The following is a 103,242-nucleotide window of genomic DNA, read 5'->3' as shown; positions in this document are numbered from 1 at the left end:
AACATGGCTGAAAGCTTAATACTTGAAGGGCGAAGGGAAAGAACATTCCCTAGAACAGTTAAGCCTAGACCACAACGGTATGCTAAGAACAAAAATGCCGTTCACTCTTAAGTGAACGGCATTAGCTGTTGAGGCAACCTTTTTCGCACTATTTAGAGATACGATTTATTCATCGAAAGCATAACCATGCATGCCAAGTAATTGGCCATCTAAATAGGCTTTACCTTCACGCATTTCCAAGCGTCCTTCAACGAACCATTGTGCCACTAGTGGGTAAATTCGATACTCTTGAGCTTGGACACGTTGAGTCAAAATCTCAACGGTATCTTCATCAAAAATAGGCACTTTTGCTTGTAGAATGACTGGGCCACCATCAAGTTGTTCAGTCACAAAATGCACACTGGTGCCGTGCTCTTCATCACCCGCGTGAATCGCGCGTTGGTAGGTATTCAACCCAGGATATTTAGGAAGTAAAGAAGGATGAATATTGAGCATCCGTCCTAAATAGTGACGCACAAACTCACCACTCAGAATACGCATGTAGCCAGCAAGAATGATTAAGTCAGGCGCGTATTGGTCAATTTTCTCCATCAATACCGCATCAAACGCATCTCGCGTGTCAAAGGCATTTGGGTCAATATGCACCGCCGCCGCACCTGCTTTTTTAGCTCGTTCTAAGCCATAAGCAGTTGCTTTGTTTGAAAAAACAGCCGTTACTTTGCCATCTTTAATTTTCGTTTCACACGCATCAAGGATAGCCTGTAAGTTGGTGCCATTTCCTGAAACTAAAACAACAATACTTTTCATCAGTTATTTGATCTCTACTTGCTCTTCATCGAGTTGAGCTTCAGCAATATGACCGATAACCCACGCATTTTCGCCTTCCGCTTGCAGTAATTGAACCGCCGCTTGTGCTTGATCCATTGGAAGCGCAACAATCAGGCCGACACCACAGTTAAATGTGCGGTACATTTCATGAGTGGTTACATTCCCTTTTTCTTGCAGCCATTGGAAAATAATTGGCCATTCCCAGCTATTGCCGTCAATCACCGCTTTCGTCCCTTGCGGAAGAACGCGAGGAATGTTTTCCCAGAAACCACCGCCAGTAATGTGTGAAATGGCGTGAATATCATGCTCGGCGATCATTTTAAGCGCTGATTTGATGTAAATTTTGGTTGGTGTCAGTAAGTGCTCACCAATCGTTTTGCCAGCCAAGTCTTCATTTTTGTCGGCACCTGATACTTCGAGGATCTTGCGAACTAATGAATAGCCGTTTGAGTGGGGGCCGCTAGAGCCAACCGCAATCAGAGCATCACCTGCTGCTACTTTTGAGCCATCGATGATCTCTTCTTTTTCAACCACACCGACACAAAAGCCAGCGACATCGTAATCTTCACCTTCGTACATACCCGGCATTTCAGCGGTTTCACCACCGATCAAAGCGCAACCTGCTTGCACACAACCATCGGCAATACCCGACACCACATCAGCAGCAGTATCTACATCCAATTTGCCCGTGGCGTAGTAGTCCAAAAAGAAAAGCGGTTCAGCACCTTGAACAATCAAATCGTTAACACACATTGCAACCAAGTCAATGCCAATGGTGTCGTGCTTATTCATATCCAATGCGAGGCGAAGTTTTGTGCCAACTCCATCGGTGCCAGAGACTAAAACAGGATGTTTATATTTGGTTGGTAGCTCGCAAAGCGCGCCAAAACCACCAATGCCACCCATAACTTCAGGGCGACGAGTGCGTTTGACGGCGCCTTTAATTCGTTCAACAAGTGCATTGCCTGCATCAATATCTACGCCAGCATCTTTGTAACTAAGAGAAGTGTTATTACCGCTCACGGGGAAGTCCTCGGTCATAAGTTGGATATGAAAACGGCGCTATTCTAACAGGGCTTAAAACAAAAAGGAAAACGTTTGCGTCAGTTTTTTTGTTTATAATTGGCACTGAAATTAGCATAAAAAGTGTGTACAATTCGAAGGTTTGTTTAAATGTCGTCGGAGATGAAAATGAAAGTTGTTGAAGTTAAACACCCTCTAGTTAAGCATAAACTTGGGTTAATGAGGGAAGGGGATATCAGCACTAAGCGTTTTCGTGAGTTAGCTACAGAAGTGGGTAGCCTACTAACTTATGAAGCAACCTCAGACTTTGAAACAGAAAAAGTGACGATTGAAGGCTGGAATGGCCCAGTTGAAATTGATCAAGTCAAAGGTAAAAAAGTAACGGTAGTACCTATTTTGCGTGCTGGTCTTGGCATGATGGACGGCGTTTTGGAGCACATTCCAAGTGCGCGGATTAGTGTTGTTGGCATCTATCGTGATGAAGAAACGCTTGAGCCTGTCCCTTATTTCAACAAACTCGCTTCTAATATTGAGGAGCGAATTGCGCTTGTGGTTGACCCAATGCTGGCAACTGGCGGTTCCATGATTGCGACGATCGATTTGCTCAAGGAGCGCGGCTGTAACCAATTTAAAATTCTCGTTTTAGTTGCAGCGCCTGAAGGCATCGCGGCGTTAGAAAAAGCGCACCCTGATGTTGAGCTCTATACGGCGGCAATTGATGAGAAATTGAATGATAAAGGTTATATCGTTCCTGGTCTTGGCGATGCTGGTGATAAGATTTTTGGTACGAAATAAGCGTTAATTTTATACTGTCTTAAAGGAGAAACGAAAGTTTCTCCTTTTTTATAGTTGCTTCAGTGATGCGTCATTACGGTCATTTTATTGCTCAACAGAATTAACGCATTGTTCGATGATTATTTTTTAAGACTTAACGTACTGCTTTTTCTGTGGCTATTAGCTGGCGCACCTTGTGATGAATTTGTGGGTCGGCGCGGTGCTCTTTTGGTATTTGGAGCATGGCGAAACTCATCGGCATTGCGTCCTTGGAACGTTTTTGGCTTTTGATTTCTGCGTGCCGTCGAGGTTTGATTTTGCTCACGACTATCATACAGTTTTGCATCGGTAGCTTTGCGAATACGCTTACCCGTCACATCAAGCTTGGACGCGCCTTCCGTACCGCAAGAACTCTCACACATTGCTAATATTTCAGCGACTTCCTCGTCGCTTAAATAACGCCATTCACCATTCGGGATACCGTCTAGGCTGATGTTCATAATACGAACTCGGCGTAGTTTAAACACTTCGTAACCTAAGGCCTCACACATACGACGAATTTGACGGTTTAACCCTTGTGTTAACACAATTCTAAAGGAGAACTTCGTTTCTTGGGTTACTTTGCAAGGCAGTGTCACCGTATCAAGAATTTCCACGCCAGAGGCCATCTTATGTAAAAATTCGTCGGTGATGGGTCTATCTACTCGGACGACGTACTCTTTTTCATGGTTATTACCAGCACGTAATATCTTATTGACTATGTCACCATCGTTAGTCAGAAAGATCAGTCCATCAGATGGTTTGTCTAATCGACCTATCGGGAAAATACGTTTGTGGTGGCCAATAAAATCAACAATGTTACCTGGAATATCGCGCTCTGTTGTGCAGGTGATTCCAGTCGGTTTGTTAAGGGCAATGTATATCGGTTTTTCTTTTGATTTTAATGGATTACCATCAATACACACCTCATCGTTCGGCGTGACTTTAGTGCCCATTTCCGGCAATAGTCCATTGATGGTTACTCGGCCTTGTTCAATTAACTTATCGGCCTCTCGACGAGAACAGAAACCAGTTTCACTGATGTATTTGTTTAAACGGATGGTAGCTTGTTGTGACATAGGTTGCTCTTACGTTTCCCAACGGCGGTGAATAAAAATAAAGCAACACTCTGAGTGTTGCCTAGTAACGTTGCAATATTTTAGCAGTTAATATTAATTAACCAAGGCGTTTTTAATGACACTCATGGTTTCCAGCCTTTCCCCATCACTTTTCCTCAACAAGATATAGACGGCATTGACGCCTTTATTTATGCGAAGAGGGAATGCTTTTATTTGTATGAGAAAATGGAAACTATTTTGAGACAGGTGTTCTTATCGAACCGATCTTGAGTAGCCGAATGATGCCATTCATCAAGAAGATAGAGTTATTAACGCGATAAAAAACCGGAGCAGACAGATAATCGACCCCGGTGCATAGCGTCACACTATTTTTCAATAGGTGCTAAGCGATCTAGTGAGGAGATTTGTCATTCATCACTTTATAAATGAAGAAACCGCCATAAAACAGCATAAGACCAAAAGCACCAAAGATTACTATCATTGAAGATAGTCCCACAGCATTACCAAATAGGAGATCAAGCCAAAAGTCCATGTTTCCTCCAAAGTTTCGAAGACACAGCCAAGTTAAAGTTTGCTCTGTTTGCTGACACTGATCTGGATCAATTATGTTGCATAGGTTAACTTGATGTTTCTATTGGTGTGTAATTAGTCACGTTTTTATGTGTATTTGATGGTGATTTAGCCAATGAGTTTGTTATTTGATGGAAATAAGATTAAAGGCTTGCGTCTTAGTTTTAGATGAGTAATATACGCATCCGTTCTAGGCAAAAAGCTCGGAACTGCTCGCTAAGTGCAGAGCAAAAATTTCGGTGAATAGCGCAGCTTGGTAGCGCATCTGGTTTGGGACCAGAGGGTCGGGGGTTCGAATCCCTCTTCACCGACCATCTTTAAAAGCCTCGCAGTAATGCGGGGCTTTGTTACATTTGGAAACGGTAAGTTTTCGTTACCAAATAGAAAGGGGGTTCGCCTCTTTCACTATCTGGTTCTTCACCGACCACATTAAAGGCCTCGCAGTAATGCGGGGCTTTGTTGCATCTGGATGTGATCATTTTCATTACCAAAGAGAAAGGGTTTTCCTTTTCCTCTTTCTCTATCAGGCTCTTTCACTGTTCACCCTTCTCCGAGCAAATTCAACTATTGAAAATAGCAGTCAATATTCCACTATAATAAATAGCATTAGGATGTGTAAAAAACGTCACTTTAGCGCATTTTGACGTTTGATGAGTCATTACAATTTATGACCTATATCACGATTTAACCTGTCAAATCCCTTTAATGAACTTCTCGCCTTGTAGTGAGTAGTGATCTCTATTCATAAATTCATTTTTGTTATGCATTTTTATGTGATCTTTCTCAAGTTAAACTCGTCAAATAATAAATTACGGTTTTGACGTCAAGTTTAATCTATTGATTTTAAATGGTTTTGTTTTGATTGTATTTTAGAGGATTTGAACTGGATCACTTCGTGTAGCTAATTATTTTACGCTTAGAAATAACTCCTTGTATGGTGAATGCCTTAGGTCACAAGCCTTTATGCTTGTTGCTGTTTTGAGTCCTTTTAACAGGATATTGGGTTTTTATTTTAAAGGTAGGGTGAGTCAAATGTTGAAACCTAGTTTGATTGCTGTTTCGGTTATCGCCACATTATCAGGTTGCTCTTTGTTGCAATCACCAGAGCAGAAAGTAGTCGATGCGCTGGCGGAAAATTTGGATATTCATTACACCGTATTAACGAATCACGGGGCAGATGAAGGATTGGCATGTCAGGCTCTCGAAGCAGAATGGGCATCGTGTAATAAAGTGAACATGACCTTGGTTAACCAAGGTGAAGCCGTGAATTCAAAGCAGTGGGCTATCTATTTCCACAGTATTCGACTGATTCTGGATGTTGAAAATGATCAATTCAAAATTACCCGTTTAACGGGTGATTTACATAAGCTTGAACCTACTGATAAATTTGATGGTTTTGCTGCGGGCGAAGAGGTTGTTTTGCCTCTGGTCGCTGAATATTGGCAGTTGTTTGAAACGGACTTTATGCCGCGTGCATTCGTTGCGGCACCTAATACAGAGCCTAAACTTATTGTATCTCTCAACACAGAGGACACGTCGTCATTTGTGCGTGGGCTTGAGGGCGACAATATCAAACGCACCACCAGCGATAATAATGTGTTTGCCACGGCCATCAGCCGATTTGAGAGAAATAGCGATGTATCACTGCAAGATGTATCAACGGCTCTGTTACCAACGCCTCTAAAAACAACGCTTGGTCAAGGTGTTGTTGATATTACTCGCGGCCTTAAGCTTGATGTGAAGGACTTTGCGACGGATCAGTTTTCAGCATTGCAGGCGCGTGCTAAAACGATTGAGCTGAAGCTTGATGGAGAGTTGGCGGTTGGTGTTGCGATTACACCGAGCGAATTTTCTGACCAGATGGCGACATCGGGTGCTTATGAGTTGGAGATTGCACCGAGTGCTATCTCTATTCATGCATTTGATGAGGCGGGAGCTTTCTACGCCGTTCAATCTATTTTGGGTTTAGTGGATAGCCAGAATGTCACAGCGCTGCCAGTGATCCACATCGAAGATGCTCCACGTTTTGATTACCGTGGTGTGATGGTGGATGTCGCACGTAACTTCCATTCTAAGCAAGCGATTTTGGCCACGTTAGATCAAATGGCGGCTTATAAGATGAATAAATTACATCTTCATTTGACCGATGATGAAGGTTGGCGTTTAGAAATTCCGGGCTTACCTGAATTGACCGACATTGGTGGGCAGCGCTGCTTTGATTTAGATGAGAAAAACTGCTTGCTGCCACAGCTTGGCTCCGGTCCAAATTCTGATAACTTTGGCTCGGGTTATTTTAGTCGAGCCGATTACATTGAAATCCTCAAGCACGCTAAAGCGCGCAATATTGAAGTGATCCCTGAAATTGATATGCCAGCCCATGCTCGCTCTGCGGTTGTTTCAATGGAGGCTCGTTTTGATCGTTTGAGCCAAGAGGGGAAAACCGAACAGGCTAGCCAGTATCGCTTGATGGATCCTCAAGACAGCTCCAATGTTACGACGGTTCAGTTTTATGATAAGCAGAGTTTTATTAACCCTTGTTTAGACTCGTCTAAACGTTTTGTGGATAAGGTGATCACTGAAGTGGCCTTGATGCACAGTGAGGCGGGCATGCCTTTATCGACTTGGCATTTTGGTGGCGATGAGGCGAAAAACATCAAATTGGGCGCGGGTTTCCAAGATATTAATGCGACGGAAAAAGTCAGTTGGAAAGGTAACTTAGATCTTTCACAACAAGATAAACCATTTGCGAAATCGCCACAGTGCCAAGCATTAGTCAGCCAAGGAGTAGTAAGTGACTTTGCTCATTTACCGAGTTATTTTGCTGAGCAAGTGTCGGAAATTGTCGCCGATAAAGGGATTGAGAATTTCCAAGCATGGCAAGATGGCTTGAAATACAGCGAGGGAGAATCCTCTTTTGCCACGCGCAATACACGTGTGAACTTTTGGGATGTCCTCTATTGGGGCGGTACAAGCTCTGTTTATGAATGGGCAAAACAAGGTTACGACGTAATTGTTTCTAACCCTGATTATGTCTACATGGATATGCCTTATGAGGCGGATCCTAAAGAGCGCGGTTATTACTGGGCCACCCGTGCGACCGATACGCGCAAAATGTTTGGTTTTGCACCGGAAAATATGCCGCAAAACGCTGAAACTTCATTAGATCGTGATGGTAATGGTTTTGTCGGTAAAGGAGAGGTGACGTCGAAACCATTCTATGGCTTGTCAGCTCAATTGTGGTCAGAAACGGTTCGTAATGATGAGCAGTATGAGTATATGGTTTTCCCCCGAGTGTTGGCGGCTGCCGAGCGTTCTTGGCATAAAGCGGAGTGGGAAAACGACTACAAAGTAGGGGTTGAATACTCTCAGCAAACGAACCTAGTTAATAAGTCTGCACTGAATCGAGATTGGACTCGTTTTGCTAATATTGTTGGGCAACGTGAGCTGGCGAAACTGGAAAAAGCTGGCATTGATTATCGCCTACCAATTCCCGGAGCTAAGATTGAAGCGGGTAAATTGTCGATGAATTCGTCATTCCCAGGCGTTGAGCTGCAATACTCATTAGATGGTCAACAATGGCTTACTTACTCGAGCATCGAACAACCAAAGGTGTCCGGTGAGGTCTGGATCCGTTCTATCTCTGCTTCAGGCGAGCGAGTCAGCCGAGTTACTAGCGTTAAATAACTGTAGCCATATCAAGGCACCCCAATGAAAGCCTCCGCATCTGTCGGAGGCTTTATTACATAAAATCAATTACCTTCGTGGTGAGCAAACTCAAACACCTGACCTTGCTCGTTAAAAGCAAAAACCGAATAGGCTTCTTTCTTATCACCAGATTCCATACCTGGAGAACCGATTGGCATGCCGGGCACGGCTAACCCTTTGGCATTTTTCGGTGGATTAGCGAGAAAGGCTTGAATGTCTGTGGCTGGAATGTGACCTTCGAAAACATAGCCGTCGATAACGGCTGTATGGCAAGAGGCGAGCTTGGGTGTAATGCCCAATTGTTGTTTTATCGCCGTCATATCTTCTTGCAATTGCTCGTTAACCTTAAATCCTGCTTGTTGCATGTGAGTGGACCACTCAGTACAGCAGCCACAATAAGGGGATTTGTAATTGGTCATCTCGGTCACCGTGGCGAATGCGGAGTAGCTCATAAGAGACAAGGTGCTAAGCATAGCGGCTGTGATCATTTTCATTTTTATCTAACCTCTAAGAGTGAAAAGGGGATTTAAATAGACGCAAGCGGTTAGCGTTGCTCACGACTGTGATTGAGGACAAAGCCATTGCCGCTCCTGCAACTACAGGGCTAAGTAAAAAGCCAAAAGCGGGATAAAGCACACCAGCGGCAATGGGAATGCCGAAGGTGTTATAAATAAACGCGCCCAATAGGTTCTGCTTCATGTTTTTTACTGTCGCTTTAGAAAGAGCGATAGCATTGACTACGGCAAGCGGTGAGGAGTTGAGCAATGTCATTTGCGCACTCTCTATTGCGACATCACTGCCACTGCCCATTGCGATACCAATATCGGCTTGCGCAAGGGCTGGTGCATCATTAATACCATCACCGACCATGGCGACGATTTGGCCTTTCTCTTGTAACTGCACGATTTTTTGTGCTTTTTGATCCGGAAGTACTTGAGCGATCACTTGCTGTATACCTAGTTGTTTGGCGATTGCAGTGGCCACGCTTTGGTTATCTCCGGTTAGCATCACGGTACGAATGTTCATTTTGTTCAGTGTGCTGATAGCTTGTGCAGCGTTAGGTTTGATTGGATCAGCAATTGCGATGAGACCTTTGAGTTCACCGTTAATGGCAACCGCGACTGGCGTCCAAGCTTGTTCTGCGTAGTGTTCAATGGTTGTTTGTGCTTGAGTAAGAGGAACGCCCAGCGATTCAAGGTGCGATAAAGAGGCAACGACGACGGAATCGCCTCCAATGTTTGCCATTAGCCCTTTGCCTCTTAGGTTGGTAAATTGCTCGACTTCGGCGCTGGTTGATACCAGCGGTTGCGCATAGTGGCAGATAGCCTTGCCAAGAGGATGTTCAGAGCGCAGTTCCAAAGCGTAAACAAGGGTTAACAATTTGCTATCTTCAATTCCCCACGTGACTAAGTTCTGAACGGTTGGCTTGCCTTGAGTGAGCGTACCTGTCTTATCAAATACTACAGTGGTGATTTTGCTTGCCGATTGCAATACATTGGCATCTCTGATCAAAATACCCATTTCAGCGGCTTTGCCAACTCCTACTGTAACCGAGAGTGGAGTAGCTAGACCCAAGGCACAAGGGCAGGCAATGATCAATACTGTTGTCGCAACCACTAGCATATAACTGGCCTTAGGTTCAGGGCCTACAAAGTACCAAATCAGAGCGGAAAACAGGGCAATCATAACCACTGTCGGTACAAAAATAGCAGATATCTGGTCTGCCAGTTTGGCGATGGCTGGTTTACTGCTTTGCGCCTGACGCACCATTTGGATGATGCGCGAGAGCATGGTTTGCGCCCCTACGCCGGTGGCTTCGATGACTAAGCTGCCATCATGATTGATGGTACCTGCCGCAATGGCATCGCCTGCCACTTTTAGGACGGGGATCGGCTCGCCAGTGAGCATGGATTCATCAACATAAGATTCACCGCTGAGGACTTTGCCGTCTATCGGCACTTTTTCTCCCGGTTTTATGCGCAGTTGCATACCAAGTTGTACTAATTCAACTGCAATCTGTTGATCGCCTTGCGCCGTGATGCGTGTTGCTTGTTGTGGCTGCAAGTTAATTAAGGCTTGCAAGGATTGAGTTGTCTTCGCTTTTGCTTTCGCCTCAATGTAGTGGCCCAGTGAAATCAAACCGATAATCATCGCGCTGGCTTCAAAGTAAACATGACGCGAGGCTATGGGAAACCAAGTTGGGTAAATCACTACCAACATTGAATAGGCCCAAGCCGCTCCGGTTCCTAGGGCGACTAAGCTATCCATGGTGGCGCGCTTATGGGTTAACGCAAGCCAAGCATGGCTAAAAAAGTGGCGGCCAGCGGTGGCTAATAGAGCCAAACACACAATGCCGATAACGCCCCAGTATATTTGCTGTTGAGTGCTCACAATCATCATGCTGCCACCAAGAAGGCCCCAAAGCATTAACGGAATACCCATCATTAAACCTAGTAATGCATTGGTTTTATGCTGCTTTTGTAAATCACGTGATTGCTGTTTTTGTTTTTGTTGTTGTTGGGCAGGGTCATCGACTCGCTCTGCACGGTAGCCTGCATGAGTAATGGCATTGAGCAATTGCAGTTCAAGGTCAGCGATATCCGCTTGCGAGAGCACTAAGGCGCTTTGTTCAGCTAAATTGATTTGCGCTTTTTGTACGCCGTTAACGCTTAGAAGTGCTTTTTCCACCGAAGAGACACAGCTTGCGCAAGTCATTCCTTGGATCAGTAAGTGGGTACTAACCAAACCCGTTGTTGAGACTTCTGTCTCTTGTGCTAGTGGCTGTATATCGCTAACCAAGGTTGTGGGTTGCGACGAGGGCAGAGGATCGCTGTTTGTGCTGAGCAAGGCTTGATAGCCTAAGGATTCGATAGCGGCGATGAGTTCATTTAAAGAGGCCGAAGTGCTCAGTTCGATGAATGTGGGTGACAGCTGGTGGATTTGTACCTCAAATTCTTGCTTGAGATGCTGCTCAAGTTTCTTCGCGCAACCCATGCATTTCAGCCCTGATAAAGGCAATTGAAAGCGTTTCATTGATAAATTCCCCGTAAACCAACTCAATAGCTAGAAGCATAAACCTTACCTTTAGGGCAAGGTCAAGTTCCACTAAAGGAAAGTTAAGCGAATTTTAAGCGTTATTCTTGAGCGCAGAAAAACGAAAGGCAATCGAGGATTGTAGATTTAGCCGTCAGTGGTAAAATGTCGCCACTTTTTATCCTGGTACTTGCAGTGGACATGTTCTCCGCTGTCTTTTTATCCCTAAGGAAATCAAATGACGGTTAAAACTCGTTTTGCTCCTAGCCCGACAGGCTATCTTCACGTTGGTGGTGCGCGTACTGCACTTTACTCTTGGCTTTATGCAAAAAGCCAAGGTGGTGAGTTTGTTTTGCGTATTGAAGACACCGACCTAGAGCGCTCGACGCAAGAAGCCGTAGACGCGATTCTTGAAGGTATGACTTGGCTAGGTTTGAATTGGGATGAAGGCCCATATTTCCAAACTAAACATTTTGATCGTTATAACGAAGTTGTCGATAAGCTGCTTGCTGAAGATAAAGCCTACAAATGTTACGCCTCTAAAGAGCTGTTAGATGAAGTTCGTGCCGAGCAAGAAGCGAACAAAGAGATGCCGCGCTACGATGCTGATCACCCAAAAATCAAAGCGGTTAACGACGCAGCAAAAGAAGGGGATCCGTGTGTTATCCGTTTCCGTAATCCTAAAGAAGGCAGCGTAATTTTTGACGACCAGATCCGCGGTCGTATCGAAATCTCCAACAGCCAGATGGATGATCTGATCATTCGCCGTACTGATGGCTCACCCACCTATAACTTCTGTGTGGTGGTGGATGACTGGGATATGGGGATTACTCATGTCGTTCGTGGCGAAGATCACATCAACAACACACCTCGTCAAATCAACATTTACGAAGCGTTAGGTGCTCCTGTACCTGTGTTTGCGCACTGCGCAATGATCTTAGGTGACGACGGCGCGAAGCTATCTAAACGTCATGGCGCTGTTTCTGTGATGCAGTATCGCGATGAAGGTTATCTGCCTGAAGCATTGAATAACTATTTAGTTCGTCTAGGTTGGTCTCATGGCGACCAAGAAATTTTCTCGCGTGAAGAGATGATTCAGTTCTTCAGTTTAAATGCTATTAGCAAATCGGCATCTGCATTTAATACTGATAAGTTGTTGTGGCTGAACAATCACTACATCAAAACATCAGAGCCTGAATATGTTGCAAAACACCTTGAATGGCACTTTGAGCAACAAGGCATCAATAAAGACAACGGCCCAGCATTAGCTGAGATCGTTAAACTGGTTGGTGAACGCTGTAATACCTTGGTTGAACTTGCTGCTCAATCTCGTTACTTCTTTGAAAATTTTGCTGAGTTTGATGCTGATGCGGCGAAAAAACACTTGCGCGGTGTGGCGAAAGAGCCGCTAGCACTTGCTTTAAGCAAATTAGAAGCATTGAGTGACTGGACAACGGAAAACCTGCACGCTGTCATCGCTCAAGTGTGTGAAGAGCTTGAAATCGGTATGGGTAAAATAGGCATGCCGCTGCGCGTTGCTGTCACTGGCGGTGGTCAATCGCCATCGGTTGATGCTGTCATGCAACTGATCGGCAAAGAGCGTGTCATTGCTCGTATCAATATGGCATTGGCCTTTATTGCTGAGCGTGAAGCGAACGCTCAATAAGTCAATCATACGAACAACGCTTTGAACCGCAGCTTATGCTGCGGTTTTTCTTTATATCGGCTTTGTTAAATCCTTTGGTGTAGAGCACTGACAATATTTCACAAAACGATGACAGAGAATAAACTAATGCGCTATTTAAGCTTTCTTTACATACAGTATAGTGGTTCCGAGTTATGTAGGTATGTGTGTAGGCGAAAAGTAAACCGTTTTTTGGGTACCGCAACCGCATTATGATAACGATAAATAGGAAAGGAAAAAGTATGAAAAAGTTAGCAGCAGCAGTTTCAATGGCGCTTGTTTTTGCATCTTCTGCCGCAATGGCTGAAGTATACGTAGGTGCTAAAGTTGGTAAATCTTGGCTTGATGACGCTTGTCGTGCTGGAGATGTGTGTGAAGATGAATCTTCTACCGTCGGTGCTTACCTTGGTTACCAAGCGTTTAATTGGCTTTCATTAGAGGCCGGTTACGATTACTTGGGCAAATTTAGTGGTGCGGGGCTGAATGATGAAAAAGTAACGGCCATTACACTCGCACCGAAAGTCAGCCTTCCTTTGACTGATGCCATTGCCTTATATGCTAAAGTCGGCGGTGCTTATGTTGACTATGGCAATAAAGATGATTACTCATATTTAGGTGCCGCTGGTATTGAGTTCAACACCGATAATAACGTCACTTTACGTTTGGAATATCAAAGCCTCACCGATATTAATAACGATCTTGTCCGAGCGGCAGGTAACTCGGCTACCTTAGGTGTTTCGTATAAATTTGGTGGAAGTAAAGCAGAACCTGCGTCAGTCATCGTGCAAGAGGTGTTTGTTGAAGAAGTTGCACAGCCAGTGGTTGAGCCTGTCGTTATTCCCCAAGAACCTGAAACGGTTGTTAAGCATGTGCCATTTCAACGTTTGGACAGCAGTAGCTTTGCCCATAACAGTACTAAGCTAACAGCAGAGAGTACTAACCAGCTTGATAAACTAGTGAAATATTTGCAAGCTTACCCACAAGCCGATGCTGAAATTATTGGTCATACTGACTCAACTGGCGCTGCGGCTTACAACCAGAAACTATCAGAAAAACGCGCACAAGTTGTTGCTGATGTTGTGATTGCTAAAGGTGTGGATGCGAACCGTCTTACCGTAAAAGGTGAAGGGGAAAATAGCCCAATCGCATCTAACGATACAGTCGAAGGTCGAAAGCAAAATCGTCGTGTTGATATCGTTATTCCAAGCTTTGATTATGAAGTGAAATAATAACGCTTAAGTATTAGAAAATAAAGAAAGCCCGTGAAAAACGCGGGCTTTCTTCTTGTAAAACAATGTATTTGAGCCTCTAACCGCTCCGGTATCACGCCACGTTATTTCAAATCAATACTATTCAATCGGCCCATGTAGACAAGAATATCCAAGTCTTCTTTATAAGCCTCTAATAGCGCCTTTTTCGTCTTGGTATAAGCGGCAAGCTTGCCATGCTTGTTGATCGAACAAACGACGCTTTGAAATATACAGTTACCTTTTTCATCATAGTGTCTCCAAGCCGCGATATAACAAGGATCCCGAGCTTCCGGGTTATCGAGCGTTGGTCTGGGTTTGTATATGATTTTAGGTTCTAAACTGTGTGGTAGGCGAGTCATCAAGTAGGGATCTTTGAGCAGACGACGCCAATGTTTGCCCCACATCTCTGAACCTAATTCATTACGCAGCTTTATCGCCTTTTTAAGCCCCTTTTTCTCACCAATACGTATGTAGCCGACAGAACGGTGCAGCACCGTATCGTCCGGCGTATGGATATGAATTTTATAGGCGGTCTTTGCTTTAGAGATAAAGCGGTGACCAGTATTCGTGATTAGATTACTCTTTTTCATGATCTTATCTATCGATAAATCTGTTAATACTAATTCTAGATTATTTGACATAGAACTTACAGTAATCACTGTATATGAATAGTAGTGGCTCAAATCAATATTAGGTCAATTTTTCGTCAGAAAAAAAAGCCTCAACACCGGTTGGGTGTTGAGGCTTTATCAAAATGGCGCTCCCGACAGGAGTCGAACCTGTGGCCTGCCCCTTAGGAGGGGGCCGCTCTATCCTACTGAGCTACGGGAGCAAGGTGGGATAGTTTACTCAATAATTTTGTGAAGTTAACTAGTTAAAACGAAAATTAAAGCTGTTTGTGCATAACATCGCCAATTTGTATGCTAGAGGCGAGATTTTCTTGATCAACACTCAGTTCCGCTTCGTTTTCATAGACGCGAGTAACCGTAAGGGTAATATCACTTTGAGTCACTTTATTTCGTGGTAGTCCTTTCTGATCAATGAATGAACCTGTATGCCACAACTGCAATTGGTCACCGGTTTTAACGCCATGCACACGTCCTAGATCCATCGTGATGGTGTTACCATATTTAGCAACCACTTCGGGGAGTGTTATTTTACATGAAAGTTCGGATTCAAGATCAAGCATGATATTTCGGCTGACGCGCAGCATCATGCTGCCAAAGGTTGAAGCCCAAAAACGAGCACTGCGCGTATCTATCTGACTGGTTTTGGCGAAGGGCCATTTAGCGACTTCTCTATAATGTCTAGTCATGACTTCTTGGCCTGTTTTGCCATCAAACACTTGGATTTGCATAGCAAATTGACGGTTAATCACATCATCGGCGAGTAATTTTTGCTCTATCGTGGCAGTTAAATCGGTGATGGTTCCCCCCAAAATGTACTGTGCCCCCGTGTCCTCTGCAATCATGGTTAAGCGTTCTGGGTGCTGTTTTTCAATTGCATAATCTGTGGTGCCAACCGACACAAAACTGCGAGATTCTTGATCGAGTTGGCGGTTGAGTACCTGTGCAAAATCATCTCCCACACTGTAAATTTGCCCCATAACCGCCTGTTGTGGCGATGCAAGATCAATGTTGCCCACTAAAAACGTTTTCTTATATTGGCTAACGTGGCAACCTGTTGCCGAAGGATAAATATCAATTCGAGCTTTAACATACATCACTCCCCGACGTGTTTTATTCTCTTCAACTAACACATAGCGTACTTCATGGTTAGTAAACTGGTACTCTTTACGGTCTGATTCCAGCAGTGGTCGCAAGTTACTGATACTACCGATGTCTGCCCCGGCAAAGTTTACCGCCTTATAGATGGCATCTTCCAATGCATTGAGGCGAGCGACTTCCTCTGAGGAAACAATGGCTGACGATCCGGTCACTTCATACCAAGCAGCATTAACGGCTTGAGAAAAGGTAATGGTGCAACATATTGAAAATAAAACAGAAATAATTTTTTTCATTGTTATTTACCAGTTGGGTATAAATTTTGCTTTTAAAATCTTAGCTGATGTAGGCAGTGCGTTTTGAAAGTGTAACAAGTTTTGAAAAGCAAAGAGTGTTCCAAGTTTTTTAATCTGAAGTTTGGAATCAAGATTGCCTCAGTATATCTGGAGATAAGAGAATGAAAAAATGGCTTTCGATAGTGCCAGCAGTTTTGTTAACTGCTTGTGCCTACGCCCCGATTTATAACGGTAAAGAGCCATACAATGGTTCACAGTTTATGCTAATGGAGAGCCCACGTCACACGTTGGACTTCTTTGTTGAAAGCATGACAGAAGATTTGATGGTGTCCAATACTAGTGTTTCTGCTCGCACTCCTATTGCTGTAACATCGTTTGTGGACCTGCAAAGTATGGATGCGACTAACTGGTTGGGTAACTCGGTTTCTGAAGGATTTATCCATCAGTTTCAGCGTCGAGGATTTAAAGTGGTTGATTTCAAAACCACAGGCTCGATTCAGGTAACGCAGCAAGGTGATTTTGCTTTCAGTCGTGACTGGAAAGACCTCGCTCAAGAGCAAGAAATCCAATACATACTGACAGGGACAATGCTTCGTCAAGAAGGCGGTGTATTAGTCAATGCTCGTGTTGTGGGAATGCAGTCTCGTGTTGTGGTTGCTACCGCACAAGGCTTTTTACCTGCTGATCGTATTGGTCGTGATCTTGATACGCTCAACAGTATCCGTACACAAGATGGTGTGTTAATTCGCTCTGACCCTACGATTAAGCAGCCGTATACTGTTATCTTGCGTCCATAGGAGAAACCAATGAAAAAATGGCTATTACTTCTAGTGACTATCATGATGGTGGGTTGCCAGCCATTGCAAACCATGCGCGCTGATGAATGGTTGACGGCGGTAGGTTATGCCAATATCAGTGAGCAAACTGGGCGTAGTGTGGATGAAAAGCAAGTCCGTGCAATGCGTGCCTCTAAAATCGATGCTTATCGCGAACTGGCAGAGCAAGTCTATGGAATGCGAGTGAGTGGTCGTGCTGAACTACAAGATCAGCGATTGGGCACAGAGCTGACGTCGGGAGCGGTTGATGGTGTTATCCGCGGAGCAGAAGTGGTCCGCAGTTATAAGGTGGGTGACAGTTATGTCACTGAGTTACGTCTCGATATCCGTAAGATGGATAAACTGCGTGACTACGGAGAAGTTCAGCAAGTACCAGAAAAACGTCAACAAACACTCTTCTAAATCTTCCTTCTCTCCAGATCGAAAAAGCGGCAAAGTTTGCCGCTTTTCTGTTTAATTCGTTTCAGCTTAAAAAATTTAGTCACTCAGCTGCATGTTGGTTACGCTTTAATATTGGTCCCTAAAGTGGACACAGTGTGGGTTTGCCCACCAGCGTTATACGTCATGCCAATTTTTCCGTGGCTTTGCTGCATCAAATTATTGAGTTTATTAAAACTGAGTTGTGCACGTTGTAGCGCCTCACCATTAACAAGGTTTGCTTGCTGACAATCGTGAACAATGGAACGAATTTGATCAACGATTTGCGACAGGAGTACATCTTCAGTCAGGCTCACGACATGAGGATGTTTCGCAATTCGGAGGTCAGTTTGTTGAAGTTGTCCAACTAAGGTCATCTTTTGTTTGGCAATAGCTTCGATTTCACTTGATGAACGGCTCGTAATTGCTAACTTTTCTTGTTCAAGTAGCGAAGAGAGTTCTAGTGCATTTTTCAATTGGAAATCGACTAAGTCTTTTAATACAGCCATTGTATGTTGCCTTAATTAGTCAAAAGTAGGGCTAGTTAAAACCACCCAACTCTTTTTCAAATTTAATCATATTATCAGCCAACTTTTCTGGGTCGACTCTATATGAGCCATTGGCTATCGCATCTTTAATTGCAGCGACTTTGGCACTATCAAAACTTGGCTGAGATACCATTTGGTTGTGCATTTCACCAATGGCCTTACCTTGGGTACTAAGTGATACCGCATCTTGATTTTGGGGTGAACGAGTGACCGAGCCGGATGTCGATGGAGATGCATTCGATTCAGTACGAGCATTACTACGATTTGTCGTCGTTAATGTTTGCCCCGAACGTATGTTATCAATACCTGCCATATGTGAGCCTTATTAATAATAATGGAAACCTGTACAGTCAATATCGACGGTGCTTGTGATTACTTTAGCTTTTTTTTCTGTTTCACTTTCTTAACAACGTAAACACATTTAGAAGTGTAATGAAAGCGTTAAAATTGAACCGTGACTTCGCCAATACCGGTTACTTGTGCATCTATTATACGGTTTGATTTATCATTTTTCACTTTTATCTGCTCACCAAAAATACCATCACTTAAAGCGGTTCCTTTGGTTGTGATGATCATTCCCTGCTTGACTGCTTGAATCATAACGTTTTCATTACGACATACGACGCATATATCATCTTGCTCAACGACATCGCCAATACGCATGTTTTTTTTCACTTTAGCTCCGACGATACGATTTATATCGGAAAAACCTTGTCGTCTAAAGCGGTGTAAGTCTACCATTGTAATCAAGACATCTTGCTGCGTAATTTGCTGTCCACGAGAAATGGGTACGGCAACGGTGACAAGTGGCAGTGAAATGGTCAGTCTTACAGGAACATAAATTTTCCAGTTATCTTCAATGCATTCAACCAGAACTGTGATATTACTTGCAGAACCATTACTGGATGAGGAAGAGGTCGATAACGGTGTGGGGCAGTCGGTGGCATAAATTCGGTCATCAATATTTGCCGCTTTTACGTTTAACTCCCCGCTGGGAGGCCACTCAATTGTTTCTAAAACATGTTGTTCCGCAGCTTGTTGAATGGCTTCAACTTGCGGCAAAGTGGCAGAATGAAGAGAAAAATTAAAGAAAAACAATAAAAAGCCGATAGAGAGATAAAAATTTCTATAGAAAGCTCTACACTTAGTTATGGAAAGTAGATGTAAACATATTTTTGTATGCATCATTCTGTTTCTCTGGTTTCTTCATAGCCTGTAGTAGACTACCACTTTTTTGCATAAAAGTTTGAGATGGAGATGAGCTTATGACGGGTATTCTTGATTCTGTGAATCAGCGTACGCAACTCGTTGGTCAAAACCGATTAGAACTCTTAACGTTTCGTCTAATGGGACGGCAACGTTATGGTATCAACGTATTTAAAGTTAAAGAGGTGCTCCAGTGCCCTAAGTTAACTTTGATGCCCAATTTACATCGCCTAGTCAAAGGTGTTGCTCATATTCGTGGTCAAACCGTTTCTGTCATTGATTTGAGTTTGGCCGTGGGCGGACGTCCTACCGCGGACCTTGATAAGTGTTTTGTGGTCATTGCTGAATTCAACCGATCTATCCAAGCTTTCTTGGTCAGCTCGGTGGATCGAATTGTAAACATGCACTGGGAAGCCATTCTTCCTCCACCAGATGGCTCAGGCAAAGATAACTACTTAACCGCAGTCACCAATATCGATAACGAATTGGTAGAAATTCTCGATGTAGAGAAAATTTTGGCAGAGATTTCTCCGGTTAATGAGACAATGGATTCATCGATTGGTGAATCGATCGCCCAAGTAGAAACAGAAAAAGAGATCATCCGTCGAATTTTAATTGCCGATGACTCAACCGTTGCGCGTAAACAGGTTCAAAGAGCAGTAGAATCGATAGGTTTTGAAGTCGTTGCTGTTAAAGATGGTAAAGAGGCGTATGAAAAATTGATCGAGATGGCAGCAGAAGGGCCAATTTACAATCAAATATCTTTAGTGATCTCTGATATTGAAATGCCTGAAATGGACGGCTATACATTAACAGCAGAGATACGTAGAAATTCAGATTTGAAAGATCTATACGTTATTCTTCACTCTTCACTGAGCGGCGTTTTTAACCAAGCCATGGTTGAGCGAGTGGGTGCAAACTCATTCATTGCTAAATTCAACCCTGATGAGCTTGGGAATGCGGTGAAAGCTGCACTAGTTAACTAAAGAGAAATTAATGACTGCTATAACTATAAGCGATCAAGAATATCGCGATTTCAGCCGTTTTTTGGAATCTCAGTGCGGGATTGTACTTGGAGATAGCAAACAGTACTTAGTGAGAAGTCGCTTAAGTCCACTGGTTGCTAAATTCAAGTTAACCTCTCTTTCTGACTTGTTACGTGATGTGGTTACGGGGCGAAACCGTGAGCTACGAGTTGCAGCGGTCGATGCCATGACCACCAACGAAACACTGTGGTTCCGTGATGCTTACCCATTCACCGTTTTAGCGGAACGTCTATTACCCGAGGTCGCTGCAAATAAACGCCCTATAAAAATTTGGTCAGCGGCAAGCTCTTCAGGTCAAGAGCCTTACTCAATGGCGATGACGGTGCTGGAAACTCAACAGCGCAAGCCGGGTATGTTGCCGAGCGTAGCCATCACCGCGACGGATATTTCTGCCAGCATGCTGGATATGTGTAAAGCGGGGATTTATGACAATTTAGCACTTGGCAGAGGGTTATCACCGGAGCGTCGCAAAATCTTTTTTGAGGATGCTGGTGATGGCCGAATGAAAATCAAAGATAACGTTAAGCGTTTAGTTAACTTCCGTCCTCAGAACTTAATGGAGAGCTATGCCTTATTGGGTAAATTCGATATTATTTTCTGTCGTAACGTTTTGATTTATTTCTCACCTGATATGAAGTCGAAAGTATTAAATCAAATGGCTAGTAGCTTAAACCCCGGTGGCTACTTATTGCTCGGCGCATCGGAGTCACTGACAGGATTGACCGATAAGTTTGAAATGGTTCGTTGTAACCCTGGCATCATTTATAAACTCAAATAGCCACATTCTTACGTTGAGTTACTTGCTTACGTTTAGTTATTTGCCCAGCTTTTGCTGGGCTTTTTCTTTCCCCTAATTTCGTTTTGATTGTTGAGATTTACTGAAGTTGTGGGCGACAAGTGGATAAAGCGGCGTATATTTTGCTTACATTTCGACGGATTCTTATTTAGATAAAATTGTTGTAAACACGGTTCGTTTTTTAAGTTGGTACGTTAATTGCTTTTAATATGAGTAGTAACAGTCAGTTTTTAGTGTAGAGGCAAACATGGCTATTTCTTTTGACAACGCATTAGGTATTCACCAACACACGGTTGGTGTACGTGAGCGCAATGCTGAGGTGATTTCCACCAATATTGCACAGGCGAACACACCGGGCTTTAAAGCAAAAGGAATGGACTTTCAAAAAGCATTGCAGGCGGCAAGTTCAGGGGCAAGCATTGGTCTTAGCCGTACGGATGGTCGGCATATATCTGCCTCCACGAAAGTAACTGGCGAGAGTCTCTATCGAATTCCGACTCAACCTGATACGGGTGATGGCAACACGGTGGACGTAGATTTAGAGCGTAACTTGTTTATGCAAAACCAGATCAGACACCAAGCCTCACTGGACTTCTTAGGAAGTAAATTCAAGAACTTAACGAAAGCAATCAAAGGGGAATAAGTAGATGAGCTTATTTAATGTGTTCAATGTGACTGGTTCTGCAATGAGTGCTGAATCTGTTCGTCTAAATACGACCTCAAGTAACTTAGCCAATGCGGATAGTGTGAGTAGTTCGGCGAAAGATACTTACAAAGCGCGTCACGCGGTGTTTGGTGCAGAGTTAAGTAAAGCGCGTTATAACCGTGATCATAATGTACCTGTAAAAGTATTAGGTATTGTTGAAAGCGATAAACCGCTTAACGCAGAATATAACCCAGATCACCCACTTGCTAACGATGAAGGCTATATTTACAAGCCTAATGTCAATGTGATGGAAGAGATGGCTAACATGATTTCGGCTTCTCGTTCTTATCAAACGAACGTGCAGGTGGCTGATGCAAGTAAACAAATGCTGCTGCGCACGCTGCAGATGGGTCAATAGGATAAGGAGGTAGCGTATGGCCGGAATAAATAATATTGGTCAAAGCGGCTTGTCTTATATTGACCAGCTGAAAAGTCTTCAAGACCAAAAGAAAACAGAAGAGACAACGGGGAAGCAAGATCTTAAACAAGAAGACTTCCTATCGTTACTCACCAAACAACTGGCTCAGCAAGATCCTTTTAAACCGGTCAGTAATGACCAGATGATCGCCCAAATGGCGTCATTTGCCACAGTTGATGGTATCGGCAAAATGAACACTCAGTTTGAGAGTCTCAACTCGTCGATGACATCCAACCAAGCTCTACAGGCTTCATCACTGGTTGGCCGTGATGTGTTAGTACCGGGAGCGGCAGGGATCAAAAAAGAGGGTGCTGGGATGGCTGCGATGGTCAAACTTCCTCAAAGTTTAGAGAACTTGTTTGTCCGAATAGAGAATGAAGCTGGACAATTGGTTCGTACCTTTGATGTCGGGGCTAAATCAGCCGGTGATAATCGCGTTGAATGGGACGGTAACGATCAAAACGGTAATCCATTGCCGGGCGGCAAATACCAAGTGAAAGCTTCGGGTTTGCTCGATGGAGAAAGCAAGGAGTTTGCGGTATCGACTTACGCAAACGTCAATAGCGTTCTGCTGGGTAAAGGTGATGGTAACGTACTGCTCAATCTGGCTGGATTTACATCGCCAGTTAAACTTGCTGAAGTACTAGAAGTTGGCAAAGCGTAACTCTTTATAGAGTAGATATGCTAGCTAGATAGGAGATTTTGGAATGTCGTATATATCATTAAGCGGTTTATCCGCAGCTCAGTTAGATCTGAACACCACCAGTAACAACATTGCTAACGCGAATACCTTTGGTTTTAAAGAGTCGCGTGCTGAGTTTGGTGATGTTTACTCAACCTCATTGTTTACCAACTCCAAAACGACTCCTGGTCAAGGTGTTCAGGCGAACAAAGTGGCACAACAATTTCACGAAGGTTCCAGTATTTATACTAATAACCCGATGGACTTGCGCGTTGCGGGAACGGGGTTCTTTGCGGTTGCGAAAGATAAGCTGACGCCTCAACAAAATGAGTTGACCAGAAATGGTGCTTTCCACCTCGATAAAAATGATTACATGGTAACGTCAAATGACGAGTTTTTGCTTGGCTATGATGTTAACCCTGATACTGGTGATGTTCTTTCGTATGAGCCAAAACCTATCAATATTCCTGCTCAGTTTGGTAAACCTAAACAGACAGCCAATGTTGAACTTGGCGCGAACTTGCCAGCTAATGGCAAGTTAAAAGACCCAACCTTGTTTGATATTACTGATCCTGAGACGTACAACCGTACCACCTCATCGACAGTCTACGATTCGATGGGTCAGCCTTATAAGTTGACATCCTATTACCTCAAAGATCAGACGCAAGCTAACACATGGCAAACCTATTACACCGTGACGGATAAAACTGGTGAAAAACCAATCAATGTAGTTGGTGGTGATGCTACTACGCCGACGGGTCATATTGGGCATACCATGAAGTTTAATAATGATGGTACGCTAGCCAGCATGAATAATGGTCAGCAAATTGTAACCGAGCCTTTAGGTTTGGGGGCAAACCCAGTTGAACTCAACGGTGCTGATGCCAACCAAACATTGTCGTTCAGTCTCGATTCGGCTACGCAATTTGCCGCTCCATTTGAGTTGACTAAATTTGTACAAGATGGCGCAACCACGGGCTTTTTGACGAAGATCGATTTCGATGAAAATGGCAGTGTGCTAGCCACTTACTCAAATGGTCAAAATACCATTCTAGGACGTGTGGGGCTTGTCCGCGTAGCCAATGAACAAGGCTTAGATAAAAAAGGCGGTACGCAGTGGGATTCGACTCAATTCTCCGGTGATAAAATTTGGGGTGAATCAAACAAAGGCTCATTTGGTACCATCAGCAATGGTGTTATTGAACAATCCAACATTGATATGACTCAAGAGCTGGTGGATCTTATCTCTGCTCAGCGTAACTTCCAAGCGAACTCGCGTGCGCTTGAAGTTCACAACCAGCTACAACAAAACATACTACAGATCCGTTAATTCCTTTAACGTCATCAATGGCAATACCAAGTTAGCGGCAATGTTAGCTTGGTATTGTTGCCATCTGTTTGCGGCAATCTTCGTTATATCCTCCCTATTTTTTGTGAAATTACATTTAACCTATTGATTTTTAGTTTAAATATAAGTTGGCACGTCAATTGCTTTTAATGATCGAACGATGATTATTGGAGCAGATTATGGATCGCGCACTGTTTCTCGCCATGAGTGGCGCAAAGCAAAACATGCAAGCCATGCAATTAAGAGCGAACAATTTAGCAAACGTCAGTACCACTGGGTTCCGTGCTGATTTGGCGCAAGCTCGCTCAATGCAAGCTTATGGCGAAGGGTTACCGAGCCGCGTGTTTAGCATGACAGAACGTCCGGGACATAATTTTGCGCAAGGCAGTGTCATTACCACAGGGCGCGATCTCGATATCACCATTCAAGGTGACGGTTGGATTTCCATGATGGATAAAACCGGCAAAGAGGGGTTAACCCGTAGTGGCAACCTAAGCATTGACCAAAATGGCATGCTCATAAATGGTAGCGGCCATCTAGTGCTAGATGGAACGGGCGCGCCAATCACTCTACCTATTCCATTGAGTAAAGTAGAAATCGGTAATGACGGTACTATTTCCGTTCGTCCGCAAGGCGCTCCAGCCGATGCGATGGAAGTGGTAGGCCGAATTAAACTGGTTCGCCCCAATAATCAATCCCTATACAAAGATACGAATGGTTTATTCCGTGCTAAAGATCCTAATGCAGCATTCGAAGCAGATGCTAGCGTAAAGCTATTAAAAGGTGCGCTGGAAGGCAGTAATGTCAATGCGGTGGGTGAGATGACTAGCTTGATTGAGCTACAACGTCAATTTGAAATGCAAGTTAAAATGATGAGCACCGCAGAAGAGATGGACAAATCGTCCGATTCATTACTTCGTATGAGCTGATAAGCGTTAAAGGAGATTACTATGCAACCTGCATTATGGGTAAGTAAAACCGGGCTTGATGCCCAACAAACCAATATTGCCACTATCTCAAACAACCTAGCGAACGCCTCGACTATTGGTTTTAAAAAGGGTCGTGCGGTATTTGAAGATCTGTTTTATCAAAATATTAATCAACCGGGCGGTCAATCTTCGCAAAATACCAAACTGCCAAGCGGTTTGATGCTTGGTGCGGGTTCTAAAGTCGTGGCAACACAAAAAGTGCATACCCACGGCAACGTACAAACCACGACCAATAGCCTCGATATGATGATTGAAGGTGACGGCTTTTTCCAAATCCTGATGCCAGATGGCAATATCGCTTATAGCCGAAATGGTCAATTTACCCTCAATGATGAAGGGGCAATTGTGACTTCCGGTGCTGGATATAATTTAGAGCCGGAAATTGTTATTCCACCTGATGCAATCTCTATTACTGTCGGTAATGATGGTGAAGTGTCAGTTAGGCTTCGTGGCCAGCAAAATAACCAAGTGGTTGGACAAATTACCACGGTTGATTTTATCAACCCAGGCGGTCTAGAGCCGATTGGTCAAAACTTGTATCTACCGACCGGTGCTAGTGGTGATCCACAAGAAGGGGTGCCAGGGCTTGACGGCCTCGGTGATGTTCGTCAATCCATGCTTGAAACCTCTAACGTGAACGTCACAGAAGAGTTGGTCAACATGATTGAAGCGCAACGCGTTTACGAAATGAACTCAAAAGTCATCTCAGCAGTCGATAAGATGATGAGTTTTGTGAACCAACAACTCTAATCATTAACTAAGAGAATGCTGCGATGAAACGTCTATTGAGTCTTGTATTGGTTACTGCTTTGTCTGGTTGCTCGTTAATGCCGCCACCGGTCGATACTCCTGAAGTGGTTCAAGGTACAACCGTGGTGGACGCGGTTGAAGGGGATAAGTCTGCAGAAGAAGGTTCTGGTTTACTGGACTCAATGCGTAAGCGTTCCGATCCCGTAGCCGGTGATCCTGCTTGGGCCCCTATCCACCCAAAACAGAAACCGGAACATTATGCCGCGGAAACTGGTTCACTGTTTAATTTGGCACAAATGAACAGTCTTTATGATGATTCAAAACCGCGTGGCATTGGCGATATTATTACCGTCAATCTTGATGAAAGTACTAAAGCGGCCAAGAGTGCTGATGCGGATCTATCCAAATCCAATGATGCGTCTATGGATCCACTCGCTGTCGGCGGTAAAGATCTCACTGTGGGTGATTACAATTTCTCTTATGCGTTGAAAAATGACAACAAGTTCAATGGCAGTTCTGCAGCCAACCAAAGTAACAGTATTTCTGGTTCGATCACGGTTGAAGTGATTGAAGTACTCGCCAACGGCAACTTAGTCATCCGTGGTGAAAAATGGCTCACACTGAACACTGGCGATGAATACATTCGCTTAAGCGGTACCATTCGTCCCGATGATATCGACTTTGACAACACCATTGCTTCTACTCGTATTTCTAATGCACGCATCCAATATTCAGGCACAGGCACCAATCAAGATATGCAAGAACCTGGATTCTTGGCACGATTCTTTAATGTCTCTCTGTAACGCCGGAGTTCTGGCGTAAAGAAACGTAGAAATTAAGGTACTAGACCATGAAAAAATTCACCCTGCTTGTTTTAAGTCTGTTGCTCATCGCAACCCATGCACAAGCGGCCCGTATCAAAGATGTCTCTCAAGTTGCGGGCGTGCGGAGTAACCAATTAGTGGGTTATGGTCTAGTCACTGGGCTACCGGGAACGGGTGAATCGACACCGTTCACCGACCAAAGTTTTAACGCCATGTTGCAAAATTTCGGCATTCAATTGCCGCCGGGCACTAAACCGAAAACAAAGAACGTTGCCGCCGTGATTGTCACGGCCGAATTACCGGCGTTTTCCAAGCAAGGTCAAAGTGTCGATGTCACCGTTTCTTCTATCGGCTCTGCTAAAAGTTTACGTGGCGGCACTCTAATGCAAACCTTCCTTAAGGGGTTGGATGGTCAAATTTACGCCGTGGCCCAAGGTAATTTAGTGGTCAGTGGTTTTAGTGCCACCGGTGCTGATGGTTCTAAAATTGTCGGCAATAACCCAACGGTTGGCCTGATTTCAGGCGGCGCTATGGTGGAACGCGAAGTACCAACACCTTTTAGCCGTGGCGATTTTATTACCTTCAATTTGCTTGAATCTGACTTCACCACAGCGCAACGTATGGCAGATGCAGTGAATAACTTCTTAGGCCCAGAGATGGCGACCGCGGTTGATGCAACGTCAGTACGTATCCGTGCACCGCGAGATGTAGGGCAGCGCGTCGCGTTTCTTTCTGCAATCGAAAATGTTGAGTTTGATCCAGCGGATGGCTCAGCCAAAATTATCGTTAATTCACGAACGGGAACTATTGTTGTCGGCCAGCATGTGCGCTTAAAACCTGCTGCGGTGACGCACGGTGGTATGACTGTTGCCATTAAAGAGAATTTGAATGTCAGTCAGCCCAATGCGTTAGCGGGTGGTCAGACAGCTGTGGTGCCTAATAGCCAAATAGAAGTGTCTGAAGCACAAGGTAAAATGTTTAAATTTGAACCGGGTTTGACCTTGGATGATTTAGTGCGCGCGGTCAACGAAGTGGGAGCAGCCCCTTCAGATTTGATGGCGATTTTGCAAGCATTGAAACAAGCTGGCGCGATTGAAGGCCAACTGATCATTATCTAGGAGAGGAAGATGATTAATAATCCCAATGATATTGGCTTTATTCATGATATTGCTAGCTTAGATAAGCTACGTCAGCAAGCAAAAACCGGTGATAAAGAAGGCGAGTCAGCGGCGCTCAAGGCCGCAGCCAAACAGTTTGAAGCGATTTTTACCTCAATGTTGTTCAAATCGATGCGAGACGCCAATGCCGATTTTAAATCTGAGATGTTCAACAGCCAAAACGAAGATTTCTATCGACAAATGCTTGATGAACAAATGTCGAGCGAGCTCAGTGCCTCCGGTTCTTTAGGGCTTGCCGATATGATTGTGGCGCAGCTCAGTCAGGCTAACGGCACCTCGAAAAACGATCCATCAATAACCGACCCGACGCAAGATGGTTTCCAAGAAGCCATGCGCCGTATCGAACGCAGTAACAACCGCCGCCTCTCAACGCAAGAAACGATCGAACCTAGCAAGGTCGAATCGAGTCGATTTGATTCGCCGCAAGCGTTTGTAGCTTCAATGAAACCTTATGCTGAAAAAGCAGCGCGGGCATTAGGTGTTGACTCTTCACTGCTACTTGCTCAAGCGGCATTAGAAACCGGATGGGGACAAAAAGTTGTTCAAAATGCTCGTGGTAGCAGTAATAACTTATTCAACATCAAAGCGGATAAAAGTTGGTTAGGTGAGAAAGTGGCGACGCAAACTCTTGAATATCATGATAATACACCCGTGATGGAAAAAGCTGCGTTCCGTTCTTATGGAAATTATCAAGACAGTTTTAATGACTATGTTCGTTTTCTCAATGACAATCCGCGCTACACCGTGGCGCTGAACCATAATGGCAGCGATGAGTCTTTCATTCGTGGCCTGCACGCTGCTGGTTACGCGACGGACCCATACTATGCTGAAAAAGTGCTGAGAGTAAAATCTCAAATTGAAGCAATGGAATAACCCCTCTAAAGCCAGCCTTGCTGGCTTTTATCTTTCCTTTATTTTGTCTAATCTCTTCTTTGAAACTCCTTTGGCATACATATTGCAATTACTAACTTAGATATTCAGTAACCACTGATTTGATTAGGTTTTCGGGGGCAGTATGGCGTCGGATCTTCTGAATCTAGGTACCCAAAGTGTACTTACCGCTCAGAGACAACTCAGCACCACAGGTCATAACATTTCTAATGTTAATACAGAAGGTTACAGCCGTCAGTCTGTGATCCAAGGGACCAATACGCCTCGCCAATACGGTGGTGAAACCTACGGTATGGGCGTACATGTGGAAAAAGTTCGCCGCTCATGGGATCAATTTGCCGTTAATGAATTAAACCTATCTACCACCAGCTTTTCCTTTAAGCGTGACGACGAAGAAAATTTAGACATGCTCTCAAAGTTATTGTCGTCAGTGGCCTCGAAAAAAATCCCTGAAAACTTAAACGAATGGTTTGATGCGATTAAAACCCTCGCCGACAGCCCGAATGATGTAGGTGCGCGTAAAGTTGTACTTGAGAAAGCGGATCTGATCACTCAAAACATGAATGATTTTCACGAGAACATTCGCCGCCAATCTGATGCGACCAACAAAGGGCTAGATGTTGCCGTTGAGCGTATTAACCAATTGGCGCTTGAGTTGCGAGATTTACAGCGCTTAATGATGCGCACTCCTGGTCCTCACAATGACTTAATGGACCAGCATGAAAAATTGGTGGCTGAGTTGTCTGAATACACCAAGGTCACCGTGACGCCACGTAAAAATGCTGAAGGGTTTAACATCCATATCGGGAGCGGGCACACGCTCGTCTCAGGTACAGAAGCCAGCCAAATGAAGATGGTTGATGGTTATCCTGATGTGAGTCAGCGCCGCTTGGCCATGATTGAAGGCAAAGGGATCAAGACCATTACCACTGAGGATATTGGCGGTAAGTTAAGTGCTCTGTTTACGATGCGAGATAAGCACATTCCTTACCTAATGGATGAACTTGGCCGCATGGCAACATCTTTCTCTTATGAAGTTAACAAGTTGCAATCACAAGGCTTGGACTTACGTGGCAATGTGGGAAGAGCGTTGTTTACGGATGTGAACTCTGAAGTCAATGCCCGCTCGCGAGCGATCATCGCTGGCAATTCAAAAGCCGATATGGCGGTCTATATCGAAGATACTTCAGCGTTGAAAAGTGGTGAATACTCCCTACAGTACAACGGCAGCAATTATACCGTATTAAAGCCAACGGGCGAGCGGGTTAACGTTCCGGTCGTTGGCAGCAGTTTATTTTTAGATGGAATGCGAGTTGAGATTCGCAACGCCCCTCAAGCCGGGGAGCGCATATTGCTGCGTCCAACGCGTAATGGTGCCGCTATTATGAAAATGGCGACCAACGATCCGACAGCCATTGCCGCACAAAGTTATGAAGCCTCCACCACTTTTGCCCAAGGGCAGGCAAAATTTAATATTTTATCGGCAGGTGGGTTGCGTGAATTTGAAGTGGTGATCTCACCAACGGGCGATCAATTTGCGGTCACGGATACCAAAGGCAACGTGCTGCTAGAACCACAGGCCTACCCACCATCGAATTCGATTACTGTGCTTGGTACAACGTTTGAATTGACGGCTGGCGCGCTACCCAATGATAAATTTACGGCAAACCTTGTCCCCTCAGAAGGTGATAACGGCAATTTACGTAAGATGCAGCAAATTCAAACGGAGAAAAAACTCAACGACGGTGAAACGACCGTGCTCGGGGTTTATCACGATCTCAATACTGATTTTGGTTTGCAGCTGGCCACCGCGTCACGCTTAAGTGATGTGGCCAGGCTTGAAAAAGAGTCAGCGCAGGAGCGCATTGCGTCCATTTCCGGAGTCAACCTTGATGAGGAAGCCGCGAACATGATGAAGTTCCAACAAGCTTATATGGCTTCCTCACGCATCATGCAGGTGGCTAATGATACTTTCAACACGATTTTGCAGCTGAGATAGGAGGCGATAAATGTTAACCAGAATATCGAGCTTCCATAACTATCAATCGGTGCAAAACGATATGCGCCGTCAAGAATCAAAGATCCATCATAACCAAGCGCAGCTAGCGTCGGGTAAGAAGTTGCTTTCGGCCAGCGATAGTCCATTAGCCACTCATTACATCCAAAAAGTAGGGCAGCAAGAAGAGCAATTACGCCAATATCTTGATGCAATCGTGCTGGTTCGAAACCGCTTAGAACATCAAGAAGTAATCATTGCCAATGCGGAAAGCTCGACCGATGAGGCAAAGCGTACGGTCATGGAAATGATTAACGGCTCATTCTCTCCAGAAGATAGAGAAGCGAAAGCGCGTGAGCTGCAAGAGATGTTCAACAACTTAATTGAACTAGCAAATACGCAAGATGAGTCTGGTAACTACATGTTTGCCGGCACCAAGCCGAAGAATCAGCCATTTTTTAGAGATAATGCCAGTAACGTGACTTATTCCGGCGATGATTATCAGCGCAAAATGCGTATCTCCAACAGCTTAGAGATCCCGTTCAATAATCCGGGTAATAAAGTGTTTATGGAGATTGATAACCCGTTTGGTAACTACGAACCAAACTATCAATTAAACGAAGGTTCAGAGTTACTGCTCGAGCGTGCAACCAATTTAGACTCGAATGATACATCACGCTATACCGTGACGTTTGTTGATATGGCTAACGGCAAATATGGTTACCAATTAGAGAAAGATGGCAGCGTGGTACAGGCCGATGAGTTTGATCCACAAAAAGGCATTCGATATCAAGATCTGACGGTGCACGTAAAAGGGCAAATCTCGAAAGGTGATGTGTTAAGCCTAGAGCCGCGTTCAACCTTTACCTTATTTGATAGCTATAAAGACGCGATTGAGCTCTCGCAAGGCTCCGTATCGGATGCGTCGACGACAGCGAAACTGCATCAAATTACGGAAGAGTTTCATGCCGCCTTTATTCATCTCAATAAAGTGCGTACTGATGTCGGTGCACGCTTGAGCACTTTAGATATTCAACAAGAACAGCATGAAGATTTCAAAATCAGTTTAGCGAAATCAAAAAGTAACTTTGAAGATCTCGATTACGCAGAAGCGGTGATTGAATTTAATGAGAATTCACGTGCGTTGCAGGCTTCACAACTGGCTTTTGGTAAAACGAAAGATTTGACCCTTTTCAACTATATCTAATCTTCAATGCCTTATGTGCTAAGCCATATGCGCGAAGAGTGGAATGTGTTGAAAAATTGGCCTGGAAATTGCTCATCTATTATCGAGAGATAAAGAGGCAATAGAGCGGCAAACGAAAGTGGCAACTCTGTTGCTAACGAGAAAAAACTGGATGCTCACTCACAAAGATAGAATGAATGAATTTCTTCTAAGTGATTAAAAAACAAAGAATATTAATTTTAATATCAGATGTTTTAAAAGTTGGCATACTAATTGAATTGTCTATATCAGAGTTGATACAACAAGTTTTTAAATCGGCAAATAGCGGATTTAGCAAGTTCACGGTCAGTGCTTCCAAATGAGAGTAAAGCTGGCCGCTTCGCAAAAAGCTTGCGAACTCACTAGGAGAGCAAACTATGACCATTACAGTAAATACTAACGTCTCAGCAATGACTGCTCAGCGTTACCTTAATAAAGCGACGGGTGAATTAAATACCTCGATGGAACGTTTATCATCAGGTAATAAAATCAACAGCGCTAAAGATGATGCGGCAGGCTTACAAATTTCAAACCGCTTAACCGCTCAGTCTCGTGGCCTAGATGTGGCAATGCGTAATGCCAACGACGGTATTTCGATTGCTCAGACCGCGGAAGGGGCAATGAATGAGTCGACCAGTATCTTGCAACGTATGCGTGATCTTGCTCTTCAATCAGCAAACGGCACCAACTCGGCGTCAGAACGACAAGCTTTGGATGAAGAGTCGACCGCATTGCAAGATGAGTTAAACCGTATTGCAGAAACGACCTCATTCGGTGGACGTAAACTGCTCAACGGCTCGTTTGGTGAAGCATCATTCCAGATTGGTGCGAGCTCAGGTGAGGCGATCATTATGGGGCTTACCAGCATACGTGCTGATGACTTCCGTATGGGCGGCCAATCGTTCCTTGCAGAGCAAGGAAAGGACAAGGATTGGGGAGTGCCAGCGGGCGCGCGTGATTTGAAATTTGAATTCACCACCCAGGCAGGTGAGCTTGTTACTCTCGATGTGTTAGCCAAAGATGGCGATGATATTGAAGAGCTAGCGACTTACATTAATGGTCAAACCGACAAGCTTAAAGCATCGGTTGATCAAGACGGTAAACTGCAAATTTTTGCCGCAGAACCGAATTTACAAGGTGACCTTGCCATCTCTGGTGGTTTGGCAACCGAACTTGGCCTAAACGGTGGGCCGGGCGTTAAGACGACGGTTCAAGATATTGATATCACCTCAGTTGGTGGTTCTCAAAATGCAGTGGGCGTTCTGGATGCTGCGTTGAGATATGTGGATTCACAACGGGCAGAGCTCGGTGCGAAGCAAAACCGTTTAAGCCATAGCATCAACAACTTGGCCAATATCCAAGAGAATGTTGAAGCATCCAACAGTCGAATTAAAGATACAGATTTTGCGAAAGAAACCACGCAAATGACGAAAGCACAGATTCTGCAACAAGCGGGTACCTCGATTCTCGCTCAAGCAAAACAGTTGCCAAATTCTGCAATGTCACTATTGCAGTAATGTTAGGACCCTTCATCCAACAGCTCAGACGTGGGTTAGGTGAAGGAATCCTTGGCAAAGTATGATTATGGCCGAATATAAAGCTCTCTCAAGATGTACCCTGCTTTATAGTCATAGATAATCATGCGCCCCGGTCAGTCGGTAATGTGTTCATTTCTCTGATCTCCACATTGGCTCTGGCTACCAACTAGCCCCGGTTCTCTCAAAGGAAAAGGGGCTTTTCTTTATCTATAACTTCTTGCTCTCATCAATGCTCCTCAATCGCCCGTGAAGCCGACCAATCACGTCAAATCTTTAATGCTATTTTTGTATTTCAGCCAGTTTTGCAGCGTTTATCCCACTTTTAATCGATATTGGCTATTTTTTACGAAATCGTCGTTTTCCCGTTAAAGGATTCCTAACCGCAGTCGCTAATAATAGTACTTTGAGAGAACTACTTGGTTTTCCGAGACGTCGGAAACCGTTTGTCTATGACGCTAAGTCGGAAAATCAATAGGAGAACCACTATGGCGGTTAATGTAAACACTAACGTTTCAGCTATGACAGCACAACGCTACCTAAACAGTGCTAGCAATGCGCAACAGTTATCAATGGAACGTTTATCATCAGGCTTCAAAATTAATAACGCAAAAGATGACGCAGCAGGTTTGCAAATCTCTAACCGTTTGAACGTTCAAAGCAGAGGCTTAGATGTTGCCGTGCGCAACGCAAATGATGGCATTTCAATTGCGCAGACAGCTGAAGGTGCAATGAACGAAACCACCAATATTTTGCAACGTATGCGTGACTTATCTCTACAATCGTCAAATGGTTCGAACTCGAAAGCCGACCGCGTAGCGATTCAAGAAGAGATCACCGCGCTGAATGACGAACTCAACCGTATTGCTGAAACTACATCGTTTGGTGGCAATAAGTTGCTCAATGGTACTTTTGAGACGAAATCATTCCAAATCGGTGCGGATAACGGTGAAGCGGTCATGCTAAGCCTAAATAATATGCGCAGTGACAACGCAATGATGGGCGGTAAGAGTTACCAAGCGGCAAATGGACAAGATAAAGATTGGACCGTTAAAGCGGGTGCTAATGACCTTACCATTACGTTGACTGACAAACGTACTGGCGAGCAAACCATCAACCTAAGTGCAAAAGATGGCGATGACATCGAAGAGTTGGCCACTTACATCAATGGTCAAACCGACATGTTAAAAGCTTCTGTTGACGATGAAGGCAAATTGCAAATCTTTACTGATAGCAACCGTATTGATGGCGTAGCAACCTTTGGTGGCAGCTTAGCGGGTGAACTGAGTTTCCAAGCGGCAAAAGATGTGACAGTCGATACCATTGATGTCACCTCTGTCGGTGGTTCGCAAGAATCAGTTGCCATTGTTGATGCGGCACTGCAATTTGTAGACAGCCATCGTGCTCAACTGGGTGCATTCCAAAACCGTTTCAACCATGCGATTAACAACTTAGATAACATCAACGAAAACGTAAATGCTTCTAAGAGCCGAATCAAAGACACTGATTTTGCGAAAGAAACCACTGCCTTGACTAAATCGCAGATCCTTTCTCAAGCATCAAGCTCAGTGTTGGCACAAGCTAAACAAGCGCCTAATGCTGCTCTTGGTTTGCTTGGTTAAGTCGTTAACTTTTAAATTAAAAATCCAGCTTCGGCTGGATTTTTTTATGCCTCACTTTTCACGTGATCAAAGAATGGATCTGAAAAATGAATCAACGGTTAAACGGGAGGAAAGGATATATTGTTATGAGGCTAATAAAACAAAACCCAGCCTAAGCTGGGTTTGAATTGATGGTGCGGAAGGAGAGACTTGAACTCTCACACCTTGCGGCGCCAGAACCTAAATCTGGTGCGTCTACCAATTTCGCCACTTCCGCAACTTGTACTGTAGATAGATTGAACATTGGTTATTCAAACTATCGTTATAAATGGTGGCTACGACGGGATTCGAACCTGTGACCCCATCATTATGAGTGATGTGCTCTAACCAACTGAGCTACGTAGCCATTTGACAATCTTAAATCATGGTGCGGAAAGAGAGACTTGAACTCTCACACCTTGCGGCGCCAGAACCTAAATCTGGTGCGTCTACCAATTTCGCCATTTCCGCAGCGTATTCTTTAAATAAACCGAATGTTATTGATTCAGCTTATCTTTTTACGGTCAGCTTATCGCTAATCCTACAAATAATGGCAGGGCTACCTGGATTCGAACCAGGGGATGGCGGCATCAAAAGCCGCTGCCTTACCGCTTGGCGATAGCCCTACAAGATGATTGCTCATCTAAATAATGGTGCGGAAGGAGAGACTTGAACTCTCACACCTTACGGCGCCAGAACCTAAATCTGGTGCGTCTACCAATTTCGCCACTTCCGCAACTTATGCTGTAGATAAAATGAGGATTGGTTACTCAATTTATCGTTGTTATGGGTAGCTTATCGCTAACCATATGAAATATGGCAGGGCTACCTGGATTCGAACCAGGGAATGGCGGCATCAAAAGCCGCTGCCTTACCGCTTGGCGATAGCCCTACGAGATGATTGCTCATCTAAATAATGGTGCGGAAGGAGAGACTTGAACTCTCACACCTTACGGCGCCAGAACCTAAATCTGGTGCGTCTACCAATTTCGCCACTTCCGCAATTTAATTTTTCGATTCAACGAATCTTTTTCACAACAAGCGCTTGGCTTATCGTGTCAATAATGGCAGGGCTACCTGGATTCGAACCAGGGAATGGCGGCATCAAAAGCCGCTGCCTTACCGCTTGGCGATAGCCCTACAGGATGATTGCTCATCTAAATATGGTGCGGAAAGAGAGACTTGAACTCTCACACCTTGCGGCGCCAGAACCTAAATCTGGTGCGTCTACCAATTTCGCCATTTCCGCAAATTTTTAGTTATCGAGATGGTGCGGAAGGAGAGACTTGAACTCTCACACCTTACGGCGCCAGAACCTAAATCTGGTGCGTCTACCAATTTCGCCACTTCCGCAGCTCGATATCTATGTGTTGCCAACCTTCGCTAACAACTAAATTATGGTGGCTACGACGGGATTTGAACCTGTGACCCCATCATTATGAGTGATGTGCTCTAACCAGCTGAGCTACGTAGCCATCTTTTTGAGCGAGACAATATAATACAATCCACACTCATGTGCCAATGGTTTTTTAAACACTGACCCATTTGAATAATGGCAGGGCTACCTGGATTCGAACCAGGGGATGGCGGCATCAAAAGCCGCTGCCTTACCGCTTGGCGATAGCCCTGCAAGATGATTGCTCATCTAAATAATGGTGCGGAAGGAGAGACTTGAACTCTCACACCTTGCGGCGCCAGAACCTAAATCTGGTGCGTCTACCAATTTCGCCACTTCCGCAACTTAACCTGTAGATTCAGTGAATATTGGTATTCATTGAATCGTTGTTATGACCAGTTTATTCGCTAGTCATCTCAATATTGGCAGGGCTACCTGGATTCGAACCAGGGGATGGCGGCATCAAAAGCCGCTGCCTTACCGCTTGGCGATAGCCCTACAAGATGATTGCTCATCTAAATAATGGTGCGGAAAGAGAGACTTGAACTCTCACACCTTGCGGCGCCAGAACCTAAATCTGGTGCGTCTACCAATTTCGCCATTTCCGCAACTTTCCTAAATATTTTTATAAGAAAAACACTTAGGAAATGGTGGCTACGACGGGATTCGAACCTGTGACCCCATCATTATGAGTGATGTGCTCTAACCAACTGAGCTACGTAGCCATTTTTATTCTCTCTTTAAGTTTGCCTTAATGTCGAGAACGGAGCGCATTATGCGGATATGGCTCTAGAGCGTCAATAGTTTTTTTGAATAAATTCTTTGAAACCAACCGTTCGACCTTTTTTTGAACAAAGAGACGTGTTTGTGATCAAAAACGGTTAATAAATCATTAAGCTTATTGATTTTTCCTTGCTTGTCGCTAAGGTTGATTTTGAGAAAAAAACAAAAAAGCCAACAGAATCTGTCGGCTTTAATGGTGTATTAATGGCTGATTAACGAGTTATTTACACGTTGAAGCGGAAGTGGATAACATCGCCATCTTTTACGATGTATTCTTTACCTTCCAAGCGCCATTTGCCCGCTTCTTTGGCTCCATTTTCGCCGCGATATTGAATGAAATCATCATAACCCACAACTTCAGCGCGAATGAAACCACGTTCAAAGTCGGTATGGATTTTACCCGCCGCTTGCGGAGCCGTCGCACCGACCGGAATCGTCCAGGCACGCACTTCTTTTACGCCTGCGGTGAAGTAGGTTTGTAGCGTTAGCAGTTCGTAACCGGTACGAATCACGCGGTTTAGACCGGGTTCTTCAATGCCTAAATCGGCTAAAAACTCGGCGCGATCTTCTTCTTCAAGTTCAGATAGTTCAGCTTCAATGGCTGCGCAAACAGCAACCACAGAATTGTTCTCTTTTTCTGCAAACTCTCTGACAGCATCAAGGTACGGGTTATTTTCAAAGCCATCTTCGCTCACGTTGGCGATATACATGGTTGGTTTCAACGTTAAGAAGTTGAGATAATCTACGGCGGCTAGCTCTTCTTTTGAGAGTTCAACCGTGCGAGCCATACCACCTTCCGTTAATACAGGGAGTAGCTTCTCTAATACGGTGATTTCAAATTTAGCGTCTTTATCGCCACCTTTGGCACGTTTTGCTTGACGCTGAATGGCGCGTTCACAGCTATCAAGGTCGGCAAGGGCAAGCTCTAGATTGATTACTTCAATATCTTCAATTGGCGATACTTTGCCTGCTACGTGAACGATATTTTCGTTCTCGAAGCAGCGAACAACGTGACCAATCGCATCTGTTTCACGGATATTGGCAAGGAATTTGTTGCCTAAACCTTCACCTTTTGACGCGCCAGCCACTAGGCCTGCGATATCGACAAATTCCATTGTCGTCGGAAGGATACGTTGAGGGTTTACAATTTCTGCTAACGCATCAAGACGAAGGTCTGGAACAGGAACCACACCCGTGTTTGGTTCGATAGTGCAAAACGGGAAGTTTGCTGCTTCGATGCCCGCTTTAGTTAGTGCATTAAATAATGTCGATTTACCCACATTTGGTAAACCCACGATGCCACATTTAAAACCCATGACTGTAACCTTATTCAGCTTTGAACGTATGTAAGCGATTTTGTGCTTTAGTTAGACCATCTTTTAGTAAAATGTCGAAGCAACGAACCGATTCGTCAACCGCGGCATCTAGGCACTCTTGCTCTTTGGCGGGTGCTTTACCTAAAACATAGCCTGCTACTTTATCTTTGTGCCCCGGATGGCCGATACCAATCCGCAGGCGGTAGAATTCTTTGTTATTGCCGAGTTTGCTGATGGTGTCTTTAAGGCCATTATGACCGCCATGACCACCACCCATTTTGAACTTAGCTACCCCGGGAGGTAAGTCTAGTTCATCATGTGCCACCATGATCTCTTCTGGTTTTATCTGGTAAAACTTGGCGATGGCCGCCACGGCTTTACCGGATAAATTCATAAAAGTTGTTGGGATCAATAAACGCAGATCTTCACCATTAACCACGATACGTCCGGTGAAACCGAAGAATTTGGCTTCGTTTTTCAAGGTGACGTTATGAACTCGGGCTAATTCTTCTACTACCCAAGCGCCGGCATTGTGCCTCGTTTTGGCGTATTCAGGACCAGGATTCGCTAGCCCGACAAGAAGTTTGATTGGTTGGCTCAAGGTTAGGATCTCTTTGCAATATCAAAAGCGCGGTATGATAGCACACAAAAGGGAAAGGGTGCGAGGCGCTAAAATAACAAAGGAAAAAGCACCTCATTTTTCAATGAAGTGCTTTAAAAGTATTTAAAAATCAGTAAATAAACTGAGTATTAATTAAACATGGCAGAAATAGACTCTTCGTTGCTAATGCGACGAATCGCTTCAGCAAGCATGCTAGACAAGGTTAATTGTGTCACTTTGCCGGTTGCCGCCATCTCTTTAGATAGGGTGATCGAGTCTGTGACGATAACTTGGTCTAGTACTGAGTTTTTGATATTTTTCGCTGCGTTACCTGAGAATACCGCGTGCGTTGCGTAAGCAAATACACGTTTTGCACCACGTTCTTTCAGCGCTTCAGCGGCTTTACACAAAGTGCCGCCAGTGTCGATCATGTCATCCACGATCACACAATCGCGCCCATCAACATCGCCAATCAGGTTCATAACTTCAGACACGTTGGCGCGTGGACGACGTTTATCAACGATTGCGATGTCGATATCACCTAATGCTTTTGCAGTCGCACGAGCACGAACCACGCCACCAAGGTCAGGTGAAACTACAACAGGATCTTCTAACCCACGCGCTTTCATATCTTCAAGCAACACCGGCGTACCAAAGATGTTATCTACTGGGACGTCAAAGAAGCCTTGGATTTGTTCTGCGTGAAGGTCGATGGTCAAAACGCGGTCAACACCAACGTTTGAAAGGAAATCTGCAACAACTTTTGCAGTGATCGGTACACGAGCAGAGCGCACTCGGCGGTCTTGACGGGCATAACCAAAATATGGGATGACAGCAGTAATACGGCCTGCTGAAGCACGGCGCATTGCATCAATCATCACTACTAATTCCATTAAGTTGTCATTAGTAGGAGCACAAGTAGATTGAATAATAAATACATCGCTACCACGAACATTTTCGTTGATTTGCACTGCAACTTCACCGTCGGAGAAACGAGAAACAGTAGCATCACCAAGAGAGATGTATAGACGTTCAGCAATACGTTGGGCTAGTTCAGGTGTGGCGTTACCAGCAAATAGCTTCATATCAGGCACGGTGGAAACCTCAGGGTTGCGTCCAGTTTTTAAATAGGTCGGGTGTTGGCGAATTGGTATTCAGCCAGAGTCTTTTTCAGTGGCGAAATGTTACACCCTAAGGCGACAAACGCGAAGACTGTGTCAGGGAGCTTGGCAAGGACAGCTTCCGCTTCTACTTTGCTAGAAAATTCGGCAAAAACGCAAGATCCCGTCCCAGTCAATCTTGACGGCGCGTATTGTAGCAGCCATGAAAGTTGCTTATCAACCTCTGGGTACAGCATTCGGACAATTTTTTCGCAATCGTTTTCGTAAGGGTGTTCGAGAAGCGTTGCTAGCGCTCGTTTTGGCGTGTTCCTTATCAATTTTGGATGAGTGAAAATATCTTTCGTTGCAATGCTCACATTAGGCCGAACCACCAAATACCATTTTTGCTTTGGTTCGGTTTGGGTCAGTTTTTCACCTACGCCTTCAGCAAATGCGGCAAAGCCATGGACAAAAACGGGAACATCCGCCCCGAGTGTTAAACCGAGCGTAGCGAGTTCTTGCTGTGATAAATTGGTTTGCCATAAGTAGTTCAGTGCAACAAGCACGGTTGCAGCATTGGAAGAGCCGCCACCGATGCCACCGCCCATTGGCAAAACTTTATTTAATTCAATGCTCGCGCCATAGCGGCATCCACTTGCCTTTTGTAAGGCGATGGCCGCTTTCCAAATCAAGTTGTCTTGTAGCGCAACGCCAGCAATGGCTGGTGTGAGAGTTATTTCGCCAGACTGATTGGCGGTAATGGTTAACTCATCACCAAAATCGAGAAATTGAAACAGTGTCTGTAATTCATGATACCCGTCGGCTCTTTGCCCGGTGATGTACAGAAACAGGTTGAGCTTAGCGGGTGATGGCCAGTGGGTTGGGGTACAAATCATGGCGTTAGGGTCCACTTTGAAATGACGAGGTTTAATGAAACTTGATCTTGAGTCAGCTTCAGTTTGGCCGGAAGTGGCACTGAAGTGGAAGAAGCGGATGTTGAGACGAAGGGATAAGCTTGGTAGTTCAAATATTCCAAGTGCCAGCGGCTAAGCCCTAGCTGTTTATCTAACGATGCCAACAAATTATTTTGATTCAATTGAAAACCATCTGCCTCGGTTGGCAGCCCAAGCAGCCAATCTTGTAGCTGCTCAATGGGGATCGATAACCCAGTTAACTCGTAAACTAAAGCATCCGCATTCTGCGCATCGATAATTTGATCATCATACGTTTTGACCTGGGCGCCCTGAGGCGAGATGGAGAGATTTAAAACGGTCTGCCCTAAAAAGGTTGAGAGACGAAGCTGGCTATGGTCGGCGTTTTTTTGCCAATGAAAATTGAGGGATTGGCGCTGTTGTGGTGATATATAGCCGAGTTTTCCGCTGGCTTGGTACTCGCGGATCGTTTGCAATTGCTGTTGGTGTTGCTGCCAGCCGACGCTCTCGACCCTTGTTGAGGGTAAGTTTGTGCAACCAAAGAGTGTCAGCAGAGTGAGGAGAGTTAAAATCAGTCTATTTGCGCGTGTCATATCTGCCCATTATTTACACAGTGAAGGCCGTAAAAACGCCTCACTATATCATTGATATCACGAAGTCGGGAAAACAAATCCCTGTTGCCCTTTCATTAAAACAGGGCATCAAGTAAAATTCTGCTCCTATTTACATTTCCTGAACCGAGAAACCTCTATAGATGTCCTTGCTTGCTATTGGAATAAATCACAATACAGCGTCGGTAGAACTGCGAGAGAAAGTGGCGTTTGGTCCTGATAAATTATCAGAAGCCTTGCGACAACTTGCGTCCAGTTCCAGCGTTCAAGGTAGCGTTATTGTCTCTACCTGTAATCGCACGGAAATTTATTGTGATGTAAAATCATCGAGCAAAAGTAAGTTAATCGATTGGTTGTCTCAGTTCCATCATGTGAATCCAGAAGATCTTAAACCGAGTTTGTATGTACACGAAGAACAAGCCGCTATTCGTCATTTGATGCGAGTGGCTTGTGGTCTGGATTCACTGGTATTGGGTGAGCCGCAGATTTTAGGGCAGGTGAAGCAAGCCTATGCGGATGCTCGCGAGCATAACGCGGCTGATTCAGCGATTGAAAAACTGTTTCAAAAAGCATTCTCGGTAGCTAAACGTGTGCGCACCGAAACTGAAATAGGCGGCAGTGCGGTATCTGTGGCTTATGCTGCTTGTACGTTGGCAAAGCAGATCTTTGAATCACTCTCTGATTCAACGGTAATGTTGGTTGGGGCGGGTGAAACCATCGAACTGGTTGCGAAGCATTTAGCCAGCCATCGATGTAAACGCATGATAGTTGCCAACCGAACCCGCGAGCGAGCGATGGGGCTTGCACAGCAGTTTGACGCTGAAGTGATTGCACTCAATGAGATACCTGACTATCTCGCTCACGCGGATATCGTCATCAGTTCAACCGCCAGCCCACTGCCGATTATTGGCAAAGGGATGGTAGAAAGTGCGATAAAAGTGCGCCGCCATCAACCCATGTTACTGATTGATATTGCCGTGCCTCGTGATATTGAATCGCAGGTCGGTGATTTAAACGATGCCTATCTGTATACGGTTGATGATCTTCAGTCGATTGTAGACAGCAATATGGAACAGCGTAAAGTTGAAGCCATTCAAGCTGAAGCGATTGTCAGTGAAGAGAGCGCAGCCTTTATGAGCTGGATGCGTTCCTTGCAAGCGGTAGACAGCATCCGAGAATACCGTCAATCGGCCAACGAAATTCGTCAAGAATTGCTCAGTAAAAGCTTGCAGGCACTGGCTGCAGGGGGCGATCCTGAAAAAGTGTTACTTGAGTTAAGTAACAAACTCACCAATCGATTGATCCACACACCAACCCGAGCATTGCAAAGCGCTGCAGAGTTAGGTGAACCGGCTAAATTGGCCGTGATTAGACAAAGTTTGGGTCTTGACGACCCTCGATAATATCCGTCACTCCGAATTAAAGAAGAAACTATGAAAGCGTCGATTTTAGTTAAGCTTGAATCCCTTGTTGAGCGTTACGAAGAGGTTCAGCGCCTGCTTGGCGAGCCTACCGTAATTAGTGATCAAAACAAATTCCGTACTTTGTCAAAAGAGTACTCTCAGCTTGAGGAAGTAACTAAATGCTTCCAAGCTTACCAACAAGCGCAAGAGGATTTGGTTGCCGCAGAAGAGATGACCAAAGAAGAAGACGCCGAGATGCGTGAGATGGCTCAAGAGGAAATCAAAATAGCCAAAGCGACGATTGAACGTCTCACTGATGAATTGCAAATTCTGTTGCTACCAAAAGATCCGAACGATGATCGCAACTGCTTCTTAGAAATTCGTGCAGGGGCGGGCGGTGATGAGGCGGGTATTTTTGCTGGCGATCTGTTCCGTATGTATAGCCGTTATGCTGAGAAGATGAGCTGGCGTATCGAAATTATGTCCGCTAGTTATGCTGAGCATGGCGGCTATAAAGAAGTGATTGCTAAAGTGAGTGGTGATGGCGCTTACGGTGTGCTTAAGTTTGAATCAGGCGGTCACCGCGTACAGCGTGTTCCGGCCACGGAATCTCAAGGTCGTGTGCATACTTCCGCTTGTACCGTCGCGATCATGCCCGAAATTCCTGAAGCCGAAATTCCAGAAATTAAAGCTAGCGATCTGAAAATTGACACTTTCCGCTCATCGGGCGCGGGTGGTCAGCACGTAAACACCACCGACTCTGCGATCCGTATTACCCACTTACCAACAGGCACGGTAGTTGAGTGTCAGGACGAGCGTTCACAGCACAAAAACAAAGCCAAAGCGATGGCCGTATTGGCCGCTCGTATTGCACAAGCGGAAGAAGCGAAGCGCGCAGCCGAAGTGTCCGATACTCGTCGTAACCTACTGGGTTCTGGTGATCGTAGCGACCGTATTCGTACTTACAACTATCCGCAAGGTCGCGTTTCCGATCATCGTATTAACTTAACCATCTATCGTCTTAATGAAGTGATGGAAGGGGATCTGCAAAGCTTGATTGATCCAATCATTCAAGAATATCAAGCAGACCAACTTGCCGCTCTTGCCGATCAACACTGATCTCATGACGTTATCTCGTATTGATGATGCGTTGAAAGCCGCGATTGCTCAACTCCAAGAAGGCGGCAGTGATTCGCCTTCTGTGGATGCAGCGGTGCTGCTTTGCCATGTACTGGATAAACCACGTTCTTATCTGCTGACTTGGCCTGAAAAGACCTTAAGCGAAACGCAGTCGCGGCAATTTTGCTCGCTGATTACGCGTCGAGTGACGGGGGAGCCTGTGGCCTATTTGGTTGGGGAACGTGAGTTTTGGTCGCTGCCACTGAAAGTTTCGCCTTCGACATTAATTCCTCGGCCGGATACTGAACGTTTGGTTGAAATTGCGTTAGAAAAAAGCCAGCAGACGCAAGGGGATATTTTGGACTTAGGCACAGGAACTGGCGCGATAGCATTAGCGTTAGCGTCTGAGTTACCTGAACGTCATGTGGTTGGTATCGACTTACGCCCAGAAGCGCAAGCCTTAGCGTTGGAAAACGCGCAGCGTTTAACTATTACCAATGTCACATTTTTACAAGGTAGTTGGTTTGAACCTTTAAAGCTCGGTACAAAGTTTGCTTTAATTGTCTCCAATCCACCGTATATTGAAGAAAATGATCCCCATCTCACGCAGGGGGATGTACGTTTTGAGCCTTTAAGTGCGCTGGTGGCCAAAGACAAAGGCTTGGCTGACATTAAACACATTGCAGAGAATGCGCGTCACTATTTGCAGCAACAAGGCTGGCTGCTGTTTGAACATGGTTATGATCAAGGGGCGGCAGTCAGAGCGTTATTTGAGTCACTCGGCTATCACCACGTAGTGACAGAAAAGGATTATGCGGGTAATGACCGAGTGACACTGGGTCAATATTCGCACTCAGAAGAGAGAGCATCATGTACGAAGGATTAAAACATTTTCATCTACTGACCATTGCGGTCAGTGCACTATTGTTGTCGGTACGTTATGCCTTGATGATGATGGATTCCAAATGGCTGCAACACCCTTTTTTGAAACGTTTTCCTCATATTAACGATTCGCTGTTGTTGTTATCGGGTATCGCGTTGATTGTGATGTCTGGTTTTATCCCATTTACCCCAGCCGCACCTTGGTTAACTGAGAAGCTGACCTGTGTGATGGCGTACATTGCACTGGGCTTCTTTGCGCTCAAACTGGGCCGGAATAAGCTGTTGCGTACCTTTGCTTTTTTGGGCGCATTAGGTTGGCTTGCTATGGCGGGAAAAATCGCCATCGTAAAAACGGCTATGTTTTTAGGCTAACAGCATCCGAGCGGCATTATGTTTGAATGGTTCGATGAAGATTTTGATGCAATGGAATTGGTGGAAGGGGCGCTGATCTTAAACAAGGCCGTCAATCCTGAAACTGAGGATGAATGGGCACGCCAAGAGTTGGCCCGTTTGCTTACACAAGCAAAACACGAGTTAGCTAATGAACAGGATGAAAAACAGCGTTTCGAAGCGTTGTTGCATCTGTTTTACCAACAATGGGGTTTTCGCGGTGACAGAGAGGCTTATTTTGATTCACGTAATGCCTTTATCGATAAAGTGTTGCAGCACCGCAAAGGTATTCCCGTCAGTTTAGGTGCGCTGTTGCTCTATTTTGCGCGCAAGCTAGGCTTTCCTTTACAAGGTATTACCTTTCCCACACAGTTTTTATTGCAGTTGCATTGGTGTGATGAATCACCGATTTATATTAACCCTTTTACTGGTGAAATCGTCTCATTACATATACTGCAAGCGTGGTTAGTTGGGCATAAAGGGGTCTTGTCTAAGCTGAAATCGAGTCATTTGGAAGTGACAGATAATCCGACGGTGATCGGTCGTTGGCTGGCACTACTAAAGAGCGCACTATTAAGAGAAGAGCGTTATACCTTAGCGCTGCGTTGTACTGATTTAGCGCTGACTTTTGTTCCTGATGATCCGTATGAGATCCGCGATCGCGGCTTTATCTATCAGCAACTGGATTGTCACCAAATTGCCTTATCCGATTATCAATACTTTATTGATCATTGTCCGAATGATCCGGCGGCTGAGTTATTAAAAAATCAAGTTAATGCATTAAGCTTTGAAGCTATTACGCTGCATTAACCGCTAAATGAGAGAGAATAAAATGGAACAAAAAATCGTCCACGTGGGTGATATTCCCGTTGCTAACGACAAACCGTTTACTCTGTTTGCTGGAATGAACGTCCTTGAATCCCGTGATTTAGCGATGCAAATCTGTGAGCATTACGTGAAAGTGACCGATAAACTCGGCATCCCTTATGTGTTTAAAGCTTCTTTTGATAAAGCAAACCGCAGCTCTGTTCACTCTTATCGTGGCCCCGGCTTGGAAGAGGGAATGAAAATTTTCCAAGAGCTAAAAGAGACCTTTGGCGTCAAAATCATCACTGACGTGCACACAGAAGCTCAAGCTCAGCCTGTGTCTGAGGTGGTTGATGTGATTCAACTGCCAGCGTTTCTTGCTCGTCAAACTGACCTTGTCGAAGCGATGGCGAAAACAGGTGCAGTGATCAACGTGAAAAAACCACAATTTATGAGCCCTGGCCAAGTGGGCAATATCGTGGAAAAATTTGCAGAGTGCGGCAACGACAAAGTGATTTTGTGTGAACGTGGTGCTTGCCATGGCTATGATAATCTGGTCGTTGATATGTTGGGTTTTGGTGTGATGAAAAAAGTATCAAACGGCAGCCCAATTATTTTTGATGTGACCCACTCACTGCAAATGCGTGACCCTTCTGGCGCAGCTTCTGGTGGGCGTCGTGAACAGACAGTTGAGTTAGCAAAATCAGGTCTTGCTGCCGGGATTGCGGGCCTTTTTATTGAAGCGCATCCAAACCCAGATAAAGCGCGTTGCGATGGTCCATCGGCACTGCCTTTGGATAAACTTGAACCTTTCCTTGCACAAATGAAAGCGTTAGATGATTTGATCAAGAGCTTTGCTCATATCGATATCCGCTGATTTTTTGTTGGATCTATCACTCATGATTTGGCCACCGCAAGGTGGTCAAATTTTATCGAATGTTTCCCAAACCTGTTTATCTTGTCTAAGTGCTCACTTTTCCTTATTTTTTCGTGTTTAGGAAAGAAAACGATTGCCTGTGATCCATTAAAATTTCACGTGTAACCTGTGGCAACCGTTACATTTTTGAATTGATTTTATAGTGATCAATTCTACATAAATATGAAATCAATCTGTCACCTTTGAGATGTTAATTTAAACTGGGTCAAGTTTATTGGTATGGCTTGATTTTGTGTTTGCAACGTTGACCATGACCTCCCCCTCACAAGCAGTGGATTTTTCAAGTTCAAAGGTATGATAATGAAACAACGTCTTATTCTAAAAACAGCGCTCAGCGCGGCCATTCTTACAGCCCTTATGGGTTGCGCAACTCAACCCACTCATGAGTGGAAGGAAGATACGACTTATAAACTCACCGTGTTACACACTAATGACCACCACGGTCGTTTCTGGCAAAACAAATATGGCGAGTATGGTATGGCGGCACGTAAAACGCTGATCGACGATCTTCGCTCTGATATTGAAGCTGAAGGCGGCAGCGTACTGCTTCTTTCTGGTGGCGATATTAATACCGGAGTTCCTGAATCTGATCTACAAGATGCAGAGCCTGATTTTAAAGGTATGAGCAAGATTGGTTATGATGCGATGGCGTTAGGTAACCATGAATTCGATAACCCGCTCGAGGTTCTGTTTAAGCAAAAAGAGTGGGCGAATTTCCCAATGCTGTCGGCCAACATTTACGATAAAGCGACCGGAAAACGTCTATTCCAAGCCTACCAAATGTTTGATAAACAGGGCGTGAAAATAACGGTTATCGGTTTAACGACTGAAGATACCGCTAAAATCGGCAACCCTGAATATATTGGTGGTATTGAGTTTAGAGATCCAAAAGAAGAAGCGAAAAAACTGATCGCAGAAATTGAGAAAACGGAAAAGCCGGACCTTATTTTTGCCGTTACCCACATGGGCCATTATGAAAATGGTCAACGTGGTGTGAATGCACCAGGTGATGTTGCGCTTGCACGATACTTGGATGAAGGTTCTCTCGATATGATCGTCGGCGGCCACTCTCAAGAGCCTGTCTGCATGGAAGGCCCTAACGTGGTGAAGAAAAACTTCCATCCGGGAGATGAATGTAAGCCTGATATGCAAAACGGTACTTACATAGTGCAAGCGCATGAATGGGGTAAGTATGTTGGCCGTGCGGATTACGAATTCCGTAATGGTCAACTGAACATGGTGAGCTACAACCTGATCCCTGTAAACCTGAAGAAAAAGGTGAACGTGAATGGCGAGAGTAAGCGCGTACTGATTCAAGATCAAATCGCTGAAGATTCAGAAATGCTTAGCTTCTTGCGTCCATATCAAGAACAAGGCCAAGCGAAACTGAATGTGGTCATTGCACAAAGTAATGGCAAGTTAGAAGGGGATCGCAACGTTGTGCGTTTCCAACAAACCAATTTAGGTCGTTTGATTGCACTTTCTCATATGGAACGCGCAAAAGCCGACTTTGCGGTGATGAATTCTGGCGGCGTGCGTGATTCGATTGATGCAGGAAAAATCACTTATAAAGATGTGCTCAAAGTACAACCTTTTGCCAATATTCTCACTTATACCGATATGACCGGGGCTGAAGTGTTGGATTACCTCAATGAAGTGGCGACCAAACCTGTTGATTCTGGCGCTTATGTACAATTCGCGGGGATTTCGATGACAGTGGCCAATGGTAAGGTATCGAACGTCTTTATTGGTGATAAGCAGCTCCGTTTGGACGAAACGTATCGCTTCACCGTGCCTAGCTACAATGCAGCAGGTGGTGATGGTTATCCAAAAATCTCCGATCATCCAGGTTATGTGAATACGGGGTTTGTGGACGCGGAAGTATTAAAAGATTACCTCGAAGCACACAGTCCAATTGATGTGAACCAATATGCACCAGCAGGCGAAATTGTCTATAAGTGATAGCTCGATAAAGAGTTTGACTCATTGTGAGCAATCATTTTAACTAAAGGCGGTGCTTAGGCATCGCTTTTTTATTGGCACTAACGGTTACTTTGAGATAAGCACGATGACACCTGCGATTGATTTGGCGAAAAAGAAAAAAATTCCTCACACTCTCCATCAATATCAACATGATCCTAATCACAGCAGTTATGGTTTAGAAGCGGCTGAGGTTTTGGGACAAGATCCGAAAAAAGTGTTTAAAACACTGCTGTTTTGCTTAAATGGCGAGCCGAAAAATCTCGCTGTCGCGATTATTCCTGTTGATCAAAAATTAAACTTAAAGCGTGCGGCCAAAGCGGCTAAGTCGAAAAAAGCGGAAATGGCTAATCCAGACATAGCGCAAAAAACCACAGGTTATGTGGTCGGTGGTATTAGCCCGCTTGGGCAGAAAAAAGCACTACCGACCTTCATTCATCTCAGCGCAGAAGATCAATCGACCATCTGTGTCAGTGCAGGTAAGCGCGGTTTAGAGATTGAATTGGCACCGAGCGATCTTGCGTTATTAACGCGAGGTGAGTTTGTTGAATTGTGTCAAGAATAGAGAATGAAAATCCGGCCTCGATTGAGGCCGGATTGACTGGCAAAATTAGTTCTTCAGTTTGATCTCTTCTTCCATCTGGGCGTTATCCACCACATGGTTTTCTCCTAAGTCATTAGGAAGGATCAAGTTTAGAATAATGGCTACGATACCGCATAAGCTGACACCTTGTAGGCTAAACTCTCCAATACCAAAGGCCATGCCGCCGATACCAAACACTAATGTCACTGCCACAATCACTAAGTTACGAGACTTGTGAAGATCGACATGATTTTTAATCAGTGTGTTTAGGCCAACCGTTGCAATTGAACCGAACAGCAAAATCATAATGCCGCCCATTACGGGAATTGGAATGGTTTGTAGTAGCGCGCCCAGCTTACCAACCAATGCTAATACAATCGCGGTGATCGCAGCCCAAGTCATGATTACTGGATTAAAGGCTTTCGTCAGCATTACGGCACCCGTCACTTCGCTGTACGTAGTGTTTGGTGGCGCACCCAGCATCGAGGCTGCGATGGTGGCAACACCGTCACCCGCAATGGTGCGATGTAGCCCAGGTTTCTTGATGTAATCTTTTCCAGTGACGTTTGAGATCGCGAGCATATCGCCCACGTGTTCGACTGCCGGAGCAATTGCAACCGGGATCATGAACAAGATCGCGTTGATGTTGAATTCAGGGAAAGTGAAGTTCGGCATTGACAGCCAAGCCGCTTGCGTAACAGGAGTAAAATCCACTACACCAAAATAGAGGCCCAAAAGATAGCCTGCAAAAATACCGCCGCAGATCGGCAACAGTTTGAGAAAACCTTTGGCAAAAACGCTAATCGTGATGGTGGTTAACAGTGAAACGCAAGAGATCCACATCGCTACATCTGAGCTAATCAGTTGTACCGAACCATCTCCAGTTTTACCTAGCGCCATGTTTACAGCAACAGGCGCAAGGCCTAAGCCAATCACCATGATCACCGGGCCAACCACGACAGGAGGTAAAATTTTGTGGATGATTTCTACGCCACGGACTTTGATGATCGCTCCCAGTAGTATGTAGACAAAACCAGCGGCCACTAAACCGCCCATCGTCGAGGCAACGCCCCAAGTTTGGATGCCAAACATAATCGGTGCAATAAAGGCAAAAGAAGAAGCAAGAAAGATGGGGACAGAGCGGCGAGTAATAAGTTGGAATAAAAGGGTACCGACACCGGCGCCAAATAGTGCAACGTTAGGATCAAGCCCAGTTAACAGTGGGACAAGAACCAGCGCACCAAATGCGACGAAGAGCATCTGTGCGCCTTGGATGGCATTTTTCATCATGATTTCCCTGAAGCAAAATAAAAATTCGCGGGATTCTATCACTTTTGCAAACGATTGCCATTGAAACTAGATCAAATAAAGTCACAAATGTTGATGAAATTATCACCGAACTCTGCCGTGGATTCCTTGCCGCGGACCGGATAGTTGCTTATCATCGACGTTCACAAAACAGATCATAGGAACAGTATGCGCTATTTAGCTATGTTGGTGATGAGCTTACTCACTCTCCCTGCTTATGCCTTAACCAAGGTCGACTTATACCATACCGAAGTCGTGATTGATCAACAGCAAGACAATGCCGACGCGAATGCTCGTATCAAAGGGATGAGCGAAGTGATTGTTCGAGCTTCGGGTGATAGGAATGCGGTGAACAATGAGGTGATTAAAAAAGCCTTAAGGCAGAATTCGCAATATTTAGCGCAAATCAGTTATGGTCAAAATGGGGCGCAATCTTCGATTGTCATGGGGTTTAGCGCACCGCATATCCGCACATTATTAACTCAAGCTCAATTACCATTTTGGCCTGAAAACCGAGCTAATGTTTTAGTCTGGTTGATTGAAGAGTCAGGTTATGACCGCAGTATCGCTTGGGAGCATTCTGACACGAGTATGTTAAAACAGCTTAAAGGCGCGACTCAAACTCGCGGTTTGCCTATCACAGTGCCTGTGGGTGATTTTGATGATATTACCGGTGTGGAAGTATCGGATTTGTGGGGCGGTTTCGTACAGCCTATCAGCATGGCTAGCCAACGTTATCCAACCGATGCTGTATTGGTGGTCAGAGTGCAAAGTAATGGTGTGCGTTGGAGTTTGTATGATCAACCCGCCGCTCAAATGGCACAAGCCACGAAAGCGCCACTGTCTGGTCAAGCGTCTGGTGACGATGCCATTGAACAAATGGTCGATCAATTGAGTGATTACTATGCAAGAAAGAGCTCGGTTATCGTGGCCAGTGAATCCTCTTCTTCGCTGCTTGCTCGTTTTAGCCCGATTGATGATGCAATGGATTTCTTTACCTTGGAGAATAAGTTGAAGCGCTTAAGCTCTGTTGCTTCTTTGGACATTCTCAAGATTCAAGGTGAGGAAATCACTTTCGAAGTGCATTTGTTGGCTTCAGAGTCCGAGTTTGAGCAAGAAGTGCTGCGCATGGGCAAAGTCGCTAAAATTGATGACCCACAGCCAGAGAGTGTGCCAACACAGCTTACCCCAGCAGCAGAGGTTGATGATTCTGCTGTGGAGTCAGGCTCTTTGCAAGTCACACCTGAACCGTCATTATCTCAGGCCATCACTGAACCAGTGAAGCGAGTGCTCTCTTTTGAGTGGCAAGCGTAAAGTACTCAGTCACCTCTTGAACAAATGCTGAGATAATCAAAAAGAGCCCATCAGGGCTCTTTTTGTATGAGAAGAATAGGCAATCCTGTCATGGATTGACTCTATGGTTGATTATCGTGGGTAAAATTGGCTTTCTCTTGTTTTTCTACTTCAGATAGACGCTTGAGTTTCAGTCCGAGCTCTTTACCGCGATGGCGAGCATACAAGGTATTACCGACAAAAGCGGCAAATGTCAGTAGCAGTTCTACTACTGCTAACCAGCGCTCCCCTCCATCAGCATAAATCAGCGTTAACGCGTGTAGAAAGTAGAGCATTAAAACAAAGTTGGCCCAGGCGTGAGTGTAGGGTTTTCCGGCCAAAATTCCCGGTAATGGTAAAAGCAGTGGGATAACCCATGCAATGGCCAATGCAACATGATTAAGATGAGGGTGAGGAGAGAGCGAGAATTGCCATAAAACCACCCATATAATTAGGGATAAGTTACTCAGTAAAGCTAGCCATCGGTACTGCTTGGTGTTTGGCATCATTTCTGCCGTCATAATCTGTCCTTTAATCGGCTGGCTAGCATTGCCAGCCGTTTTCCTAAATTTTTAGCCAGTTCACTTTCGTGCGTAGTGAGTTGTGGCGAGTGTGTTGCGACATGGCTTGCACCATATGGCGTGCCTCCAGAGGTTGTGGTATGCAGTGTAGGCTCTGAATAAGGGATGCCAACGATTAGCATGCCATGATGCATCAGTGGTAGCATCATACTCTGTTGCGTACTCTCTTGGCCGCCATGCAAAGAGGATGAAGAAGTAAACACGCAAGCGGGTTTATCAATTAATGCGCCGCTAATCCATAGAGGGGTCGTTTGGTCCCAAAAGTGCTTCAGTGGCGCGGCCATATTGCCAAACCAGACTGGGCTGCCAAAAGCCAAACCATCACATTGCTTTAACTCATCCAGAGTCAGGTAGGGATCGGTCGTTTGCTCTGCATGATTGTCTAGCGCCGGAACGGTGCGCAAGAGCGCTGTCGCGCCTTGTGCTTCAATTCCGCGTGCGATTTGCCTTGCCAGTGCTTGCGTTGAACCGTGCCTGCTGTAATAAAGTACGACGACTTTAATACTCATAAAATCTCAAGTACTTGCTCTGGTGGACGGCCGTGGCGCGCTTTACCATTGGCGACAACAATGGGACGCTCAATCAACTTAGGGTGCGCGGCCATGGCTGAAAATAGTTGATCATCAGTAAGTGCATCATCACTTAGGCCAAGTTCTTTATAGAGATCTTCTTTGGTGCGCATCATATCACGAACCTGTTGTAGCCCGAGTTGAGCGTACAAGGTTTTCAACTGTTCGATGGTTGGCGCTTGGTCTAAATATTTGATGATCTGTGGCTTTAACTGGCGGTCTTCCAGCAGTGCCAGAGTTTCACGACTTTTTGAGCATTTAGGGTTGTGATAAATCACGACTGACATAACTTCTCCTCGTTGTATTGTGATTATTGGAGTGATAAGAATCGGTCTCGTTGCACCATCAATTGGTCAATGCGTGCATCGTAGCGAGCTTGTTCTAAGCTGCCAAGTTCGGCGAGTTGACTTGCTTGAGTGTAATATTGAATCGCTTTATTCCAATTAGCTTTGAGCGCTAAAAGCTCCGCTCGCGCGGCGAGATCTTCTTGGCTATTGCCAATGCCGATATTCGCTTCTGATAGCAAATGCCAGCCGTTGGTATCATTAGGGTTGTCATGGGTGTAGCGCTGCAATACCCGAATGGCATCAGACAATTTATCTTGTTTTAACAAGCTGTTGGCGTAGTTAATTGTTAAGGTTGGATTGTTCGGTTTCTGTTTAAGCGCCTTCTCGAGCAAGGTTTGGGCTTTGGCCGCTTGATTTAGAGCGATATCGAGATCGGCCATCGCATCAAGATAGAAATTGTTTGTTGGGTCTTGTGCAACCAGCTTTGATAAAATCGCTTCTGATTTATCAAATTGCTTGCTATCGAGATAAACCAAGGCTTTGCCATATTGGAAGGCAGGCGCGAGAGCTGCACTTTCTTTTTTCTCCGCACGCTTAAACCAATCAAGAGCGGCTTCATTATCAATCCCAGCATAGCGAGCAACAATTCGCGAGCGTGCTAAATGGTAATCCAATGAAGGTTGAAGGCGCATAGGCGGGTAGTGTTGGGCGCGCTCACGGCTGTCGGTAATACGATCTTCTGGCAGCGGATGGGTTAGTAACATCGGTGGCGGTTTACTAGCGTAACGATATTCATCAGCGAGGCGGCCAAAAAACCTTGGCATGGCTTGGGCATCAAACCCCGCTTTGGCTAGCGTTGCAATACCAAATCGGTCAGCCTCTTTTTCATTACTGCGCGTATAGTTTATTTGGCTTTGCATACTGCCTGCGGTGGTGGCGGTAATGGCGGCAATGCCCACTTCAGGTGCCGCAATGGCCAGTAACAAAGAGCCCGCCAATGCGGCGATTGTTGCTGGTGAGCGTCTGGCTTGGTCTTCCATACTGCGTGCTAAATGGCGCTGCGTGACGTGGGCAATTTCGTGCGAAAGAACCGAAGCGAGTTCGCTTTCTGTTTGTGCATGCAAAAACAACCCAGAGTGCAACGCAACATAACCGCCAAAGAAGGCAAACGCATTGATGTTGCGATCGCGGATCATAAAAAAGGTGAACGGCGTTTTTACATCGTTGGCATTGGCAACCAATTTATGCCCTAGGCTATCGATGTACTCGTTGATCACCGGATCATTGACGATAGGCTGGCTGTTACGCAGCATGCGCATATAAGCATCACCATAAATAAGCTCTTGATCAATCGTCAAGGTCGAACCTGCTACTGTCCCAATGTCCGGTAGCTCTATGGTGTCGGCATAGCTCAAGGAAGGGGCGTTTATCGCCACAGTAATACAGAGGCAAAGTAAGGATCGAGCGCGTTTAAACTTCATATTTGTCAGTGATATTCCGTGATCTTCTTGTCTGTATGACATTGAATGTGTGAATTGGTTTCCAACTCAAAATAACGGCCAAAAATTGTAGAGAGAGAAGAGTAAGCCAGCCGGTGTTTGAGTATCGATAAACACTGGCATGCCAGTCAAAACTCGATACAATGGCAGGCCTATATTAAGCATTGAGCAGAAGAATGGAACCAAATATTCTGGATTTACGCCAGCAGCGTTGTCCGATGGCTTTATTACTTGCGAAGCGTCACACTGTTCAATTGGTTTTGGGTGAGGTATTAGACATTTGGCTTAACGACGTCAGCTCAGGACAGGATATAGAAAAATATTTGTCTGCTCATGGCTTTCGTTGCCAGTGGAACACGTCACCCGGCTATTTTTGGCTAAAAGTAATTAAGGAACTCGATTAAATGTTTGAAATGGTAACTCGTTGGTATCAAAGACGCTTTTCTGATCCTCATGCCGTTAGTCTGGTTGCTATTCTGTTTTTTGGTTTTGTAACGATATATTTCTTCGGCCATTTGATTGCGCCGCTGCTTGTGGCCATTGTGCTGGCGTATTTACTTGAGTGGCCAGTAATGCAATTGCGCCGTTTTGGGCTTCCTAGGTCCGTTTCCGTAATTTTGGTGATTTTGCTATTTGTCGGTTTGATGCTGCTGGCTATCTTTGGTTTAGTACCAACCATTTGGAAACAGGTTGGTAATTTAATCAATGACATTCCTAACATGTATGCAGGGTTGCAAAGCTTCATTTTGAGTATTCCTGAACGTTACCCTGAACTCGATAACTTACAGATTGTTGAGTCGGTGATAAGCAATGCGAAGAACCAGGCTTTAGGTATGGGGGAAAGTGTCGTTAAAGGGTCACTTGCTTCTCTTGTGAGTTTGGCCACCTTGGGTGTCTATCTCATTTTAGTGCCGTTGCTGGTCTTCTTTTTATTGAAAGATAAGAATGAAATGCTGCGAATGACCAGTGGGTTATTGCCACGTAACCGTAAACTCGCGGCTAAAGTATGGCAAGAGATGAACCAACAAATCTCAAACTACATCCGTGGAAAAGTGTTAGAAATACTGATTGTTGGTAGTATCAGTTACGTCACTTTCGCCATTCTTGATTTACGTTATTCGGTGTTGCTTGCTGTGGCTGTGGGTCTATCGGTTTTGATCCCTTATATTGGCGCGGCCGCTGTGACGGTGCCAGTTGCCATTGTTGGTCTCTTCCAGTGGGGCATGACTCCGCCGTTTTACACATTATTAATTGCTTATGGCATCATCCAAGCTTTGGATGGCAACGTATTGGTTCCCGTTCTATTTTCTGAAGCCGTTAATCTACATCCCGTTGCTATCATTGTCGCGGTGTTAGTCTTTGGTGGGCTATGGGGGTTTTGGGGCGTATTTTTTGCAATTCCTCTTGCCACTCTAGTAAAAGCAGTATGGCATGCTTTGCCCAGCACTGATGAACCTGTTGTTGAGGCTGAATCACCCTAAAATCACTGAATTATAAATAAAAAATAGAGAGTAAACAGAATCTCTAAGGAAGCCTAAACCGTAATCGTTTTGGGCTTTTTTTTTGCCAAATAGTAAATATTGATTAGACTGAACTAAGTGGATGTGTAAAAAAGCTATAGATTTTTTGTAACTTGGCGATAACTAACTATAACCACAAAAATGATAATTAATTTGGCATCAATGAGGGATACTTATGAAGTTTAGCCAAAAAATAGTTGCAGCTTCTTCTGCACTTCTGCTTGTTACCGTCTCGCTTATTTCTATTCAGCAACTGAGCATTGTTCGCTCGGAAATAGAATCCCTAGTTACAAAAAGTCTGAATGAAATGGAAGCAGGGGTTAAAAACACCATTGTTTCTGAAATGGAAAGCAAAAAATCCTTAGCTCAGTCAATGACTGAGGTGATTGAGCTTGATCCGCTCAACCGGGATTACGTTAAAAACATTCTTGAAAAACCGAAGTTGAAAAAAAGCTTTTTAGCCATAGGGTTAGGGTATGAATCCGATGGTAAAGTGGTGGAGAATGATGACGGTTGGGAGCCAAGCGCTGATTACGATCCTCGCAAGCGCCCTTGGTTTGTGGATGCTAAAGCATCGAAAAAACTTATCGTTACAGCGCCGTATGTCGATATTTCTACCAAAAATGTGATCATTTCTATTGGTACGCCTATTTACGATCAAGGTCGATTCTCTGGTGCCATGTTCTACGATATGGAATTGACGGGTTTAGCTGAATTGGTGAACTCTATTAATTTATTCGATGCGGGTTACCTCTTTATCGTTTCAGGTGACGGAGCGACGATTGCTCACCCTGATACCAAAAATAATGGTGAGAAGTTATCGACTTATTTACCGCAAGTGACTCTGAAAGAGGGGGACCAACAGATTGAAATTGATGGTACCCATTATCTCGTCAGCTTCACTCATATTCCAAGTGAGAACTGGTACATCGGTGCGATTGTTGATGAATCCATCGCCTTCAATGCGATTGGCGTATTACGCAATAGCTCTATTATCTATACGTTAATTGGGCTTGTGTTGAGTGTGATTGGCTTGACGCTACTGATTAAAGTGTTAATGCGTCCATTAGGTGTGCTCAATGAAGCGATTCAAGATGTCGCCTCAGGGCAGGGGGATTTAACCAAACGCTTGGATACCAATACGGACCAAGAGTTTGCTCAACTCGCATCAGGGTTTAATACCTTTACTGAGACGCTGCAAAAGCAGATCACGCAATCAAAAGCGATTGGTGAAGAGATCATGCGTGGTACCGAGCTCACGGTGCAAGGTGCTCATGAGTCAGCAGAAGCGATGCGCACCCAGTTACAAGAGTTAGAGCAACTAGCCACTGCAATGCATGAAATGGCAGTGACATCGACAGAAGTTGCCAATAATGCGCAAGGTGCAGCAGCAGCGGCGAAAGAAGCCGATGAAGCAACGCAAGATGGTTCCAGTGTGGTCAGTGAAACGACATTGTCGATCGACAATTTATCGGCCCGCATTGACCAAGCGGTGGAAGAGGTGAAAGGCCTAGAGTCCGCGACGGCGAATATTGAAACTATTTTGAAAGTGATTAATGACATTGCTGATCAAACTAACTTGCTTGCCTTAAACGCGGCGATTGAAGCGGCTCGAGCGGGTGAATCTGGCCGTGGTTTTGCCGTTGTTGCTGATGAAGTGCGTACACTAGCTCAGCGCACTCAGCAATCGACCACCGAAATTCGCAGTATGATTGAGCAATTACAAGCAGGGGCGAGTTCCGTCTCTTCGGCTATGAATGAAAGTAAAACGACGGCTGTTGATGCGGTGAATAAAGCGAAAACGGCAAATTCGGCATTGAACCGTATTCGTGATGCGATACAAGTGATTTCGGACATGAATATCCAAATTGCCTCTGCGGCAGAAGAGCAAAGCCTTGTGGCTGAAGAGATCAACACCAATACAGTGAAGATTAAAGATTTGTCGACGCAAGTGGCACAATCTGCTGAAGAAGCCAATATCGCAATGCAGGTTCAAACGGAAAACGTTCGTGAGCAAGATGCTCTGCTCAATAAGTTCATTGTGTAATTACACATCAACTTTTGATTAGCCGTGTTACAAAAATGCCAGTATTAAGAACTGGCATTTTTTATTTCAGTCGAGTTTTGATTATTGGGCGTTTAGATAATCAAGTACCACTTCATGGTGATCTTTGGTTTTGAATTTATCAAAAACCTGTTCAATGATACCTTGCTCGTTAATTAAAAAGCTAACCCGGTGTAGGCCATCATAAACTTTGCCCATGAATTGACACCCTTGTAAAAAATTTCTGACGAAAATCTTGACGTTTTTCAGAAAAGTCTTTCTTTAATAGTGGGTTAGATTAATGTTTTCTCTTACTCAACTACAAATATAGCACTTGTCATAATTTTTTGTAAATTTGGCTCTATTTACCGATTTACCAATTGAAGCCTGTCATAAAAACCTTAGGTAAGCTATGACGTGGAACCACTAGTATATACGACAGAATCGCTCGGTGATCACACGCTTGGTGATCACACCTGTAACTCACTTTTGGACAAAACCTTCTTAGGGTAATCACTTAAATTAGGAAAATACGTATAACTTTTGGTATTGGAAAGTGGCTTCGTGACGTGTCCAGCGATTAGTGCAGATCAATCCGGAGTGGGAAACCCATATGAGTTACCTATCGGTGAAAAGGTATAAAATTGCATGCTAACAATTTTTACCCAGCTTGCCTGAGTAACATTGTTCAGAAAGGCTGCCAGTTGGCAGCCTTGTTGTTTTCAGTTTTCTCTAGAACAGATCTATGCCAGAAGTGGCGTTGTTTCTAGATATTGCTCAACTTCATTGGCAATTTCGTCACAGCGAGCAATTCTAAGCTGGGTTTCCTGATCCAATTTTCTCAATACGAATTTGCTGCGCTGAATATCAATAGCGCCAAACAAGTCCACACGGTAAAGCAAGTAGCAAACCAGTGATATTCCGATAGCAGATAACGCCCCCACTAGCACTGCAGTCAGCATTCCAGCTATCGGCGTTAACAGAGGTACGCTGAGAATAAACGTCTCAATAACTTCTTCGGCTGCAACACCCACCACCACAATACCACCATTTGCAACTAGCTTTATAGCCTCATGAGCGGCCTCACGATAAGACAAACCCTCCTGTGGGAAAAGTAGGGTTTTGACCGCCTTGAGCAGGGAAAAGGCTTTGTTGCGTAATTCGATGGAACTAAATCAGAAACTTACGATCTGATCGGCTAAGTATGTTAATTACCCTAGCCTCATCCGAAACCTCGCTACAAAACAACGAATTGGAAACAGTACAACAAAGCCTTAATCAACCGTGGTTCACTCACTTTTTGGATTGATGAAGAAGCCATTCGCCAGTGGAAGCAGAGTAAACAAGATAAACGTGGTAGACCTCGTCAGTTCAGCGACTTAGCCATTACCACTGCGCTTATGGTGAAACGAGTTTTCTCAATGCCGTTGAGAGCATTGCAAGGGTTTATCGATTCTGTTTTTTCATTGGCTAACGTCCCTATAGTCTGTCCACATTACAGTTGTATCAGTCGAAGAGCTAAGCAAATCGAGGTTTCATTTAAACCAAAGACTAGAGGTGCAATACAACATCTATCTATTGATGCGACGGGTCTCAAGGTTTATGGCGAAGGTGAATGGAAGGTCAAGAAGCATGGTACTGACGGGAAGCGTAGAATCTGGAGAAAGTTGCATTTAGCGGTAGACACTGGCACTCACGAAATCGTCGCGGAAGAACTGAGTTTATCGACTGTTACCGATGCAGAAGCCCTTCCTAACTTGCTCAAGCAAACACGCCGAAGAATAATCGAGATATCTGGTGATGGCGCTTATGACACAAGGGATTGCCACGATGCCATACGGTTCAAGCGAGCTCTTCCACTCATCCCTCCAAGAGAAGGGGCAGCCTTCTGGGAGAATGGTCACCCTAGGAATTTAGCGGTAGGTTGCCAGAAGCTCTACGGCTCCAACAATAAGTGGAAAAAGCGGTACGGTTATCATAGACGCTCACTATCAGAGACAGCAATGTATCGAGTGAAGCAGTTGTTAGGTGGACGATTAAGTCTGAGAAACTACAATGCTCAGGTTGGTGAAACTTATGCCATGATTAAAGCACTGAACAAGCTTACAGGGCTTGGTATGCCTGAAACACAGTGTGTTGTATAAGAACTACTCAATTGAAGGTATTTTGGTTCTCTGACCGAATTACGCAACAAAGCCAGAATTAGGCAACAAATCCAAATGAGATAATCCTTATTTTAGCAAGTCATCATGTGATACAAGACTTATTGGAATACCCAGAGAGTTTAACTGATTAAGTAACGAGTCTTTATCACCAATGACTATAACTTTGAATTTACTTGGCTTATAACATTTTTTAATAAACTTGTTCAATTCAGACCTAGTTAAATACTCCATAAATTCAGATTGAACCATTTGAATTTTATTATCCAACCCTATAAGTTCATTATTATCAATATAATTATTGACGTTTATAATAGTATCGTCATCCAATCTAGAATATAACTCGTAATTTAATTTCAATAACTTAATTTCTCTATCACTTATACCATATGTACTATACTTATTTAATTCAGAGTTAATCTCATTGATAACCCTAGATACGAATTGATTTGAAACATTAGTAGATATTACAAAATAGGAAGATTTGAAAACATTCGAATACTTACTTTTGACTTTATAAGCAACATTACTATTGTCTCTCAACTGCAAATTTAGCCTGCTATTAAATTCACCAGAAAAAAACAGACTGGTTGCATTGTGTTTCTTGATATCATTTTTTGAAACAAAGCAATCACCTCCACTTACAAATGCTATTGTGCTTTGATTTGTTTTTTTATTGTCAACAAAAAATATATTCTGAGTTGAAAAATCACTTATTTTATGTTGGTGAACATTAGGACTTCTATTAGTTCCTTTACTATTTAGAAAATCAAGTTCATTTTTAATCAAATTTATTGGAATACTACTAGTTAGGGTTATCTTCAAACCACTAGAAAGGTAATTATGACGGTAAAATTTAGTTATATCATTTATTGTTATGCTTTTGATAGATTTAACTGAACCTTCCAAGCCATAGGCCTCAGGTAGCATTTGTTGATATAGTGTATTATCAACTATCCAGCGCACCTCTTTCCTATTTTTAATCAATTCATTAGTCAAGTTAACCTTATGAAATTCTAAATTTTCCCCTTCAAAATTATGATTAAACACCGAACTTTCTAAAATAGATAAAACGCTGCGTAGAAATTTATTTTGAAATGAAATTTTTATATTTGTACTATCATGATCAATATAAAAACTTACTCTTGAACCATATTTTTTAAGTTGTTCTTTCATACTCTCTCTAACGATCACAGATGCTGTTATAAAAGCTATTCCTTCTTTTCCTTTTGAAGCGCTTGAGTGCCCAGAAGGAATACTAAGCACCAAATGTGAAATACTAGAATCAGCCTCTTGACTACCAATAAATGCTGATCCTCTTTCAAAATCTATCTGGTATAATATCGCTTTGTCTACTTTAATGTTTAACTGCGGAGAGGGGATCAAAGAGCGATCAAAGTTATCTAATATTACTTTCTTTTTATCTGGTTCAAAAGCCTTATTTGATGAAATTATATTTTCATTGATTTTTTTTGAAAAACTAACATTACTTTGATGTGATTTGATAGGTTTAACAATAAGTGAAGCTTTATTTTTGTTAAATATATATTTATCGAAGACTAAGCCAATATCTTTTTTAGTCAACAATGTATATTGATTAATTTCATTGGTGAAATATCCTGGATTATTATAATATAGTTCATATTCTGATAACTTATAAACACGTTCTTTACTATTTTGTAAGGATAAAAGAATATCGAAAACTCTATTATTAACTGCTTCAAACAAATGAAAACCTTCAAACTTCCCCTTAATTGCTGCTGTGATAGAATTGTTAATTTTAAGCTTATTTTTTTCAATTACTCCTATGTATTTATCATCAAAAACGACGTATATATATAAATTACAGGCCTGTTTACCGCAACGATGAAACGAGCCTGACTCTAGTATAAAATCGCTAATACTATCCGGTAACCAGATTTTCTCATGCCTATCTAGTAGGTCTGCTAATATATCAATAGCTGGTCTATCTCTGTTCGATATAGTCGTTGTAGGCCAACTAAATACAAGAGTCTGGTGCTCGATTCCAGCTTCAAAATATATATTTTTATCATAATTTAAGCTAATATCAATATCAGAATATTCTAAATTTGATGGAGCTGACGGAAGCGAAGAAAAATACTTATCAATCCATAGTATTGTTTGATTAGTGTTAAAATTCCCGCCAATTGTTAGAATAGCATTAGTCGGTGAATACCACTTATCATAAAAAGATGCTACATCTTCGAGTGTGTATTTGGCTATATCATCTTCATATCCAAGGGTTGGCCAAGAATAAGGATGATCAACGGGGAATAAAATTTCCGACATTTTTTCCCAAACAACTTCATAAGGACGATTAATGATATTAAATGACTTTTCATTCCTAACAAATCGCTGTTGGCTTACAAGATTGTCTCTAGATAGTGAATCATCTAAGAACCCCATACGATCAGCTTCTAGCCAGAGTATTTTTTCAAGCTCGTTGGATGGGACTGACTGATAGAATCTGGTTCTGTCACGGTTTGTAGCACCGCCAAAACTCCCTCCTAACTCAGTAACCAAACTTGCATGTAGCCCTTTACCAGCATGCTTGCTACCTTGAAACATCATATGTTCAAGAAAATGAGCCAATCCAGTTTTTCCTACCTCTTCATGAGCTGAACCCACACGATATGTGACCTCCACATGAACCAATGGGCTTGAGTTATCTGGAGAAAGTATAACGGTAAGCCCATTGCTTAGATGGTATTTGGTATACGGTGGTGAGATCTGCTTAGGTTGTTCTTTTGTTTCCTCAACGAACACTATATCTTGGTTAAGTGTAAATGGAGACATACTACAGGCAAAAAGTTGCAACAACAAAAAAAAATAAAATACTGACCTAAAGAAATATCCTCGGAATATTTCTTTAAATAACTTTATACCAGAAACGTATTTATATCTTAGCATTGGATGTATGTATCTGATTTATTTTCCACACGTCATTAATTTTTATCCAAATTTCGGAAAAGAAAACCCGGCGTATTACAGAATCTATCGATCTAATCTCTCCAAGCCCTGTGACGTAGCACGTATTTCCTAGCAATAGGAATTCTAGATTAACATCTGTTGTATATACACTACTTTTGAACCATCGACCGTCTGAAACTTTTTTACTTATAGTAGAGTATCTGGCATCTCCACATTCTATACCAAATTCATTTACAGCTTTAAATGAAGGCATTTCAATAGCCTTTAATATCTCAACCTCTCCTCTAAGAAAGGAATTATGCCAATTACTTCTGATTTCACTTAGTTGTTTCATAATTTTGTCCAAATTTAGATTTATTTTTTGATATCTCTTCTGCAATTCGAGAAGCTGATAGGGCTTCGGCTAAAACAGAGAGAACTTTTTTAATATCCGAATCATTGTTTAAACTGGTAATTGACTCTCTTAATTCAGGATATATATGCATGTTATCACTCATTTCTTGTATTAGTTCGTAGATTTTTTTAATATTTATAGAAAATGATATTAATATTGAAGGTGACTTAGCTGTTTCTACATTATGCCAGAATCCATTTGGTAAATAAATAAACTCGCCTTCATTGATGGTTTTTTCCAATAATGGCTTGCCAGATGGCTTATTAAAAAGAAAACTCTTCTGATGCTTTGTTGGTTTGTGCACGGTAGGTTCGTATACGACCCAATTTTTCTCACCCAATACCTGATAAGCTATACCGTCTATACTGTCGAAGTGAAGACCAAAGCTTGGATTTTTATTAGTAGAATAATAAAGGTTGGCATTGACTTTCTCAAAAAAAACACTCTCTATTTTTTTACACAATTCGAAAATTTCCGGAAAAAAATGTTGACATCGATCTATTATCATCGTGTTACCGTCGCCCAATAACCTATTAATCATACGTATATTTAGTTGTGGAACGACTCCATTATGACCCTGAATTTTGTAATCTACAAAGCCTTTGAATCCCTTTGATAATGGTATTCCTTCACCACAGAACCTTATTCTTGGATAATCTAATAAATCACTTTCGAGCAAACGAAATAGCCTAGATCTTATAGTGCTTTTTAGTTCACATCCTATAATCTCTCCGAAATGGATAGAATCACGATTATTTGAAATAAAGTCCAAGTTAGTAATATTTATTTTCATAGAATTTCTACTTTTTAATAAGAATTAAATTTTTGTCCTCAAGCTGCTGTAAAAAATGATTATCGTGTGATACTACGATTATAAAGTAGTCATCACGCATTTCATTTAGTATGCTTGATAATATCGTGGATTTATGCATATCCATACCAGATGTTGGTTCGTCAAGAAAAACCTCAAAATCCGTTTTTATCAACAATAAAACGATCAAGAAACACTTAACTTGACCTGGCGAAAGTGAAAGCTCTTCATTAATATGCTGAAAATCGAATAGACGGTTTAATCTATATTTTCTATATTTTTCATTTTGTATGATTAATTCTAGATCAACGTCAATCAATCTGGACAACGTATCTCTAAGACCATCATTAAACAGTGAAGTTGCCTGCGGTAGATATAAAAATCCAGAGTCATCTTCTAATAGATTTTGCTCAAAACCTTTAGTTTTTCTATACATATTTCCATTAGAAGGTTCTAGTTCACCACAGATTGCCCTTAATAAAGTGGATTTTCCAATGCCATTCACTCCACCAATTACGTTGATCTTTTTAAATCTTAGCAAAAAATCTATTTCTCTAAATATATCATTATTTTCTAGAGAAACCGTAACACCTCGCCCTATGATCTCATCAAACTTTTCATTCTTTGATTTCATATAATCAAAACTAGTCGTAATGTCAGGAAATAGCTCATCAAGCATCATTGAACTTCTTTGTATCTGACGTATAGAAAATGCAATCAAATTTAGAGGTAGATATAACTGTGATAGAAATATCATTATTAGAACGTAGTTGGAAATATAGTGCTCAATTTGAGTACACAGAGCAAAAATCACCATACAAATAAATGAATATGTAGAAGAAAGTATAAACGTGTTTTTGCAAAGAGAATATTGAGATTCTAACCTGACGCTGACAAGCTTATCGTGTTTTTTCCTGAAGAGAGAGATATTACTTTGTGCGGATTTAAACGCAGTAATAATTCCAGCGTTGTTAATAGTATTAATGATTGAGTTTTCAATGTTTTTTTCTAGTTGAAACATTGATGAAACTAACTTTTTCCTTCTATTTGTTAGCAAAAGTGAAACCAAAATAAAAGCATTAGATAGAATGAAAAATGATAACGCTATGAATGAGTCGACAAGAAATGCAACCATCAAGCAAGTAAGAACTAGATCTAGATACGATCCTAGGCAAGAAAAGCAAGAAGCTCTTAATGTTGGCTCTATTTGTGCCAAGTAATTTTTTTTCCTTAAAAACGTAGCAGAATCTATTGAATTTTTCCTACGTAAGTTAAACGATAAAAAATTATTGTATGACCTATCCTGAATATCGTTTGACCATTTGTTAAACAAGTAGTCTTTACCTGAATTTATCACTGGTATGGCTAACCTACTAAAAATAAATATACAACTGATTAACCACAAGTTTTCATTAGCTTTATAATCTATAAATGATTTTATTATTACACCAAAAGATACAAACAAAATTGAAGATATTGACAATGATAACAAGTAGAGGAAAAGGTTAGTATTAAAACCACCTACATCTAATATTATACGTTTAATATTACTAACTAAATTCATAATAAACCTCATTCCCTATCTAAGAGCACAAAGATAGGGAATTTTTTAAAACTAGCAAGAATTACAACTAGAGTATGCACCACAACTAGTACAGTATTCATTATCTCCAGGTCTATCGACAAGCATCTCGATAAGCGTTGGAGTATTCACCACTTTTAGAACTTTAACTTCTTGTTCTAAAAATGTGACTCTTTCGTTACTATTAATTCTATGCGCAGCTGTAAAACTCTTTCTCAATTTATTTAAAGTATCTAGATTATATTTCTGTGGGTACTCTATGTACCACTTTTCTATTGTTTCTCTACCTAGATATTTTTCAATAATATTAAGTTGTTCTCTGAGGTCTTCACTTCTAGCTTCTTGCCAACTAATCCCTTTTGTTTGTACAACATTCATTTTATTTTTAAGTTCTGCCTTACTGCAAGGAACATGGTGTAATATCGCGCCAAACTGATCCACACAGAACTGGAAATAATCTTTCGTAAACAAAATAAAATTATGCCACATTAGATCAAGAATAAGTGTTTGATCGTCTATTTTTATATCAAAACATTCATTCTTACGACTCATAACACATAGATATAAAAATTTTTTTGTTTCCTCGAATATATCTAATACTTCATTCCTTTCAATAGAATATTGCTCACCGAATTTCGTGATCAAATCATCGTGTTGAAATAACATAATTTGGTCATAGTTAACATCTGAAATTAACTCTAATTTATCAAATTTTTGTTCTAGCTGCATATTATTCATAGTATTACTCCTGTACCATTGTGATATATAATTTCTTCAAATCGTCACTGTCTTCAAATTGCTCAAGCCCGCTGTTTAAAACTTCCATAGATTTGGTAAGATTACCTTGTCTCTTATACAATAGAGATAATTGAACATATGTATTTGAAAACCTGTCCTCCTTGGGCAAGGTTTGTTGGAGTGTTCTCAGTTTTTCATATTGATTTATTGCATCTGGAACCTTATTTAAAAACATTGGGTATAGAGAGTAGCTAAACGCTAAATCATACTGAGCCTGCCAATTATAAGGTTCACTTTCGATTACAAACTTTCTAATTTCTTCAGCTTTCAATGCGTATGCTCTTGCTTGACTAGTTCCTGATTGATAAGCGAGCTCGGAATACATATTTGCAGCAAGAAGGTGACTTTCAGGGCTAAGCTCTTCGTGGTTAAGCTTTGAATATTTATGAATTGACTTTACTAAATCGGCACGCGATGTGATTCTATCGGTGTAAAATGAAAGATCCGAGTTTTCTATCTTTCTAAAGTCAATACGTTCTTCAGACAACTCAGATGAAGATATTTTATTATCATTACTAGTCAATTCTGAATGCTTGGTATAATTTGTATTGTTAGTAATTTCCTTCAAATCCATCGGACTTTCAGTGTATATTTTATCATCACCACGATCTATCGTCGACACATTCACAGGCTCTTTAGTGTCTGCATAATTGTTATTATCAAGAATCGTTGACTCAATTTTTCTAAGATCATCTTGTATATTCAACACAAATGACCCTATTAAGATAGTAAATATAAAGTTGATAGCTGTACATAGCTTAAAATATTGAGACATTATTAGAAGATACCTTTCGTTATCGATGAAAACCATGCATGCGAGTTTTCATATTCAGACTTAAATTCTAAGGGAGTAGAGTATAATGGTGTTATGCCTTGATATATCGTGTCAAAACTGCCATCTGTATTGGGTTTGTAAACCTGAGATATAGAGATAGCGTAGTTTTTGTCGATTACACTAAAACAAGTATTAATTAATTTTTTATTTTTATATTCTAAATTTAATAATTTAGAAATAAAAGCACCGGAAAACATGGTTGCTTGGGAATGGGCTGAAAATGCCGACTTTGGCATTGGTGTTGCTGAACAAGAATCGCCAATAATATATAGATCTCGATGTACAGTAGACTCCATTGTATTTGAATCAATTGTCGCCCATTTCCCATCATTACATAACCCGCTCTTGACTAAGAAGTCTGGAGCTTGTTGGTCTGGTATATAGTTAAGAAGATCAAAGTTGATTTCATGCCCATTTTCTGTCTTTAACTGCTTTGTAGAAAAATCAATACTTTCAATATCGCCACCTTCTTCTTTTGTGATCATCGAAATAATAGGTTCTTTATCATTATACAATCGTTTCCACGCCAACCTAAACTGAGCATTTTTAGAAAAATTTTTCTCACCACCTAAAATCACGATTTTATGACGCAAATCATTTTTCTTAATATATGAAGCTATTTGACTCGCTCGTTCATATGGACCTGGTGGGCAGCGGTACTTTCCGTTTGGTACGCGAATAACAATAATCGATTTTTTATTAAGCTTAAACAATTGTTCCCTTAGGTCTTGGAAACTTTTCTCACCTGACCAAGCGTGTGGAAGTAGGTCTTTAATGCTATTTACGTTTGACTTTAGGTTCTCATAGTTGAAATCGATTCCAGCAGATATAAGACAACTGTCATAGGTTACCAATTCACCATTATCAAGGTAAATTTTTTTGTTAAGTCCATCAACTTTATCAACTGCAGCAGTAATCTTTCCATCAAAATCGAGTTCAAATGAAAGGTCAGAGTAGTTCATTTCACCGATGAGTGCCTCATTACTCTTGAAGCAGCAAAAATACTTTTGGCTCTTGTCAATTAAAGTGATACTAATATATTTATTGAATTGCCTTAAAAATTTATACGCAGCCATGCCACCGACCCCACATCCTATAATAACTAACTTGTGTTTTTCAGAAATAGGGTTAGCTCTTATTTTTGATATATAAGTGTACGCAGCCATTAGCTGTAAAAAACATCTTCGATTCATTTTGATAGATAGTCTAATAATAAACTCAATTCATCTTCAGATAGAGAAAGCAAATTTATTCTCATAGCATCAGGCATATATCTGTCTTCGTATATAAAGTTCGTAATAGTTCTTACAAGATAACCCCTTCCTTGAATTTGTATATTTATGCTATTTTCACTCCCATTATGACAACTCTTGCATTTTATTTCATATATTTCCTTGCCATATGTATTTTCATATCTTTTTTTATGTATTACTGAAGACGACCTATCCCCAAAGAACACGGACAATAGCTTTATTTCTTCCTCATTGAGTCCTTGTGTTATTCTACCCATAATAGACTCAGTTTCATTTATTTTAAAATGATGCAATCTTCTTTCAATATATGCAGGAGACTGTGAGTCAAGGTTAGGTATATATGATTGTGATTGATGACATACATCGCAACTGTAAGCCAATGCAATAATACCTAGCTCTTTAATCATTGTTTTTTATATATTCGTATACTTCAAAAATAGATTCTCGATACCTGTAGTCATTGCCTTGCGTTCTATGTCCTTTATATTTAGAAATGTAACTTTTAAGGAACTTCTCATTTTCCCATAAAATCATATGCTTAAATGGTTGTTTCTTATTTTCTCTTTCAGGGATAAACCAGTAACTTTCTACAATTCCATACTCGCTATTTCTTTTTTTTGCATCGGAAATTCTATTTAAAAAATAATCATACTTGTCAGGGTGAACATATATGGAAATTATACTAGCAATTTTATTCTCACTAGAGTACGCAGGAGAAACACTAAAAACCACGGTTAATAGTAATATTAATTTTTTCATTTTATAACATCCATCAATCTATCTAGAAAATATCTATGGGTAAACTTGGATTTAGTGTCTGTCCCTCCTAGGATTACCACTAGTAAATCTAATTGCTTTGAATAAATAATATACTGGGAATGTACAGATGCTACGTATATTGTATCTTTTGGCATTTGATCACCAAGGTGCAACTTACTGTATCTATCGTTGCCATTGAGTGAAAAGCCAATTGATCTAGGTATCGCTCCCCTGAGTACTTGAGTCGGTTTAGTGCTTTCTTTCCACCATCTCTTATCAATTATATCTTGAGTATTTCCTTGACTTAGATTTCTAATTCCATCGGCAAAGTTCAACCAGTCTCGTACTGTCATATAAGTAAAGTTAGAAATTAAATAGTTTCCTTGGCTGTCTTTGTCGATGTGAACACTCGAAACCCCTAGCTTGTTAAGCTTAGTGTTTAGATAACCAAGTAGATCTTTGTTGTTTGAACGTAGCGTTTCTACTAAATATTGAGTTAAGAGTTGCTTATCACATGATGAATAGTTCCATGACTCTCCAGGCTCTGTTTTCCATGATTTTGAATTAGAGTCTTGGGTTCCCAATATTGATGAGAATTTTTTTGTCGTCTCTAAGTTATTTTGGCTTTTAAACGGATTTGCTAAGCCTTTATTTACACAATAATCATGAGCCCCATTTTCGTTGGCTATCATCTTGAAAACATCAAAATCATCACTTTGAAGTGCTTCATTCCACTCTAATCCAGATGTCATTCTTGCGAGATTTTCAATGGTAATTTCATTTCTTTCATCTCTAGACCATTCGTCAAACAAATTATTCCTGTTTATATCTACATAATTATCTTTTATCATAGAACCCAAAAGAATATTTATTAACGCATCTGAAAAAGCATACCCTGCGTAAAGAGAATCATAACTAAGTTTCTCTGATTTTTTTAATCCAATTATTTTTCCTTTGTGTTTTACGTAGATAAGACGCATATTCTTTAGTGCTGATGGGTCATCTTCATAAAACTCATCTTCAATTAGATTTTGAATAGTTGCAGAAAGATGGTCAGGCCTAAGCGGATTTCTAGCTATACATCCGTTTCTTCCAAAAGAGAAATTAATTACTTCATTTTTTGATCGTACTTCCACTGCTCTTTTATGTTCTGAATGCATGATTTCGTAATCAGGAAAACTAAATAGATCTTCTTGAATAATATCTGACAAGTTTCGCTCAGCTAAGAATAGTTCATTACAAAGTATCTTTCCAAACATGTATAGGTTGTCTTTACTTTGGGCGCTTGTGGTCATTGAATAGAAGGACAATACTATTGTTATAATTGTTACTTTAATAATTTGGTTGACAGACTTTACTTGCACTTTTCCTCCTAGAAAAGCTTAGGCTCATTAGTCATGTAATAAAAATAATTATCACTATTATTGGCATTAAGCTTAATGATATCGATAACTAACAAAAATGCAACTATGAGATTGCAAAAAAACATCAATTAACAAACTTTAGCTACGTAAGTGAGAAGTCCCTGCCAATTTGTAGTGGTCAACTAAAATTGGCCACGGTTTTAGAGTTTTCCCAATATAATCGTTCTGATTCATTGGGAGTTAGACCACCGTTATACTGATGTGGCCTGAGTTGGCAGTAATACCCGATAATGTAGCGGGTGATCTCTTGTTGAGCCTCAGCGAAGCTACGATAACCCACAGTTGGCACCCATTCCGTCTTCAGACTTCTAAAGAAGCGCTCTATCGGCGCATTATCCCAACAGTTTCCTCGGCGAGATAAACTCTGTTTTATTTGAAAACGCCACAGCAATTGACGGTATTTACGGCTAGTATAATGACTGCCTTGATCGCTATGGAACATAACACCTTTAGGCTTACCACGAGACTCATAAGCCATCGAAAGAGCTTTGCCTGTTAGCTTAGAATCAGGTGATAGAGACATTGACCAACCGATCACTTTGCGGGCAAAAAGATCGATAACGACCGCTAAATACATCCACCGATTACCTGTCCAAATATACGTAACATCGCCAGCCCAGACTTCATTTGGAGCCGTAACAGCAAATTGACGACTTAAGTGATTTGGAACGTCAATATGTTCTTGTGAAGCCTTTCTGTAACGATGCTTTGGTTCTTGGCAGCTCACTAAACCAAGAGTTCTCATTAGCTTTGTTGCTCGGTATCGGCTCAGCTTTACACCCTGATTTGTGACTATATCTGCAATGGTTCTCGCTCCCGCAGAGCCATTGCTTGCGGCGTGAGCCTCGCTAATCAAGCTGCGCAGTTTTATTGTTTCCGCATTAATTAACGCTGGGCGTTTAAGCCAATAGTTATAACTGCTTCGATGAACATTGAAGATTTCGCATAATATTTTTACGCTGTGGCTCTGCTTGAGTTTCTTGATTATCAAGAATTGTTCAGTGAGTCCGACATCAAGAGAGCCGTGGCTTTTTTTAGTATTTCATTATGCTCTTCAAGGCGAGCCAGCTTCTTTTTCAATTCCCGAATTTCTATTTGCTCAGGGGTCATAGGTGAAGCTTTCGGTGTTTTCCCTTGGCGTTCTTCTCTAAGCTGGCGAACCCATTTATCCATCGTGGACTTGCCCACATTCATGGCTTGGGCTGCTTCCGTCACTGAGTAATTTTGGTCTAAGACTAGCTGCGCTGCTTCTAACTTAAATTCTGCGCTAAATAGTCGTCTTGTACGTTTTGTCATAATGTCACCTGTTAACTTATGAGGTGATGATATCACCTCTAACTAAGTGACCAAATTCACTATGCCACTACATATGGAGTGTGACCTTTAGAGCGGATTAACGTTGGTTAGCTAATGTAAGCCTGTATGTATTGATTGTTTTGGATTGTTTCTAGTGAATAGAACCGATCTACCATCAAATAAGGCTGAGATGGACTTCTGATTATTTCATTGGCTTGAAAAACGGGTTGTAACAGAGACAGTTCTAAGTTCCAGTGACTTTTTAAATCTGTTTGGGATTCATACCATGCTTCTGAAATTATATTTAATCCCTCAAGTCTCTCATCAACGAACTTCTTTCTATCCTCAGTGGAGCAGCAGTCTAGAAAGTAGCGAACGATAGCATAATCTAAAGCAGATGCTTTTGTTTCAAATAAGTAAACATCGTCTTTGTTTGATATGTCAAACTTCCAATCAAACCAAATGTGGTATGCAGCTTTCCACGCAACCCTCTGATGCTCAATACTTGCGTCGTTGGCAAATGCTGTGAGGCATTTCGCAACGATTTTTCTGCATGGGTCGTTGAATTCAATACTGCGTAAGCCTATAGAACCTAAGTATTGAGTGATGGCATCAGAGTTCTTGCTCTTTGCTAGTGCTGAGCCAAGTAAATCTTGAATGTTGGGATATCTGGATGGGTATCTGGCCACAATATTCAAAACATGAGAGAAAAATTCTGAGCTTGCGGTTTTCTCTAGTAGAGAGGTAAAACTACAATCTTGATCTTGAGAAAAAGATTGCTCTTTGTGTTGAGAGAGAAGTGATGCGTAACAGCAAAATAGTAATGAATGGGACTCGGTTGAATGGGCTATATCAAGTGTTACATCAACACCTGCATGTGACATAAGCCCCCAAATCAAAGGTATATCTTTTTTATCTTCCAAACACTCTATAAGCTTTTCCTTTGAATGAACATAAAGAATAGCAAGTGCGTTAGAAAGAAGGTAGTTGATGGAATGTTTGAAATAAGGGGCACTGTGAAATGTCTTTTCATGCACTTTGGCCCAATCACCACAGTTACCTAAACTCTGGAACTCCAAAATTAGTTTTTTTCTATGGTAATCGGAGATAAATGGTTCTTGAATATCACTTTTTAGTGACTGAATGATGTTCACTGAATCTTGAATCAGAGGTGCAATCTGTTTGGAGGTGCATAGTATGTTTCGCCAAAAACACATAGGGCTAGATATTTTTTCAATTAGGAAAAAATATGATTCTAGCTTGTTTTTGGCTCGATTTTCATAGTTCAAAACAGAATCTGTCAACCACTTAATGAAGTCATTAGATGCTTGAGTTCTGACTTTATGTTGATGCCGACCTCTGCATAGCTCTCTTAAACCTAAGGGACACTCTGCTGCATTGAATTTATCGTATAAGTCGTAAGTATCGTTACTTTCAGCAATTAAAACATCACTTAGATAATTGTCGTATTCAATCATAATTTATCCGTGCTGCTCCAAATAAAACACTCTTCGGCCTCTAGGGACAACCAGAGCTCTTCAAACGCATCGGCAATCATTTGCCCATCGCTTACTTTTTGGAGAATATGATGTTCTTTGCCTAAGCTATTTACCGATGTGCCTAGGGACCAAGCTACAGGGCCATGCTCGTGGTTTGGAAAAATTATAAACCTATCATGGAATCGCCAACCAAACTCAGCATACGGTGTTCGTACTTGCAAATTAATACTACTTATAGTTTCTTTTGGTAGTTCATTAAAAAACTGATGCATGACTTTAGACTTGCTTTGTTGCTCTTTCTTTTGTGTACACACATCGGTGCTACAAATTGGGCATTTGGGAGAATCGGAGGACTCTTTTACCGATGATATAGCTCTCATAGGGGCATTTGAGCACTGGTTAAAGAATAAAGTATTAATAATATCCCATTCATCTAAGTAAGGGTCCCACAACCAGACACCTTCTGAACCATAGCTATTAATCAGGAATCGAATATCTTGTAATGCTCGATGTTGTTCTTGTAACTTGTTTATACCTTTGGGGTTATATTGGACAAATTCTTTTCTTCGTAGTAATTCTTTTTGCTCCGCTTGATAAAGCCTCCGATCTAACCATTTCGATTTTTTTGTTTTCTCACCAACCAAGTTTTTGTTAGTTGTATGAACAGGGATTTCGATAGGTTTGATACTGTCTTTTTGGGGGATTACCCTCGGATAGTTATTAGCCATTCTCATATCAAACATTGTTGAGCGAATAAATGATGACCAATGAGTGGCAAGTAGAATTACATTATATTCTGAGTCCCAGACAGTTACTTTGTGAGGAGTTTCGTGTTTGAAAGGTATGATACTTTCTGAGTTCTTTTCATTTTTGTTATCGATAAAGTAGCTATCTATCGTTTTATCACGGCCTTTTTGCTCCGCTACAATAGTCAAAGCTCTAGGCGCAATATTGTCATGCCAAAAAAGGCTTACCTTTATATCTTCGCTGCCTTGTAATCCCTGAACATTGCCCTGAATGCTTGTGACGGGTATCTGAATGATGATATTCCCTAATTTGTCCGACAATGTTGCAATTTTAATAGGGATAAATTTTTGAATTTTCTCAGATAACGTCTGTATTAATACAGGGTTGCTAACTAAGGGAATTAGTGCGTCTTTTGATTCATTTTTTAGTTCAATCAAGTAAGAGCCACTGTTGAAGTTATTTTTTATTATTGAGTTAAAAGGAATTGCTTCAAATGAATCAGCCGTAACAAACGTTGCTGGTGAATAACTATACTCTTCGGTAGGTACTGAATCCCCACAGCTATCCCAGCACCTTGATGTTAACACTCCCTCAACTACACTTTCAGCTTGCTCAATGGGAAGTAAATAACGCTTTATTCCGATGGACCAGCCTTTTAGTGTAGGCAGCTTTAGTTCCTTTCGAACACCTATATATGAAGGGGTGTTAAAGGTTGGTTCTTTTCGATCCTCTGCAACTAGAATTGTATAAAGGTTTATGGGGGAAGCACCTTTGTGAGTGATAGCAAAAACTTCTGTAACTTCCAAGCAATTATAGTTACCTAAAACTCCTTGTTTCAAAAGCTTTGCTAGCTCGTTAGTTGATGAACTGTCGAACATTTTATCTCGCATATCTAAGAAAATTGCATACGGATTATGATTGTTTCACACATATGCAATCAGATTAAAGGCTTGTTAGCCGAAATTGTGTTTAAAACCCGGTTAAATCCTTCATATTCAAGAAAAAGCCCTAGCAGATGATAACTGCTAGGGCTTTCACATTTATGCGAGCTTAGAATCGTTTACAGGCTGTTTTCGTTTTTAAGCGGTTTCTTGATTGACTAGGGCTTCATTCAACTCACAAACCACATCAAACTCAATGCAGTGATAAAGGCTGGTCTGAATCTTTCACCATAGGTCAGGGTGAATGTACGACTGGTAGCTAAAGAACTTTAGGCTATCTTTAAGCGTAAGGCTGCGCTCGCCCAGAAACAGACCTCAGCACTAGTCTTCCAAAGCCCCCCTAAGATAACTTTTGGTATGGCAACACAGATGAACAAGGTATAAACGACTTTCTACTCTAACGAAGAATGGGGCAAAAATGCGTCAGATAAACGCATTGGGACAATGGCGTGAAAACATTAAACCAGAAGAAACATTTGAAGCAATGCTTAATGTAGAGTATCCATTTTCTATCTTTTGGCGGTATTACTACTTGAACGATTCTTTCCTTGTGGGTAAATATCCTCAACTAAGAGTTGGATTTTAAATGACGGGGTGAGTATTGGCTCCTACTTTACCATTGGCATGTTTGCAAGCGACACTCTTGCAAAATTAGGCACTAAAGTTTGTGCAACAGCTTGTTGCACAAATTATTCTTATAACGGTTTCTTGTATTCTAAACACGTCTTGGGGCAGAAATGAGCTTACCAACATTGTCCTATTTGATCCCAATCAGAAAAAAACACTGCTCCTATAAGAACTATGCTTTCTTTCAGTTCACCCACGTAATCTTAGATATTAACTATTAAGGTAGGTGACACTTTTAAGGACTTATAACAAACCATACTGTCCTCCTACAAATGCAATTGATGCTTTAGTACTTTTAGCTCAATTACTGGCCGTTTCGTGTATAAACATCAATGTCAGAACGCCATGGTACTGAAGCCGAAATAGTTTTTTCCAATGTATACCCATTAGTTACCAAGTGTTCGGTCATTAGCGGCTTTAGGAAAATACCCATAGCTAAAGAAAGTGAAACAGCAATGATAGGCATGTATACGCCTATCACCTTTCTCATGTGCCGTGAAAGCTTCATTCTTGTCTTAAAAAATAATGAATACGTGCCTACGATAACAATACTTAGAATCCAAAATAGGATGGGGGAAATAGCAAAAAAATAGCTTAACTCTATGGTTTTACTACTAAGTTTATAAACATTAAAAATGTCTTCTAAACTCAAGTAAAGTGCAAAGGGCAAACCAATTAAACTCACTAATGCACCGTATGAATATATAAGTTTATTAGCTACTTGTGGCATTTTTCAATCCTTCAACGATAGCATCTTCAATTTTAAATGATTCCCAAATTTCATTTATTGCCCAATCAACACCAACCCACAGTACAACACCTGCTAATATCGGTAGAGCAATACCCAAACCTACAGTTAAGCTAACCACATAATGTAGTGGTCAACTAAAATTGGCCACGGTTTTAGAGTTTTCCCAATATAATCGTTCTGATTCATTGGGAGTTAGACCACCGTTATACTGATGTGGCCTGAGTTGGCAGTAATACCCGATAATGTAGCGGGTGATCTCTTGTTGAGCCTCAGCGAAGCTACGATAACCCACAGTTGGCACCCATTCCGTCTTCAGACTTCTAAAGAAGCGCTCTATCGGCGCATTATCCCAACAGTTTCCTCGGCGAGATAAACTCTGTTTTATTTGAAAACGCCACAGCAATTGACGGTATTTACGGCTAGTATAATGACTGCCTTGATCGCTATGGAACATAACACCTTTAGGCTTACCACGAGACTCATAAGCCATCGAAAGAGCTTTGCCTGTTAGCTTAGAATCAGGTGATAGAGACATTGACCAACCGATCACTTTGCGGGCAAAAAGATCGATAACGACCGCTAAATACATCCACCGATTACCTGTCCAAATATACGTAACATCGCCAGCCCAGACTTCATTTGGAGCCGTAACAGCAAATTGACGACTTAAGTGATTTGGAACGTCAATATGTTCTTGTGAAGCCTTTCTGTAACGATGCTTTGGTTCTTGGCAGCTCACTAAACCAAGAGTTCTCATTAGCTTTGTTGCTCGGTATCGGCTCAGCTTTACACCCTGATTTGTGACTATATCTGCAATGGTTCTCGCTCCCGCAGAGCCATTGCTTGCGGCGTGAGCCTCGCTAATCAAGCTGCGCAGTTTTATTGTTTCCGCATTAATTAACGCTGGGCGTTTAAGCCAATAGTTATAACTGCTTCGATGAACATTGAAGATTTCGCATAATATTTTTACGCTGTGGCTCTGCTTGAGTTTCTTGATTATCAAGAATTGTTCAGTGAGTCCGACATCAAGAGAGCCGTGGCTTTTTTTAGTATTTCATTATGCTCTTCAAGGCGAGCCAGCTTCTTTTTCAATTCCCGAATTTCTATTTGCTCAGGGGTCATAGGTGAAGCTTTCGGTGTTTTCCCTTGGCGTTCTTCTCTAAGCTGGCGAACCCATTTATCCATCGTGGACTTGCCCACATTCATGGCTTGGGCTGCTTCCGTCACTGAGTAATTTTGGTCTAAGACTAGCTGCGCTGCTTCTAACTTAAATTCTGCGCTAAATAGTCGTCTTGTACGTTTTGTCATAATGTCACCTGTTAACTTATGAGGTGATGATATCACCTCTAACTAAGTGACCAAATTCACTATGCCACTACATAAGCACTAGTAGAAAGAACGGTCATAGCTTTGAAAAAATCACTGCCAACATGCCCAAACCAATCAACTAAATGATAATCATCATTAAATATTAATTCGTTTGTGTTTATTCCGGCGGAGATAATCATGCTTAACACCGCTCCTTTTTTAAAGCCATTCACAGTATCTTTTGCTAAAACACCTAATTGCTTTACCGTTGGATTAGATATTGGATATGGATGGTTTTTCTTTATATTTAAACCATTAACAACTGCATAGTGCATTTTTTTATCATTCCAAAGGCTGGATATGATGATTTTTTCCTTGCCTTTAACATCTAAGTATTGTTTGACGGTCACCCCTAAACCACCCAGAGCTTTTGTTACTTTTGTAGCAGCAACAAGGCCAACACCGATATCAAATTTAGAATGAATCTCTTCTAACAATTTCAATGTTTCAGTGCCAATAGTTTCACCATCTGTATTTTTTTGCTGCCAAATGTTTATCGCGCATTTAGCTGCATCATCGACAGTGAAAATACAAACCTGTGTATGTCGTTTCTCTAAATAGGCTTTTAAATCTTCCTTTAGGTCTTTATTCCATTCTTTCTCTGTAAGATCATAAGCAGCTTGAGCTTGTCGAGCTAATTGATCCGCTCGTTGCGCGGCGTAACGCTCTTTATTGGCTTGTACATATTTCCAATTCTTTTCACGCTGTGCAAGGTTTTGCCTACTTTGTGCTTCTAGCCTTTCTTTCATCGTCATTTTAGGCAGTTCAGGTTCAAGCATTGGTTGCATACTTGGAATTGCAGCTCCCGATGATCTGAAATTGTTAGCTTCAGCAACATTAAGTGCGGCACTACTTCTATCCCATTCTCTTTGGTTATAGCAGGATGCGCAATTGCAGGTTTCAGGGTCTTTCCAAAATGGACAACAATAAGAACGCTGTTCGTCAAACATAGGGATGATGTACCATCATTATTTAGGATTGCCTATGATAACCCAAAAAAATCACAGGCAAAAACTTGCCCAGCATCTTATTGCACAATTAAAATTTAAGTTTTAGCTAAGTAACCGACTGATATATAATACTTTTATACATAATTCATTGCAGACCAAACAAAGTAGAAACTCCACCCCCATTATCGGTCAAAAACTACACAAACGCGGATATCACTCGCTGCTTAAAGCGCCCTAAATGTAACTCATCAAAGGGCTCATTTGAGCCATCAACTGACGTTCCATTTTTAATTGAAGAGTTCCAATCCAGAGTGGGGACGATTATGTCATCCTGTTCAGAAGTGGCCGATTGCAGTGGGCGGATATTCGAACCGTCGATGTGGAAAGCTTCATTTTGACCCATTTTCGCAAACAAACAGGTTTCGGGTATATCTTGCTCAATGCGTTCGGAATATTCAATAAGGCTTTGCTCTGCAAAAGTGAACAGCCAAGCCTCTTGGTTCGGCTCATCGTTCACTCTCAAAATACGGCCAAGTACTTGCCTAAAGTACAATTCGGTTTTCACTGAGCTGATATGGCAACAAACTTGCAATCTTGGGATATCTGTCCCCTCACTAATCATACCGACACTGACAATCCACTCGGTATTACCATGACGGTAAGCCTTAATTTGAGACAGCGGCTCATCATGACGATAGGTAACAATCGCAGCCGATTGATGAAACTGAGTCACTAATATTTTTTGGATTTTCTTTGCATGTTGTACCGACGCCGCCACAACCAACCCTCCGGCATTGGGCGATTCCAGACGAATACTCGCCAGTTTGTTACACCCCAAACCAAGGAGATATTCCATCGCTTCATCATTATGGATGATGCTCTGGTATGACGTTTTTGTCTGTTTCAGTAACTCTAATATAGAAGAAAACGATTGAACCTCTTTGCTACCAGTAATGGTGAGATGTTCGTTATCCACCAAAACAATTTTTGGTGAACGGCACACTCTGTCTTCAATCGCCTGTTTCAAGCTGTATTGATAATCGACGAGCAGTTGGCCATCAGGGTCACTGTATTCCGCCATCACAATCGGTAAGGAATCCGAGCGCCATGGCGTTCCAGATAGCGCTAACGTATAAGTGGCGAGTCCTTGAACTTTGGAGAGTATTTGCTGCCCCCATGCATTCGCGCCTTCCATTTCAGATCCTGAGCAATGATGGATTTCATCAAATACGACAAACACTCGGTATTTAGTCAGGATCCGCCAAAATTCATCATTTAAAAATTGAATGGATTGATAGGTCAGTGATTGCCCAATGGAGCCTAAGCCTCCATTGAACGTACAATGTAATGTCTTGGAGAAGGTTCTTTTTATACTGTCGGCCACACTGAGCGTAGGGGAGAAGCACAACACTAAGTCAATTAAGTTGCTCGCCAATAAGCGTTTAGCAATTTCGGCGGCGAGGATAGTTTTACCGGCCCCTGGGGTTGCTTGACAGAAAAAATGAGACTGTTCGCCTTGATACTTTGTTAACGCTCTCATTGCACAGTCTCTTTGCCAATCTCTTAACATCGAGCGCATCCCTCTGATAACGACGTTAGTACATTGGTTAATACATTGATTTTACCCAATAATAATGCAGAACGTTCTCTCGCTATCTTAAGCAGTGGTGTGATTTGAGTACTCAATTCAGGAAAACGTTGACTCAACGACTGATATTCTTCTATTTCACCGAGAATAATTTCCAACTCACCCTGATGTTCACCACGCTCTGTCATCAAGACCGAGTATCCATCCATGGTTGAAGTCGACGGTTGGGAAATCCGAACCTTAGGCGATGAGCTTTCTCGGCTGATTATATCGAGTCCTCGAAAGAGTTCGGTTTGGAAATACTTTTTTTGCCTTCCGATCCCTTCACAACTCAGCCAGCCTTTTTTCTCAAGCACTAAAATTTGACGATAAATGAATTTACGTGCTTCTTCAGGATCGGGATCAACACCTTCAAGCAACAGCAATGCATCCCGAATTTCCACAACCGAAAAATTATCCATCTGTTTTTCAATCAACAGTTGATGCATAAACGCATTCATTTTTTGAGAACGATTCATTGACTATTCTAAAACCATAAAACTAAGGATTGCTTAGTATACATAAATCAGTAAAACTAAGAAAATCTTAGTTACATTGAGCCTAGAGATATGAATCCTAAGTGTCGTTCGACAACCCAATCCCAATACGCCTCAAAGAAGCGCGTAAAAAAGCCAAGCTCTCACAAAAAATGTTGGGAGTTCGCATAGGTATGGATGAAAGTTCAGCTAGTCCTAGGATGAATCAATACGAAAAGGGAAAACACACACCTGACGTCCACACGCTTAAGCTGATTGCTGATGAGCTTGGGGTACCACTAAGTTATTTTTTCTGTGAGGATGATATTTCAGCTGAGCTCGTTTGCTTGATCTCAAAAATGAGTAAAGATGAAAAGGTACAGCTAGCCTTAGAAATAAGTAAGCACTTAAACACTATATGAGCGCTTAATATTCTGCTTGACCACGCAGCCATACGGGAAAATTGATATTTGGACAATCATATGTAAATACAAATGATTTTTTGATCGCCACTCTAGGTCTTTCATTGTTCAGAAAGAATGTAAGCAAACAATTATGCAGGAGTTGAAGTACTGCGGTATAGATGAAGCAACACTCTTTCCTGAGCTTGATTATCAAGCATAATATATAAAGAGTATTAACCTAACTGGTTAAAATAGTTATGGTGGCCTCTAATTCTCCTCTATTTTCGGCTTCACGTATCACTTAGCCGAATAGGTTACTCTGCCGTAAGTGATGAGAGTCAGGTCTCAACCTTTGCGCGTGTCCATTAAAATCATTTTAGAAAAAGCCCGTGACTACCAAGCCGATTTCTACAAGGCGTCGCTAATTATGGGGCAAAAAAGCGTGGAATCGTATGTGCAAAGGTGGTGTTAATGCGGTAACTCACGACCAAAAGCTATTACGTACTTCACCGCCTCTCTCAGTACAAGTTCATTAAAGTTGATCGATAGGCCTGCATCGGTCAATACAATTATTAAAGGTATGTCATCGTCCACCAAGTCGTTCATTAAATGCCAATCGATTTCTGCGGAATCGGTTCGCATCAAAGCTTGACTCATCATATCAAGAAGCTCGACTAAACATTTGTCACTATCGAGTTTTGCTCGATGGATTGGGCTAGAAGTAAGGTCTTTGTATTCATACCATTAGGGTAGTGACTTTTGAATATCAGTAAGTATGAGATTCGACTGATATATTGTGACAACTGATATATTGTGACCTTTAACAAACTTCAGGACAAATCAGTGTCAGTAACTTTGCTAAGTTAGCACTTTACGGATTACCTTCGGTATAGCAAAACATCTAATCGGCAGGCCGAAATCAATTATCCACTACACTGGCAAATTGGGTGGATGGGAGGTTTTATGGCCGAGAAACAACGCAGAGCTATCTTGTACCGTGCCGCTCGTAACCGACGAAACGGTTTGCATCTTAAAAGTGACGATCACCTTGAGCGTAGTGTTAAGGAATCGCGGCAGTGGCGAGAATCCATTGAATTGAAATCATCTAGAACCTAAACCAAACAAACTTAAGTACTACTGATTAATCTAACACTATAAGCGGGGATAAAATGCATGACTGACCCATACTTAAACTTATTGCCGACATTAGAAGAATTCGAACTGCCAGACGTTCCCTGGAAAGTTGTTGCCCTATCATCGTTACCGAAAGCTACTCTTTCAGCATTCGATTCATTTATGAGCGGAGCTAGCGTTCCTCATAGAGTATTCGTTTATAGTCATGACTACGCACGTTTTTGCATGCTAGTTCGCCGTGGGGATATAACGTTATCTTAGGGTTCGAGTTAATTCATGCGGTGTCTAGCAGCTTATGTATACCATCATCGGTTGAGCCGAACCGGCCTGAATAAAAGATGGGCAAAAACGTGTTTAGTGAAAATTGAGGGACGTCAGACAAACTAGGCTTGCTATGAGAACATGTCCACCTGAAACTCAGCTTTCTTGTTATGCAGTCCCCTAGCTTCCAACCAAGAGTAAAATCTACTTCTAGAAATCGATACACCACGTTCGTTTAGTTGTTTAAGAATTTCAGCTTTGGTGGTCTTGGTGTCGAGAAGGTTCAATATAAACGCTGTATGCTCATCAAGCCTTGATTTCACCTTCTGTCCCCTCTGACGGCCAGATGCTAGCCCTTTGGCCTTACGTTTAGCGTGACCAGTTTTAGCTCGCTCAGAGCGCTTCTGGGCTTCTACAGCGCTGGCAAAAGACTGCCCAATAACTGTAAAAATGATTTCAGCATTATCAACGTTCTCTGAGCTTATGATGGTGTCGTTGTATACTAAATGTAGTTCACCATATGAGGCTATTTGACCAATGGCACCTACTAGCTCCATAACTTTATGGCGACCCAACCGAGTGATATCCGATACAATGATACTTTGTTGAGAGGTGATGAGAGAAAATAACTTCCGCTCACTTAACTCTGTCTTGGTGGCAGACACGTGCTCTTCTATCCAATCCGTTATTTGTATGCCACGTTTAGCAGCGTACGCTTTGATAGCTTCTCTTTGTGATTCACCATCGGCTCTTTGTGAATCTGATACTCGAATGTAGCCAATCATGCCTGCCCCCAAGTTGAAGAGTTAATTGTTCATGGACGGTTATTTGTTGTTTAGGTAGTCCAATACAACTTCATGGTGATCTTTGGTCTTAAACTTGTTAAACACATGCTCAAGTTTGCCAGACTCATCAATCAGGAAGCTTGTTCTTACAACGCCCATATTTTCGCGGCCCATAAATTTCTTGAGTTGCCAAACATTGTACTTTTCACAAACTGTGTGGTCTTCATCGGCTAGCAAAGTGAAGTTAAGCTCTTGTTTGTTGATAAAGTTAGTTAATTTTTGCGGTGTGTCTGGGCTGATACCAAGAACAACAACATTGTGGGCATCTAACTCAGCTTTAGTATCTCGTAACCCTTTAGCCTGAACTGTGCAGCCTGGTGTTGAAGCGCGTGGGTAGAAATAGAGCAGTACCTTTTTTCCCTGAAACTCAGATAGCGTCACTGGGTTATTGTTTTGGTCATTTAGGGTAAAATCTGGTGCGATTTGTCCAGCTTCGATTGCCATTGGTTTTGTCCTTACTTTCTCAATTAATGGTATGTGGCGTAGCGTTATTCGCTACGTCCTTTTTAGTGCATTTTTATTGCGTTAGAGTGTACGTTTTTATCGTTGATTTAGTGCCCTGTCTAGTGATTACACTAAACAGGACTTTTTTAGTTGTAGCGCTAAACGCTACTTTGGTTTTCTAAATTGGGGTGCAATAACATTGTCTAAACGAGACGATACGATTTTATCCATCGCTTTTTCTCGCTGACTTTCATGTAACATCTCCATTAGTTCTTGAATGACCTTAATATGCGTGGCTGCTTGAACAGCTAACGCCTCTTTATGGCTTTGAGCTTCGTCGTAATACTCTTTTTTCTTCTTATTTGTCTGTGCTCTTTCTCCTTTGAGTGCCTTTATTTCTTTTTGAAGTACTTCAATAGGGGAGTCAGAGGTTTCATCCTGAGCAACTTGTACTTCTAATGATTTATTTTTTATCATTAAAACGACGTCGTTATGCCTTCTGAGTGCGCCAGCGGAAAGGCCCGCTTCTTTTTCAACATTGCTATTGTTGATTTTGAGCTTGCCCTTTCGCGCTTTATTGCGCAGCTCTCTCGATGTCAACTTCGCTACATCACCATCCAACAGTCTTTCCAATGCTTTGATTAGCTTATTTTTGGTTATCTGTGACATTATGAAATCACTCCGTATGGGATAAGTAAGTTCTTAACGTCATCAGGAAAAATGATAGGCTCATAGTCGATACCTAAATCATCCATAATGCGTTCAGCAGCTTGAACTTTTATGTAAGATTCAGAGGCGGTTTGAGGAGTGAGCTCGTTGTTTTCAATATCATAAAGCATGTGAATTTCGGCTTCTTTACGTTTTGCTTCAGCAAATACGGCATCAACGATGTAATCATTCTTACAGTCTACACATTCCATTAGGTTAACGAGCGTTCTTAAACCACAGGTCGTCGAAGTACAGTATATCCCTGGCGCAACCGCATGAATGTGTCGGTTTTGAGTTCGAATTTGCTTTTTCCAATAGTTCAGAGATAACATCTCGTTATCTACTTTATCCTTGAATAAATTTCGGTTTGTTTTCATCATGTTCTTAGCAAACTCTTTGCCTTTTCCTCCGGCAACTCGCTCCTTGTTTGCCAGTTTCTGATAGATATTCAAGTAGATGCGGGCTTTCTGATCGATTCTTTCCTCATCAATTTCGTGTGCTAGCGTCTTTTTCTTTTGTCGGATTTTTTGGAATTTACTGGCGTTTTTAGCGTAGTGCCGCGTCATTGCCATAGAGACATGACTAAACTGCTGTTTGAGTTGCGGAAAACTGCAAAGCTCGTATCCAATCAGGTAGTAAGCAAAAGAGCGGCGAAGTTGATGCCCTGTAAACGCATAATTCTTACCCACTTCAAACGATAAGTTGGGGTCCGATGTTTTTAGGTCAACAACGTCTTCATTGGTAAGCGCAAGCTCTTCACCCATCGCATCTTCAAACCAAGCTTGAGAATGTGTTCCTAGATGCTTTTTGCTTATTCCACTGAAATCCTGTTTTATTTTATGGAAAAACGACTGTGAGCTAGGGTGTCGCTTTCTGAGTGGCGTGTGCAGTGCTTGAAGGACCTCATACGCTTTCATGCCGATTTCGGTTGTGACAAACTCATCTTGCTTTGATTGGGAGCCTTTGGCTGTCTTTGATAGGTTGGCGTGGATAACGTGTATCTTCTGGCGGTCTATTGTTTCAGTTGTGCAGCCCTGAGCGGTGTTTAGGGCATACATCTCATCGGCTCTCATTCCTGTTCGAGCCATTAACCCCCATAGGCAACCACCATTAAGCGTTTTAAAAAGTGATTGAGACTCTATTAGATTGGTGATTGTCCACTGTCCAATCGTTAGCTTACGTTCGGTGTGGAACTTATCAATGTAGTCGTTCTTTATTTCTGGTTTATGAAGGCGTATGAGAGCCAGTGTCTCTTTTTCATTTGGAGAATGAAGGGCGGCAAAGGCGTCTTGAAAAGCAAGGGTGCGCTTTTTACTTGATTTCTGTTTACCTAAATACCATTGAATCTTACCGTTTTTAGATCGAGCTTCATCACTGACCAGATACTTTGCATATCCTTCATACACCTTATCAAAGTAGGTGGCGATGTATTCTGCCAGTTGCTCTAGTTCATCACGAAGAGCATAAGCTTCACCAATCAGTTCTTCCGACTTTTGAAGACCCTGATAGTAGAGCCTTTGAGGGATGACGGTATACTGCTGCGCTTCTTTAATTACTAAACCAAAATCAGAGGCGTTAAGCTTTTTGGTTAAGCTAACCTCAAACGGTAAACCTCTCGCCTCTTTGTAAAGGCGATTTAACCCGTTGTAAATTGTCTCTCTTTCAAAATCGATATCGGTAAAGCCGGTTAGAGCCCACGTTTCGAGTCGGTCAAAGTCCAAAGCAGACAGCGTATTAAACCCTTCATTTAACAGTGGAGCGATGACTTTTTTTAGGTCATATAATGCATACCAAAGAATTTCAAACGAATGGTTATGAGGTGATAGCCACATCATTTTAAGTAAGAGGGTTTTAAGCTGGTTTTTTAGGCTACGCTCAATGACTTTGCCATCGAGTGTAAAATCTATGGTTATGTTTCGCTTTGCTTTTGGCTCAAAATAAGGCTGTAGCTTTCTCCAAGCGTCATCATTGCCAATTTTGCCTAATGATTCACCCGTAACAGTAAAGCCTAGATCAAGGCTTTCGAGTTCATCCCAATCGCCACGCTCAATAGCTGGCTTTAATACATCCATTAGGTAATTTGCATGAGCGCCAACATGTTCTTGTGCTTTAAGAAGCTTATTTTGATGTTCTAGGTCAGTGAGTTTTATCATTTGAGCCTCTGTAACTATAGGGATAAAAGCGCGTGGTCGATGGAAACTCTTGGGTGACGACCTTGGGTATTAAACCGCTTCATAGCCTCATCGAATACATCGTCACTCGCCCCATCTAGCGTATACTCATACTGTTCAATTTTTTCATGAATATCCCCTTTCGAATCAGGGTACATATCAAGGATTTCCTTAAGAACATCGATGTATGACATGAGCTTATAAATAGCCTCAACGTCATCTACCGCTTTGGCCGATTGGCACTTGTGACACATGTCAAATTCGGCACAAGGTAAGTTGATGCCTAGCGCATAGTTCGTTTCACGTTGTGTGTTTTTACCATCACTAATGACTTGCTGCCCATTACAAGTTAGCCCGTTGGGGTTAGTTTTAATATTGCCTTCTTCGCGCTTTTTCTTCGCCTCATCGTGTGACAACATCGGAATACCACGCCTTTTCGCTACTATGTCTTTTGCTTGCTCTAAGCTCGTATCATCATCGAGGTTTTCTATGACCTCCACACCCTGAGAGATGATGACCTTATTCAGTGATGAAAGCCCGTTCAGATAGCTTCTGTCTAACGTTTCCTTCGCGTTTTGGAGTAAGCTTTGAGCCGCTTGAATTCCACCTTCAGCATAGGCTTGGTTACTGGTCATTTCTCGCCAGCGACTCGATTGAAGAGAGAGGTAGTAATGGTTTGGTTCAACAGACCAAGTCTGCATTAGCTGTGCTGAAATAGGGCTGATGCCCTCCCAATCTTTAGGGGTGACACTTCTATTTTTTGCTAAAAGCAGTCGCTCATATTTCTTGGGCTGCTTGTTTGCTTTTTCATTCGCGTATTGCTCAATCTCTTTGATTACAGCTAAATCAGAAGCGGGGACTTTAAAGAAGCCGCCGATGCCATTTCTATAGTTAAAAGAAACGGTAACATTGCCATTGCTGTCTTTTTCGGAGTATGTGAGCGGAAGTAAAACCCCTTTAAGCGGTAAGTCGGTATAGCAAGATAAAATACAATAGACGCTATTGGTCGCCCCTTGCCCTGCTTTGGTTTTGCTTATTGCCTTTAGTTCTTTATGAACAACAGTGCGCCCCAGATGATTAACGACTTTCTTTAACGTGATGGTTTGTTGGTTTCGGTAGGCGTAAAACAGCTCTTTAAACCAAGGTAGACTGCCAGCCCGATACGGAGATAACAGGTGTAGTTGGTTAACCAGCTGTTTATTTAGCTCAATCAAATGAAAGGTATTACTCACCTCAGCGTGATTATTGAGAGTAAAAAGTAACTCAGAGCCATCTTCACCATTTCCGTACAATTTGGACAGTCGCTCTAGTAACTTAATAAACTTCACCCCACCACGCTTATCAACGTCAAATCGCTCACCCACCAATAGGGCATCGACTGCTTTGTTCGCTCTAGGCTTATGGCTCGAGACCTTTACCACTTGTAGGCTCTTATCTCGCTCTTCTGTATGAACCTTAATTGGGTGGGCAATATCTCGAATGCTGCTGTCATTGAGTGAAGTGAAAAAGCACAACAGATGATAGGCAGCAACTATTGTGAGATTAAAGGCTGCGCCACTATTAACAGCAGTGCCAACTTTACTGTGACTTGTATTTCGCGATTCCAACGATGTCGGGATTTGAATCACTTCCTCATGCTCACCAAGGGCAATAATAATAGGAAGTGTTTCAGGCAAAGGTGTGTTGTTTTCTTTCGCTGCAATAAGTTGTGGTGCGAGAGCGAAGAATAAATTGCTCAAACGTGTCACGAGAAGCTCTTCTTCTTCCTCTGAATATCCCTTAATTGGCGTTTTTTCTCCTGTAAACCCCCTATGAAGTACAGCCCAAGAGGAAGCGGGCACGCCACACCAATCGAGCGCATTACGCAGAGCTGAAAGCATTGTTGGAACAGTCGATTCTTTAATGCCTAATTCATCACCATGATTGTATTCCCATAGGCGTTTGGAAGGGTTAAATATCTTGATACGATGTCGTAATTCGCCATCGTTGCCTGCAAACTTTAAGTACCCATTTCCCGTAAATGGGTCAACATTTACCGCATCACAAAAAGCAAGATAGGCGCGTAAATTTGCGTAGAGTGCTACGATGGTAGGTGCTGAGTTACCATTACTGACATATTGGTTGGCTTTCTCGCAAAAGCGCCTGATAAATACGGTTCGGCTGTTTACTTTTTCATTTTCTTTGTTACACCCTAAGTGCAGTAAATGAGAAACGTCGAACTGCTTTGGTTTATTTAATTTTCCATCTTTATAAGGGATCGTCAGATTCAAAGGAATGACATTTTGATTGTTGCGCACATGCTTAATGGCTTCGGACTGTCTTGCGATTTTACTTTTCGCCATTACGACCAACCTCCGTTTATTTTGCGGTTTTTGGCCTTGGCCATGCTGACCTGGTCGTCCAGCTTATTCATGTACTTAATGTATTTTTCAGTGGTTGACGTGCTTTCATGCCCCATTAATAGAGCCAATTCATCCATAAGATAGTCATAGCCAACATCACGCTCTTTTGACTCCTTCCAAAGCCAATGAGTGGCAAAGGTAGAACGTAAATCATGAATACGGTAATACCAAGAAGAATCCACTTCGCGTATCTGTTTTCGAAGGTTTGAAAAGTGCGTTTCTAACGTATTGACCGAGTAAGGCGTCCCTTTATTTGAAGTAAATAGGTAATCTATGGCATCTAAAATCACACCTGACTGAACAAGCTCATTGCGTTTGTTTCGGTTTTTTAGTCGTGCGTGACTTTCTTTATATATCTCTAGCTCTTCGTACAGCTCAATGGGAATTTCTACGGTTCGTTCCTTACTGCCTTTTGTGCGAGTAATTTTGATTGGTACTACATCTAAATCACTGTAGTCAGCCTTTCCTATGTCGTGAGCGGGGAAGTGAATGGCTTCGTCAATTCTAAGCCCCGCATCGGCGCATAGCCGAAAGATTAATGCTGTTGACTTTGGGAGTGACGTTACATGTTCATTAAATAAAGCTTTGTGCTCAGGGTGCATGGGCTTGAGCTTTTTATGGGCGGGTGTGTTTTCTTTTTTAGGAAACATCCTCATGATATTGGAGGTTTCATAAGTACGTTCAGAGCCTGATTTTGTGTGAGCCAACATATCGTGTTGGTTTAACTCATGATGCACAGTTCCAGTTGTGTAGTGAGTAACAACATTCTGATCGTTATTTTTGATGTAGCCGTATTTTTGCATCCATTTATAGAATCCAATCACGGCACTCATATAACTTCTAGCGGTAGATAAACTAAAAGCTTCATCGCCATTAGCACCTTCAATATTATTGCAGTTTGCAAGCAGAAACTCAGCAAATCGCCAAGGTGCCCCTTCTTCTTCATACTTGGACAACGTTTTATAGGTTAGGTATTCAGGTGGTATTTCATGACCATCTTCATCAACTTGAGAGTAGTGAGTGGAACCTAGATAACGAGTGAAAGCTAGCAAGCCTTTCGCGATTGAGCCAGTGTCTTTGACTGCCTCTTCACCACGCAATTTAGACACTAGGTATAACGATTGTGGATAAACAATAGTCCCATCAGGAGCAATTATGATATCGGTTTTCTTTAGGCGTGATTCCAGATTGGAAGGGGAAAGGTAGGGAGAGTGCGTCACCTCTCCAGATTTAGTATTGATATTCGCAGAAATTCTTAGCTTTGCTAATGTATCGACCTCGACGGAAAGGAGTCGGTAGTCATCATAAACATCGGAACATTTTTCTTCATGCGTTTCTATCACAGAACAATCCTCGATATGTTACCCACATATCAAAGATAGATTTGTCATAAAAAAACATCAAGGTTTTTTGTCATAAAAAATTTGTAAGGGTAAACTTCTTCTCACCCCATACGCCGAACTGCTCAGCAACCACGTGGTCTTCATCGGATAATAAAGTAAAGTTTAAGTGATCACGTTCAATGAACTTTCCTAAACGCTTCACGGGATCGGTGCTGACTCCGAGTACCACTACGTTGTGAGCATCGAGTTCCGCTTTTACATCTCGAAGGCCTTGAGCCTGAACGGTACAACCTGGTGTCATGGCTTTAGGATAAAAGTAGAACAACACCTTTTTCCCTGAGAAATCAGCAAGGGAAACGGTATTTCCATCTTGATCTAAAAGTGAAAAAGCAGGTGCTGGCGTGCCTGCAGTAAGCGTTTTCATTATTCTTCCTTTTTTATTGACTGTTTTTTATAAAGTTGAGCGAACCTTGTACATCCAGTGTCTTGCATAAACTGTCAAATTCTTCTTGTAGTTGCATTAAGTTACACCCTGAATCGACACTGGCGGTAATGGCAATATGAAATTGGTCGTGATCAAGATGTAACTTCGATTTATGAATCGTCTGCGCACTCAGTGAAGCCATACCAATATTACGATTGGCAAAAAATTGAGTGAATTTCTCTGTTAGGCCAATTTTGTCTTCAGACTCAACAAACACTTCAACCGTATAGGCATTATCTTGATAATCATGAGGTGATGTACGTTTCATGATGGTGATGAGATCATGTTGTTGGCCTAATAAAGGTAAGGTTGTCTCTACTCGGGTGATGTGGTTTGTATTGCCAGAGACCAGCATGATGAGCGTGAACTCTTTGCCAAACAAAGCAATTCGGCTATCGATGATATTGCAGCCTGATTGCGTAACTAAACGTACCACTTCATTACAGATACCAGGGCGGTCTGTCCCTACAGCAGTGATCACTAGATGCTGAGTCATAATATCGCTTCACTTTTATCGTTTTGGGCATGTTATCACAGTTAAATTATAGAGGAACGGTGGTGGAATAGCTTTTTAAGAACTCCGTCTTGAAAATAACGTGTTGTTGACATCGACATATTCAGATCCGCTATAAAGTTTGCCCTTAATTGATGTTGTTTGTTAAACCTCTAACATCTGATAAATATTCATCCAAATGGGCTGATTAAGCGAATTTAATCCCTTGTGTTTTTCAATCGCCTTACAGTACCATGCAGAAAGTAACAAATTAGGGAGATGGACATGTTTTCAGGAAGTATCGTAGCGCTCATTACACCGTTTAATCATGATGGTGAGGTTGATTTTGTTAGTTTGAAGAAGCTGGTGGACTTTCACGTGACAGCCGGAACTGACGCCATTGTTGCCGTCGGAACAACGGGTGAATCTGCCACGCTAACCGTTGAAGAGCATGTCAAAGTTGTCGCAAAAACCGTCGAATTTGCCGAAGGACGTATTCCTGTGATTGCGGGAACGGGTGCGAATGCTACTCATGAGGCGGTAACGTTTAGCCGTTTATTAAATAACACAGGTATTGCTGGCTGTTTAAGTGTGACTCCTTATTACAATAAACCAACCCAAGAAGGTTTATTTCAACACTACAAAGCAATTTCTCAAGAGACTGATATCCCTCAGATTCTCTATAATGTACCAGGCCGTACAGCGGTGGATTTGCGTCCTGAAACCGTCGCTCGCCTTGCTGAAATTAAAACGATTGTCGCTTTGAAAGATGCAACGGGTGATTTGAGCCGAGTGGCTCTTCATCGTGAGCTTTGTGGAAAAGACTTTATTTTATTAAGTGGCGATGACGCGACAGGTTTGGAGTTTGTTAAATTAGGTGGACAAGGTGTTATTTCGGTGACGAATAATATTGCCGCTAAAGATATGGCGCAGATGATGCACTTAGCATTAGAAGGCCGATTCGACGAGGCTGAGCTTATTAATCAACGTTTGATGCCTTTGCATAAAGGTCTATTTGTTGAGTCGAGCCCGATCCCAGTGAAATGGGCTGCTCACAAAATGGGATTGATTACAAATGGTGATCTACGTCTACCTTTGACTGAACTGTCTGAACCTGTACGTTCAACGGTTGCCCAAGCCATGACCGAAGCTTGTATCTTCTAAATCGATTCAATATTGTGCCGAGGCTTTTTCCTCGGCAGTCTAGGAGTTTGAATGAAATTTACTCATCAGCTAGTTATCAGTTCACTAGCTGTTTTTGTTTTAAGCGCATGTGCTGGTAACGCTTCTCAGCGTCGCCAAGCAAAAGATGATTTTGCTTATTTAGAAACCCCGGCTCTAAAAGAGTGGCAACTTCCTGAAGGAGCCACTCCGCAGTTTTACCCTAATTACCAGATCCCTGAAGGTGACTTCCAAGGTGGCATTGGCCGTACTGTGGATATTCGTCCTCCTCAACAAGTCTTAGAATTGATCCCTGGCGCGCGTGCCGAGCGCCAAAATGGCGAAGTAACATTATGGATGATCAAGCAAGATGAAGCCGACAAGGTGTGGCAAACTGCGTTAGCCATGCTTAAAGAGCGAAATATTGGTATCGCTGCACAAAGTGAAAACCAGATTGATACTGATTGGGTGACTTGGGTTTCCGAAGATGAAGAAGTTGAGATTGGTAGCCGCTACCAAATCTCACGGGTAATGGCGAATAATCGTTTTGGCTTTAAGATTTCATTGACTGGTTGGCGTGAAGGTGGCAAAGAGATGCCAGTGAGTGCCACCAATAAAGAGCGTTATAATGCGTTCATGACCAATTTGGTCACGGCTCGTTACGATACCGATCTACGTCAAGAAGCAGCACGTAAAGCTCAACAGTTGGTTAAACAGATCCCCATTACGATGGGCAGTGACCGTAGTGGTTTCCCTGTAATTATTGCTCGTACCTCTTACGATGTTCTGTGGCAACGTTTGCCTAATCTTATGCCGCAGTTCGGTTTTACGCTCGAAGAGCGCAACCAATCTCAAGGTACAATAAAAGCGAAATACTCCGCGCCAGATGACGCCTTTTGGCAAGACATTGGCGTGAAACCTATCTCGCTGAAAAGTGGAACTTACACCTTCTTATTAGGTGATCTAGGCAACCGTACCTCGATCAACGTGACCAATTCAGCCGGCAAGCCGGTGGAAGAAGAACTACTGAAAGATATGGTACCTGTACTGTCGGCGATTGCCGAGCGTCAGTAATTGTGATGACGAATCCATGAAAAATAAAGGGACGAAAGTCCCTTTATTTTTGCTCTGAATCTGAGTCTTCGTGCTTATCAAGTTCGTTGAGTTTATCCAGATCACTCTTCTTCCCTTTCAAGCCAAATTTCATGTTAGCCGTGTATTTCAGCGCGGCAATATTACCGATAAACACCGCTAAGATTACAATAGTGATAACCCAAGGGTTGGTAATGAATTCCATATTAGGACTCCGGTTGGCTGATGTTAACAATGTACTGAGTGTAGATCCGATCTAAGTTCTCTTGTACCGTCGACACACCTAGGAGCGGCATGTTTTCAAGCTGTGTCGCCAATACGCTTGGCGTCAACAGGTCAAGGCAGTCTTTAGCCGCTGTTTTGTGGCTAATATGCCAAGGTTCAAACGCAACACCGCCTTTCTTTCCTTGGTAGGGGAAGAAAAAACCAAACTTAGGTAAATGCTCTTTCATCCATTGATAAAAAGGAGCTTGGTGGCCTGAGAGATATTCCCACGGTTCAAGCTTGAGTGTGACACCTGTCGGTAATGCTTTGCGATCAAAAACATCAAAATCACAACCCCAATGGTGGCGGCTGCTACCGGGCAGCGCTGACCAGCGCAAAATCGTGAATATCTTTTGTTCTTCGCTTAACTGAGCAGGGTTTACCGGTTGACTGTTATTATCAAGTAATTCGGCTTGCCCTGACATTTTCCGATTCCAGATGTTCAATTGGCGTTCAAAATCACGAAACCCACTGGCGATATGGAAATCAAACCCAGCGTCGTCAGCTGCTTGCTTTAGAGCGAGCAAATCTTGGATCACCCCGGGGTGAACCAAGAAAGATTTCTGCCCAATCAACACTGATGTTAAATGGGAGTCGGTTTGTCCGGTCAACTGCTCTGGAGTCATGGGTTACACCAATAAATTCTCTAGGGTTTTTTGGTACATATCCGTCAGTTTCTCTAAATCGGCAATCTTAACGCACTCGTTAACTTTATGAATTGTCGCGTTAACAGGACCAAGTTCGACCACTTGTGCGCCCATCTGGGCAATAAAGCGTCCATCAGATGTGCCCCCTGTCGTCAATAGCTCTGGGGATTTGTGGTTCACCTCATCGACGGCTTTAACGACGGCAGTCAGTAATGAGCCCGTATCGGTCAAGAAAGGTTGGCCGCTTAATGTCCAGCGTAATTCATAATCCAATCCATGGGCATCTAAGATAGAATGCACGCGGCGCTTGATCTCTTCATCGGTTAACTCGGTACTGAAACGGAAGTTAAACTGCACGTCAAACTCACCGGGGATGACGTTTGATGCTCCCGTGCCAGCTTGCAAGTTTGGAATTTGGAAGCTGGTCGGTGGGAAATAAGCGTTCCCTTCATCCCATTTTATTGCCGCAAGTTCGGCTAACGCAGGCAAGGCTTGGTGAATCGGGTTATTAGCAAGGTGAGGATAAGCAACGTGTCCTTGAATCCCTTTTATCTGTAGATCGCCTGTAATTGAGCCACGACGGCCATTTTTTATCACATCGCCCACATTTAATGTACTCGATGGCTCACCGACGATACACATATCAATTGGCTCATTACGCGCCATTAACGTATCGACTACGCGAGTGGTGCCATTGATGAATGGCCCTTCTTCATCTGAAGTGATCAAAAAGGCAATCGAACCTTGATGGTTAGGGTGCTGTTCAATAAAGCGCTCGACAGCGACAACCATGCAAGCAAGCGAGCCTTTCATATCTGCCGCCCCGCGCCCATGTAAATAACCATCAATTACAGTCGGTTCAAACGGCGCTGTATGCCACTGCGCTAAAGGGCCTGCGGGAACGACATCCGTATGGCCAGCAAAGGCAAAAAGAGGCGATTGAGTGCCGCGGCGAGCCCAAAAATTAGTGGTATCTTCAAAGACCATTGTTTCCACTTCAAACCCTAGCGCTTGTAAGCGTTTAATCATCAGGTCTTGGCAACCTGCATCCTCAGGAGTTACTGATTGGCGACTAATGAGATCTTTTGCGAGCGCCAGTACAGGGCTGTCTGTCATCCTTGAAATCCTTGTATTAAGAGAAAATAGCAGCGTATTGCTGAGCATTGAAACCGAGATGGTAATGGGTATCGACCAATAAGATAGGTCGTTTGATCATAGCTGGTTGTTCAACCAACAAAGTCACAACACTGTGAGCATCTAACGACTCTTTTTGTGACGGCGTGAGCTGACGAAAGGTTGTACCGCGTTTATTGAGTACATTTTCCCAACCAAGTGCTTGGCAAAACTGAGCCACGAGCTCGGCATCAATACCTTGTTTACGGTAGTCATGAAATTGGTAATCCACCCCCGCAGCTTCCAACCATTTCCGTGCTTTTTTAATGGTGTCGCAGTTGGGAATGCCATACATGGTGATCGTCATAAAAATCCTTGTTGAGGCGTATTATTTTTTTAATGGTCAAATCCTATCAGGAAGCGCTGTGGCTTACAAAATAGAGATGCTTTTATTTCGTTGTTTAAAAAAAATGTGTTTCAGTTGCTTACGATTGGAAAGTTATTGATCGAACGCAACACTCTAAATGTGAAAACAGAAATAATGAAGCGGCACAGTAATAGGAGGTGTCAATGGAACTGAGTCCTGTTTTTGCAAGGCGACTGTATTTAGCTTTGTTAGTAGAAAGCCTTGAAAGACCAAACGTGCCCAAACTCATCGAAAAAACGGGGTGGCCTCGCCGTACGATTCAGGATGTCCTGAAAGCACTGCCAGGAATAGGGATTGAACTGATGTTTGTTCAAGATGGAAGGCGTCACAATGATGGTTACTATCAACTCTCTGATTGGGGGCCATTTGATAGTCAATGGGTATTAGATCGTCGCTGTGATATTGCGACTAGCCTTGGATTTAGTGCATAAGCCAGCATTTGCTGGCTTTTTTTATGGTGTTTTCATATCCACATTGGGTAAGCAACGATAAACAGTACCGAAAATCGTGACAGAGGTTTTGAAATAATTGGAGTAGTCGAGCGTTACTGTATCGCCTCCCAGTTGATGAGCGTGAGTTTTTAGCTCGTTTACCGCCCTTCGAATCAATTTGTCATTGGGAATGAGCCAAGAGCTGAACCAGTAACCTTCACTGCCTGTTACATCCCCTAACCAGTCACACTGACCAGCATCAAATCCGGCATCAGTACGAATCTGAATGCGATCTGCATCGTTTGGGAGTGGGCTGTGTGATGAGCTACAGCCTATCATTAGCGCTGCCAGCAATAATATAGACAGTCTTTTCATCAGTTTAACCTTTCAGAACTAGATAAGAGATAAAACCAAGCCAGCTCACGATCAGCAGTGCCCAAGGTAACCATGAGGTCGATACCAAGCTTGATGAAGTTTCAATGTGTGCGGGTTCTTCTTCCGTATTTTGTGCGGTTTTCTTTAGCTGCAATGCTCTTTTTTTTGCTTTATCTGCCTGTCGGCTTTTCTCTTTTTGCTGCTTTTTATACAAGGCTATGCCTTTCTCAATGCCTTGAGCGATCAGCTTGGTTTGTTCTTTCGTTTGCCCTTGCTTTTGAGTGGCTAAGGCGACTTTCATGGCTTGTTGCTGAGTTTGTTCTGAGGGAATAATCGTTTTATTCATAACGTTTACAAGCGGCTATAGACAGGCGCTTACCCTATCACGTATCGTCATCCTTCACTATTGAGATTGATCACTATGCGTGATGTTCAAGTTAGAAACTGGTCAAGAGCAAAAGATCTGGCTAGCTATTTGAAATCGATTCGCTAAAGTAAAAACGTTTTTTTAAAAGAGCGAAGGTATTGATGCGTTATGCGTTAGAGCGATACGACCAACATGGTTTTCTTAAAGCCCCTAAACTTATCTGGCTTGGTTGGTTATTTTTGGCAAAAGCTTGGATTGTTTTCGTGGTGGCAGGAGCAAGCCGAGATAATGGCACGACGATTTTAACCATTGTTTACCCAGACCATTCGATGCTTTATTTGGGGTTGATTATGGGGCTGCCAAGCATCATTCTGATGTGGCTTATCAGCTTACGTGCTCCTGAACGATCGTGGCTAAACCGCATCGTCAGCATGGGAAAACCGCTGACGTTACTTATGGTTATCTTGCAATTTATACAAACGCTTTATCATATCTATTTAGAGCACGGCGTTTTTAATTGGGCCAATGCAAGCACACTGTTGGTGCTGTTATGGTTTGGCCTATATCTACTGAAGAGTAAAAGTGTGCGTGATTGTTTTTCTATCCCGCTCATAGACAAGGCGTGATCCCAATCAAGGTCGCCCCAAAAAACTGAATTACACTGAGCAAAAATAAGTAAGTGAGGATATTTTATGACACAACCTCAAACCGCGATTCTGCCTGAAGCAGGTCCGTTTGCACTATTTAGCCTTTTAAAAATAAAGCAAAATCCGGCGCATGTTTTAGCGCAATTAAAAGCATTGCCCGCTTTAGTCAATGAGATAAATCAACATCAACCCGGCGCTGAATTAACCGTGTCGGTCGCGTTTACTCGCACCTTTTGGCAGCGTTTAAATCAAAGCATACCACAAGAGCTGATTGATTTTCCTGAGCTTGGTAAAGGCGAAACCATAGCACCAAGTACCGAGGTGGATGTGTTGATTCACTGCCATTCTCATCGTCATGACTTGCTGTTTTATGTGTTGCGTAAATGGATGGAACCCGTGGCTGAGTTGGTTGAAATGGTGGATGAAACCTACTCATTTCGTTACTTAGATGCGCGAGATATGACGGACTTTATCGATGGCACTGAAAACCCTAAAGCCGAAAAACGTCAAGAAGTTGCACTGATTGCTGATGGTGAATTTGCTGGCGGAAGCTATGTGATGTTGCAGCGTTTTGTGCATAACCTTCCAGCTTGGAATCGCTTAAATGTGGCGGCGCAAGAAAAAGTGATTGGGCGCACTAAGCCTGATTCGATTGAGCTTGATAATGTACCAGCAGCGTCTCACGTTGGCCGTGTCGATATCAAAGAAGAGGGGAAAGGGCTAAAAATTGTTCGTCATAGCTTACCTTACGGTACGGTGAGTGGTGAGCACGGTTTACTATTCATTGCTTATTGCCATACGCTGTATAACTTTAAAGTGATGTTGGAAAGTATGTATGGTGTGGCGGATGGTAAAACAGACCAACTGCTGCGCTTTACCAAGGCCGTAACGGGTGCGTACTTTTTTGCCCCTTCAGCTGAGATGCTGCAACATCTTGAACTAAAGTAAGTTTCAATACTGACCTACTATCGGACCGAGCCTTGTGCTCGGTTTTTCTTTTTTAAGTATTTTATGTAAAGAAAAGCGTCTACTGTCCGATAAAGAGATCATTCATTCTATGGCATAGGTCTGTTATGGCAATTACCGTTAATACCAATGTTTCCGCTTTGATTGCGCAGCGTCACTTAGGCTCAGCAAGCGAAATGTTGAATCAATCTTTGGAGCGTCTTGCTTCCGGGAAGCGTATTAATAGTGCCAAAGATGATGCTGCGGGTTTACAAATTTCGAATCGCCTTGAGTCGCAAATGAGGGGCTTAGATGTCGCTGTACGCAATGCTAATGATGGCATTTCAATCATGCAGACTGCTGAAGGTGCAATGCAAGAGACCACCAGCCTGCTTCAGCGTATGCGAGATCTCTCTTTGCAGTCGGCGAATGGCGCGAACAGTAAAGCGGATAGGCAAGCTTTACAGGAAGAAATGAGCGCCTTGAACGATGAATTAAACCGAATTGCTGAAACCACCTCTTTTGGTGGTCGTAAGTTACTGAACGGTTCGTTTGGTCAATCCTCATTTCAGATAGGGACGAGCTCTGGCGAAGCAGTGCAAGTTTCGTTAAAAAATATGCGTTCAGACAGTTTGGATATGGGGGGCTTTAGCTATGTTGCGGCAGGCATGGCGGATAGTCAGTGGCGGGTGACACAAGATAATCGGCAGCTCACCATGAGCTATACCGATGCCAAGGGAAAACAGCACAACATTCAAATCCAAGCAAAAGTAGGGGACGACATTGAAGAGTTGGCAACCTACATCAATGGGCAAACCGATAAAGTATCGGCGTCAGTCAACGGCAAAGGACAGCTACAACTGTTCATGGCGGGTAAAGAAACCTCTGGGACTATTGATTTTAAAGGTAGCTTAGCTAATCAGTTGCAAATGAATGTGACGGGATATGAAGCAGTAAACACTCTTGATATTACCGAAGTCGGTGGTGCGCAGAGAGCGGTTGCCATCATTGATACCGCAATGAAGTACGTTGATAGCCATCGATCTGAGTTAGGCGCGTTGCAAAACCGTTTTAACCACGCTATCAACAATCTCGACAACGTACATGAAAACCTCGCTTCTTCAAACAGTCGAATTAAAGATACGGACTATGCGAAAGAGACCACCCAAATGGTAAAACAGCAAATCCTACAACAAGTCAGTACCTCTATTCTTGCGCAAGCCAAAAAACAGCCAAACCTAGCATTGGCCTTACTTCGCTAGCGATAAAAAGCAACACTTATCGACTTTTAATAACAAATCTTTAGCGAAATTATTACCTTTTTGGTGGTTTTTTGACCTCTTATCCTGTTTTTTACACTAAACACATTTTTTTTAAGAAAATCGAAAAAAAATCCTCAAGCTTTGGAAAATACCGCCGTTATAAAAAGTAACTTTGAGAGAACTATTTGGTTTTCCGAGACGTCGGAAACCGGAAACATCGGAAAATCAATTGGAGTAATCACCATGGCAGTTAATGTAAATACCAACGTATCAGCGATGACAGCACAGCGTTACCTAAACGGCGCTAGCAATGCACAACAAACATCAATGGAACGCCTATCTTCTGGCTTTAAAATCAACAGCGCAAAAGATGATGCGGCAGGCCTACAAATCTCTAACCGTTTGAATGTTCAGAGCCGCGGTCTTGACGTAGCAGTACGTAATGCGAATGACGGTATTTCTATTGCACAAACCGCTGAGGGTGCGATGAATGAAACGACCAACATTTTGCAACGTATGCGTGACTTGTCACTACAATCAGCTAACGGCTCAAACTCAAAAGCAGACCGTGTAGCGATTCAAGAAGAAGTCACCGCTCTGAATGACGAGTTAAACCGTATTGCAGAAACCACATCATTTGGTGGTAACAAATTACTTAACGGTACTTTTGAAACTAAGTCATTCCAAATTGGTGCGGATAACGGTGAAGCCGTCATGCTTAGCCTAAACAACATGCGTAGTGACAATGCTATGATGGGCGGCACAAGCTACCAAGCGGCGAACGGCAAAGATAAAGATTGGTCAGTTCAAGCCGGCAGCAACGATCTACAAATCACACTGAAAGATACTTCAGGTACAGATCAGACTATCAATATCTCAGCTAAAGAAGGCGATGATATTGAAGAGTTGGCGACTTACATCAACGGCCAAACTGATATGGTGAAAGCATCAGTTGATGATGAAGGAAAACTACAAGTCTTCGCTGGCAGTAATAAAGTAGAAGGCCCTGTAACATTCGCAGGCGGTCTTGCTGGTGAGCTCGGCATGCAAGCTGGTCAAGCTGTTACCGTAGATGTCATTGATGTGACCTCTGTGGGTGGCGCTCAAGAATCGGTTGCCATTGTTGATGCTGCACTGCAATTTGTAGATAGCCACCGTGCACAATTAGGTGCATTCCAAAATCGCTTTAGCCATGCAATCAGCAACTTAGATAACATTAACGAAAACGTGAGTGCTTCTAAGAGCCGTATTAAAGATACTGACTTTGCCAAAGAAACAACAGCGCTTACTAAGTCGCAAATTCTTTCTCAAGCATCAAGCTCAGTGCTTGCTCAAGCAAAACAAGCGCCACAAGCGGCACTTAGCTTACTTGGCTAAAAGAGCCCAATAGCTCAAGAGTTACCCTTAATGAAAATCCAGCCTCGGCTGTAATGCCGTTCACTTAAGAGTGAACGGCATTTTTGTTCTTAGCATACCGTTGTGGTCTAGGCTTAACTGTTCTAGGGAATGTTCTTTCCCTTCGCCCTTCAAGTATTAAGCTTTCAGCCATGTTGT

At 42.6% G+C, this 103,242-nt stretch carries 99 protein-coding genes, 18 tRNA genes and 2 pseudogenes; 46 read left to right on the top strand and 73 right to left on the bottom strand.

Features of this window, described 5'->3' with window-relative positions; translation table 11 throughout:
- Nucleotides 1-165 precede the first annotated feature (165 nt).
- Together purN and purM are read right to left on the bottom strand one after the other, a co-directional pair.
- Complete coding sequence (purN, locus tag AACQ75_RS03465; protein WP_017047307.1) at nucleotides 166-807, bottom strand: phosphoribosylglycinamide formyltransferase; 642 nt, start codon at nucleotides 805-807, stop codon at nucleotides 166-168.
- A 3-nt stretch (nucleotides 808-810) separates the two neighbouring features.
- On the bottom strand, nucleotides 811-1,851 hold the full coding sequence (purM, locus tag AACQ75_RS03460) for a phosphoribosylformylglycinamidine cyclo-ligase (RefSeq protein ID WP_010320092.1): 1,041 nt from the start codon (nucleotides 1,849-1,851) through the stop codon (nucleotides 811-813).
- Nucleotides 1,852-2,019: 168 nt separating this feature from the next.
- Between purM and upp the strand changes: the two genes are divergently transcribed.
- On the top strand, nucleotides 2,020-2,646 hold the full coding sequence (gene upp, locus AACQ75_RS03455) for a uracil phosphoribosyltransferase (RefSeq protein WP_026027908.1): 627 nt from the start codon (nucleotides 2,020-2,022) through the stop codon (nucleotides 2,644-2,646).
- Nucleotides 2,647-2,765: 119 nt separating this feature from the next.
- Here the strand turns inward: upp and rluF are convergent, their stop codons facing one another.
- Complete coding sequence (gene rluF / locus AACQ75_RS03450) at nucleotides 2,766-3,743, bottom strand: 23S rRNA pseudouridine(2604) synthase RluF (RefSeq protein WP_019281095.1); 978 nt, start codon at nucleotides 3,741-3,743, stop codon at nucleotides 2,766-2,768.
- Between the two features lie 391 nt (nucleotides 3,744-4,134).
- Nucleotides 4,135-4,275 (bottom strand): DUF3149 domain-containing protein, encoded by a 141-nt coding sequence (locus AACQ75_RS03445; RefSeq protein WP_010319399.1) that lies wholly within the window; start codon nucleotides 4,273-4,275, stop codon nucleotides 4,135-4,137.
- A 275-nt stretch (nucleotides 4,276-4,550) separates the two neighbouring features.
- Between AACQ75_RS03445 and AACQ75_RS03440 the strand changes: the two genes are divergently transcribed.
- Both AACQ75_RS03440 and AACQ75_RS03435 read left to right on the top strand, forming a co-directional pair.
- Nucleotides 4,551-4,627: transfer RNA gene (locus tag AACQ75_RS03440), tRNA-Pro, on the top strand.
- A 718-nt stretch (nucleotides 4,628-5,345) separates the two neighbouring features.
- Nucleotides 5,346-7,997, top strand: coding sequence for a beta-N-acetylhexosaminidase (locus AACQ75_RS03435; RefSeq protein WP_170889499.1), 2,652 nt, complete (start codon nucleotides 5,346-5,348; stop codon nucleotides 7,995-7,997).
- A gap of 65 nt (nucleotides 7,998-8,062) precedes the next feature.
- On the opposite strand, the gene AACQ75_RS03430 is transcribed toward AACQ75_RS03435, so the two are convergent.
- Nucleotides 8,063-8,512 carry a DUF411 domain-containing protein gene (locus AACQ75_RS03430; protein ID WP_081245276.1) on the bottom strand — a complete coding sequence of 150 codons (450 nt, stop codon included), beginning with the start codon at nucleotides 8,510-8,512 and terminating at the stop codon, nucleotides 8,063-8,065.
- A 13-nt stretch (nucleotides 8,513-8,525) separates the two neighbouring features.
- Nucleotides 8,526-11,051: a heavy metal translocating P-type ATPase gene (locus AACQ75_RS03425; RefSeq protein WP_170889497.1), complete on the bottom strand. Its 2,526-nt coding sequence runs from the start codon at nucleotides 11,049-11,051 to the stop codon at nucleotides 8,526-8,528.
- Between the two features lie 238 nt (nucleotides 11,052-11,289).
- Here AACQ75_RS03425 and gltX point away from each other — a divergent pair, with 238 nt between their 5' ends.
- Nucleotides 11,290-12,717 carry a glutamate--tRNA ligase gene (gene gltX / locus AACQ75_RS03420; RefSeq protein ID WP_170889496.1) on the top strand — a complete coding sequence of 476 codons (1,428 nt, stop codon included), beginning with the start codon at nucleotides 11,290-11,292 and terminating at the stop codon, nucleotides 12,715-12,717.
- Between the two features lie 260 nt (nucleotides 12,718-12,977).
- Nucleotides 12,978-13,964: an OmpA family protein gene (locus AACQ75_RS03415; protein WP_170889494.1), complete on the top strand. Its 987-nt coding sequence runs from the start codon at nucleotides 12,978-12,980 to the stop codon at nucleotides 13,962-13,964.
- Between the two features lie 104 nt (nucleotides 13,965-14,068).
- Here AACQ75_RS03415 and AACQ75_RS03410 read toward each other — a convergent pair whose 3' ends face one another.
- The 3 genes from AACQ75_RS03410 to AACQ75_RS03400 all read right to left on the bottom strand — a co-directional run bounded on the left by AACQ75_RS03410 (nucleotide 14,069) and on the right by AACQ75_RS03400 (nucleotide 16,005).
- Nucleotides 14,069-14,575 carry a Fe3+-citrate ABC transporter substrate-binding protein gene (locus AACQ75_RS03410; protein WP_029189872.1) on the bottom strand — a complete coding sequence of 169 codons (507 nt, stop codon included), beginning with the start codon at nucleotides 14,573-14,575 and terminating at the stop codon, nucleotides 14,069-14,071.
- Between the two features lie 165 nt (nucleotides 14,576-14,740).
- Nucleotides 14,741-14,817: transfer RNA gene (locus AACQ75_RS03405), tRNA-Arg, on the bottom strand.
- Between the two features lie 54 nt (nucleotides 14,818-14,871).
- Entirely contained in the window at nucleotides 14,872-16,005 is a 1,134-nt protein-coding gene (locus AACQ75_RS03400; RefSeq protein ID WP_017049696.1) for a flagellar assembly protein FlgT, read from the bottom strand.
- Between the two features lie 161 nt (nucleotides 16,006-16,166).
- Here AACQ75_RS03400 and AACQ75_RS03395 point away from each other — a divergent pair, with 161 nt between their 5' ends.
- Both AACQ75_RS03395 and flgP read left to right on the top strand, forming a co-directional pair.
- Entirely contained in the window at nucleotides 16,167-16,802 is a 636-nt protein-coding gene (locus AACQ75_RS03395) for a FlgO family outer membrane protein (protein ID WP_013856244.1), read from the top strand.
- Nucleotides 16,803-16,811: 9 nt separating this feature from the next.
- Nucleotides 16,812-17,243: a flagellar assembly lipoprotein FlgP gene (flgP, locus tag AACQ75_RS03390; protein WP_017043110.1), complete on the top strand. Its 432-nt coding sequence runs from the start codon at nucleotides 16,812-16,814 to the stop codon at nucleotides 17,241-17,243.
- 98 nt (nucleotides 17,244-17,341) lie between these two features.
- Here flgP and AACQ75_RS03385 read toward each other — a convergent pair whose 3' ends face one another.
- The 3 genes from AACQ75_RS03385 to flgA form a co-directional block, all read right to left on the bottom strand.
- Nucleotides 17,342-17,767, bottom strand: coding sequence for a flagella synthesis protein FlgN (locus AACQ75_RS03385; RefSeq protein WP_017043109.1), 426 nt, complete (start codon nucleotides 17,765-17,767; stop codon nucleotides 17,342-17,344).
- Between the two features lie 31 nt (nucleotides 17,768-17,798).
- Nucleotides 17,799-18,119, bottom strand: coding sequence for a flagellar biosynthesis anti-sigma factor FlgM (flgM, locus tag AACQ75_RS03380; protein ID WP_013856247.1), 321 nt, complete (start codon nucleotides 18,117-18,119; stop codon nucleotides 17,799-17,801).
- Nucleotides 18,120-18,247: 128 nt separating this feature from the next.
- Nucleotides 18,248-18,994, bottom strand: coding sequence for a flagellar basal body P-ring formation chaperone FlgA (gene flgA / locus AACQ75_RS03375; protein ID WP_047689226.1), 747 nt, complete (start codon nucleotides 18,992-18,994; stop codon nucleotides 18,248-18,250).
- Nucleotides 18,995-19,071: 77 nt separating this feature from the next.
- Between flgA and AACQ75_RS03370 the strand changes: the two genes are divergently transcribed.
- The 15 genes from AACQ75_RS03370 to AACQ75_RS03300 all read left to right on the top strand — a co-directional run bounded on the left by AACQ75_RS03370 (nucleotide 19,072) and on the right by AACQ75_RS03300 (nucleotide 35,018).
- Nucleotides 19,072-19,998 carry a chemotaxis protein CheV gene (locus AACQ75_RS03370; protein WP_013856249.1) on the top strand — a complete coding sequence of 309 codons (927 nt, stop codon included), beginning with the start codon at nucleotides 19,072-19,074 and terminating at the stop codon, nucleotides 19,996-19,998.
- Nucleotides 19,999-20,008: 10 nt separating this feature from the next.
- Nucleotides 20,009-20,836, top strand: a complete 828-nt coding sequence (locus AACQ75_RS03365) for a protein-glutamate O-methyltransferase (protein WP_013856250.1) — start codon at nucleotides 20,009-20,011, stop codon at nucleotides 20,834-20,836.
- Nucleotides 20,837-21,101: 265 nt separating this feature from the next.
- Complete coding sequence (gene flgB / locus AACQ75_RS03360) at nucleotides 21,102-21,497, top strand: flagellar basal body rod protein FlgB (RefSeq protein ID WP_013856251.1); 396 nt, start codon at nucleotides 21,102-21,104, stop codon at nucleotides 21,495-21,497.
- Nucleotides 21,498-21,501: 4 nt separating this feature from the next.
- Nucleotides 21,502-21,918, top strand: coding sequence for a flagellar basal body rod protein FlgC (flgC, locus tag AACQ75_RS03355; RefSeq protein WP_010319383.1), 417 nt, complete (start codon nucleotides 21,502-21,504; stop codon nucleotides 21,916-21,918).
- A 16-nt stretch (nucleotides 21,919-21,934) separates the two neighbouring features.
- Complete coding sequence (flgD, locus tag AACQ75_RS03350; RefSeq protein ID WP_013856252.1) at nucleotides 21,935-22,642, top strand: flagellar hook assembly protein FlgD; 708 nt, start codon at nucleotides 21,935-21,937, stop codon at nucleotides 22,640-22,642.
- 43 nt (nucleotides 22,643-22,685) lie between these two features.
- Entirely contained in the window at nucleotides 22,686-23,990 is a 1,305-nt protein-coding gene (flgE, locus tag AACQ75_RS03345; protein WP_088732774.1) for a flagellar hook protein FlgE, read from the top strand.
- A gap of 197 nt (nucleotides 23,991-24,187) precedes the next feature.
- Nucleotides 24,188-24,937, top strand: coding sequence for a flagellar basal-body rod protein FlgF (flgF, locus tag AACQ75_RS03340; protein ID WP_026027903.1), 750 nt, complete (start codon nucleotides 24,188-24,190; stop codon nucleotides 24,935-24,937).
- A gap of 21 nt (nucleotides 24,938-24,958) precedes the next feature.
- Nucleotides 24,959-25,747 (top strand): flagellar basal-body rod protein FlgG, encoded by a 789-nt coding sequence (gene flgG, locus AACQ75_RS03335; RefSeq protein WP_010319379.1) that lies wholly within the window; start codon nucleotides 24,959-24,961, stop codon nucleotides 25,745-25,747.
- Nucleotides 25,748-25,770: 23 nt separating this feature from the next.
- The gene (gene flgH / locus AACQ75_RS03330; RefSeq protein ID WP_017045947.1) at nucleotides 25,771-26,550 is read left to right on the top strand and encodes a flagellar basal body L-ring protein FlgH; all 780 of its coding nucleotides are present in this window, start codon (nucleotides 25,771-25,773) and stop codon (nucleotides 26,548-26,550) included.
- 47 nt (nucleotides 26,551-26,597) lie between these two features.
- Nucleotides 26,598-27,689, top strand: coding sequence for a flagellar basal body P-ring protein FlgI (locus AACQ75_RS03325; RefSeq protein WP_013856256.1), 1,092 nt, complete (start codon nucleotides 26,598-26,600; stop codon nucleotides 27,687-27,689).
- 9 nt (nucleotides 27,690-27,698) lie between these two features.
- Complete coding sequence (flgJ, locus tag AACQ75_RS03320; RefSeq protein ID WP_017045946.1) at nucleotides 27,699-28,622, top strand: flagellar assembly peptidoglycan hydrolase FlgJ; 924 nt, start codon at nucleotides 27,699-27,701, stop codon at nucleotides 28,620-28,622.
- A gap of 142 nt (nucleotides 28,623-28,764) precedes the next feature.
- Nucleotides 28,765-30,639 (top strand): flagellar hook-associated protein FlgK, encoded by a 1,875-nt coding sequence (gene flgK, locus AACQ75_RS03315; protein WP_017045945.1) that lies wholly within the window; start codon nucleotides 28,765-28,767, stop codon nucleotides 30,637-30,639.
- Nucleotides 30,640-30,649: 10 nt separating this feature from the next.
- Nucleotides 30,650-31,843 carry a flagellar hook-associated protein FlgL gene (flgL, locus tag AACQ75_RS03310; protein ID WP_013856259.1) on the top strand — a complete coding sequence of 398 codons (1,194 nt, stop codon included), beginning with the start codon at nucleotides 30,650-30,652 and terminating at the stop codon, nucleotides 31,841-31,843.
- 395 nt (nucleotides 31,844-32,238) lie between these two features.
- Nucleotides 32,239-33,378 (top strand): flagellin, encoded by a 1,140-nt coding sequence (locus tag AACQ75_RS03305; protein WP_017045944.1) that lies wholly within the window; start codon nucleotides 32,239-32,241, stop codon nucleotides 33,376-33,378.
- Between the two features lie 506 nt (nucleotides 33,379-33,884).
- On the top strand, nucleotides 33,885-35,018 hold the full coding sequence (locus AACQ75_RS03300; protein WP_026029038.1) for a flagellin: 1,134 nt from the start codon (nucleotides 33,885-33,887) through the stop codon (nucleotides 35,016-35,018).
- A gap of 171 nt (nucleotides 35,019-35,189) precedes the next feature.
- On the opposite strand, the gene AACQ75_RS03295 is transcribed toward AACQ75_RS03300, so the two are convergent.
- The 21 genes from AACQ75_RS03295 to lolB form a co-directional block, all read right to left on the bottom strand.
- Nucleotides 35,190-35,274, bottom strand: a tRNA-Leu gene (locus tag AACQ75_RS03295).
- Between the two features lie 52 nt (nucleotides 35,275-35,326).
- Nucleotides 35,327-35,403: transfer RNA gene (locus tag AACQ75_RS03290), tRNA-Met, on the bottom strand.
- A gap of 19 nt (nucleotides 35,404-35,422) precedes the next feature.
- A tRNA-Leu gene (locus tag AACQ75_RS03285) sits at nucleotides 35,423-35,507 on the bottom strand.
- An 80-nt stretch (nucleotides 35,508-35,587) separates the two neighbouring features.
- Nucleotides 35,588-35,662 (bottom strand) — tRNA-Gln (locus AACQ75_RS03280).
- Nucleotides 35,663-35,687: 25 nt separating this feature from the next.
- A tRNA-Leu gene (locus tag AACQ75_RS03275) sits at nucleotides 35,688-35,772 on the bottom strand.
- Nucleotides 35,773-35,853: 81 nt separating this feature from the next.
- Nucleotides 35,854-35,928, bottom strand: a tRNA-Gln gene (locus tag AACQ75_RS03270).
- Between the two features lie 25 nt (nucleotides 35,929-35,953).
- Nucleotides 35,954-36,038 (bottom strand) — tRNA-Leu (locus AACQ75_RS03265).
- Between the two features lie 63 nt (nucleotides 36,039-36,101).
- Nucleotides 36,102-36,176: transfer RNA gene (locus tag AACQ75_RS03260), tRNA-Gln, on the bottom strand.
- A gap of 24 nt (nucleotides 36,177-36,200) precedes the next feature.
- A tRNA-Leu gene (locus tag AACQ75_RS03255) sits at nucleotides 36,201-36,285 on the bottom strand.
- Between the two features lie 19 nt (nucleotides 36,286-36,304).
- Nucleotides 36,305-36,389, bottom strand: a tRNA-Leu gene (locus AACQ75_RS03250).
- 45 nt (nucleotides 36,390-36,434) lie between these two features.
- A tRNA-Met gene (locus AACQ75_RS03245) sits at nucleotides 36,435-36,511 on the bottom strand.
- 78 nt (nucleotides 36,512-36,589) lie between these two features.
- Nucleotides 36,590-36,664 (bottom strand) — tRNA-Gln (locus AACQ75_RS03240).
- Nucleotides 36,665-36,689: 25 nt separating this feature from the next.
- A tRNA-Leu gene (locus AACQ75_RS03235) sits at nucleotides 36,690-36,774 on the bottom strand.
- Nucleotides 36,775-36,855: 81 nt separating this feature from the next.
- Nucleotides 36,856-36,930: transfer RNA gene (locus tag AACQ75_RS03230), tRNA-Gln, on the bottom strand.
- Nucleotides 36,931-36,955: 25 nt separating this feature from the next.
- Nucleotides 36,956-37,040, bottom strand: a tRNA-Leu gene (locus AACQ75_RS03225).
- A gap of 40 nt (nucleotides 37,041-37,080) precedes the next feature.
- Nucleotides 37,081-37,157: transfer RNA gene (locus AACQ75_RS03220), tRNA-Met, on the bottom strand.
- A 282-nt stretch (nucleotides 37,158-37,439) separates the two neighbouring features.
- Nucleotides 37,440-38,531, bottom strand: coding sequence for a redox-regulated ATPase YchF (gene ychF, locus AACQ75_RS03215; RefSeq protein ID WP_013857965.1), 1,092 nt, complete (start codon nucleotides 38,529-38,531; stop codon nucleotides 37,440-37,442).
- Nucleotides 38,532-38,541: 10 nt separating this feature from the next.
- A complete protein-coding gene (pth, locus tag AACQ75_RS03210; protein WP_013856262.1) occupies nucleotides 38,542-39,132 on the bottom strand; it encodes an aminoacyl-tRNA hydrolase in 591 nt (196 codons plus the stop codon).
- Nucleotides 39,133-39,281: 149 nt separating this feature from the next.
- Nucleotides 39,282-40,226 (bottom strand): ribose-phosphate pyrophosphokinase, encoded by a 945-nt coding sequence (locus AACQ75_RS03205; protein WP_010320509.1) that lies wholly within the window; start codon nucleotides 40,224-40,226, stop codon nucleotides 39,282-39,284.
- A 29-nt stretch (nucleotides 40,227-40,255) separates the two neighbouring features.
- Nucleotides 40,256-41,128 (bottom strand): 4-(cytidine 5'-diphospho)-2-C-methyl-D-erythritol kinase, encoded by an 873-nt coding sequence (gene ispE, locus AACQ75_RS03200; RefSeq protein WP_017048835.1) that lies wholly within the window; start codon nucleotides 41,126-41,128, stop codon nucleotides 40,256-40,258.
- Entirely contained in the window at nucleotides 41,125-41,757 is a 633-nt protein-coding gene (gene lolB / locus AACQ75_RS03195) for a lipoprotein insertase outer membrane protein LolB (protein WP_017045762.1), read from the bottom strand. The genes ispE and lolB overlap by 4 nt, the downstream gene beginning before the upstream one ends.
- 161 nt (nucleotides 41,758-41,918) lie before the next feature.
- Between lolB and hemA the strand changes: the two genes are divergently transcribed.
- The 8 genes from hemA (at nucleotide 41,919) to ybaK (ending at nucleotide 49,858) form a co-directional block, all read left to right on the top strand.
- Nucleotides 41,919-43,178 (top strand): glutamyl-tRNA reductase, encoded by a 1,260-nt coding sequence (gene hemA / locus AACQ75_RS03190; RefSeq protein WP_013856265.1) that lies wholly within the window; start codon nucleotides 41,919-41,921, stop codon nucleotides 43,176-43,178.
- 30 nt (nucleotides 43,179-43,208) lie between these two features.
- Complete coding sequence (prfA, locus tag AACQ75_RS03185; RefSeq protein WP_013856266.1) at nucleotides 43,209-44,297, top strand: peptide chain release factor 1; 1,089 nt, start codon at nucleotides 43,209-43,211, stop codon at nucleotides 44,295-44,297.
- 4 nt (nucleotides 44,298-44,301) lie between these two features.
- Complete coding sequence (gene prmC, locus AACQ75_RS03180) at nucleotides 44,302-45,183, top strand: peptide chain release factor N(5)-glutamine methyltransferase (RefSeq protein WP_017045760.1); 882 nt, start codon at nucleotides 44,302-44,304, stop codon at nucleotides 45,181-45,183.
- Nucleotides 45,168-45,551, top strand: coding sequence for a SirB2 family protein (locus tag AACQ75_RS03175; RefSeq protein ID WP_017047864.1), 384 nt, complete (start codon nucleotides 45,168-45,170; stop codon nucleotides 45,549-45,551). The genes prmC and AACQ75_RS03175 overlap by 16 nt, the downstream gene beginning before the upstream one ends.
- Nucleotides 45,552-45,569: 18 nt before the next feature.
- A complete protein-coding gene (locus AACQ75_RS03170; protein ID WP_088732768.1) occupies nucleotides 45,570-46,379 on the top strand; it encodes a SirB1 family protein in 810 nt (269 codons plus the stop codon).
- 22 nt (nucleotides 46,380-46,401) lie between these two features.
- On the top strand, nucleotides 46,402-47,253 hold the full coding sequence (gene kdsA, locus AACQ75_RS03165) for a 3-deoxy-8-phosphooctulonate synthase (RefSeq protein WP_026028071.1): 852 nt from the start codon (nucleotides 46,402-46,404) through the stop codon (nucleotides 47,251-47,253).
- 360 nt (nucleotides 47,254-47,613) lie between these two features.
- Nucleotides 47,614-49,275, top strand: coding sequence for a bifunctional UDP-sugar hydrolase/5'-nucleotidase UshA (gene ushA / locus AACQ75_RS03160; protein ID WP_170889493.1), 1,662 nt, complete (start codon nucleotides 47,614-47,616; stop codon nucleotides 49,273-49,275).
- 106 nt (nucleotides 49,276-49,381) lie between these two features.
- Nucleotides 49,382-49,858 carry a Cys-tRNA(Pro) deacylase gene (ybaK, locus tag AACQ75_RS03155; RefSeq protein ID WP_026027304.1) on the top strand — a complete coding sequence of 159 codons (477 nt, stop codon included), beginning with the start codon at nucleotides 49,382-49,384 and terminating at the stop codon, nucleotides 49,856-49,858.
- Nucleotides 49,859-49,903: 45 nt separating this feature from the next.
- On the opposite strand, the gene AACQ75_RS03150 is transcribed toward ybaK, so the two are convergent.
- Complete coding sequence (locus AACQ75_RS03150; RefSeq protein WP_010320498.1) at nucleotides 49,904-51,163, bottom strand: uracil-xanthine permease family protein; 1,260 nt, start codon at nucleotides 51,161-51,163, stop codon at nucleotides 49,904-49,906.
- Between the two features lie 189 nt (nucleotides 51,164-51,352).
- Between AACQ75_RS03150 and AACQ75_RS03145 the strand changes: the two genes are divergently transcribed.
- Complete coding sequence (locus AACQ75_RS03145) at nucleotides 51,353-52,498, top strand: DUF2066 domain-containing protein (RefSeq protein WP_026029006.1); 1,146 nt, start codon at nucleotides 51,353-51,355, stop codon at nucleotides 52,496-52,498.
- A gap of 101 nt (nucleotides 52,499-52,599) precedes the next feature.
- Here AACQ75_RS03145 and AACQ75_RS03140 read toward each other — a convergent pair whose 3' ends face one another.
- Genes AACQ75_RS03140 through AACQ75_RS03125 form a run of 4 tightly spaced genes read right to left on the bottom strand, consistent with a single transcriptional unit; the run spans nucleotide 52,600 to nucleotide 55,434 of the window.
- Nucleotides 52,600-53,025 carry a DUF2069 domain-containing protein gene (locus AACQ75_RS03140; RefSeq protein ID WP_445285774.1) on the bottom strand — a complete coding sequence of 142 codons (426 nt, stop codon included), beginning with the start codon at nucleotides 53,023-53,025 and terminating at the stop codon, nucleotides 52,600-52,602.
- A gap of 8 nt (nucleotides 53,026-53,033) precedes the next feature.
- Complete coding sequence (gene wrbA / locus AACQ75_RS03135; RefSeq protein ID WP_013856276.1) at nucleotides 53,034-53,606, bottom strand: NAD(P)H:quinone oxidoreductase; 573 nt, start codon at nucleotides 53,604-53,606, stop codon at nucleotides 53,034-53,036.
- A complete protein-coding gene (gene arsC / locus AACQ75_RS03130) occupies nucleotides 53,603-53,953 on the bottom strand; it encodes an arsenate reductase (glutaredoxin) (RefSeq protein ID WP_017042768.1) in 351 nt (116 codons plus the stop codon). Before arsC ends, wrbA begins: the two co-directional genes overlap by 4 nt.
- A gap of 23 nt (nucleotides 53,954-53,976) precedes the next feature.
- Nucleotides 53,977-55,434 (bottom strand): beta-barrel assembly-enhancing protease, encoded by a 1,458-nt coding sequence (locus AACQ75_RS03125; RefSeq protein ID WP_026029005.1) that lies wholly within the window; start codon nucleotides 55,432-55,434, stop codon nucleotides 53,977-53,979.
- A gap of 194 nt (nucleotides 55,435-55,628) precedes the next feature.
- Between AACQ75_RS03125 and AACQ75_RS03120 the strand changes: the two genes are divergently transcribed.
- From AACQ75_RS03120 to AACQ75_RS03110, 3 genes are all read left to right on the top strand, one after another.
- The gene (locus AACQ75_RS03120; RefSeq protein WP_017042766.1) at nucleotides 55,629-55,856 is read left to right on the top strand and encodes a sulfurtransferase TusA family protein; all 228 of its coding nucleotides are present in this window, start codon (nucleotides 55,629-55,631) and stop codon (nucleotides 55,854-55,856) included.
- Nucleotides 55,857-56,933 carry an AI-2E family transporter gene (locus AACQ75_RS03115; protein ID WP_017042765.1) on the top strand — a complete coding sequence of 359 codons (1,077 nt, stop codon included), beginning with the start codon at nucleotides 55,857-55,859 and terminating at the stop codon, nucleotides 56,931-56,933. It abuts the gene before it with no gap.
- A gap of 214 nt (nucleotides 56,934-57,147) precedes the next feature.
- Entirely contained in the window at nucleotides 57,148-59,019 is a 1,872-nt protein-coding gene (locus AACQ75_RS03110) for a methyl-accepting chemotaxis protein (RefSeq protein WP_013856282.1), read from the top strand.
- An 81-nt stretch (nucleotides 59,020-59,100) separates the two neighbouring features.
- Here AACQ75_RS03110 and AACQ75_RS03105 read toward each other — a convergent pair.
- Nucleotides 59,101-59,241: pseudogene (locus AACQ75_RS03105) on the bottom strand (thioredoxin-dependent thiol peroxidase); the annotation flags it as partial.
- Nucleotides 59,242-59,759: 518 nt separating this feature from the next.
- The gene (locus AACQ75_RS03100; protein WP_170889490.1) at nucleotides 59,760-60,113 is read right to left on the bottom strand and encodes a hypothetical protein; all 354 of its coding nucleotides are present in this window, start codon (nucleotides 60,111-60,113) and stop codon (nucleotides 59,760-59,762) included.
- Between the two features lie 180 nt (nucleotides 60,114-60,293).
- Here AACQ75_RS03100 and AACQ75_RS03095 point away from each other — a divergent pair, with 180 nt between their 5' ends.
- Nucleotides 60,294-61,160 carry an IS5 family transposase gene (locus AACQ75_RS03095; RefSeq protein WP_170889501.1) on the top strand — a complete coding sequence of 289 codons (867 nt, stop codon included), beginning with the start codon at nucleotides 60,294-60,296 and terminating at the stop codon, nucleotides 61,158-61,160.
- A gap of 87 nt (nucleotides 61,161-61,247) precedes the next feature.
- On the opposite strand, the gene AACQ75_RS03090 is transcribed toward AACQ75_RS03095, so the two are convergent.
- From AACQ75_RS03090 to AACQ75_RS03030, 13 genes are all read right to left on the bottom strand, one after another.
- Nucleotides 61,248-63,995 (bottom strand): M16 family metallopeptidase, encoded by a 2,748-nt coding sequence (locus AACQ75_RS03090; RefSeq protein WP_170889489.1) that lies wholly within the window; start codon nucleotides 63,993-63,995, stop codon nucleotides 61,248-61,250.
- Nucleotides 63,996-64,095: 100 nt separating this feature from the next.
- Nucleotides 64,096-64,464, bottom strand: coding sequence for a nuclear transport factor 2 family protein (locus AACQ75_RS03085; protein ID WP_170889487.1), 369 nt, complete (start codon nucleotides 64,462-64,464; stop codon nucleotides 64,096-64,098).
- Nucleotides 64,448-65,317 (bottom strand): JmjC domain-containing protein, encoded by an 870-nt coding sequence (locus AACQ75_RS03080; protein ID WP_170889486.1) that lies wholly within the window; start codon nucleotides 65,315-65,317, stop codon nucleotides 64,448-64,450. Before AACQ75_RS03080 ends, AACQ75_RS03085 begins: the two co-directional genes overlap by 17 nt.
- A gap of 7 nt (nucleotides 65,318-65,324) precedes the next feature.
- Nucleotides 65,325-66,899, bottom strand: coding sequence for an ABC transporter ATP-binding protein (locus tag AACQ75_RS03075; RefSeq protein ID WP_170889484.1), 1,575 nt, complete (start codon nucleotides 66,897-66,899; stop codon nucleotides 65,325-65,327).
- A 51-nt stretch (nucleotides 66,900-66,950) separates the two neighbouring features.
- Complete coding sequence (locus AACQ75_RS03070) at nucleotides 66,951-67,655, bottom strand: hypothetical protein (RefSeq protein WP_170889482.1); 705 nt, start codon at nucleotides 67,653-67,655, stop codon at nucleotides 66,951-66,953.
- A gap of 4 nt (nucleotides 67,656-67,659) precedes the next feature.
- Complete coding sequence (locus AACQ75_RS03065; protein WP_170889481.1) at nucleotides 67,660-68,490, bottom strand: tetratricopeptide repeat protein; 831 nt, start codon at nucleotides 68,488-68,490, stop codon at nucleotides 67,660-67,662.
- 2 nt (nucleotides 68,491-68,492) lie between these two features.
- The gene (locus AACQ75_RS03060; protein WP_170889480.1) at nucleotides 68,493-69,716 is read right to left on the bottom strand and encodes an FCSD flavin-binding domain-containing protein; all 1,224 of its coding nucleotides are present in this window, start codon (nucleotides 69,714-69,716) and stop codon (nucleotides 68,493-68,495) included.
- 23 nt (nucleotides 69,717-69,739) lie between these two features.
- Entirely contained in the window at nucleotides 69,740-70,210 is a 471-nt protein-coding gene (locus AACQ75_RS03055; RefSeq protein WP_170889479.1) for a c-type cytochrome, read from the bottom strand.
- The gene (locus AACQ75_RS03050) at nucleotides 70,203-70,562 is read right to left on the bottom strand and encodes a hypothetical protein (RefSeq protein ID WP_170889478.1); all 360 of its coding nucleotides are present in this window, start codon (nucleotides 70,560-70,562) and stop codon (nucleotides 70,203-70,205) included. Before AACQ75_RS03050 ends, AACQ75_RS03055 begins: the two co-directional genes overlap by 8 nt.
- Nucleotides 70,559-71,926 carry a hypothetical protein gene (locus AACQ75_RS03045; RefSeq protein ID WP_170889477.1) on the bottom strand — a complete coding sequence of 456 codons (1,368 nt, stop codon included), beginning with the start codon at nucleotides 71,924-71,926 and terminating at the stop codon, nucleotides 70,559-70,561. The genes AACQ75_RS03050 and AACQ75_RS03045 overlap by 4 nt, the downstream gene beginning before the upstream one ends.
- A gap of 178 nt (nucleotides 71,927-72,104) precedes the next feature.
- Nucleotides 72,105-73,282, bottom strand: a protein-coding gene (locus AACQ75_RS03040; RefSeq protein WP_170889471.1) for an IS3-like element ISVch4 family transposase whose coding sequence is annotated in 2 segments (ribosomal slippage) — nucleotides 72,105-73,024 and nucleotides 73,024-73,282 — 1,179 coding nt in all. Because the reading frame shifts where the segments join, the coding sequence is not laid out codon by codon here.
- A 107-nt stretch (nucleotides 73,283-73,389) separates the two neighbouring features.
- Nucleotides 73,390-74,760: a hypothetical protein gene (locus tag AACQ75_RS03035; RefSeq protein ID WP_170889476.1), complete on the bottom strand. Its 1,371-nt coding sequence runs from the start codon at nucleotides 74,758-74,760 to the stop codon at nucleotides 73,390-73,392.
- Complete coding sequence (locus AACQ75_RS03030; protein WP_170889475.1) at nucleotides 74,757-76,406, bottom strand: VPA1262 family N-terminal domain-containing protein; 1,650 nt, start codon at nucleotides 76,404-76,406, stop codon at nucleotides 74,757-74,759. Before AACQ75_RS03030 ends, AACQ75_RS03035 begins: the two co-directional genes overlap by 4 nt.
- Nucleotides 76,407-76,887: 481 nt before the next feature.
- Between AACQ75_RS03030 and AACQ75_RS03025 the strand changes: the two genes are divergently transcribed.
- On the top strand, nucleotides 76,888-77,055 hold the full coding sequence (locus AACQ75_RS03025; RefSeq protein ID WP_339605548.1) for a hypothetical protein: 168 nt from the start codon (nucleotides 76,888-76,890) through the stop codon (nucleotides 77,053-77,055).
- 345 nt (nucleotides 77,056-77,400) lie between these two features.
- Here the strand turns inward: AACQ75_RS03025 and AACQ75_RS03020 are convergent, their stop codons facing one another.
- The 5 genes from AACQ75_RS03020 to AACQ75_RS03000 form a co-directional block, all read right to left on the bottom strand.
- Nucleotides 77,401-77,826 carry a hypothetical protein gene (locus AACQ75_RS03020; protein ID WP_170889473.1) on the bottom strand — a complete coding sequence of 142 codons (426 nt, stop codon included), beginning with the start codon at nucleotides 77,824-77,826 and terminating at the stop codon, nucleotides 77,401-77,403.
- Nucleotides 77,827-77,977: 151 nt separating this feature from the next.
- Nucleotides 77,978-79,155 (bottom strand): IS3-like element ISVch4 family transposase gene (locus AACQ75_RS03015; RefSeq protein WP_170889471.1). Its coding sequence is split into 2 segments (ribosomal slippage): nucleotides 77,978-78,897 and nucleotides 78,897-79,155, totalling 1,179 coding nucleotides; the frame shifts between segments, so codons are not numbered across the junction.
- Nucleotides 79,156-79,214: 59 nt separating this feature from the next.
- The gene (locus AACQ75_RS03010) at nucleotides 79,215-80,165 is read right to left on the bottom strand and encodes a hypothetical protein (RefSeq protein ID WP_249339397.1); all 951 of its coding nucleotides are present in this window, start codon (nucleotides 80,163-80,165) and stop codon (nucleotides 79,215-79,217) included.
- A 196-nt stretch (nucleotides 80,166-80,361) separates the two neighbouring features.
- On the bottom strand, nucleotides 80,362-81,744 hold the full coding sequence (locus tag AACQ75_RS03005) for a DEAD/DEAH box helicase (RefSeq protein ID WP_017050965.1): 1,383 nt from the start codon (nucleotides 81,742-81,744) through the stop codon (nucleotides 80,362-80,364).
- Complete coding sequence (locus AACQ75_RS03000; protein WP_170889470.1) at nucleotides 81,729-82,271, bottom strand: hypothetical protein; 543 nt, start codon at nucleotides 82,269-82,271, stop codon at nucleotides 81,729-81,731. The genes AACQ75_RS03005 and AACQ75_RS03000 overlap by 16 nt, the downstream gene beginning before the upstream one ends.
- 101 nt (nucleotides 82,272-82,372) lie before the next feature.
- On the opposite strand from AACQ75_RS03000, the gene AACQ75_RS02995 reads away from it, so the two are divergent.
- On the top strand, nucleotides 82,373-82,690 hold the full coding sequence (locus tag AACQ75_RS02995; protein ID WP_017046120.1) for a helix-turn-helix domain-containing protein: 318 nt from the start codon (nucleotides 82,373-82,375) through the stop codon (nucleotides 82,688-82,690).
- A gap of 450 nt (nucleotides 82,691-83,140) precedes the next feature.
- On the opposite strand, the gene AACQ75_RS02990 is transcribed toward AACQ75_RS02995, so the two are convergent.
- Nucleotides 83,141-83,332 (bottom strand): hypothetical protein, encoded by a 192-nt coding sequence (locus AACQ75_RS02990; protein ID WP_249339396.1) that lies wholly within the window; start codon nucleotides 83,330-83,332, stop codon nucleotides 83,141-83,143.
- A gap of 303 nt (nucleotides 83,333-83,635) precedes the next feature.
- Between AACQ75_RS02990 and AACQ75_RS02985 the strand changes: the two genes are divergently transcribed.
- Nucleotides 83,636-83,788, top strand: coding sequence for a hypothetical protein (locus AACQ75_RS02985; protein WP_170889469.1), 153 nt, complete (start codon nucleotides 83,636-83,638; stop codon nucleotides 83,786-83,788).
- Between the two features lie 57 nt (nucleotides 83,789-83,845).
- Complete coding sequence (locus AACQ75_RS02980; RefSeq protein ID WP_249339395.1) at nucleotides 83,846-84,067, top strand: hypothetical protein; 222 nt, start codon at nucleotides 83,846-83,848, stop codon at nucleotides 84,065-84,067.
- A 131-nt stretch (nucleotides 84,068-84,198) separates the two neighbouring features.
- On the opposite strand, the gene AACQ75_RS02975 is transcribed toward AACQ75_RS02980, so the two are convergent.
- The 8 genes and pseudogenes from AACQ75_RS02975 to AACQ75_RS02940 all read right to left on the bottom strand — a co-directional run bounded on the left by AACQ75_RS02975 (nucleotide 84,199) and on the right by AACQ75_RS02940 (nucleotide 92,960).
- Entirely contained in the window at nucleotides 84,199-84,852 is a 654-nt protein-coding gene (locus tag AACQ75_RS02975) for a recombinase family protein (protein WP_170889468.1), read from the bottom strand.
- A 39-nt stretch (nucleotides 84,853-84,891) separates the two neighbouring features.
- Nucleotides 84,892-85,356, bottom strand: coding sequence for a thioredoxin-dependent thiol peroxidase (bcp, locus tag AACQ75_RS02970; RefSeq protein ID WP_170889467.1), 465 nt, complete (start codon nucleotides 85,354-85,356; stop codon nucleotides 84,892-84,894).
- Nucleotides 85,357-85,521: 165 nt separating this feature from the next.
- A complete protein-coding gene (locus AACQ75_RS02965) occupies nucleotides 85,522-86,025 on the bottom strand; it encodes a bacterioferritin comigratory protein (protein WP_170889466.1) in 504 nt (167 codons plus the stop codon).
- Nucleotides 86,025-88,217, bottom strand: coding sequence for a tyrosine-type recombinase/integrase (locus AACQ75_RS02960; protein WP_170889465.1), 2,193 nt, complete (start codon nucleotides 88,215-88,217; stop codon nucleotides 86,025-86,027). Before AACQ75_RS02960 ends, AACQ75_RS02965 begins: the two co-directional genes overlap by 1 nt.
- A 14-nt stretch (nucleotides 88,218-88,231) precedes the next feature.
- Nucleotides 88,232-90,577, bottom strand: coding sequence for a hypothetical protein (locus AACQ75_RS02955; RefSeq protein ID WP_170889464.1), 2,346 nt, complete (start codon nucleotides 90,575-90,577; stop codon nucleotides 88,232-88,234).
- Nucleotides 90,577-91,980 carry a tyrosine-type recombinase/integrase gene (locus AACQ75_RS02950; protein ID WP_170889463.1) on the bottom strand — a complete coding sequence of 468 codons (1,404 nt, stop codon included), beginning with the start codon at nucleotides 91,978-91,980 and terminating at the stop codon, nucleotides 90,577-90,579. Before AACQ75_RS02950 ends, AACQ75_RS02955 begins: the two co-directional genes overlap by 1 nt.
- A gap of 91 nt (nucleotides 91,981-92,071) precedes the next feature.
- Nucleotides 92,072-92,404: pseudogene (gene bcp, locus AACQ75_RS02945) on the bottom strand (thioredoxin-dependent thiol peroxidase); the annotation flags it as partial.
- Nucleotides 92,405-92,417: 13 nt separating this feature from the next.
- Nucleotides 92,418-92,960, bottom strand: coding sequence for a glycine cleavage system protein R (locus tag AACQ75_RS02940; RefSeq protein WP_013856284.1), 543 nt, complete (start codon nucleotides 92,958-92,960; stop codon nucleotides 92,418-92,420).
- A gap of 282 nt (nucleotides 92,961-93,242) precedes the next feature.
- On the opposite strand from AACQ75_RS02940, the gene dapA reads away from it, so the two are divergent.
- Together dapA and bamC are read left to right on the top strand one after the other, a co-directional pair.
- The gene (dapA, locus tag AACQ75_RS02935) at nucleotides 93,243-94,121 is read left to right on the top strand and encodes a 4-hydroxy-tetrahydrodipicolinate synthase (RefSeq protein ID WP_026028067.1); all 879 of its coding nucleotides are present in this window, start codon (nucleotides 93,243-93,245) and stop codon (nucleotides 94,119-94,121) included.
- Nucleotides 94,122-94,172: 51 nt separating this feature from the next.
- On the top strand, nucleotides 94,173-95,192 hold the full coding sequence (bamC, locus tag AACQ75_RS02930) for an outer membrane protein assembly factor BamC (protein WP_094147531.1): 1,020 nt from the start codon (nucleotides 94,173-94,175) through the stop codon (nucleotides 95,190-95,192).
- Between the two features lie 43 nt (nucleotides 95,193-95,235).
- Here bamC and AACQ75_RS02925 read toward each other — a convergent pair whose 3' ends face one another.
- The 4 genes from AACQ75_RS02925 to AACQ75_RS02910 are packed head-to-tail and all read right to left on the bottom strand — an operon-like array spanning nucleotide 95,236 to nucleotide 97,601.
- The gene (locus tag AACQ75_RS02925; protein WP_013856288.1) at nucleotides 95,236-95,445 is read right to left on the bottom strand and encodes a DUF2897 family protein; all 210 of its coding nucleotides are present in this window, start codon (nucleotides 95,443-95,445) and stop codon (nucleotides 95,236-95,238) included.
- On the bottom strand, nucleotides 95,417-96,100 hold the full coding sequence (locus AACQ75_RS02920; RefSeq protein WP_017048860.1) for a M15 family metallopeptidase: 684 nt from the start codon (nucleotides 96,098-96,100) through the stop codon (nucleotides 95,417-95,419). The genes AACQ75_RS02925 and AACQ75_RS02920 overlap by 29 nt, the downstream gene beginning before the upstream one ends.
- 3 nt (nucleotides 96,101-96,103) lie before the next feature.
- Nucleotides 96,104-97,237, bottom strand: coding sequence for a succinyl-diaminopimelate desuccinylase (gene dapE, locus AACQ75_RS02915; protein WP_017045749.1), 1,134 nt, complete (start codon nucleotides 97,235-97,237; stop codon nucleotides 96,104-96,106).
- Between the two features lie 16 nt (nucleotides 97,238-97,253).
- Nucleotides 97,254-97,601 carry an ArsC family reductase gene (locus tag AACQ75_RS02910; RefSeq protein WP_017047857.1) on the bottom strand — a complete coding sequence of 116 codons (348 nt, stop codon included), beginning with the start codon at nucleotides 97,599-97,601 and terminating at the stop codon, nucleotides 97,254-97,256.
- A gap of 203 nt (nucleotides 97,602-97,804) precedes the next feature.
- Here AACQ75_RS02910 and AACQ75_RS02905 point away from each other — a divergent pair, with 203 nt between their 5' ends.
- The gene (locus AACQ75_RS02905) at nucleotides 97,805-98,092 is read left to right on the top strand and encodes a winged helix-turn-helix domain-containing protein (RefSeq protein WP_010318729.1); all 288 of its coding nucleotides are present in this window, start codon (nucleotides 97,805-97,807) and stop codon (nucleotides 98,090-98,092) included.
- Between the two features lie 21 nt (nucleotides 98,093-98,113).
- On the opposite strand, the gene AACQ75_RS02900 is transcribed toward AACQ75_RS02905, so the two are convergent.
- Complete coding sequence (locus tag AACQ75_RS02900; RefSeq protein WP_017047856.1) at nucleotides 98,114-98,467, bottom strand: DUF4156 domain-containing protein; 354 nt, start codon at nucleotides 98,465-98,467, stop codon at nucleotides 98,114-98,116.
- Nucleotides 98,468-98,471: 4 nt separating this feature from the next.
- A complete protein-coding gene (locus tag AACQ75_RS02895; RefSeq protein WP_017045746.1) occupies nucleotides 98,472-98,813 on the bottom strand; it encodes a DUF2956 domain-containing protein in 342 nt (113 codons plus the stop codon).
- 179 nt (nucleotides 98,814-98,992) lie between these two features.
- On the opposite strand from AACQ75_RS02895, the gene AACQ75_RS02890 reads away from it, so the two are divergent.
- From AACQ75_RS02890 to AACQ75_RS02875, 4 genes are all read left to right on the top strand, one after another.
- A complete protein-coding gene (locus tag AACQ75_RS02890; protein WP_088732761.1) occupies nucleotides 98,993-99,460 on the top strand; it encodes a DUF2919 domain-containing protein in 468 nt (155 codons plus the stop codon).
- Nucleotides 99,461-99,526: 66 nt separating this feature from the next.
- Nucleotides 99,527-100,429: a Dyp-type peroxidase gene (locus AACQ75_RS02885; RefSeq protein ID WP_170889462.1), complete on the top strand. Its 903-nt coding sequence runs from the start codon at nucleotides 99,527-99,529 to the stop codon at nucleotides 100,427-100,429.
- A gap of 125 nt (nucleotides 100,430-100,554) precedes the next feature.
- A complete protein-coding gene (locus AACQ75_RS02880) occupies nucleotides 100,555-101,688 on the top strand; it encodes a flagellin (RefSeq protein WP_170889461.1) in 1,134 nt (377 codons plus the stop codon).
- A gap of 243 nt (nucleotides 101,689-101,931) precedes the next feature.
- Nucleotides 101,932-103,065 (top strand): flagellin, encoded by a 1,134-nt coding sequence (locus AACQ75_RS02875; protein ID WP_013856299.1) that lies wholly within the window; start codon nucleotides 101,932-101,934, stop codon nucleotides 103,063-103,065.
- The last annotated feature ends 177 nt before the right edge of the window (nucleotides 103,066-103,242 follow it).

The sequence above is a fragment of the Vibrio sp. B1-2 genome, from assembly GCF_963888445.1.
Classification (GTDB): domain Bacteria; phylum Pseudomonadota; class Gammaproteobacteria; order Enterobacterales; family Vibrionaceae; genus Vibrio; species Vibrio anguillarum.
Note: the sequence above shows the minus strand (reverse complement) of the source record. Positions and strands in the feature narration are given on the sequence as shown.

Coding starts and splice junctions, on each gene's coding strand:
- purN (WP_017047307.1), bottom strand. CDS start 807: ATGAAAAGTATTGTTGTTTTAGTTTCAGGAAATGGCACCAACTTACAG.
- upp (WP_026027908.1), top strand. CDS start 2,020: ATGAAAGTTGTTGAAGTTAAACACCCTCTAGTTAAGCATAAACTTGGG.
- rluF (WP_019281095.1), bottom strand. CDS start 3,743: ATGTCACAACAAGCTACCATCCGTTTAAACAAATACATCAGTGAAACT.
- AACQ75_RS03445 (WP_010319399.1), bottom strand. CDS start 4,275: ATGGACTTTTGGCTTGATCTCCTATTTGGTAATGCTGTGGGACTATCT.
- AACQ75_RS03435 (WP_170889499.1), top strand. CDS start 5,346: ATGTTGAAACCTAGTTTGATTGCTGTTTCGGTTATCGCCACATTATCA.
- AACQ75_RS03430 (WP_081245276.1), bottom strand. CDS start 8,512: ATGAAAATGATCACAGCCGCTATGCTTAGCACCTTGTCTCTTATGAGC.
- AACQ75_RS03425 (WP_170889497.1), bottom strand. CDS start 11,051: ATGAAACGCTTTCAATTGCCTTTATCAGGGCTGAAATGCATGGGTTGC.
- gltX (WP_170889496.1), top strand. CDS start 11,290: ATGACGGTTAAAACTCGTTTTGCTCCTAGCCCGACAGGCTATCTTCAC.
- AACQ75_RS03415 (WP_170889494.1), top strand. CDS start 12,978: ATGAAAAAGTTAGCAGCAGCAGTTTCAATGGCGCTTGTTTTTGCATCT.
- AACQ75_RS03410 (WP_029189872.1), bottom strand. CDS start 14,575: ATGAAAAAGAGTAATCTAATCACGAATACTGGTCACCGCTTTATCTCT.
- AACQ75_RS03400 (WP_017049696.1), bottom strand. CDS start 16,005: ATGAAAAAAATTATTTCTGTTTTATTTTCAATATGTTGCACCATTACC.
- AACQ75_RS03395 (WP_013856244.1), top strand. CDS start 16,167: ATGAAAAAATGGCTTTCGATAGTGCCAGCAGTTTTGTTAACTGCTTGT.
- flgP (WP_017043110.1), top strand. CDS start 16,812: ATGAAAAAATGGCTATTACTTCTAGTGACTATCATGATGGTGGGTTGC.
- AACQ75_RS03385 (WP_017043109.1), bottom strand. CDS start 17,767: ATGGCTGTATTAAAAGACTTAGTCGATTTCCAATTGAAAAATGCACTA.
- flgM (WP_013856247.1), bottom strand. CDS start 18,119: ATGGCAGGTATTGATAACATACGTTCGGGGCAAACATTAACGACGACA.
- flgA (WP_047689226.1), bottom strand. CDS start 18,994: ATGATGCATACAAAAATATGTTTACATCTACTTTCCATAACTAAGTGT.
- AACQ75_RS03370 (WP_013856249.1), top strand. CDS start 19,072: ATGACGGGTATTCTTGATTCTGTGAATCAGCGTACGCAACTCGTTGGT.
- AACQ75_RS03365 (WP_013856250.1), top strand. CDS start 20,009: ATGACTGCTATAACTATAAGCGATCAAGAATATCGCGATTTCAGCCGT.
- flgB (WP_013856251.1), top strand. CDS start 21,102: ATGGCTATTTCTTTTGACAACGCATTAGGTATTCACCAACACACGGTT.
- flgC (WP_010319383.1), top strand. CDS start 21,502: ATGAGCTTATTTAATGTGTTCAATGTGACTGGTTCTGCAATGAGTGCT.
- flgD (WP_013856252.1), top strand. CDS start 21,935: ATGGCCGGAATAAATAATATTGGTCAAAGCGGCTTGTCTTATATTGAC.
- flgE (WP_088732774.1), top strand. CDS start 22,686: ATGTCGTATATATCATTAAGCGGTTTATCCGCAGCTCAGTTAGATCTG.
- flgF (WP_026027903.1), top strand. CDS start 24,188: ATGGATCGCGCACTGTTTCTCGCCATGAGTGGCGCAAAGCAAAACATG.
- flgG (WP_010319379.1), top strand. CDS start 24,959: ATGCAACCTGCATTATGGGTAAGTAAAACCGGGCTTGATGCCCAACAA.
- flgH (WP_017045947.1), top strand. CDS start 25,771: ATGAAACGTCTATTGAGTCTTGTATTGGTTACTGCTTTGTCTGGTTGC.
- AACQ75_RS03325 (WP_013856256.1), top strand. CDS start 26,598: ATGAAAAAATTCACCCTGCTTGTTTTAAGTCTGTTGCTCATCGCAACC.
- flgJ (WP_017045946.1), top strand. CDS start 27,699: ATGATTAATAATCCCAATGATATTGGCTTTATTCATGATATTGCTAGC.
- flgK (WP_017045945.1), top strand. CDS start 28,765: ATGGCGTCGGATCTTCTGAATCTAGGTACCCAAAGTGTACTTACCGCT.
- flgL (WP_013856259.1), top strand. CDS start 30,650: ATGTTAACCAGAATATCGAGCTTCCATAACTATCAATCGGTGCAAAAC.
- AACQ75_RS03305 (WP_017045944.1), top strand. CDS start 32,239: ATGACCATTACAGTAAATACTAACGTCTCAGCAATGACTGCTCAGCGT.
- AACQ75_RS03300 (WP_026029038.1), top strand. CDS start 33,885: ATGGCGGTTAATGTAAACACTAACGTTTCAGCTATGACAGCACAACGC.
- ychF (WP_013857965.1), bottom strand. CDS start 38,531: ATGGGTTTTAAATGTGGCATCGTGGGTTTACCAAATGTGGGTAAATCG.
- ispE (WP_017048835.1), bottom strand. CDS start 41,128: ATGATTTGTACCCCAACCCACTGGCCATCACCCGCTAAGCTCAACCTG.
- lolB (WP_017045762.1), bottom strand. CDS start 41,757: ATGACACGCGCAAATAGACTGATTTTAACTCTCCTCACTCTGCTGACA.
- hemA (WP_013856265.1), top strand. CDS start 41,919: ATGTCCTTGCTTGCTATTGGAATAAATCACAATACAGCGTCGGTAGAA.
- prfA (WP_013856266.1), top strand. CDS start 43,209: ATGAAAGCGTCGATTTTAGTTAAGCTTGAATCCCTTGTTGAGCGTTAC.
- prmC (WP_017045760.1), top strand. CDS start 44,302: ATGACGTTATCTCGTATTGATGATGCGTTGAAAGCCGCGATTGCTCAA.
- AACQ75_RS03175 (WP_017047864.1), top strand. CDS start 45,168: ATGTACGAAGGATTAAAACATTTTCATCTACTGACCATTGCGGTCAGT.
- AACQ75_RS03170 (WP_088732768.1), top strand. CDS start 45,570: ATGTTTGAATGGTTCGATGAAGATTTTGATGCAATGGAATTGGTGGAA.
- kdsA (WP_026028071.1), top strand. CDS start 46,402: ATGGAACAAAAAATCGTCCACGTGGGTGATATTCCCGTTGCTAACGAC.
- ushA (WP_170889493.1), top strand. CDS start 47,614: ATGAAACAACGTCTTATTCTAAAAACAGCGCTCAGCGCGGCCATTCTT.
- ybaK (WP_026027304.1), top strand. CDS start 49,382: ATGACACCTGCGATTGATTTGGCGAAAAAGAAAAAAATTCCTCACACT.
- AACQ75_RS03150 (WP_010320498.1), bottom strand. CDS start 51,163: ATGAAAAATGCCATCCAAGGCGCACAGATGCTCTTCGTCGCATTTGGT.
- AACQ75_RS03145 (WP_026029006.1), top strand. CDS start 51,353: ATGCGCTATTTAGCTATGTTGGTGATGAGCTTACTCACTCTCCCTGCT.
- AACQ75_RS03140 (WP_445285774.1), bottom strand. CDS start 53,025: ATGATGCCAAACACCAAGCAGTACCGATGGCTAGCTTTACTGAGTAAC.
- wrbA (WP_013856276.1), bottom strand. CDS start 53,606: ATGAGTATTAAAGTCGTCGTACTTTATTACAGCAGGCACGGTTCAACG.
- arsC (WP_017042768.1), bottom strand. CDS start 53,953: ATGTCAGTCGTGATTTATCACAACCCTAAATGCTCAAAAAGTCGTGAA.
- AACQ75_RS03125 (WP_026029005.1), bottom strand. CDS start 55,434: ATGAAGTTTAAACGCGCTCGATCCTTACTTTGCCTCTGTATTACTGTG.
- AACQ75_RS03120 (WP_017042766.1), top strand. CDS start 55,629: ATGGAACCAAATATTCTGGATTTACGCCAGCAGCGTTGTCCGATGGCT.
- AACQ75_RS03115 (WP_017042765.1), top strand. CDS start 55,857: ATGTTTGAAATGGTAACTCGTTGGTATCAAAGACGCTTTTCTGATCCT.
- AACQ75_RS03110 (WP_013856282.1), top strand. CDS start 57,148: ATGAAGTTTAGCCAAAAAATAGTTGCAGCTTCTTCTGCACTTCTGCTT.
- AACQ75_RS03090 (WP_170889489.1), bottom strand. CDS start 63,995: ATGTCTCCATTTACACTTAACCAAGATATAGTGTTCGTTGAGGAAACA.
- AACQ75_RS03085 (WP_170889487.1), bottom strand. CDS start 64,464: ATGAAACAACTAAGTGAAATCAGAAGTAATTGGCATAATTCCTTTCTT.
- AACQ75_RS03080 (WP_170889486.1), bottom strand. CDS start 65,317: ATGAAAATAAATATTACTAACTTGGACTTTATTTCAAATAATCGTGAT.
- AACQ75_RS03075 (WP_170889484.1), bottom strand. CDS start 66,899: ATGAATTTAGTTAGTAATATTAAACGTATAATATTAGATGTAGGTGGT.
- AACQ75_RS03070 (WP_170889482.1), bottom strand. CDS start 67,655: ATGAATAATATGCAGCTAGAACAAAAATTTGATAAATTAGAGTTAATT.
- AACQ75_RS03065 (WP_170889481.1), bottom strand. CDS start 68,490: ATGTCTCAATATTTTAAGCTATGTACAGCTATCAACTTTATATTTACT.
- AACQ75_RS03060 (WP_170889480.1), bottom strand. CDS start 69,716: ATGGCTGCGTACACTTATATATCAAAAATAAGAGCTAACCCTATTTCT.
- AACQ75_RS03055 (WP_170889479.1), bottom strand. CDS start 70,210: ATGATTAAAGAGCTAGGTATTATTGCATTGGCTTACAGTTGCGATGTA.
- AACQ75_RS03050 (WP_170889478.1), bottom strand. CDS start 70,562: ATGAAAAAATTAATATTACTATTAACCGTGGTTTTTAGTGTTTCTCCT.
- AACQ75_RS03035 (WP_170889476.1), bottom strand. CDS start 74,760: ATGATTGAATACGACAATTATCTAAGTGATGTTTTAATTGCTGAAAGT.
- AACQ75_RS03030 (WP_170889475.1), bottom strand. CDS start 76,406: ATGTTCGACAGTTCATCAACTAACGAGCTAGCAAAGCTTTTGAAACAA.
- AACQ75_RS03025 (WP_339605548.1), top strand. CDS start 76,888: ATGCGTCAGATAAACGCATTGGGACAATGGCGTGAAAACATTAAACCA.
- AACQ75_RS03020 (WP_170889473.1), bottom strand. CDS start 77,826: ATGCCACAAGTAGCTAATAAACTTATATATTCATACGGTGCATTAGTG.
- AACQ75_RS03010 (WP_249339397.1), bottom strand. CDS start 80,165: ATGTTTGACGAACAGCGTTCTTATTGTTGTCCATTTTGGAAAGACCCT.
- AACQ75_RS03005 (WP_017050965.1), bottom strand. CDS start 81,744: ATGCGCTCGATGTTAAGAGATTGGCAAAGAGACTGTGCAATGAGAGCG.
- AACQ75_RS03000 (WP_170889470.1), bottom strand. CDS start 82,271: ATGAATCGTTCTCAAAAAATGAATGCGTTTATGCATCAACTGTTGATT.
- AACQ75_RS02990 (WP_249339396.1), bottom strand. CDS start 83,332: ATGATGAGTCAAGCTTTGATGCGAACCGATTCCGCAGAAATCGATTGG.
- AACQ75_RS02985 (WP_170889469.1), top strand. CDS start 83,636: ATGGCCGAGAAACAACGCAGAGCTATCTTGTACCGTGCCGCTCGTAAC.
- AACQ75_RS02980 (WP_249339395.1), top strand. CDS start 83,846: ATGACTGACCCATACTTAAACTTATTGCCGACATTAGAAGAATTCGAA.
- AACQ75_RS02975 (WP_170889468.1), bottom strand. CDS start 84,852: ATGATTGGCTACATTCGAGTATCAGATTCACAAAGAGCCGATGGTGAA.
- bcp (WP_170889467.1), bottom strand. CDS start 85,356: ATGGCAATCGAAGCTGGACAAATCGCACCAGATTTTACCCTAAATGAC.
- AACQ75_RS02965 (WP_170889466.1), bottom strand. CDS start 86,025: ATGTCACAGATAACCAAAAATAAGCTAATCAAAGCATTGGAAAGACTG.
- AACQ75_RS02960 (WP_170889465.1), bottom strand. CDS start 88,217: ATGATAAAACTCACTGACCTAGAACATCAAAATAAGCTTCTTAAAGCA.
- AACQ75_RS02955 (WP_170889464.1), bottom strand. CDS start 90,577: ATGGCGAAAAGTAAAATCGCAAGACAGTCCGAAGCCATTAAGCATGTG.
- AACQ75_RS02940 (WP_013856284.1), bottom strand. CDS start 92,960: ATGACTCAGCATCTAGTGATCACTGCTGTAGGGACAGACCGCCCTGGT.
- dapA (WP_026028067.1), top strand. CDS start 93,243: ATGTTTTCAGGAAGTATCGTAGCGCTCATTACACCGTTTAATCATGAT.
- bamC (WP_094147531.1), top strand. CDS start 94,173: ATGAAATTTACTCATCAGCTAGTTATCAGTTCACTAGCTGTTTTTGTT.
- AACQ75_RS02920 (WP_017048860.1), bottom strand. CDS start 96,100: ATGACTCCAGAGCAGTTGACCGGACAAACCGACTCCCATTTAACATCA.
- dapE (WP_017045749.1), bottom strand. CDS start 97,237: ATGACAGACAGCCCTGTACTGGCGCTCGCAAAAGATCTCATTAGTCGC.
- AACQ75_RS02910 (WP_017047857.1), bottom strand. CDS start 97,601: ATGACGATCACCATGTATGGCATTCCCAACTGCGACACCATTAAAAAA.
- AACQ75_RS02905 (WP_010318729.1), top strand. CDS start 97,805: ATGGAACTGAGTCCTGTTTTTGCAAGGCGACTGTATTTAGCTTTGTTA.
- AACQ75_RS02900 (WP_017047856.1), bottom strand. CDS start 98,467: ATGAAAAGACTGTCTATATTATTGCTGGCAGCGCTAATGATAGGCTGT.
- AACQ75_RS02895 (WP_017045746.1), bottom strand. CDS start 98,813: ATGAATAAAACGATTATTCCCTCAGAACAAACTCAGCAACAAGCCATG.
- AACQ75_RS02885 (WP_170889462.1), top strand. CDS start 99,527: ATGACACAACCTCAAACCGCGATTCTGCCTGAAGCAGGTCCGTTTGCA.
- AACQ75_RS02880 (WP_170889461.1), top strand. CDS start 100,555: ATGGCAATTACCGTTAATACCAATGTTTCCGCTTTGATTGCGCAGCGT.
- AACQ75_RS02875 (WP_013856299.1), top strand. CDS start 101,932: ATGGCAGTTAATGTAAATACCAACGTATCAGCGATGACAGCACAGCGT.